Genomic DNA, 93911 nt, shown 5'->3' with positions numbered 1-93911 from the left:
TGGATAGACTTTTTGACGAGTTAGATCTTGACCTGAGTTGCGGAAAAGTTGCCCGCATTTACGAGCAGTACAGTGACTATGGGGCTATAGCTGTATGAAACTGTCCGAAGTGTTGCTCACTAAATTGTGACTAAAACCCTATGGAGCTGGCCACTCTTTGCATCAATAATTAAATATAACAGTGAGCAAACGGTATCACTTGACTTAATTATTGCTTATTTAAAATTGCCGGACCCAATCAAAGTCCGAGGCTCATTATTCAGTCACTATTTTCCTTAAAACGGCTAAGTAACTGACTCAAAGCGATCTTTGGCAATTGCAGCTTTCTTCAATGCACCTTGTTTCATGTAGTAGTGGCGGCATTTATGAAAATCTTTGCTCCTCAAACAGTCGTAGCGATTATCTCAACTTTTGTTGCCACTTCTGTTCTGGGTAATGACCAGACTATTCGGCAGGTACAAATCGGTATTGGCAATAGTGCTGTCGCAACGCAAAAATTTCCCCTGAATGAAAGCAATTTAATCCTTCAGGAACAAATTGGCTTTTTTAACGACGCCATTGCAATACAAACCATTGAAATAAATAGCACTATTACCCAGTATCAAACTGGCCAACATCAGTTCTCCAACATTTCTCAATCGATCGGCAGCGATAATGCCGGACAGAGTGTGCAGATTGGCTCTGAAAGTACCTCGTTCACCATTCAGTATGGTCAGGTTAATGGGTTTTCCCTGCATACCCAGGATGGGCAGGGCCAGATTGCAACTACGGTACAAACTTCAGGGGCCAATAACAGTGTCAATATTGACCAGTCTGATCGAGCTAATATCGCTGCAGTGACGCAAGCATTCAGTTTTTCCGGTAGCGCCTTTATTTCACAAAGCGGCGTGATCAACCGTGGGATTAGCGGGCAAAATGGCTTCAACAATGAAGCTTCAGTAACACAAGCCGGCGCATTAAACCGGTCCGAGCTAGACCAATGGGGTGACGTAAATTCAGCCTCAGCACTACAAGGCGGACTATTGAATACAGTGAACATACAACAAATTGGCCTGAAAAATGTCAATCAATCTACACAGATAGGACTGGGAAATACAATTTCACAGCGACAGCAAGGCGTAAACCAAATGGTGAACACTATCCAAATAGGTATTTTTAACAGTGCGCAAACTGATCAAATAACAACAGGCGCCTCAAGTACGATCCAGCAAATCGGCGGATTTAATACCAGCCAGATTTCCCAGTAAGAAAGGTGCTCCAACAAGGTCTGGCCGATTAAACAACGGGATTGAATTCGCTAGCCAAGTTGTAACCCAATGAAAGTCAGGGGTCCCAACAGAAGTCGTATTGAATATTATGGGGTAGAACTTTTTCCTCAGGGAATTACAACTTAGTTCCTATAGCTAACCCCCTTTTTTCCTACGAGAATAGTGGAAACGGAACACAATTTTGGACCCCTAAGCAGTATCAGGGAAGTCATAAAATGGATCAATCCAGCACACCCAATTTCCTTCCTCAGTGGTCGATGACCCTATATTGGCTCACGGCCCACTCTATTTACAGTGGTTCCTTTTCCCCAGGTTAGGTACTCCTGCTGTAAAACCCTTGGCGCAGGATGACGTGCCACCCGTTTCAGCCTCTCAGGCTGCTATTTCACCGTGTAATGTTCATTGAAGTTTGTAGTAATGGAGACATTCATGAAAACCTTGACCCCAATTGCCCTAGCACTCACCCTGGCTATTAGTGGAACCGCTTATGCCGGCGGCAACACTGCCACACAGGATCAGAGCGGTGGCCATAACCATGCAACTGTTACCCAGACGGGGCCTCTGACATGGAACAACACAGCCATGCAGTCGCAGTATGGTGACCACAACAGTGCAGATATTGTTCATGCGGCAGAACATGGTAGCTATGCCTATCAGTATCAGGAAGGTGACCATCATTCCGCAGAAACACTACAATCCGGCGGTATCGGTAATGAGGCGTTCAGCCTGCAGTCCGGAGCCCACAACGTTTCAGAGACACTCCAGTTCGGGCAGATCGGCAGCTATTCCATGCATGAGCAGTCCGGTGACAACCACTATGCCCTCACTTTCCAATTGGGAGGTATCGGCAACTCAGCTCAAATTACCCAGAGCGACAGCCACAACACCGCAACCGTCACTCAGGTTGCCAGCGTTGGTTCTGAGGCGGTAATCCGGCAGAGAGGTGAATTACAGAATGCTGATACCTTCCAGAGCGGCTTCGGTCACGATGCACGCATGCGCCAATCCGGCGAATCCAATGATGTTGATATTCGCCAGCTAGGTGGAGATCACTACGCCCGCATGCGTCAGCGCGGCCACAACCAGGAAGCGGACATTTCCCAGGCGGGATACGACCACAGCGCAAGGGCCCGCCAGAGCGGCCACCACAATGATGTCTATTTGGGACAGATCGGTTCTGGACATACGGCTATGGCCCACCAATCCGGGCACCATAACAACATCCTGGTCGGCCAGTTCGGCCTCCACGAGACGGCAACGGTGATGCAGTCCGGCCACGCCAACCAGAGCTACGTATTCCAGTAGAACTGGCGGCAATAAAAAAGGCGGCCAACTGGCCGCCTTTTTACAATCTACGATTGATTACAGGTGTTTGACTGCCTCGATTTCGTATTCAATCGCACCTGAAGGCGTATTGACCACCACGATATCTCCCACTTCCTTGCCTATCAACGCTCGGGCAATGGGTGAATTTACCGAGATTTTTTGCTTTTTTACATCGGCTTCATCGTCACCCACGATCTTGTAGGCCACTTCTGTATCATTATCCAAATGGATAATCGTTACCGTCGTGCCAAAGATAACCTTGTCACTGGGTTCAATCGACTTCACATCGATCACTTGTGCGTGGGACAGCTTGGCTTCGATATCCTGGATTCGGCCTTCAACAAAGCCCTGCTTCTCCCGCGCCGCGTGATATTCAGCATTTTCCTTCAAATCACCGTGTTCGCGCGCCTCAGCAATCGCCTGAACTACAGTAGGACGCTCGACTTTTTTCAGATTGTCCAGTTCCGAACGCAGCGCTTCCGCGCCTTCAACGGTCATTGGTACCCGGTTCAATGTGGGACCTCCATTATTGTTACTACGAAACCAGGTCCTGTGAGGTCACAAGGCCCGGTCGGAATTCACAAGTTGGTTTAGCAGTTAAGACAACTTAACCACGCCCTGGTGAAGGTCCTGCAACCGACGCACTTGCAGCGGTTGCTCCTGACGCATCGCCATCGCCATCGCCTGGGCCGCTGCCAGGGTGGTGGTGTAACACACCTGATGGTTCTCAGCGCTGCGGCGAATATCTGCAGAATCGCGAATCGCCTGGCGACCTTCGGTGGTATTGACTACCAATGCAATTTCATCGTTTTTAATCATATCAACGATATGCGGGCGGCCTTCACTCATCTTGTTGACGGTTGTAACGGGAATATCGTTCTCTTGCAAGACCTTGGCTGTGCCTCGGCTGGCAATGACCTCGAATCCCAGCTCTACCAAATCCCGCGCAACGCCGACGGCATCGGCCTTGTCGAAATCACGCACAGAGATAAACGCGCGTCCAGATTCCGGCAGGCGGTCGCCTGCGGCGACCAGGCCCTTATCGAAGGCTTCTGCAAAAGTTGCACCAACGCCCATCACTTCGCCGGTAGACTTCATCTCAGGGCCGAGAATCGGGTCTACTTTGGGGAATTTGTTGAACGGGAATACCGACTCCTTCACGGAGAAATAATCCGGTACGATTTCTTTGGTAAAACCCTGTGCTTGCAGGCTAATACCGGCCTGACAGCGCGCGGCCACTTTCGCCAGGGAAGTACCGATGCATTTGGACACAAACGGCACGGTACGGGAAGCGCGGGGGTTCACTTCGATCACGAAGATCTCACCGTCCTGGTAAGCCAGCTGGGTGTTCATCAGGCCCACCACGCCCAGCTCGCGCGCCATGGCTTTGACTTCTTCGCGCATACGATCCTGCACATCGGCCGGCAGGCTGTAGGGCGGCAGGGAACAAGCGGAGTCACCGGAGTGCACACCGCACTGTTCGATATGCTGCATGATGGCGCCGATCACAACGTCCTGGCCATCGGATACCGCATCGATATCTACCTCGATGGCAGCATTGAGGAAGTGATCCAGCAGTACCGGCGCATCGTCGGAGACCTGTACCGCTTCTTTCATGTAGGTAAACAGTTCGTCTTCTTTGTAGACGATCTCCATGGCACGACCGCCCAGTACATAGGAGGGACGCACCACCAGCGGGTAGCCCACATCTTTTGCTGCCTGGATAGCTTCGGACACAGAGCGCACGATGGCGTTTTTCGGCTGTTTGAGGCCCAGACGCATAATCATCTGCTGAAAGCGCTCGCGGTCTTCGGCGCGATCGATCTGCTCTGGCGAGGTACCGATAATGGGCACACCTTCGTTAGCCAGATGACGTGCCAGATTCAGCGGGGTCTGGCCGCCGAACTGTACGATCACGCCTTCCGGCTTCTCTTTGGCAACGATTTCCAACACGTCTTCCAGAGTGACCGGCTCGAAGTAGAGGCGATCGGAAGTATCGTAGTCGGTGGATACTGTCTCGGGGTTACAGTTGACCATGATGGTCTCATAACCGTCTTCACGCATGGCCAGGGCCGCGTGCACACAGCAGTAGTCGAACTCGATGCCCTGACCAATACGGTTGGGACCGCCACCGAGTACCATGATTTTCTTCTTGTCAGATGGCTCCGCTTCGCACTCTTCGTCGTAAGTGGAGTACATGTATGCGGTGGACGTGCTGAATTCAGCCGCGCAGGTGTCCACGCGCTTGAACGACGGGAAGATGCCCAGTTTATGGCGCAGTTCGCGGACCGTCTTCTGACTCACACCGAGCAGGTCTGCCAGGCGGCGATCGGAGAAGCCTTTGCGCTTGAGGAAACGCATGTACTCTTGCGTCAGTGCCGAAGTGGGCAGCGACTTGAGCGGTTGCTCAATTTTAATCAACTCTTCGATCTGTACCAGGAACCAGGGATCGATAGCAGACAAGTCGAACACATCATCAACGCTCATACCCATGCGGAAGGCGTCGCCCAGATACCAAATACGCTCGGCACCGGGTATGGAGAGTTCGCTGCGCAGACGGTTCTCGGCACCGTCCTTACTGGGATCAATCTTACTTTCCAAGCCGAAGCTGCCCACCTCCAGACCGCGCAGGGCCTTCTGCAGGGATTCTTGGAATGTACGGCCGATCGCCATCACTTCACCCACGGATTTCATCTGGGTGGTCAGGCGCGCATCGGCTTCACCAAATTTCTCGAAGGTGAAACGCGGAATCTTGGTGACAACGTAATCGATAGATGGCTCAAAGGACGCCGGAGTAGCGCCGCCAGTGATATCGTTCTGCAACTCGTCGAGGGTGTAACCCACTGCCAACTTGGCGGCAACCTTGGCGATCGGGAAACCCGTGGCCTTGGAGGCCAGCGCCGAGGAACGGGATACCCGCGGGTTCATCTCAATCACTACCACGCGGCCAGTTTTCGGGCAGACGCCAAACTGTACATTGGAGCCGCCGGTCTCAACGCCAATCTCGCGCAATACCGCGATCGAGGCGTTGCGCATCAGCTGGTATTCCTTATCGGTCAGCGTTTGTGCTGGAGCTACGGTGATGGAGTCGCCAGTGTGCACCCCCATCGGATCAAAATTCTCGATGGCGCATACGATGATGCAGTTGTCGTTCTTGTCGCGCACGACTTCCATCTCGTACTCTTTCCAGCCGAGCAGGGATTCGTCAATCAGCAGTTCGTTGGTGGGGGAGAGATCGAGGCCACGTTTACAAATCTCTTCAAATTCCGGCCAGTTGTAGGCCACACCGCCACCGGAGCCCCCCATGGTGAAGGACGGACGGATAATAACCGGAAAGCCAAACGCTTCCGGAACCTTCTTCGCCTCATCCATGGAGTGCACGATCTTGGCGCGTGGTGTCTCAAGGCCGATCGCCTTCATCGCCTGGTCGAACAGATTACGGTCTTCCGCTTTCTCGATGGCGTCTTTGTCCGCACCGATCAGCTCGACATTGAATTCCTTTAGGATGCCGTGCTTATCCAGGTCCAGGGCACAGTTCAGTGCCGTCTGGCCGCCCATGGTGGGCAGGATAGCGTCGGGGCGCTCCTGCTCGATAATCTTGGCGACGGTGCGCCATTCCACCGGCTCGATATAGGTGGCATCGGCCATGGCCGGATCGGTCATGATGGTGGCCGGGTTAGAGTTCACCAGGATGACCCGATAACCCTCTTCGCGCAGCGCCTTACAGGCCTGGGCACCGGAGTAGTCAAATTCGCAGGCCTGGCCGATAACGATGGGGCCGGCGCCGATAATCAGAATGCTATGGATATCTGTGCGTTTTGGCATCTTTCTTCCGTTCTACTACCGGCCCGGGCCGGCTGCGCTTAATTTCTATTCGTGTCTTGTTAAAACCGCCGCAAAAGCGGCGGTTGTTCGCCCTACCCTGGGCTGCTGCGCCCTTAGGCGCGCTCTTTCATCAAATCGATAAAGTGGTCGAACAGTGGCGCCACATCATGTGGGCCTGGGCTCGCTTCCGGGTGTCCCTGGAAACTGAAGGCCGGCTTGTCTGTCAGGCGAATGCCTTGCAGAGTGCCATCGAACAGGGACTTGTGGGTAACTTCCACATTGTCCGGCAGACTGTCCGCATCCACTTCAAAACCGTGGTTCTGTGCAGTGATCATCACCTTGGTGCTGTTCAGATCCTGCACCGGGTGGTTACCACCGTGGTGGCCAAACTTCATTTTGGCCGTCTTGCCACCCACCGCCAGGCCCAACAGCTGGTGACCCAGGCAGATGCCGTAGGTGGGAATACCAGCGTCAAGGATTTTGCGGATCGCAGCAATGGCGTATTCGCAGGGCTCGGGGTCACCGGGACCATTGGAGAGGAAAACGCCGTTGGGATTCATTGCCAGCACTTCAGACGCCGATGTCTCCGCCGGTACCACGGTGATATCACAACCGCGATCCACCAGCATACGCAGGATATTGCGCTTCACACCGAAATCGTACGCCACCACTTTGAAAGGTTGCTCCGGCGCAGTCTTGTGCCCTTCGCCCAACACCCAGGTACCCTCGCTAAAGGGATAGGCTTCTGTGGTACTGACAACTTTGGCCAGATCCATACCTTTCAGGCCGGCAAATTCCTTCGCCTTGGCCAGGGCGGCTTCGCGGTCGATATTATCGCCAGCGACGATACAGCCACTCTGTGCGCCTTTATCCCGCAGCAGGCGGGTCAGGCGACGGGTGTCGATATCGGCGATACCGACGATATTGCGTTCACGCAGGTAGTCTTCCAGAGATTGCTCACTGCGAAAGCTGCTGGCGAGCAGCGGCAAATCGCGAATCACCAAGCCGGCGGCCCAGATATCGGCGCACTCTTCGTCTTCCTGGTTAGTACCCGTGTTGCCAATATGCGGGTAAGTCAAAGTCACAATCTGACGGGCGTAAGAGGGATCGGTCAGGATCTCCTGGTAGCCGGTCATGGAGGTGTTGAACACCACCTCGCCAACAGAACTGCCATGGGCACCGATTGCGCGTCCTTCAAAGACGCTACCATCAGCGAGCACCAGCAGCGCGGGAGTTGTACTCTGCATAAAGTTGTGGGGCATGAAAGCCTCCGAGGTAGGGACAGCTTTAGTCAAATTGAACTCCAATCTTCAGAACTGCTTCCGGGCGGGGTTTGCGGGCTTCGGAGCACGCGGGCTCCTGACTGGTGCGCGCATAAAAAAGCGAGATGAAACGTCGCAGCTTCATCTCGCTTTAAAAATATTTTCACGCGTGGCTCTCACAAAGTGGCCGACGCTTGCCGTCGGCTTCCAGGGGGCTCACGCTGCGTGAATATCGTCTCGCGACACCGACCCAAATCGGGCGCAGATTCTACGCGAAATCACTTCTGGACGCTAGTGCAAAAATACGTCAGTCGACATTTACTCAATGGTCTCACTCTGGCTCTCGTCCGAGACGAAAAAGGCTACTACCCATCTTCAGTTCCGCCTTTTCCAGCATGGTCTTGTTCATACGCAAGGCCACCTCCCTGCCGCTATCGGCAAACTCTATCATGCCGCCGGTTGCAGCAAACCGCTCGGCATCACTGACCGTGAGTACCGGGAAAAACTCCAGTGCAACCAGTGCCTTGAGCAAAGTGTCCCGATCCATGGTGCCCAGCACCACAATTTGGCACTTGCGGGCCCGCAACATCTCTTTCGCATCAATTGTTTCAAGCTTCACATCGCGTCCATCAATGCGATGATTTTTAAAGCGCTTTGCCAGGGGATCACCGAGGGAATCGCCCCCCATCAGACACACTTTGAAAGGCGCATTACTGTTTTTGAACGCATTGACGGGCCACTGCAGGTGATAGGCAAAGTGGACGATGTACTCCACCATCACCTTCCGCCCCAAAGGCGTATCGGAGAGCTGTACCGCCGCTTGGACAGGCCCGCTAAGTGGCGCCGCCAACAGGGCGACAGTTAAAGAGAAAATGGGACGGAAAGAGCGGAAGTTGTATATCTTCATTGAAGCTCAAACCCTGCGGTTTATACCTCCCTATTGGAGGCTGCGGTGGGCTGATGCCTACGGCTGCCGACCACCGCCGCGGCTCTATTTACACGCCAGGGGAAAGTCCGGCCGCTCATTGAGATTAGCCCAACGCACAAGCCCCCGCCGGGGGCCTGGAACTGAAAGCGTTTAACAGTCTTGCGCGATCACCGCCGGGCGCCACTTCAGTGCTTTTTCGATCGATATAATCATGGCGCCCGCCACATCTTTGCGCGTAGCGCTCTCGATCCCCTCAAGCCCTGGCGATGAGTTCACTTCCAGCAGCAGTGGCCCCTTGCGTGATCGGATAATATCCACACCGGCCACCTTGAGCCCCAACACCTTGGCCGCCTTAATCGCCAGGCGCTTCTCCTCCGCAGTGACCTTGACGACCGAGGCCGTCCCGCCTTGATGGATATTCGCGCGAAACTCTCCCGGCGCAGCCTCCCGCTGAATCGAGGCCACCACGCGGCCATCAATAACAAACAGTCGCAGGTCCTTACCCTCTGCCTCGCGGATAAATTCCTGCACCAACAGGTTGGCTTTCAGAGATTTGAATGCATTGATTACTGACTCCCCCGCCTTGCGGGTCTCCGCCAACACCACGCCGCGCCCCTGGGTACCTTCCAGCAACTTCACCACCAGCGGCGCGCCCCCCACCATTTCAATCAGTTCATTGGTATCCACCGGAGAGTTTGCAAAACCGGAGGTAGGTATATTCAGTCCGCTTTGCTGCAACAACTGCAGAGAGAAAAGCTTGTCCCTCGACTGACTGATGGCAGCCGAACCGTTGAGGGCAAAAATATCCAGGCTTTCAAAGTGCCGCGTCAGTGCACATCCATAAAATGTCTGACTGGGGCGGATACGCGGGATCACGGCATCCAGATTGTTGAGAATACGGCCATCGCGGTAGTGCACTTCTGGCTCGTCGGGATCGAGCTTCATATAACACTGGCGGATATCGAGAAAGCTCATACGGTGTCCGCGCTCCGCACCTGCCTCCATTATGCGGCGGTTACTGTACAGATCCGGATTGGAGGCCAGCAAACCGATACGCAGGCCGGTACCGGCGATATGGTGCTCATCGCGATAGTATTCATCCAGCTGGCTCGGAGGGATTTCACCGAGGCAATACTTCTCCGAGGGATCCACCAACATCCGCCCCATCATGGCCTCTCGCCCCAACAACATGCGATAGCCCATGCTGTCTCGATTGGTCAGGGTTAACTCAATATCCCAGACGCTGCCGCCTATTGATAGACCAGTGCGGATCACCGGGCGTTTCTCGCTCTCGCCAGACGAGCTGCGCACCAGACGCTTATCCAGAAGCCTGGCCTCGCAACGCACTGAGGGGCGCCGCTGATGCTGCAAGGGATGCGCTTCAAAGCTTACCCAGGGTTCACCATCGCGCTTAAAGGTATGAATGTTATAGGCGTGCAAGCAGGAGGTCTTGGCACCCGAATCGACTCTCGCCTGAATCGCCGGGATACCGAGCGAGGGAAACCCACACCACTCTTCACTACCGACAATCAATTTCTTTTCCAATCGAAATTCCTCAAAAGGGATTACAGGATGACCGGTCGAACGAGTGCCGCCAGACTTACCAAGTTTCATCCACCAAAATGGCGAACGAATAAAAGCCATACAATATTTTCACGCCCCCCCGCAGACGCCGAACTTCATTGTTTGAACCAAAATTAGTTCAGCCCGAGCACATCACGCATATCGTAATGTCCGGGTGCACGATGACCTTCCGCGCCCCCCGATAGCCACAGCGCAGCACGTACCGCACCGCGAGCAAAGGATAGGCGACTACTGGCGCGGTGATTAATTTCAACTCGCTCACCCTCTGCCAGAAACATCACCGAGTGCTCCCCCACCACATCACCGCCGCGCACCGTAGCAAAACCGATAGTCTCCCTATCTCGCACCCCCGTCTGACCCTCGCGACCATAGACCGCCACTGTACCCAGATCGCGTCCGAGGGTGTCGGCCACCACCTCCCCCATACTTAGAGCCGTACCCGAAGGGGCGTCCACCTTGTGGCGGTGATGGGCTTCAACAATTTCGATATCCGCCTCCTCTCCCATCACCCGAGCTGCCGTTTCCAGCAACTTGAAACACAGATTTACACCGGTGGAGAAATTGCTCGCCAGACACAGCGGTATTTTTTCTGCCTGAGCCAACACGGACGCTTTATCCTCTGCATCAAATCCGGTAGTACCAATCACTATCGGGAGATTGTGGGCAGCGCAGTAGGCAGCGTTATCCACCGTCACCTGGGGCGCGGTAAAGTCGATCAGAACATCAAAGTCTGCCTTTTCCAAGCAGTCGACAATAGCCAGGCCATTGCGGCCAAGACCCGATACCTCACCAGCATCGGCCCCAACTAAACTGGAGCCCGGCCGGACGATGGCGGCGGAAATCTCAGCTTTTTCTGACAGTGCTAAAGCTTCGGCCAGTGCTCGGCCCATTCGTCCACTAAATCCAGTAACCGCAATTTTTACCGCCATCTCACCACTCCAATCCGTATCCATAGGGCTCTGGATTCTACCTCGCACCCGGTATAGCGCATAGATACCAGAGAGGCGTGTGCGCTGATTAGCGATGGACCAGGATAGCGGTCTGGCTTCCGGCAAGAGAAATATAAAGTTTTTATTTAATAACCAAGTGAATGATCACCCCAAAAGCACTAGTAATGGCCACTGCTACGCTTTACGAAGAGGGGTAAATGGAGCGCCAACATGCGACTGATGATTCTGTCCAACCACCTGCCACACTTATTGGTGGTCGTTATATCTTTGAGCTTGGCTTTTGGCAGCACACCGGCATCCGCCCAGCAACAAAGCACCAGTCCAGACTTTTGGGAGAAATATGATGATATTACTGATTGGGTGACGCTGCGTTTGCAGCTCACTCCCGGTCAGGAAAAAACCGTACTGCCTATTATGCAAAAGAGCTTTGCCAAGAAAAAAGCGGTATTGGAACGCTACGGTTTATTGAGTGGCACCAAAATCGTACTCACGCCAAAACAGCGCGGCGAAATTGGTGCTCAATTGGCAGCGATTAGCTTGCAGGCTCGCAAGGAACTCGAGGGGACTTTAAATAAAGTACAGATGCGCGAGGCGCAAAAAATTCAACAGGAATTTCTGAGTGAATTCGCCGCCAGATTGAGAGCGAGAACCACCCAAAAAAATTGACCCGAAAGCAAGGCGCTTTCAGGTCAGAGAGACATCAGCCTACAAAATCGTATTGGGGGTAATCGTTTTTGCAGGCGCTGATGCCAATTTAAAGTTTCATATCCCCAAAGAAACTTTTCACACCTTCAAACCAGCCAGTTTGACGCGGTGAGTTTTTCTTTTCGCTGATAGTATTGGCAAAGTCCTGCAGCATCTCTTTTTGTTTGCTGGACAGGTTGACCGGCGTTTCCACCACCACACGACACAACAAATCACCAGTGGCACCACCGCGCACCGGGGCAACCCCTTTGCCACGCAAGCGGAACAGTTTGCCGGTTTGGCTCTCTGCGGGGATTTTCAGTTTCACCTTCCCTTCAAGGGTGGGCACTTCCAGTTCACCACCCAGCGCCGCAGCTACAAAGCTGATTGGTACTTCACAGTAAAGGTTCTTACCATCGCGCTGAAACAGCTCGTGCTCTTTCACTACGACCTGCACATAGAGATCACCAGCGGGCCCACCATCGGGTCCTGCTTCGCCTTCACCAGAGAGACGGATGCGATCGCCAGTGTCTACACCCGGGGGTACTTTCACCGATAGGGTCTTGGTTTCCTCTACCCTACCACGACCGTGGCAACTGCCACAGGGATCGGATATCGTGGTGCCGCGACCGCGACAATTGGGACAGGTTTGCTGCACAGAGAAGAAACCCTGCTGCATACGAACTTGGCCGGCACCACCACAAGTGCCGCAAGTTTGCGGCGAGGAACCCGGCTTGGCACCGGAACCAGTGCAAGTGCCACAGGAAGCCAGGGTCGGAATTCGGATTTTGACGGTCGTACCGCGCACCGCATCTTCCAGGTCTAGCTCCAGGTCGTAGCGCAGGTCGGAACCGCGCGCAGGGCCACCGCGACGGCCGCCACCACCACTGCCGCCGAAAATATCGCCGAATACATCGCCAAAGATATCGGAGAAGCCACCAAAACCACCGGCTCCGCCACCGCCCATCTGGCCTTCCACGCCGGCGTGGCCAAATTGGTCATAGGCAGCGCGTTTCTCGGAATCCGACAAGACTTCATAGGCCTCGTTGGCTTCCTTGAATTTGTTTTCCGATTCTTTGTCATCGGGGTTGCGGTCCGGGTGAAACTTCATTGCCACCCGGCGGTAAGCTTTCTTCAGCTCTGCATCCGAAGCGCCGCGCTCGACGCCGAGGACTTCGTAATAATCGCGTTTCGACATAAAACTATGTTCTCTGGTCCGGCATCAAGAACGGCCAAACTCTCTTTCTACTTCTCAGTCCTTAACCAAACCCCGCAAATTATCCCTGCGGAGCCCTGCCAAACCGCTTAAGCGCAGCCCATATTGGCAGGTACCTGAAACAACACAGGGCGCGGGCCTTTAAAATAAGGCGCCGCGCCCTTGAAGTTTTCTGGAGGTCACTATAAAAGTGGCCGCCAGAATTGCAAGCGAACGCTTACTTACTTTCTTTTTTGTCGTCCTTTACTTCTTCAAACTCGGCGTCTACCGCATCATCACCTGCGGAAGACTGCTGCTCGCCACCCTGGGCGCCGGCATCAGCGGCACCTTCAGCACCTTCAGCACCAGCAGCCTGAGCCTGCTCGGCGTACATCTTCTGCGCGACCGGACCGGAAGCTTCGGTCAGCTTGGTGGTCGCAGCTTCCATAGCCGCCTTGTCGTTGCCTTTGACAGCTTCTTCCGCTTCGGTGACAGCCGCTTCAATTGCGGACTTTTCTTCAGCGGTGGCTTTGTCGCCAGCTTCTTCCAAGGTTTTCTTGGTTGCGGAGATCAGGCCGTCGAGGGTGTTGCGGGTTTGCACCAGCTCTTCAAACTGCTTATCTGCTTCGGCATTGGCCTCGGCATCCTGAACCATCTGATCAATTTCGTCCTCCGACAAGCCGGAAGAGGCCTGGATCACGATGGACTGCTCTTTACCCGTGGCCTTGTCTTTTGCGTGTACGTGCAGGATACCGTTGGCATCGATATCGAAAGTTACTTCGATTTGCGGCATGCCGCGCGCTGCCGGCGGGATATCGGCCAGGTCAAAACGCCCCAGGGACTTATTCTGAGCAGCCTGTTTGCGCTCACCCTGTACCACGTGAATGGTTACCGCAGTCTGGTTGTCATCCGCGGTGGAGAAAACCTGAGACTTCTTGGTGGGGATCGTGGTGTTCTTGTCGATCAGCGGAGTGGCAACGCCTCCCATGGTTTCGATACCCAGGGTCAGCGGGGTAACGTCCAGCAGCAGTACGTCTTTTACATCACCAGACAGGACCGCACCCTGGATAGCAGCGCCCACGGCAACGGCTTCGTCCGGGTTAACGTCTTTGCGCGGCTCTTTACCGAAGAATTCGGTCACTTTTTGCTGAACCATTGGCATGCGGGTTTGACCGCCGACCAGAATGACTTCATCGACACCGGAAGCGGACAGGTCGGCATCCTGCAGAGCGATTTTCAGCGGCTCCAGAGAGCGGGCTACCAAATCTTCCACCAGGCTTTCCAACTTGGCGCGAGTCAGTTTAACAACCAAGTGCTTAGGACCGGTGGCATCTGCAGTGATGTACGGCAGATTGACTTCGGTCTGCTGACTGGAGGACAGCTCGATCTTGGCTTTTTCCGCAGCTTCTTTCAGACGCTGCATGGCTAGGGGATCGCCTTTCAGATCGATGCCCTGGTCTTTCTTGAATTCTTGCGCCAAGTAGTCGATCAGGCGCAGGTCAAAGTCTTCACCGCCGAGGAAGGTGTCACCATTGGTGGACAGCACTTCGAACTGCTTCTCGCCGTCTACGTCGGCAATTTCGATGATGGAGATATCGAAGGTACCCCCCCCCAGATCGTATACCGCTACAGTGCGGTCATTGCCCTGTTTGTCCAGGCCGTAGGCCAGAGCTGCGGCAGTCGGCTCGTTAATAATACGTTTAACGTCCAGACCTGCGATGCGGCCGGCATCTTTGGTCGCCTGGCGCTGGGAGTCATTAAAGTAAGCCGGTACGGTAATTACCGCAGCGTCTACCTTCTCACCAAGGAAATCTTCCGCAGTCTTTTTCATTTTCTTCAGGACTTCGGCAGAAATCTGCGGCGGCGCTTTCTTGTCGCCCTTCACTTCTACCCAAGCGTCGCCGTTGTCAGCTCCAGCGATGGTGTAAGGCACCATCTTGATATCTTTCTGAACAACGTCATCTTTAAATTTACGGCCAATCAAACGCTTAACCGCAAACAGAGTATTTTGGGGATTGGTCACCGCCTGACGCTTGGCAGACTGGCCTACCAGAATTTCGTTGTCGTCAGTGAAGGCAACAATTGAAGGTGTAGTGCGATCGCCTTCGGCGTTCTCGATTACACGCGCTTTGTCACCATCGAGTACCGCTACACAACTGTTAGTGGTACCCAGGTCGATGCCGATAATTTTTCCCATCTGTAAAATCCTCATTTGGTGCGCGCAGCCAGCTCTGTTTGCAACGCGCGAATAATTCCTGATGTCAGCTATATTGGTGCCGGACGCTAAAATTCAAGGCCACTTTACATTTCTGCCGTTACGGCGCTTTGCTGACCACCACCATGGCCGGGCGCACCAGGCGACCGTTAAGGCGATAACCTTTTTGAAACACCTCAAGCACCGTGTTGGGCTCCACCTCCCCATTGGGCACCTGGGTCATTGCCTGGTGCAGTTCGGGATCGAAGGGCTCACCGGCGGGGTCGACCACTTCCACAGAGTTTTTCGTCAAGGTTTCAACGAAAGATTTGTGGGTCAGTTCAACGCCTTCTACCAGCGCCTTATTGGCCGCATCAGAGCTATCGGCAGACGCCAGAGCGCGCTCCAGGTTGTCCGCAACCGGCAACAAATCCTGCAACATCTTTTCCACCGCAAATTTGCGCGCGCGCTCGACATCCTGCTGGGCACGGCGGCGAGCATTCTGCTCCTCCGCCTGGGCGCGCAATGCCATATCTTTATGAGCGGCTAACTGCTCTTGTAACTTGATAATTTCATCGTGCAGGGCGTCGGCACTTTCGGCCTCCCCCTGCAAAGCTTCTTCTGCGAGCTCACGCTCTACTGAAGAGGGGTCTTCAACCTCGGCGGAAACTGCCTCATCGGTAACTGGTGCGTGCTCATCTGCCAGTGTTTCCGGCTGCACCCCTTCTCTGCTCTGATCTTCTTCGCTGCGCTCTCTGGCCACTGCTTTCTCCGTCGCGTCGACTCTGTCAGTAATATGAGTTGGGCCCGTCATGCGGGCACTGCAGGCTATATGGGGACAACACCGCACAGTTCAAGTGGTTTTTCGCGCTGGCGCACATCCTCAGAGTAATGTGGCCCCGCACCTATAGCTAACCAGAAGCGAATACTGTATAAATAACCACTAACTGGGCCCTGGAGCCCGCCGATCAGAAAGGACACAAAAGCGATTTCTATGTTGCTGCATCTGTCTATCAGCCAATTTACCTTGGTGGATCAACTGGAGTTAGAGTTCGGTCCCGGTACCAGCACCCTGACCGGCGAGACCGGCGCAGGTAAATCCATTACTCTGGATGCCCTCGGGCTCGCCCTGGGCGGTCGCGGCAGCGCCGAGCTCGTACGCGCCGGTGCCCACAGGGCGGATATTAGCGCCACTTTTGATATCACCGAGCACCCCAGCGCCGCAGCCTGGCTCGAATCCCAGGAACTCGACGCGGGGCTAGAGGTTATCCTTCGCCGCACGATTGGTACCGACGGCCGCTCACGGGCCTATATCAACGGCCAGCCGGTTACCCTGCTGCAACTGCGCGCCCTAGGCGAACAGTTGATCGATATCCACAGCCAACACGAACACCAGTCGTTGCTCAAGAAGGACACCCACCGGCGCCTGTTGGACGATTTTGCTCAAGCTCAGGAGCTGTCTGCAGAAACCCGTAGCCGCTTTAAAATCTGGCAGGATCACTACCGCCGCTATCGCAGTCAGGCTGACAGCGCAGAGGAAGCGGAGGCCCGTCGTCACCTGCTGCAATACCAGCTCAAAGAGCTGGAGCAGCTGGATTTAAGTGAGGGGGAGATCGAATCCCTGGAGAGCGAACAGCGCCAGCTGGCCAATGCCGGAGAAATTCTCAGCGGCAGCTATCAGTTAGCTGCCTTTTTATCCGGTGGCGAGGGAGATATTACCGAGCAGCTCCACCGGGCCCTGCAGCTGCTTTCGGCCATGCCTGGGCAGGCGCCCGCTCTGGCAGAAGTGGCGCAAATGCTCGACAGCGCGCGAATTCAAGTTGATGAGGCTGCCGCCACCCTATCCCGACACATCGACCGCTTCGAAATGGACCCGGAACGCCTCTCTGAGGTGGAAGACCGGCTAAGCGCCATCTACCAAGCTGCGCGCAAGCACCGTGTGCAACCGCAAGAACTGCCCGCCCTGCAGCAACAATTGCAGGCAGAGCTTGATGATATCGGCAGTGAGGATGCTCTGGAGCGCCTCGCCGCCGACTGCGAACACCTAGAACAGCAATTCCGCACCACCGCTGGCAAATTGAGCACACTGCGCGCCAAAGCGGCTCTCACTTTAGCGGAGGCGGTCAACTGTCAGCTGGCCGACCTGGCCATGCCTCACGCCCGTGTAGAACTGTCACTTCAGGCCCTTGCCGCCCCCAACAGCTGTGGCCTGGAGGAGGTGGAGATCTTGATTTCCACCAACCCCGGCCAGCCGCCACGTCCACTGGGCAAAATTGCTTCTGGCGGTGAGCTTTCCCGGGTCAGTCTCGCCATTCAGGTAGTGACCGCACAGACCTCTCGCACCCCCACTTTGGTATTCGATGAAGTGGATGTGGGTATCGGTGGCGCCACCGGTGATGTGGTCGGACGACTGCTGCGCCAACTGGGAGAGGCCCGCAACGGCCGCAGCGGCCAGGTGATCTGTGTAACCCACTTGGCTCAGGTAGCCGCACGGGCGCATCGCCAATATCTAGTGGAGAAACACAGTGATGGCGAGCGTGTATTTGTGGCCTTGCGCGAACTCACCAATGGCGAACGCCGCGAAGAAGTTGCGCGCATGCTGGGCGGTGCACCTACTGAGCAATCACTGGCACACGCCGAAGAAATGCTCACCAGGGCACCCTAGTTTTAGCCGGGCTGGCGACGCCAGCCCGGCTACCCTGCCCACTCTTAACAACAAGGAACCGTGGCACCAAAAGGTAAAAATGGCACTTTTCGGTAAGCAACGTTATCGCATAGATCAATAAATAACCGCTACACAATTCGGCGAAACAGTCGGATTAGCGGTGATATGTGCCGTTTTAGCACAAAAGGACCAGATATGACTGGGAGTGGCGGCTAAAGTCACCCTATACTTGGCGGCTTGTTTATCGATGTTGAGTAGTCCCGGTCAAGCTTATGCAGAGAACAATTTTCAACACTCCTATTGTCACTCCTGTCCTGCGCCTGCTTGCGAGGGTACTGCTAAAACTGCACGGGTGGCGTGTTAAGGCTGATCAGCAGTCTCTCAAACTCAAGCAGTACGTATTGATCGGCGCCCCCCATACCACCAACTGGGATGGCTACTACTTTATTCTGGCTGCGCTCAAACTGAAGATGACACCTCAGTGGATGGGCAAAGACAAACTGTTTACTTTTCCCCTGGGTGTTCCGATGCGTTGGTTTGGTGGCATCGCCGTAGATCGCACCAAAGCCAACAATCTGGTGGATGCTACCGCCAGACAGTTCAAGCTTCGCAAAGAGCTGGTGATCGCTATTCCTCCCGAAGGCACCCGCAGTATCACAGAGCGCTGGAAAACAGGCTTTTACCATATCGCGCGCAGCGCCAAAGTCCCGGTGGTATTGGGATTTATCGACTTTCCCAAAAAGGAAGTGGGCATTGGACCTATCGCACAATTTGGGGAAAATCTGGAGGCGGAGCTGATAAAGTTGAAAGAATTCTACGCGGACAAGATTGGCAAATTCCCGGAGCTCTATACCCCGCCCTGCCAACCGCAGCCATAGAAGAACATTGACAGACCTTGACCACTGACCTTGACCACTGACCTTGAAAGGGTGCGGTGAATACCGCACCCAAAACACTCTACTTTTCTTTTTCCGTCACATAGAGCACCAGGCTGTGTCCAGTCAGCTCGTAGCCGTGCTCATCGGCAATCTGTCTCTGCAGCTCTTCGATTTTCTCATTGTGAAACTCAATAACCTTACCGGTATCGGTACACACCATATGATCGTGATGCTCACCGCGATCGAGCTCAAACACTGAATGACCACCATCGAAGTTATGGCGTACAACCAGACCCGCGCTCTCAAACTGGGTTAACACCCTGTACACCGTGGCCAGACCAACATCCTCTCCCGCTTCCAGCAATAACTTGTAGACATCCTCAGCACTCAGATGCTGCTCACTGGTGTTTTCAAGCAATTGCAGAATTTTCACTCGCGGCAGAGTGACCTTGAGGCCAGCCTTGCGCAATTCCTGGTTTTCGTTCGACATGAATCAATATTTCCCGACAGGATTTTAAAAGTTATCCGTAGTTATCAAAGCCCGCTATTACACTCTAAAGACGAATCCGACCCTGAAGTCCCGTCTGTCAGCGAGCCGACTCTTCAGGTATTATCCCATGCCCTACGGAGTCAGAGGAACCCCGGCCTGCACAGCAAGGGCGGAACATGGAAGCAGAGGAACTTTTTTCTCCTGCTTCGGCCTAAACTGACTGCTTGAAAGAAGTCAGCGCGAGAGCTGCCGTTTGAAACCGAATAATGGAGCAATGAATGCCGCCTAGTCTGAGATTTCTCACTATCGCCTTCCTGTGCACCCTGCTGGGCGCCTGCACACTGGTCAAGTTCCCCGGCGTACACCGCATTGAAGTACAACAGGGCAATATCATTACCCAGGAGATCGTGGACCAGCTGAAGCCGGGCATGACCCGCCGTCAGGTACAGTTTGTTTTGGGCACCCCGTTACTGGAGGACACTTACAGTCCCAACCGCTGGGATTACGTCAATCGCCTCCGCGACAAGAAGGGCAATATTACCCAGAAAAGCTTCAGTGTTTACTTTGATGAAGACTCCCTGGTATCCACCAGCGGCGATTGGGTACCGGCGGATTGGCCCTAAGGGGGCGCTCCCTCGGCCCCTTTTTTCTTTTCGGCCAAACGCTTAGCCTTTTCGGCGCGCTGCTTGCGCGCCTCTTTGGGATCTGCGATCAGGGGGCGGTATACCTCAACCCGGTCACCGGGCTGGAGCACATAACTTTCTGCTGTTGCCAGCCCCTTGCTTCCCAACACTTGGCCAAAGATACCCATCTTGGCGGTATCCGGGTGCACCTCAGGGTATTCTTTAGGGATTCCGGAGCGAATCAGCGCCTCCCTTGCAGTTGTCCCTTCCACCACCAGCAAACGCATCAAGCGTTGCTCATGGGGTAACGCATATACCACTTCCACCGAGATCGTTTTCTCTTCTGTCATTCGGGCTTCCCGTAAATGTCCTCAGCGCGCTCACACATAACCGCCACCATTTGATTGGCCAGGTCGCTGAAAATTTTTCCCGCTGCTGCTGCAATCAAACGATTTTTCATCGCAAAGGAAAGGGTGAAACTCACTTTGCAAGCGTTTTCAGCCAGTGGAGTGAACTCCCACAACCCCTTAAATTGCTCGAAAGGCCCATCTACCAAAGTGAGCGTCATGCTCTGGGGACGTACCAGCTGATTGCGTGTTACAAAGCTCTGTTTGATCCCCGCGCGGGACAGATCCAGGCGCGCCTCCAACGTTGTCTCATCGCTGCGAAGAATCTCCGCCCCACGGCAACCGGGTAAAAACTGCGGATAGCTGGCCACATCATTGACCAGATCAAACATTTGTTCTGCGCTGTACATCACCAGCGCACTGCGTTCTATTTCAGTCATTCCTGCTGTCTAATCCAGTCCGCCAGGCAAAATTACCTGGGATTGCTATTGAACGGCTAATTTTGCCAGCCGACGCTACTCAAGCAAGACAATTCCTGTAACAATCGCATTTTTTACCGGTGGGCCACTTTTTTAGCCCGACCGCAGTATCAAAAAAACTACAAGCATTCATAAAAAATAATAGCGAGAGTACTTATGACCGCAGTGAGAGAGCATTTTGGGTCAAGGCTGGGGTTTATCCTGGCCGCTGCAGGTTCCGCCGTAGGCATTGGCAATCTGGTAGCATTCCCCGTGGCGGCCACCAAAAGTGGAGGTGGCGCCTTCTTACTGGTCTATGCTCTCTTCGTATTCTTTATTTGCCTGCCGGTCATGATGGCTGAACTGGCCTTGGGACGCAGCTCCGATAAAGACCCGGTCGGTGCTTATCGGACAATTTCCAAGGGCTCCAAACTGTGGAGTATTCCCGGCTGGTTCGCCCTGATCACCCCGTTTATGATCGCGGTGTTCTATTTAGTGGTTACCGTCTGGGTAATGGGCTATCTGGTGGAGACCCTGTTTGGCAATCTGGACAAACTCGCCAGCCAAGATTTCTTTATTCAATTTATTAATACACCACAGATATTTGCCTATCTAGTGGTCCTGATGCTGATTATTAATGCCATTCTCGCTATGGGTGTTAAAGATGGTATTGAGCGCGCAGCCAAAACGCTGATGCCAATGCTGTTTGTGATGCTCCTGGGGTTGGTATTTTTTGTACTGACACTAGAGAACGCAGCGCTCGGCCTTAAATACTATCTGGTACCAGACTTCAGCAAAATTGATGGCACCGTCATCAGTAAGGCCATGGCCCAAGCGTTCTTTTCCCTATCTCTGGGCATGGGCATCATGATCACCTACGGCTCCTACATGAAGAAGCGGGATTCAATTCCCGGCTCCTCCCGTGCAGTTGCAATTACCGACACTTTAGTCGCCTTTACTGCCGGCCTGCTGATACTGCCGAGCATTTTCCATTTCAATCCGCAGATCGATCCGTCTGAACTGAGCGACTCCTCCGCAGGTATGATCTTCCTGTTCCTGCCGAAAATCTTCCTCGCCCTGCAAGACAGCATCGGTTATGTTGGAGCCAGTGCGGTAGCGGGGATCTTCTTCTTTCTGGTACTGGTAGCAGCGATCACCTCTCTGGTTTCCATTATCGAAGTACCCATCGCCACCCTGCGTGACGAGCGCGGCATGGAACGCAAGAAAGCCATCTATGTCATTGCAGCCGTTCAGTTTGTGCTGGCCATCGCTTGCGCCGTATCATTCGGTATGGCCACATGGCTCACTGATTTTGTGCAGCTGGCTGGCGTCAACAAGTCGTTCTTCGATTTGATTGAGATCATCTTCTACGACACCATCCTGCCCTTAAACGGCCTGCTAGTGTGTTTGTTCGTGATCTACAAATGGAAGAAAGCCAATTTTGATAAAGAGCTGCAAGAAGGTGACAGCGACTTTGCCGGCTCGTTTTCGCAAAAATACGTTAACTTCTCCCTGGGCACTTTTATCCCATTGATATTGCTGTTGATCTTTATCAATACCGTTGCCCTGAAGTTTTTTGGATACAGTTTTATTTAGTCACTCATAGTTTTCATGGCCAAGAAAAAGAAAGCACAAACATCCAACACCATCGCCCTTAACAAGAAGGCCCGCCACGACTATTTCATTGAGGAAAAGTTTGAGGCGGGCGTAGAAATGCAGGGCTGGGAAGTCAAAAGCTGTCGGGAGGGCAAAGCCCAGCTGACCGACAGCTATGTCATTTTTAAAAACGGAGAAGCCTGGCTGCTGGGTGCGAACATCCAACCCCTGCCCAGCGCCTCCACCCACTTTGTCACCGAGCCCGACCGTACCCGGCGCCTGCTGCTCACCAAGCGCGAATTAGCCAAGCTGATTGTCGCCGTTGAGCAAAAGGGCCACACGGTGGTTGCCACCGCCATGTATTGGAAAGGGCATTTGGTGAAGTGTGAAGTCTGCCTGGCCAAGGGTAAGGCGAGCCACGACAAGCGCGAAACTGAGAGACAGCGCGACTGGAACCGCGAAAAGCAGCGCCTGATGCGCGCTACGCACAGATAGTGCACAGTGAACTATTAGAAGAATAATTACGGGATTTACCATGAGTGCACCGCGAGGACAATTCACCTCGAATATTGGCTTTTTGATGGCTGCGGCGGGTTCCGCCGTTGGTCTTGGCAATATTTGGGGCTTTCCGACCAAGGCCGCCAGCAATGGCGGCGCCGCCTTTGTAGTCGCCTATTTATTTTTAGCTTTTGCGCTCGCCTACCCAGCTCTAATGGCCGAACTCACCATCGGACGCCACGCACGGCGCAATATGGTGCAGGCCTTGCGCTCAATTTCCAACGGCCCTATCAGCCGCTTTTTCGGGGGCCTAACCGGCTTCGGCGGTATTCTGGTCGCCTCCCTGATCTTAAGCTTCTACGCCATTGTGGCCGGCTGGATGGTCGCCCACCTGGCCGAGCCTTTCGCCAGCCTGTTCGGTGCCCAGGAAGCCGCACAGTGGCTATCCAGCAACAGTGTCGACCGCAACCTGATCATGACTGCCATCTTCAGCGGCCTCACCATGCTGATCATCGCCAGCGGCGTTGAGAAGGGGATTGAGCGCTGGTCCACTCTATTGATGCCATCGCTGATTATTCTGCTGCTATTGCTTATTTGCTACGTACTCACCCAACCCGGCGCCCTCACCGGTTTGGAAGTGTACCTGATGCCCAACTTCGATCACTTCACGCCGGATCTGCTGATCTCCGCCATGGGCCAAGCCTTCTTCTCCCTGTCACTGGGTGTGGGCACCATGCTGATCTACGGCTCCTATTTGAGCCAGCAGGAGAGCCTACCGCGCCTCGGTGCCCTGGTGACCTTGATCGATGTCGGTATCGCCTTTACTGCGGGCCTACTGATCCTTCCTGCCATGTATGTGGCCCAGGAAGCCGGCACCCAGATCTTCTCAGCCGAAGGTGTCCTGATTGCCGGCCCCGACCTGATTTTGCAAGTTCTGCCTGCGCTATTCGACACCATGGGGGAAGCCGGGGTATTCGTAAGCATCGCCTTCTTCGCCCTGATGGTCATCGCCTCCCTTACGTCCTCCATCTCTATGCTGGAAGTCCCGGTGGCCTTTTCTATCGAGAACCTAAATATCCCACGGCGTATCGCCACCCCAATTGTTGGCCTGATCATCTTCGGCGTCAGCAGCGGTATCATTTTCTACTTTGACAGCCTGTTCTTACTAGCAGTGACCATCAGTACTGAATACGGACAGCCCCTGCTCGGCATTGCCCTGTGTATTTTTGCCGGCTGGATCTGGCGCCGCGACCAATTGCTGGCAGAACTGAAAAAAGGTCACGAAGATATTGAGCACACCCTGTTCTGGAAAATCTGGCCCTGGTATGTGCGTATCGTCTGCCCACTGTTGATCCTGACCGCCTTTGTCCAGTCAGTGGTGTAAGTATCTAAACATCTCCCGGCGGCATCTCCCCGCCGGGAACTCCCCTACTGCTCTCCAAATCCCGACTACTCTGGTCGCTCAACCGGTCATTACATAAAATTTATTACTAAAGTGAAATTTAAGGTATACTTAGATGACACACGAGAGTGTTTCTTATCGGGGATGACTTGGATTCGACGCCGGTGACGAAACCTTGGGTGCATGCCGTGATGGCAGCCAATCACGTAAATCCAAAGCTGTATTTTATTAGTTGCCAACGACGACAACTACGGTGCCCAACTGGCTGCGTAAGCAGCTTGTGAAGCACTAACTAAGGGTTCGCCCTTAGCAGCCTTCAGTAAGGTTCCAGTACCGCGCTGCAGACTGTCATACAGAACTGGATCGCCGCAAACCATATCCGTGGGTAAGCGGTTAAACAACTTACGGAATCGCCCTATACGTCCTGACCGCCGGGCTGTAATGGGTTAAATCAATAGACGGAGCTAAGCATGTAGAGCCTCTGGCAGAGTGCTGACGGACGCGGGTTCGACTCCCGCCATCTCCACCAAATACGAAACCCCAACTGTTATCAGTTGGGGTTTTTTATTGCCTACACCCCGCGCTACAGGCCTTATGTGGCAAGGGCTTACGGACTTCCCGCCATTTCTTACCACGGACTTTTCAAGGCAAATATTCTCTGAATCGCCGAATACTCTCTGCGCCTCTCCCCACCTCGAATAGCCAAAGTCCATGACCAGAGAACAGAGAACCCTTTAAAATCAGTAGCTTATTAGCGGACTAATCAAAAGGTTTGTTGGGTGAATTGGTTGGGCGAGCGGAAACCCTAAGAGCCGAAAATTATGAATAACCAAGCCTATGGATGCTCACAAGACTCCTAATTTACTATATAGATCGCGCTTCTTTAAAAGCTCTTTATTACTTCGCTCAACTTTCAATGCCGCCTTTAGATACCCTGAAGCCGCTGGATAGTCACGCATTTGTTCACACGCCTGAATAAGCTGATTTAGCACGTAGAACCTCATTGGTGCAGCTCGGTTTACTTCTTCAAGTAACTGTCTCGCAGCGGTATAATCCGCTTCCAGGCCCTTCAATGTCGCCTCAAGATATTTTAAGTTCAGAGAATCCTCACCAGATTTCTTTGCTAAATCAATCCACACAGCTGCAACACTTGGCTTCCTTAAAGCAAGAAATGCCTTTATTGCCAGCTGGAAAATAACCTTCGCTTGCTCGTCTAAGCTGCCTTTAATCGCTTTTTCGTTCTCACTTAACAATTTTTCAAATTCAAATAATCGATCACCACGGTATAGCGCGCCAAGCTGCTGCGCCAATGCAAGTAGGTCACCCGAGCGAACAAACTCTTCACCCGCAAGCTTTGCGGCCTTTGTATACGACTGACTCTCCATAGCTTGGAGAACACTATTCGACCAATCTTCATGTGAATGAGAGCTAGCACTTGAAATACTTGGAACTGCCTGTTGGTTTTGTACTTTACACGCCAGTTCAAAGTCTTTGATGAGTTCGTCGATTGATGAAAAACGGTTACAAGGGGCTTTCTCTAAACACCGAAGAACAACGGCTTCCATAGCGGGATGAATACTTAAGTTTATTTCGGAAGGTTTCTTAAATGGCGCATGCCTTTGAACCTGCGAGGGTGTGTCATGTGGCAATTGACCGGTCAACAGTTGATACAGCAAAACACCTAAGCTATATATATCGCCAAGCATCAACTCTCCAAGTGAGCCTCGTCGACAATCAACATTTGAGAATTCTGGCGCTGCATACAATACAGTCCCCCCGTTTTCTCGCGTACGAACATAAATCTCTTCAGGTAGTGCTGAGCTGCCAAAATCAGTCAATTTAACTAAATCCCGCTCTCCAATCAGAATATTATGAGGTTTAATGTCGCCATGTGAAATCGGTGTGGGAAGGTTTGCTAAATAACTTACGGCGCAAAGAACTTGCCTATAGATTTTAAATAATCGCTCAAATGTATTTCCAAAATTTTGTAACCGGCTATCCAGTTTTTGTGCCAAAGTTTGGCTGGGGAAATACTCCATTTCGATGTAGAACCATTCGTTGTCAATTCGCCCCATCTCGTAAAGCTGAACAACATTAGGATGAGGTTCAACTGTGAGTAACTCTTTTCCTTCGGCCAGCTCTCTATCTTCTCGAGTAATATCTTTAGGTATTTTTACCGCGACAACATGCCCATCACTTAACCTTTCAGCGCGCCATACCCAACCATGGCTACCATCCCCTAGACACTCGAGTAAGAGATATTTAGTTCCCAATCGTTTATTTGTGCCGGGTAAAAAATGCGCAGACTTAATGTTCATAATAATCTCTCACAACGCAAACGATTCAATGTTAAGCATAATTCGGAAGCACTCTTTTCAAACAGAAATTCACTAAACACTATTTTAGTTATCGATGAAGCGCTGATTCTCGCGCCTGTATTCGAAGTAAATCCACAGCGACAAATGCTTTTCAATCGTTCGGTATCTACTGCTCTAACAATGCCCTGACGCCAGGCACTCAATACCAAAATTTTTGGTGAGTGCTCCCATCGCTGGGCTGCTTCTAAAAGATTACGCAATTTTTCTTCTAGTTTTAATTGACCTTTTTCCGTTCCATCGTACCGCTCAAACTCTACAAGGCAACTTGGACGGGACTCTCCCATTACAAACCAACCAGAGTCTGAACGAATATCTGCGCCATGGCTTGAAGGTGCTGGACATTCTACGACAGCCATAAGTTCAAGTTCGTGCCCAAGGGTATTCCACACACTGCACCCCAAGCTATGCACCATCACATCTTGATCTTGCAAAAGGCCATTATGGAGAATGGGAAAATACTGTTCAGTGAATTGAATGTTAGACATTCGATCTACCAAATCAGCTTGCCAATCAGCCATCAAAACGCCCCCAAACCTTTAATACTTCTGGAGACTCACCTCCATGGATCAGCGTTTTATTGCCCACCTTCACTAACAGTGGCGCCGCAATTGAACGACCGCATACAAGCGCTTCACCCGTTGATAAGCTTGGCAACTCATCAAGATCCGCTTTACTGACCATATCAGAAGCTTTTGCGATAAAACGTTGATCATCTGGGTTTTTCAAGCGCATAGTAATCAACGTATTGCACTGAGAAGTGACATCAGCATCTAACTTAGAGGGACGTTGACTCACAATGCCAAAACCAACACCAAATTTACGCCCTTCGCCTGCGATTTTTTTGATGATACGATGACTTACAGCGTTACCGCCTGCTGGCGCAAAACTATGCCCCTCCTCATAAACCAGAAAGCAAGGACGAAGTGGATCGGTTTTGCTTGATGCCGCACGCAATATCTCGCTAGACAATAAGGCACAAACAACTTGTTTTGCGGTATCGCTTAAACCCTGTAAATCGACTACAACCAAGCGTCCTTGATTATTACTTGGTCTGCCGACCATTTTATAAATATCAGTTGGCGATTCCATTGCTGCAGAATAAAAACTTTGCGCCTCATTCAATACACGCGACAATTTCATAGAGGCAACGGCGGCGCTACGACCGTTGAGCGCTTTAGCTTCCGATTCAGATAAATCATCCCACTCTTTTAGTTCATCTAAACCATCGCCTAACAAAAAGCGCAAACGGTTAATATCTCTAGGCTCAGTTTTGTCGACAGCGCGCCAATAACGTATCGCTACGTCTAATACACGCTGCTGAGGTTCGGTAAGACCTGGCAAAATTTCAGCAACGTCATCCATTTCAAAATGATCAAATTGAAGGGCTAAAGGCTGATTCTTCGAAGCATATTTATGATTGAATGATTCATGTTGCGGAGTAAATATCTGAATTCCAGCACCTGCTTTCTGCAGGCGCTCGAATGTTGCTTTAATCTGCGGCAATGTTTCTCGATCACGCTTATCTTCAACTGAATCTAACTCCGTTGAAAACTGCAATTCACCTTTTGATAGAGCTCGTCCATACTCTCCATGTGGATCGAACACTACCACGGTACCATTATTTATCGCGACCAAACGTTCGATAATGCGGCCGACAGTATAGGACTTTCCCGAACCGGTCATGGCTAATACAGCCAAATGCTCGGTCACTAGTTTGTTAACATCAATAAAAACTGGAACCGTGTTTTCGCCCTTGTCATACCCGACCAAATTGCCTAGATGCAAACTGGTATGTTCATTAAACTCATAGAAGTCGCTTAAGAATTGAAAGTCAACAGTCTCAACGGCTGCACCGGGATTCATAGGTCTTCGTGGTATTTTTATTTGCCGGGATATAGGGTCGCGATAACCGACTAACTCGACATGAGCAAACATGTTTTCGCCAGTTACATTAGCGCCAGGCAAGAGTTCTAGCTCAGTGACACCGTCACCAAAGCCCGCGTTATATAGCATATTAGAGCGGTTAATCTTGGTCACTCGGCCTAGAACAGCCACTTCGCCTTCATCTTTGCGCTCTTGATGCATAATACGAACAAATTCTCCGCGACGAACCGAAAAGGAGTCTTGCACAACCATCGTTAGCTGGCTGGCATCTCCGGTATTTCCTACTAGTTTTCCTAATACTTTATAAGTCATATTTAAAACCCTTCTTCTAAACCTGCCAGCCAGGTAGTTTCTACTTCATTGTCTCTAAGTGCACCATGCAAACCTTTGCGATAGTACTCGGTAAACTTGGGTAATATTTCTAGCTGCTGATAACCCAATATTTGTGGTAAAGGCATTGTCTTGCTTCGGTTTTGCATATCCAACAGCATTAATCGACACGCCACATCATTTAAATGTTCAGTATCCCAATCAGGCTCATCACCCGCCAGTTGAGCCAATTTTATTTGCCCGCCTCGAGCACTTCGAAAATGGAAGCCAATCACACCAAGATCGACTTCAGAAGATGGCTCCATGCGCGATCGGTTTTCTGTCATGCGAAACCCGATTGTTCGAGAAAAATTACCTAATATTCCATTGATAAAACGTAAGTCTCCAATACCTGATAAACTTGATTCTATTTTTTCCAGTTGTTCATTTTTGGTATCGTTAAATCCATCGCTTAGTAGTAAATGTTTTCTTCCTTCAGTCGTTCGAAGATCTTGTTTAGCGATGCTCACAATCGCACTATATCGCTCGGCCAAAATACTCACCAATACAGGGCCATTTTTATTCCAGGGAAATAATTTTTCGCGATTAGCAGCCCAGAATTTTTCAATGGCACTTTTCGTTTTATCGTATTCCGCTTTATGGCGTAAATTTCTATCCAATGGCACCATATCTCTAGCCAAAAAAAGCGGTGTATCTAACAATATCAAATCACTTGTTTCGCCACTTTCAATTAGCTTTTCAACAAGTGCATAGCCTTGACGGATCTCAATCAAATCTAAACGTTTTCGCTGAGCCTCAAAATCAATATCATCCAGCTCCGATATTGAGTCCGACCCGCGTGTGCTCACCTTGTTTTCATCGATTATCAAATCGGTTCGAACGGCGGCACTGGCATAAATAAATCCGCCTAATGCTTTATCCAAGCAGGAGCGAGTGGATATTCCTGATACATTTAAATTAACTAGGCTAGGCTTATGCACCGCTTTCACTAAACCCGCGTCACGAAATAAAGGCGCTACTTGTTCAATATCACGAATTTGTTTAAGTAAACGCCCGGCACTGCCAGGAAGGCGCAATTGACTGTCAATTGCCAATGACTGGGCCAGATTAGTTGTTTTCATTGACTCTCACCTTTTAATCGTTGCTTTAAGTTAGCAGCTAATGAAGAGTTCATAATAATTGACTCTTTAACGCTTGTGCATAGGCCCAATAAGGAGATCCCTCCAAAGCCTCTTGCCCTTTTGCGCTTAAACTTTGTTTATCTAAATAACCATGCTCAAGAAGCAGCGGCCAGCGCTCTTTGGCCATTAGTTTTTGCAGATCAAACAATGCCATTTTTTTGTTTGACTCAATCACCCGTTCTAAATTGCTAGCCCCAAAACCAAAGGCGCAAACCAACAAATTAAGATCACCGGCAGACAGCTCAAATGTTGAATGCTTAGTCACAACAGGCTGTGCCACTCCTGCATGTTCAATAAACCATCTTAACCAAGACTTAACGACAGCCCCATGGTCCAACAGAGTAATAGACCATAGCGGCAAACACGTTGCGACTAACATTCCGCTATTTGTGTGCTTGCGAAAATAGCGAGTATGTAACTGACCATTTTCGAAGCTATGTTCTGGCAAGCTATCGCCATCAGTTCCAACCAATGCTAGTTCAGTTTCCGAGGCCAATAGGCTAGCCAATGAACCAACACTTCCTATGTTTTCTTGAGTGTTCGCGGTTAAGTGCCAATCTAACAACTTGTTATTAAACAGCGGCTGGTCACTATCATCACTAAAGGGCGGTAACAATAACAGTACCCTACCGGGTTGAGCGGTCCACGCTTGGACTTCCGCTTGATAGGCGCGCAGCGCAAAGTCTTCCCCCGTCATCATTAATAAACCAGCATCAGGCAGCGACTGGGCGTCAAAACCATCAGCCGACAATAAATTACACAAAAACCAGCCTTTACGATTTTGTGCTAACTTAGCCTCCACAAAAATGCTCATATCTCTATTGCTCGCTCGCAAATGTTAAGCGCATTTTCAAAATACCCTTTTTCACTAGCTGCTCCCTTGCCTCTTGTGTTATCTCTGGCTCGTTGCCCAAACTTATTGCCTTAAACACAGCTTGCCACTGGCTAAAATTCAAACCTGTTTCTGCTAAACATAACTCCGCCTGTTCTTTCCATGCTTGTAAAGATGCCTCACAACTCAACACCACATCACTTAGGCTTTCGTCGTTAAAACTATTCAGCTCTAGAGCATCTGGAACAGATCGGCCTTGCGCTTTCAACAATGGCCTCAGGCCAGGAAGCACATCATTTACCGGCTCTATTTTCGATTGTTTAAATTGGTTAATGCCTTTTTCAATGGCATTTAACATCCCACCAATGGGGTGTAATTGACTGCGAATGGGTTGCAACAACTGCTCAGGAATATCCCGCAATCCGTCAAACTTGCCTTTGCGCATCGCTTCGCGCAAAGCTGTTCGTTTGCGTTCGGCATCGTCGGCTAGGTCCTCAAAGGCATCGCCAATCATGATCAGTTTCTGTTGCTGCGTCACAACTTCAGAAACATGTTCTGGTTTTGAGTAGTCGCTAGGCATAGGATCTAATATCGCTTTTAATTGCTCAGACTGAAGTTTATAGTCGGTTAATGTTTTAAGCGTTTTTTCATATTTTTCTTTCAAGGCGCGATAGGCACTAAGAATATGCCCGCTCACCTCAGTAAACACCTGTTGACTACCATGGTCTGAATTTGGGTGATCCGGGTTGGAATATAGAGTGACGCCCACTTCACTGGCTAACAACGCAATGCGTTCATGCGCCTTATCCAATTTAAGCGAACGTAAAAAGTGCAATAAGGTTTCCGAGCTGGCTTTACCTTCTCCTTTTGCCGTGGTACTGGATTCGTCTTCACTCAATGCGCCTTCCAGAATGTGTGTTACTGTCCGTAAACTTTGACTAAAGAAAGCCTTGGGAAAGTGCTCCAAGTCACGACAATCTTGTTCTAAGTCGGTAATTAAATCTTCAGCTCTTCGGCTGATTCGCTTGCTCGCAGCTTCTACGAATTCAGCGAACAAGCATGCTTGAGTTACGCGCATGAAGAGTGATTGCGTTTTATCTTCCAGCTGCAAAGTATGCACGCTGCCTAGTGTGACTTTGGGTACATTCAATGGCCGAACGGTGTCGACGAGTTTTAACACCTCAGCGCGCTGGCGTATAAGTTCAGGTAGTTTATCCAATACGGCATCATCAATCACAGAAGGCAAGTTTTCTTCCGTGGTTTTTAAGGTATTAAAACAACGTCTTGCTTGCGTAAGATGGTCATTAGCCTCGACGGTTTCTGTGCCCTGCGAACTTGCACCAATAGGCGCAAACAACTCGCTAATTCGACCATAACCAAAAACTCTATTCAGTATCTCTACTTTGGCTTTATACGCATCAGGAGCACTACCGCTAAACCATATTTGTGCTTCATTAATCGCATTATCTAGCCGCGACCTGGGATAACTTCGCCAAGTCGCTTTCTTACCGGAGGGGTCATCCAAGGTAAGCAAATTAAGTTCACCGCACCACCACATCCAATCATCAAACACTGTTTTCGCCGTTATGCCTGTTTGGGCCACATAGCCAAAATACCAATCTTGTTTTGCCTTATCTAAAGTCCACTCATGGTCAATTGAAGGCGTGGCCATACGCGCTAAAAACAATGGCAAGTTCACTTGTGCTTGTTGTGGGTTGGCGAGTTCAGTAAATAACCCGGCATGCTCATTGGCGATAAAACCTTTTGCTAACAAATTGCCAGGCACTTGTAATTTACTGAGTAATGCAGCGAGCTCTTCTGCATTAACGTTATGTTGCTTTTGAATATCTAACAGGCCATTCAAGCTTGGTTGCTCAATGGCAAGTAATCGCCAGCCCGCTAACAGTAAATCGCGCTCGCTCGCGTTTAATTTGCCATTAATTTTTATTGGCCAGGCAATACGGCCCCGCTCATTTAAGCGGGCTCGCCACTTGTGCATCCCTTGTATTGCAAATTCGGTTAATGCGGCGAGCTTATTTTTGAATTTTGCGGTGAATGCCTCTGGCAACAGTGAAAAGCCTGTGCATTCGTTTAAGTCCAAACCGATACGCTCTAACTGATCCACCTCACTGGGGTTCACATAATGCAGTAAAATATCATCCCGCAACGTACTTTGCTCATCACTGCGGCTGTACTGTTCCATTAAATGTGCAGAGGCGGTTACGGCAAACACAGGGGTTCTGCCATTATCACCGCGATAAGTCCCCGCAAATATCTGCAACTGGTCTAATTCATCTTTGTTACTGACCCACGCAAATAGCGCCTTGCCATCGGGGTGTAACTTAAAGGCATCGAGTGTCATCAGGCCGCCGCGCTGCCCTGCGCCTTGTCCTTTGGGTTCGGTAATTATTGGCAGGGCTTGCTGTTGTTTGCCTGCTTTGTTTGGGAGGGCTGCTTGGTTGTAAGGCCAATTGTTATCCAGCAAACGCATTAACCCCGTTAGACGCGCCAATAAACGTAATTGCGGATGTTTACTACTACTGGCAATGAGTTTTGCCATGGCTGTTTCGTGGCCATCGCTATCGGCAGGGTCGCGGAAGATCATCGTATTATGTTGCGCACTGCGATAACGTAAATCCAAACGCAATAACATGGCCACGCTTGGACCAATATGGGTCGCATCGCCGTCGGGTAATTGGTGGCTATCGCCAATGAGTTTTTGCCACAAAGCATCGGCGGCAAATTCAATCGCTGGGTGGTCGTAAAGCAAACTCAGTAAGTACTTAAACTCACCTTGGGATAGCGGCAAAAGCACCACATTCGGGTCACTTTTATTGCCAGATTCTTTATCGGACTCTTTAATCGGCTCATTAATAGACTCTTTAATAGAGAAAGTCCGCAAATTATCCAACAAGGTATCCAAACTAAGTGCCTGTTCAACGGCGGGATACACCCATTCATCTTTATCTCGGCGAAACTTAGCTTGCTCCAGAGCTTGACGACAACTTAATCGATCTAAACTGAGTTTGCGATACAGCGCCACCACAGGTTCTTGATCTTCATTTTTGAGTGTTAATAACTCGGTGCTATTGGGTACCTCCGCTAAAGGTACGGGCAACTGACCATAGAGCAAGTTGCGGCAACTCGTGAGCAATGCTTGGTCGCGTGTTTGAATGCCCTCAATTGCACCGGCATCTAATACATGCTTGGCCACTCGGCCCGAACCTTCCAACACCGCTTCAAACAGCTCGCCAACATGCTCGAGCGTTTTACCCGCCTGGTCGAATTGCTCTAGAACAGCATCCACATTGGCCATTACCACGTTAAACCAACCAAAGTTAGCGCCACTCATGGCATAGGCGGCTTCGACCAAACCCGTTTGATAAGGTTGTGCAAGCTTACCTGAACTTTCTAAGCTTTTGACATAGTCCGACACGTCGGCAAAGGCGTTGTGTTCTAATTCCACCAGTTCAAAGCGCCGCGCCACCGATTGGATCTCACGTAGCTGTTGCCCTAATAACGGCGAACATAAAGCCACATAGCGTAACCACGGCAGTTTACGGCGAGGGTCTTCTTCTTTAATAGCCTTGCCGATTAAGCGAATGGCTTGACCATCTAAGCGCTTACTGCTTTCGTCTTCTAAACCAAAAGTTGCCGCCTCGGCGACGGTTTCTAGTTCGTCTAACACCACCAGTACATAGTCGATACCAAAGGTGTTTAATACGGTATAGGCCGCTTGTACCAGCTGTACGGCCAGATTTGGGTCTTCGTACAGATCTTCTTCGCTGTGGTTTTTATCCAGCTCTAATGCCTTGGCCAATTGCTGGTGATCAAAACCCATCGGGTTTAAACGTTCTAGCGCCTGCTTGGCAATTTCACTTTGAATAGAGCCATCAAACTGGCCCGTTGCTAAGGGCAGCAGCGCTTGATACAAGCCAAAAGCAAACCAGTTATCGGAATTTTGATAGTCCGACGCCACCTGCGAATAACGAATATACAGCGCTAAATATTTATCCTGTGAGGCTTCATCAAACAGTTGTTGATCGGCCAGCTCACCTTGAGCCGTGCGAACATACCAACCCTTGGAGCAGTCGTTAATTTGTGCCACCAACTCGTGACCTAAACGGGATTTACCTCGGCCCCATTCTGCCTCTACCGCGAACACATGGGCAAAGTGGTCGTCGTCATGGTCTACCGTATGCAAAAAGGTTTTAAAGCGATTAAAGAAGCGACTTTGCCCCACTAAAGGGTCACGAGGGGGATAGTCCGATACACCGGTCGCTGCCCAGCGGTGGCGGGCGCTTAGCTGGCCGATCATCTCATCGCTTAGTTCACTATTTTGTTTGCTCTTTTGCCCACTTTTTTGGCCACTCTTATTGCCAAGCATGTCAAAATCCATGAGCCGCTCCTGTATTGATTGTGTTTAATTCAGAATGTGTTTTTGTGTTTTTAGTGGCCGATGCCGCCAACAGCAACTTGGCTTCGCGCAACTGCAGGGCGCAGGTTTTTATACTGTGTTGCAGCGCTTTACTCTTGCGGCCAAATAAGGGGCTGAGCGGCAGGCTGTAACAAGCATCACTAAATGTAGGGTGGATCTGGTAATAGCCCAAACGGCCACTGCTGCCATCGCGGTATTGCCAAAGCTGTCGGTTTAACAGTTCGCCCATTAGTGGGCTCAATTGCTGGCTGAGGTCGAGAGCATCCGGTGTATAGGGATAAAAGCCCATGCCGATGTCATCAAACAATGCCAACAGCATATCTGCCAAGCTGCCAATGGCCACCTCGTCACCTTCACTGCCTTGCACCAACACTTGAATCGCATTGGGGGCGTAGGCATTTTGCCCCGCTTGGCATTCCAGTAATAAACCGCCGCGCTGTTCAGCGGCCCAGGCATCTTGGGTAAAAATCACCAAGCTCAGCAACATGGCCCATGGCTGGCGATTTAAATAATCGAATGTTGTCTCAACACTATTTCCTGTATCTACGCCTGCATGTGCGTCTGGGCTTTTGGGCAACGACTGCAGGATCAGTTGTGGGGTATTCTCACTGCACGCTTTTAATGTAGAAGGTTCTGAGGCCATTGAAGGTAAGGCGAGCAAGCGCCCAGCACACCAGTTATCACTAAATGCTTTACTGCTGCCATCGATCGTCTTAATTGGCTCGATTGAATTGAGGTTTTGCTGTTGAAGTTGCACCAGTAAAAAAGCTTCGCGCAGGATTCGAACCAAGCTAGGAATGGCGGCGTTTTCATCGAGAGAATGGCCGATAAGTTCCCGCTCTAATTCAGCGAGTGGGCTAGGGCTTGTTTTAAGGTCGTTTGCAGTTTGCAGAATGGGCGTCACCCATTGCGCCGCTTCGCCGAGTTCCGATACCAGTTTTACCAGTACATCGGTATCGCTCATGGCACCGGCTTCACGGCAACGGGCGGCCATAAGGTTTAACCAAGGGTTGCGCCATTGTTCATCGAGGGCCAATAGGGCTAATAACCATTCACCGTCGGCGGGCTTGCTCTGTTCTTGTGTGGCTGACATTAACGATGGGTTAATTAATCGGCTGCGGGCCGCGAGCAGGGTTTGGGTTAATGAAAAAGACGTTGAATTATTTTTATCTGGCTCAGCGTTTTTATTTGCCGCAGCGTTTTGTAGAGCAAGCGGCGCAGCTAAACCGGTCAGGCTTTTTTTAATCTGCTCTGCCTGCCTTTCACTAAAGCGCTTATCACTCAGTGCTACCCAGCCTTGTTTAAAAAGGGTGGAATAGGCACGCACACATTCGCGTGTATGTATAACCGATTCCACCGCTTTTAAGGCCACCTCAGTCATTAGCGGCCTCTTGTGCTTGTTCAAGCAGGCGGGTTAACTCGTCTAAATCACTAAATAAGGCTTGGCTTTGGGCCTTACTTTCAGTCTTTGTATTAGCCGCAGGATCTGCATTAAAACCCTGTGGCGTTAAGCCCGCTAAAATGGCTTGGTCCAGGCTGTTATCACCCGCTTCTAATGCTTGTTGCGCGTCGATTAATTGTGGCTCGGTGAGCTGACCTTCGATAAGGGCTTCGACAAGAAGCTTGGCCGCTGTAGTTAAATCTTTGCTATAAAAGTAAGCACTCTGTGCCTTTTGCAGCATTTCACCTAACGTTTCATATTCAGAGTGAATTGGAAGGACCACATCATAAAGATCGTATTGATCAATGCGCGGGTGAGTAGAACCACTTGCTAATGGCTTTAATTGTTTTAGCGTTATTTCGGATTTTAATGCCCCGTACAAGTACCAACTTGAAACATCTGAACTTGGCTGCACACATAACAGTTCAGTTGATCCAACGGCTCCAGAATATTTAGCAGGAATATAAGCAACCTTATTCAAATATGGCCGTAACTTAGCGACAACAGCACCTTCTGTTAGCAATCGGCTAGTGCCTTTAACATCACTATCACCTACTGTAGATACAGATAAAGCACAGCTACCAGAAGAGATTGCATCCAAACCAACATAGACGGTTTCTGCGGAATAATCCGAGGTTGTTGGACCCTGAATAGAGGCGATTGTGCGAAGTTTCTGTGCGCCCTTGGATTTCAAATAAATCCTGATGCGTAATCGTTCTTCATCAAAAGCACCGGGGTTTAGCGTGTAAGAAATATCATCAACAGGTGCTTTCGAATACTTTCTTCCTGTTCGTTTATCAATGAACGCTTCCGGGTATGCTTGAGACAGTGTTTGGGTGAATTGATTCTCCAACCCCTTCGCCCAAGCACGAAGTTCTTCGGCTTGGCGGACTTTGTCGCCGATGTATTTTTGGGCTAACTCATTTGGCTTGTATAGAGGAATGTTTTTTATATGTTCGTTTGAAAGATTTAATTGACCGGTAGACCCTGATATCCCAGCTTCTAATAACCTAGCCCCCCAGTAACTGTTCAAGAACGAACAAACATAATGGCTATCCGCTGTTTTGCATTGAACTATAAATAGATGATCATTTGTATATACATCATGTTGCCCACTATAAATTGAAGCTCGGCCAATTGTTCCAGAGCCCGAACGAGTAATTACAATATCGCCATATTTAAGTTTTTGATTATTGATTTGATCTACAGTCAACGGGTCAATAAAGTCTGTATCTTCCAGAGAAACCAACATGTCATTTGTATTCTTAGGCTTTACACAAACTAGTCCCGTATTTTCTAGATACTTGGGCGATTTGCCTTGGCGAATAGGTTTACTGCAAACGCCCTGTAGGTTAGCCCATGGCAAGGAGCGAATCTTCCTCTTAGCCTCAGTAATTTCCGGGCGATACGTTTGGGCAGTCAAGAAGTCCTGTAGATCTTGATGGGATATACGGTTTATATGAAATGTTTCACGTAAGGTATCAACAGACATCACTCACCCCGCTTATAAGCCGACACAATTTTATCTAAATCATTCGGCACGCCGGCGTTATAGTCTTCGATATTGTTTTTCACCATATAGCCCAGGGTTTCGGCCACGGCCATAAACACTTCTTTTTGCGGCTCGGGTAAAAACTGCTCGAGTTGGCTGGGGTTGGCGGCGCGTTTTTGTAGATATAAAATCGAGGTTTTCGCACCCGTACCAGAGAGTTTAAAGCAATCGCTGGGTAGAGAAATAACCGCTTTAACAATGGCTTTGCCACCGACAAATTCGCCACTTTGTTCGTCTTTTTTACCCATAATGTATTCGCGCACATAGCGGTCGCCGCTGTTACACAAAATGCCATCGGGCAAGACAATTAATAAACGGCCACCGGGTTTTAATAGCTGTAAGCAGCGGTCAATAAACAACACGGCAGGGTCGATGGTGGCACCCACTTGTTTCCAGTTGCCTTTTTTATCGGGTTTACTGCCCAAGGCTAAGCCGCTGGTGGAAGGGTATAAGTGATGGATTGGTTTTTTATCGGTGCCGCCTACTCGGCGTAAATCGGTGCGGTAGCCTGGCCACTTTGGCTCGCCGTTTTCATCCAGCTCCAGTTCGCCGGTATCTTCCCAGCGCATTTTGGTGTGGTCGTAATAGGCGTTGTAACTTTCTTTGACTTTTTCAGCAGGGCGAAAACCACCCAGCACTTGCTCCATATTGGCTTCGTAGTTTTTCTTGGACTCTTGGCCTTTTTTGTCTTTGCCAAAATTGGGTGTGCCGAAGGGCGGATTGGTGCAGATTAAGTCAAAGCTGTTGGGTTTTAGAGCCTGGGTGGTGAGCGAGTTGTCGGTATAAAAAATCTGTGCTTTAGGCGCGTTTTGTAAGGCCATATTCACCCGCGCCAGCATCACCATGCGTGGGGCGGCATCGGCACCGGTAAAGCTGGTTTCACGCAGGGTATTTTTGAGCTTGGTTTTTTGGTTTTCATCCATACCGCCTAACTGAGTATCAATAAGACCATCAATTTGGCTTAAGGCTACCGAGCCAAAGCCAAAGGAGCCACAGGTAGGGTCACAAAAGCGAAAATCACCACTGGTTAGGCGCGCCATCAGCGCATCGTCGTCACTGATATCGTGTACGGCCATTTCCAGCATGGCTTGTTTCACTGGATTGGGGGTTAGGTAAACGCCCAAGCCGCCTTTGGATTCAAAGTTGGCTCGCAGAAAAACATCAAACACCCGGCCAAGTAAATCACCAGAAACATCCCCCAGGTTGCCTTGCTCTTTAACTTTTCGGCCATCATTGCTGGTGACCGGCCCGAGGTTTTGCATGGCCTCTAGCAAGTCGATATAGTTTTTAGCCACCGATAAGCGCAAGTGGGATTCCGGCGGGAAGATGGCATTGCGTGTGCCATCATCGCTGACCACGACATAGTCTTGGTGGCTTTTAAAGGCTTCAAAGGCATCTTTTATAAGGTCAACGGCTTTATCGCCGTGTTGCTGAACATAACGATAGTCGAACACTTCACGGAAGTTTTGGGTGTTGCCATCGCGGTCTTTAAAGGTGAGGTCGGCGCTGTGATGGGCGCGGAAGCTTTCTAAAAATAAGAGTTTTGCGACTTCTTCGATAATGTCATTTTTATCGTTGACCTTGTCTTTGGTGACGCGATACACGTTTTCGTGGAAGGCATCGAAGCGCTGCATTAAACGGGTGTAAACACGCATGGACCAGCGGAAGGTTGGGTCCCGCTCTAGGCGGTCAAAATTTCGTAACTCTTCAAGCGTGGGAATATCATCAACGCCGTGAGTACCGTCCGATCCATCACTGCCAAACAAGCTTAACAATCGACTGTTCTTATCGTCTACGACGTGGGCAAAAACTGGCCACTGACCATCAAAACTATCGAGCAGCTCGTAGGCCAACAAATCGAATTTCTCGGTTTGCTGCGCGTATTCCCAATGGCCTGTTTCTAACACCACCAACATCACGGCGGGGGTATCGTTACCTTCTACTTGGCCCCACACTAATCCGGCTTTAACGAAAGATTCGACACAGGTTAATTCGACATGGTCTTTAAAATTGTCATACTGGCCGCGTAAATCTTGATACTGAGATTCAAGTAAGTTCGTTGCGGCATTTGCTTTGGTGTTTTTTTCAGTCGCTGTCTTTGCCATGGATTTCTCTTAGTGTTTAATTTTTAAAATTCTTTTCGTTTACCCAAATAAGATTTAGTCGCTTAATGTGATCAACGGGCCTTTTAATGCCAGCCGCTCATTTTGTTGCGCCAACTTCCGTAATTGTTGTTCTGTCGCAGTCACCCCTACTGGGAGTTTTTTGAGCAAAAGGGCGATAGGCAGCGGCTTACCCGCTTGAGTGAGTAACGTGACTAAATGATGAGCCAGATCAGGCGTCACGTGATAAACCGCATGGGGTTCTGCTTGTTGGTTTCTTTTCGGTAGCGATGCCAACCAAAGCGCGACTTGGGCCTTGCTCCACCCCAGTTGTTGCCAGGTGGTTTGTTCATTTTGCCAAAGGGAGTCGACGGACGTGTGCTGAGATTTCACTCGGCTAGCAATTTGATTGATTAAAACAGCATTCATCTCGCATATACCTCCCTGTGCGTTTAACTTGACCATTACAAACTACCATTAACGATCACTCGGCTTTTGTGCCTGGCTAGCGATCCATTTTTCCAATTCCGCTTGCTTAAAGCGCCAAGAGTTACCCACCTTGAATGCGGGTAATTCACCACTGGCCGCAAGTCGATAGATGGTGCGTTCGTTAACTTTAAGGTACTCGGCCACCTCTTTGATGGTCCAAATAGTGTCGCCCATTTCATTTTCTCTTCACAATTGTCGAAGAAGTACAAAGGATTCCATCGTACGCCGACTAGGATAAAAGTCAATTCTTTATCTTGAAGTTCGACAAAATCTATGAATGGGTAAAAATTGCGCTATAACGACTGGATGATTGGTAAGCCAAAGCATATATAGTTGATTCTACTTCACGCCTTGTAATCAGGCCTTTTGATTTTCGTCCGCCCGCCCACACCCATCGTTTAAGTTGCTCTGGCACCTCATCATGAGCCTGCCGATTGACCTTTCGCCGAAGAGTCGATCGCTGAAAGGCTCCTGCCCCTAAGTTAAAGGTGAAGGATACCAACGCATCAAACTGGCCATCAGTAAGAGAAACATTCACCAAACGCAAGACTGCTCGCTCTGCCGATTCGACATCTTTGCGCAGCAGGTCTTCTGCTTCTTCCGGACTAATTGTTTCAAACGTTTCATGGTTTCGAACTAAATGGCCATACCCGATCGTTGGGTGCCCAGCTGGGCATATATAGACCGTCGAGCTAAAGCCCTCGAATCGCTTAATCAGGTCTAGCCCTTCTTGAGTGATTTTTCGCATTAGAGATCCTTTTCATTGTTGATCTGCAAAGATCAGGTAAAATGATTAAAAAAATTAACTGGATAGGGATATGGCACTCAACCTGGCAAAAACTGTTCTCGACTATTTACAAAACAACCAAAACAGAAAGTTCACTGCCCGTGAGATAGCGGTTTGGGTTTACGAAACTTATCCAGAAGAATGCCAAGAGAAAAAGCTTCGGAGTGATTCACTTCAATCAGAAGACGATCTTGTTCAACAGATTGTTCGTGAAATAGCCGCACAACGACCCCGACTGCAAAACAAATATCCGCAGGTAAAAACAACTGAAGGAAGGCCTCGGAAGTATTATTTTACTGAGCAATCAGAAAGTGAAGAGGTGGATGCGGCGGAATCTCAGCCTCGAAATGATACGACCAGCCGAGAACCTAAAACTAAAGAACATGATCTCTACCCGTTATTGTCAGAATATCTATTTACTGAGTTTTCACTTTACTCGAAACGAATTGATGAAAAACGGTCTTCGAATAAGAGAGGGCCGAATGGCAATAAATGGCTTTATCCTGACGTTGTTGGCATGGAAGACTTAAGTGCAGACTGGCATCAAGAAGTTAAAGACTGTGTCGGTCAATACGCCGACAAGAGAACCAAACTTTGGTCATTTGAGGTGAAGCTGCTAATTAACCGTTCAAACATTCGAGAATGTTTCTTTCAGGCGGTTTCAAATTCTTCTTGGGCGAACTTCGGCTATCTCGTGGCTTCGGAAATTGAAGGCAGCGATACGCTAAAAGAATTACGGATGCTATTTTCTGCGCATGGAATAGGGTTAATTCAACTGGATGTTGACAACCCGACAGAAAGCCAGATTTTAGTTCCTGCAAAAGAGCGTCTTGAAATTGATTGGGATACGGCAAACCGCCTTACCGTAGAAAATAGAGACTTTATGGATTTTGTAAAACTAGTGCGTCAGTTTTACCAAACAGGTGATCCTAGAGCTACAGACTGGGACTATAAAATTGATTGACGAGGCTTAGTTTCAATCAATGGTGCCGGTAATAAGTAGATTTCTATTTTGCCCCTGAAGTTGACCCAACCAAAGCTCGCACCCTTCATGGAAGGTAAGCATAATCGAAAGCGTAAACCCAGCTAAGCTTGTTGTCTTAGTGGTGGCCAGCTTATTTAAAGGAAATTCAGCCTGACTTGCTTGTATCGACTTCACCTTTACAACTGTCCGGCAAAAAACGTCAACGAGTAAGGACAGTTCATCATCTGACAATCCTTCACTTGTAATATCTTCAACGATCACCTTGCTATATTTTACGCTCATAAATTACTCCTCTTTTTTCCTATGAACGCTTCTATTCGCATAACTATCAAGCTTTTCATGCTTATTGCCCCCTGGCTTTTGCCAAGGCACGCTGACCAAACCAAAAGCTCATCACCGCTGCAAACAATGCTTGTGTTTCTGGATCCCAGATTTGTGGCAAAGCGATGACGAAATCTAGGCCTTGATCGAAAACCAATACATATAACGCGCAGATTTTTATGGCGGTGAACAATAGGAAAAAAGCGTAAGTGATCACCGGTCGTACCGATGACCTAAGCCCATCGACCCACTTAATACCCGATGGCTGGCTGTCGTGTTTCAGCAACGCAAGGCTTTCATTGATGTCAGCATTGACGGCAATTTCTTCTAGCCGTTGGTTATGACCAAGGCGCATTTGCTCCATCTGTCGATCGAGAATCTGTAGCTCGTGTTTTCTGTCTTGTTTGTCTTGCCAGATTTTCAGCAAGTCTGGAAAGGCGCTCGAAATAAAGCCAAGCAGGCTACCTAATAGTGTCAGCATTTTATTGTCCTCCGTTTACTATTTTTAAGCGCTCAAGGCTGCTTTAATTTGATGGCTACGCCTAAAATAAGCGCGGCGAGAATGCCGGTGGTGGCGACTTTGATAACGGTTTGCCATGCGGTACGCCTTGCATCACGCCAAGCATCCAACAAGTCTCGAAGCTCTCGTATATCCCTAGCGGCATGGCCATTTTCTAAACCTAGATGTGCTAGTACACGTTCGGCGCCACGCTCTGCGGCGCTATTCAACAAGCTTTCAAATTCATCTTTCGGCACTACCACCATGCCGTTTTCTTTTTCTTTGGCTGGTGCCATTTACAATCTCCTAAAATGGTCGCTCTTTGCCATCCATGGCAACGCGACATATGACCGCCATGGATGGTGGAAATGCAGTTTTTGCAGGAGCAAAAAACTGCCTTGTCCTATACATAAAAAAAACCGCCTCATGGGCGGTTTCAACAATCAACAATATTCAATTAGTTATTGGGAACTTCAGCATCGCACCGGGTTTGCAATCCACTGGAATCTAGCTGGTGCTCAACACGATTGATGACCCATTCGCCATTTACTGGATCGCGGATACCTGAAATACGAAGCTTTCCTTCGGCTTGTAGCTCGGGCCTGCCGAGTAATGTTAGCGATAGCGTGGCTGTGCCTCTGCGCAAGCTTTGCAATTTAGCTGTAGCCGCCCTTGTCGCTTCTTGTGCATCATTGTAGGTATGGCGAATGGCAAAGACCGGCTCGCCATCACCGACTAATACACTCTGTTTTTCTGCTGTGTCATTGTCGTGCCAGTAAGCTTTTACGGATTGGTATTTACCGCGCTCAGCTTGTGTCATACGGTGCCGGGAAATTTGGTGCTTTGGTATCTCAACTAATGGCAACTGCTGCCCAGTGGCTGACTTGGCTTCACCTTTGGAAACAAATACCAGAAAGCCTGCAACGGGTTTACTTACGGCGCCATGTTGCCGAGCTAAGCGTGTCAATAAGTGCAAGTCAGATTCATTGCTTTGGTCGATGTGCTCTATGGCGATCAAAGCCAATTGCTCAGATATCTTTGCAGATAAACCATGCTCGCCAGCAATCGTTTGCACCAAAGCGCCCAGCGTAATACCATCCCAACTGCGGGTTTTAGGCGCCTTGATTGAAGCGCGCATATCCGCTGCTTTGCCGCGAACAGTGATAGTGTTTGGTGGCCCTGAATGCTCGATGTCATCAACGATGTATAAACCCATTCGGGTCAATTGGTTTTGATCGGCTCCCAAAGAAATTTCCAACTCCGCGCCATGGCTCGGCCATTGTATTTTTTCATCACGATCATCTAGTTGCAGCTCAACCGTATCCGATTGATTGCCTGCCTCGTCAGTAATGCGAAGCGATAACAGTCGATCTCGAATTGTGTCAGTGATGTCTTGCTGATCCGCCAGAATCCTAAAGATTGGTCTCATGTATTAGCTCCATAGACGAATAGTCTCTTGGCTTCGGTTTTGCTCCGATAGGTTCGGCAGCTCGATTAATAAGCCAGAGAGATAGACTGGACCCATATCAGCAAGACCGGGATTCGCAGTTAAAACAGACTCAAGATAACCATCCGCTTGGCCGTAGTACGACAAGCAAATTGCATCCAGCATATCGCCATCGCGTGTTCGATAAGTTGCCATTAGTTATCCGCCCCATAATTCACTAGCTTAAGTTGGAAGCTTTGTTTAAGCGGTTGGCCATTGCCCTGAAAAAACGACTGGCCTTCATCAATTTGGGTAATGACCCATTGCCCCCAGACAAAACCCAAGCCATCCACTAGCAATAAAGGTTGCCCCTTGCTAGCTTCTATTCTCATAGCATCCAGTTGTTTCAACCCGCCCTTAAAGTGCGGATAGATCACACCGCTAAACTCGATCGATTCTTCACCGGCGCCTAAAAATTGCATAGCCGGTCGGCGTTGTAATCGCTCTTGAGCTTGCCAACGATAGGCTTGGCTGTGTTTTAGTTCTTGATAAGCCGCACTGTCGATGGAGAATCGGTATCTGCCTAACGCCATCATGGTTTCACTCATGGCACCACCTTAACTTTCATCAATCGTTTCCGCCTTCCATGGCTCTCACGATATTCGTATGTCCTATACATCATATAGGGCACCTCGTTGTTGGCTTGCCGCTCGCGCCTCTCGTTGCTCCAGTGCTTTTTGAACTTCACCGGCAATAGCTCGCTCATCCATACCGGGTGCAGCATGAATGGTAATAGGCGCATCAATAATGACCGACTGTTGATTATGATTAGCAGCGCTGACTGCTTGAATTTGAGGTAGTGCATTGACCGTTGAATTCGGCAATGCCATTGCAGGTTGCGCCGCTAGCGATGCCCCAACGGCGGCTGTAGCAAGCTTACGTTTATTGGCTGAAGATGGCGCATCCTCAGATTCATCACCATCTAGCCAACCAGAAACAGCGTTCCAGGCAGAACCTAATAACTCGAAAGGCTTTGCTAGTAAGTTCATCTTGCCTAGCAGCCAATCCACGGCACCACTGGTAATATTTTTTACACCATCCCAAAGGCCTGAAAAGAATTCGCCGATAGGCTCCCAGTATTTAATCAGCATAAAAGCTGCACCCGCTAATGCAGCAATACCCACAACAATGAGCCCAATCGGATTGGCAGTCATGGCAACATTCAACGCCCATTGCGCTGCGGTCACCACTCCCATTCGAACAGCAGATAGCGCCGACAGGACATTCATTCGCGCCATGCCTAATTGCGCCATGGCAATACCAGCACTCAAGGTTCGGTATGCAGTCACCAGGCTAAGTACACCACCTTTTAAAAAAGTGAACGCATAAGTGCCAGCGATAGCAGTCACCTTCAGCGCAACTAAACCTACCGTTGCACCGACGATGACTTTGGTAAGCCATGGGTATTCTTGCGCAGCACCAGACACCCAGCTGGCCATACCGGCAAAAAGCTGAGCGCCTGCAGCAATGGTTGGTAGCAGTAAACTGCCAATACTGATCGCGACGCTTTCAAGTGCGCTGCCCAATCGCTTCAGGCTACCCGCTGTGGTGGCACTCATTTTTTTAGCCATAGTATCGGCGGTGCCTTTCGCTTGCTGTAGCTGCTGGATATAAGAATCCAATGCGCCGGAGCCAGCTTGCTTGAGCAACTCGGTTAAACCTGCAGAAGCTTCTGAGCCAAAGATTTGCTTAATGGCTTCTGCTCTTTCAGCAGACCCTAAGCCTTCGGTGGCTTGCGCTAACTCCTGCAATAGTTCAGGAACCGAGCGTAAGTTGCCATCCAGGTCTTTAACTTCAACACCCAAGTTGGCTAAGGCATCCGCAGCAACCTTGGGCGGTGCAGACAAACGTAAAAATGCCGCGCGTAATGCGGTACCCGCCATGCTGCCTTGAATACCGACATTACCCAACAAACCAGCCATCGCAGCGACTTGTTCGATACTCGCCCCAGCACTACTGGCCACAGGGGCTGCATACTTCAGCGTATCGCCAAGCATTTGCAGCGTGGTATTGGACGTAGTGAAGGTGGCAGAAAGCACATCACCCACACGACCCATCTCATCGGCTTTTAGAGAAAAGCCACTTAAGATATTGGATGCAATATCTGCGGTACCCGCTAAATCACTACCAGCCGCTTGGGCCAAATTAAGCATGCCCGGCGTTGCAGAAATAATCTCATTAGTTTTGAAACCGGCCATACCCAAAAAGGTCATGGCCGATGCCGCTTCGGAGGCTGAAAACTGGGTTGTCTCTCCTAATCGACGAGCCGTTTTTTCGAGCCCTAAGAGCGCATCATCACCCGAGCGGGTAATAGCACCCAACCTTGCGATAGATTGCTCAAAGTTCACCGCAATGCTCACCGGTGCTACAACCGTTGCACCTAATGCCACCGCATCAAATAACTGACCTCGCAGGTCTGCGCGCTGGGCTTTATTGGCCTCCTGAGCGCGCATGGCCTGATTCAATTTTCGATACTTTTGGCTGAGGCGTTCAACCGATGCACCTAATCGGGCGTTATCACCCATCAGGTTTCTGCTGGATACTCCCGCTTGCTGTAACTCACGTCGGCTTTGTTGCAGGCGATCTCGCTGTTTACCTAAGGCTTGGGAAAGACGCTCTGTTTTACGCTTTGCTGCTTCGAAGGATTGCGTCAGTTGCTTGCTGGGTTGATCGGTACTAGCAACCTCACGTCTAAGCCGGGATAACTCTCTACTGGCGGCTTCATAGGCAACTCGAGCCTTACCCACACTGGCTTCACCTAACTCAACCTTTTTAATCGACGCTTGCTGGTTCTTCAGTTTGTTGATGGATGAGCCCAGTTGATTAAGCTGAGACTGAGATCCTCTAACGGACGTACGAAAGCTTTGGCCAATACTTGCGCCGATTTGGAGCGCTAATTTAAATGACGAGTTAGCCAAATCAAAACCTCCAATACGAAAAAAGCGCGCATATTTCTATGCACGCTTTTCAAAACGATTTATTAAAACTCTTGTTATTCGTCGGAAAATACTTCCGTGAATTTTAATCCACTAAAACCATTTCCATGTACCGCGCAGAAGAAATTATTTATAACTTGCTCATCATTTTCTCGCCGATCAGCACAAAATGTCTCTGTATGGTTATCTTGTGGAATTTTAAAGATAGATGAGTCTGATAAAAACTCGGGTTTAAATACATAATCCTCAATGATTAATTTTATATTCCCTTGATTGATTTTATACTTTGTTTTTTCTTCATCTAATAAAGATTCACATTTTTCCATTACATTCAAGTAGTACCACAACTCGCCCTCGATATAAAAAGGCAGCATCTCACCTGCGGATTCGAGTATGTCGGTCATTTGCTCAGCCACATCCTTTTTAAATGCAAATGCAGACATACCTAGATAAGCGATATCTGGTAAGGGCTTAGAAGTATCATCATCCCAGTACGCATCAAATTGCGGAATCTTATCTACCAGCTCATGGCATTTAAACTCCCAACTTTCGGACTCATATACTTCATCCGGCGGATACATCATTCGAAAGCTAGTGTCAGGTCTAACTTTATAAATTTTCATCTTAATCTCCAAAGGTTCCGTTACGAAGTTGATCCGCAATAAGGCGCAATATCAAACGGCATTCCTGCTCTGAGTTTGATGAGCTCAGCATATTAAAAACGTTCAAATAATATTCGTGAGTGTGCAATTGTGCGTGATTCTTAGCAAGCGGTAACTCTTTGTGCGGGATATACCTTGAGTCTCGCGGTAGGAAAACGCCGTTGCCTGGATCATCAATTCGAATTTTCCAGCGAGCCAAAATGGATCTTGCCGCTTTTGCCGCAGGGTGAGTTCCACTAACAATAGCGTGCGCTGAAACATTCAAAGGCCTACGACCAGAAACGTACTTTAAGTGCCTGCCTAGTCTTGAAGGCTTATGTTTTTCACTCATCAACTCCTGGCGCGACATTCGTTGTGCACAGGAGTAATATTTCGACAATATTGCGAGCCCGTTTGTCGTTGTTTTGCACATAATTTGCGTATAAAGTCGAGATGCCAGCGCAACAATTTCAGCTTCAGTTAGGGCTTTTTTCTCTCGTTTGAGAGTCTCATCGATGACCTGATCTAGGTGCGTTTTTGCTACTTTTTTAACCTCGTAGTAACTAACATTTCTCTGAGTCTCTCGAATAACCTCTGCCAATCCCATGAGAAGCTCATGGGGTTGGATTTCAACTACCTCTCTGTGTTCCATTTGAAATGCCTCGATAGCTGTTATTTTCACCAAATTAAACTTATATATTATACTTGGTTGCCTCAAAGCGATCTACGGGGCAACTGCTCAATCCAAGCCAAAAGCTCTTCGCCATCCAGCTGGCCGAGCTCATTTAATGACCAGCCTGTATGGCTAGCCAACGTTATCACTGCCCGGCGAGCATCACGCGGGCTTAGGACAAAAAATCTTGATAGGCCTTTTGCAGCTTTGAGTAATCAGCCATGTCCAAGTCGAGCAGGTTTTCCGGTGTGAGCTCACATAGGTTGGCAAACAACTGGATCTCTTTTTCGGCATCGTTTTCAACGCTCTTTTCTACACTGAGCATGTCACGTACTTTGGGCCGACGTAGTTGCAACACACTTACTTTAGTACCGTCGATGCTGATGGGATGAGTCAGTTCAATTTTTAGTTTATCCATTACTTGGCCTCATTTTTTGCTTCAGTGCCTGCTTCAGTTTGCGCTTCGCTTTCTTGGGTACTCTTTGCTTGCAGTGTTTGGTTTTCTTTCACCAATTCGGCGATACGTTGTGCCGCTGCTTTATCGGGTGAAACAAAGCCACCATTGCGCAGTGGTCGGGCTTGAGATTCTGTTAAATCTAACTCATCACCGTAACTGACTTTTCTGCGGCTATGAGTGGTTGGCTTAATGACGTAATATTTTTCGATTTGCATACTCAACTCCTCAAATGCCTAGCGCGGAACGAACCGCAGATAACTGATCAACACCGCCAATGGTGCGAACCATATTGGGGATATCAATTTCATGAACAATGTCACCACCATGAGTTAGTTTGTAGTAACGCAGCGCTAACATGATCTTCAGGGTCGCTTTTTCTCCGGGCTTCCAATTACCAGGATCCATTTCGCGCACAATGCCCTGAAGATTTACCACCACGGCTGTTTGCGTTCCGTCATCTGAAATTACAGCACCGCGTATCGTTAACGGGGTGAGCTGTCCCGGCGCCAACCCGAACAGCTTCAATACGTTTTTATCAAAACGTGTGAGTGTGAATTCGCTCTCAAGCTTTTCCATACCCATCTCCACTTCGATGGGTGCGTCCATACCGCCGTTGCGAAACTCTTCAGTTTTTAAAGTGAGTTTGGGAAGTGTGAGTTCTTCCACGTTTCCTGCGAAGCCTCGTCCATCGACGAACAAGGCCATATTTTTCAAAATATCATCAAGCATGTTCGTCTCCTTTAAGTTGCATCTGGCAGAATTTCTACCAGATAATCATTCACTAAGTGGCTTCTGAATGTGATGTGTTCGGCGGGATAAGGTGGCGTAAAATCAAAGTCGATATACACCTTACCTTGCGCTATTTGATCGGGCGTGTTCAATTCTGGATCCGCCCAAGCGTGACCATTAATGATCGCACCCACTGTTCGTAAGTGCCGCAAATAAGCATTGACGCCTTCGAGCACATCTTCGATATAGGTTTTGGTAATGTTGCGATCCACGGCCCACATATGCGCACGAAGTAACGATTCACTGATCATGTCGGCAGTGCGTCGTACACTCAAAAAGGCCCACTTCGGATCCGCAGAACAACTGCGATTCCCCCACAGGCGAAAGCCATCCTTTTGAATAATGGTTGCCACTTCATTTTCATTGAGGAAGTTGGCGCGGGCGTTAGTATCACCCAATGCAAAATCAACACTGCGTGCAGTCCCCATCAAACCGCGAATTTCACGATTGGATGGTGACCACCAAAATCCGCGTTCTGCATCCGATTTAGCAATCAGCCCTGCAACCCGAGCACTGGCTGGACGAACCACCTCAACATTATCTTCTGTATTCCACACTCGCACCCAAGGATCAACCAGATATAAGCGAGAGCTACCGAACATTTGTCGATAGTCGATGGCCTCTTCATCGTTATAGTTAGGACCATCGGCAATCACGACAGCACGTAAACGCTCTGCGACCGATAACAACTCATTAGCAACTGCAGGGTGATGACTGAACTCAGGGGCGATCAATATACGAGGCGTAACATGCACTTCATTTTCTGCGGCTAAAAAGGCTTGAACACCCAGGTACTGGCCTGTTTCGTCATCAATGCCGCCGATGACTTGGCCAACATTCGGTATGGCTGGGCCAACTTCGACCTCACTTGACGGTTCTTCGTCGGAGTCTTCAACACGAATTACAACAATCATCGCGCCGGTTTGATCAAATATATCGTCAACCGCAGCGGGTAACGTGCCGGTACCTCCAAGACCCACTGATTCACTTCGCTTGCCAGCGATTAACACCGGATGGTTAACGGGAAACTGATTTTCATCTGCATCAGGCGCAGTGCCAATTAGTCCGATAACAGAGGATCGCACTGTACGAATAGGGCGCGGTCCCGAGTCGATTTCAACGACTTCGACACCATGTAAAAATTGTTCAGGCATAGGAATACTCCAACTTGCTTCGAAGCTGTAAAAAATTTGTTTAAATGGAATTGTTTACTACGTTAGTTTTTTAAGAATACTTTTAGATTTGTTTAGGTCGTTGGACCAATCGCGAACGTCATCAATAAATTTCCCCATGTCGGTTACTTCTTGCCAATCGTTTTTTCGCAAGATATTGAGCTGTTTCCAAATGGGGTAACGTCTTAATATTTCGCTTTGAGCAATCACACGCCTTGAATCGAGATCATCAATATTATCCGCGCGCTTGACGACTTTATTTTTAATCCATTGATCGCCCACATTGGCATCGCCTTTGTGGTCAACCCATGTATTTTTGTTATCACATTTATCAGAATGTATGCCGATAATTTCTTTACCGTTAACTTCTAACCACATGGCTATCGCCTCCAGATTGCTTGATAGTTGATATAGGAAGCCGCACCGGAACTATCGGTAGTATTTTCTGAATTCGCGCAAATGACCCTCATCTTATCGCCTTCGTTTTGCCACCTGACATAGAGCTTGTCATCCTGATTAACATCACCGCCAAAATAAACCACCGCTAAACTTGCAAAAAAACCTTGTAAATTAGCCATGGTATAACCAGCAGGCGGGAAAATATCGGCATAGTTTCGTGTGAAGTCGTTATAGCCTGCCCAATTCGATTGAGAAAATCGGTTTTGTGTTCCAACGAATCCAGAAGTGATTCGGAAATCTGCAATTTCAATGTATCGTCCGTCATGGTTGTGCGAGGACGGAGGGAATGTACTCGGCTTCCCCGTAATCGAAGACCAACTGTGGTTGTGCGAACTGGGTGTGAACGTACTTGGTTTACTTGTAATACTGAACCAACTATGGCTGTGACTACTCGCAGGAAACGTACTCGGTTTTGACGTGATTGAATTCCAACTATGAGAGTGTGAGGACGCAGGGTACGTCGCAGGTTTACCATCGATTTCGGACCAAGGGTGTCGGTGGTTGAGTCGTGAATATCGAGCATCACCATGAGCTCGACTATCCGCTGGGCTCATAACCACAGCTGAGTTTAGGCTTCCGGCAATGGCTTCTTGGCTCGTCGCTATCCGCACAAGTCCTTCTTTGGTTTGTGTCGCAGGCGCTAGGTTGACTCCGCCGGTACCATCAATCGTCACACTATCAGCCGGTAGAGCGCTGAGTAACATATCAAAGGCTAAGAGCAAATCGACATCTGCAGCTTTCCAAGCCAGCGCCTGAGTCGGATGGCTCCAAACCGCAAACAAAGTGCCATCATCCAGAATAAATCCAACCTCACGCACCCAGTATTCTTTGCTGCCATTTTCTACTGCGGTGATATGCAATTGTGTCGGCTGAATTCGTGTTCCGTCAGCCACAACAATACGGTTTTGCTCTCGTCGTAAATTTGTGGCCGAATTTGTAGGTGACCAACCAAAATCACCTAAAGCGACATGGCTGATGCGCGCTTGCACACCATCATTTGTCGCGTTTAATACTGCCTGCAAACCCACTGAGGTAATAACCGGCGCTAAAGAAACACTCATGAAAACTCCATAGTGACACGCAAATGCGCCACATTTTTAAATCTTGATGCAAAGAGAGTTGGCACCGCTATAAAGCCAATGGATAACTCAAGGTCAGAAACTATTTGTATCAATGCAGATGAGGTCGCGTGTGCTGACAACCCCAGTTCCGAACCAAACTTTGCGCCGACGCGGAAATCGTAGTGGCTCCTAACGGGTTTAACGTTATCAACTGAGCTCTGCAACGTTCGATATAAAAGAGGGCTTAGGATGACGTCTTCCTGTTCCCTATTAGTGCTGTTACTTAAATTCGCATTTGCCCATGCCGTTAACCTAAATGTATGTGGCGCTCCACCGTAATCAAACCATTCGTGAAGCTCTGCGGAAACACCCAAAACATTCATCACTCTTTCAATAGCTGAAACGGTGCCTTTGGTTTTATGAATTTGTACGCTATTAGCAATCAGTGAGCGCTTTGTGCTTTCTGGCCACTCACTATCCCAGGTATCGACAGATAACGCCCAAGCAAGCCAAGGCAGTCGTTCAACTGGGCATGCATGAGGATCCCATACCGTTGCAATATTTACTGGTAGTATGGCCGTTCGCAAAAGCGTGGATTCAAGATCACGCTCTTGTTTAGTGGCGTTGAATGGCAATAGGCTTTTCTGGTTGTTACTCATCCCGGCCACCCACTGACACCAAAATCTGATCGCACCATGCGGCCTTATCGGCAGGCACAATTAGATCAGCCAAGGGTTTTTTCAAAACCACACGCTGTACGCCTTCTTGATGTAGAGCTGCATATAGCCCTGACAAAGTAATGTCATTACCCAGCAGATGATGCTGACGAACATACTCATCGACTTTTTCGAGAGCCGTTTTTCTCACGACTTCTCCGTCGGGACCTTCATACAAAATGAGGTCAGCTTCTACCTGATAAAAAACAATGCTCGCTTTTTTAACTGCAACGTTATCGGTCAAAGGTCTAACGTCTTTTGCATTTAGACGCTCTGCGACTAGAGATATGAGCAAATCGTTCGGAACACCAACGTCCAACGTTGAAAGAATTGTCACAATTACTTCACCGGGGTCTGGACTCGCCACATCAACATCTTTCACTAATGGGCTAGCCGCCAAGGCATGAAAAATATAACTGCCGATGGGCCCTGCGGTGCTGTGCCCTTCAAGGCTAAGTTGAGTTCGCTTCCTTAGACGATCATCACTTTCATAAGAGGGTGGGATCGGTGGTACTGCATTTTCATCACCCGGATCAATGAGTTGCCGTTGTACACCAAAGTACGCTGCAAGATTATCTAAATCAGAGGTTTTGGCATAAGCCAGCATGACCGCTTTGCTGGCATCGTTAATACGGGCACGAAGAAGGACCTCTCGATAAGCGGCCACCTCCAAGACCTTAATAATGGGATCGCTTTCAAGCAGCGCACTAAACCCATCATCACGGCTTTTTAATTCAGCGACCATCTCATTAAAGACACCCTCAAAATCCAACGTTTCGATAATATCGGGGGCATTCAGTTTGGTGAGATCAATCGCACTAAATCCGCTCATAGCAATACACCTTCAAGCGATAAGCTCCTGTTTTCTGGAAGGTATAATCCTTCCAATGCAATTGAGATTTGACCTGGCTTAACAGATTCAACTTGCACACGACTTAACTGAAATCGCGGCTCCCACTTCACCAACGCTTCAGCAGTGGCTGCATAAACCTCTACGAATAACGCTCGATTTATGGGTGCATCCACCAGCTGATATAGACGAGACCCGTAATCTCGTCGCATAACACGCGAGCCAATAGGTGTTGTTAAAATATCAACAATGGATTGGCGCAAGTGATCAACACCTGAAAGTTTTCTTCCAGTGTTTCTATTCATACCTTGCATAATTTCTTACTGTGACTGATTTGGGATGGCGGTGGTTGCAGGGCCGGTGCGCACACCACTGTGGGTGTGGGCATTAAAGATATCTCTGTCAGCCTGCATGGAGCGTGTTTTATCTGTGATATCTTTTGATGCGGTGATATTGCCTGTGACGACAACATCACCCGTAATATTCACGCCACCATCTGATACTAATGTTGTGGTCGCGCCCGAAGGTAACGTGGCTGATAAGTGATGGGACTTGCGGTTATATTCAATTACTGCGCCATCTGCGTAAACTTGCTTGTGACTATCTGCGCTATTACCAATAGAAGGGAACGCCAATTGATTAATTGCGCCCAATACAACTCCTTGCGTTAACTCTCCACTCGGTGACAATACAACCACTTGCTCGCCAACCTCTAGAGGCCACCAACTTAAATCAGAACCTGCTCTTTGAGTTAGCATGGGTAGCCAAGCCGTTTTAAGATCACCCGCTTTTATTTTTAGTTTGGGAGTGGTTAATGTGTAGTCGGCTTCAACAACTTTGCCCAATACGATTAAATTGGCCAACCGACGATTCAATTCTGTAATTTCAAATTCGATCATTGGCTATACCTCTAATTCATTTCGCTCAGCATCCAGACCGGCAATAGAAATAATACTGGGAACCACAGTGCTCCCATCCCAAACGTTTTCACCCACTCGAACGGATTGAGTCCATTCGATTAACCAAATTCTGTGTCCTTGGTATTCCGGTGAAAAATGATCAGGTCCTGCTTGCTTTAATCGAGCTCGACCAATATTGGTTTCTGGCCACGAGTGATTAAACAACCACAACATGGCGGCCTGAACTAAAGCCCAAAGATCGGATTCGCTCATTTGATCGGATACTAGGATTCTTGCTTCCCAATGGCTAATTAAGGCAAGTTCATCTGTCCCAGGATCATCAGCGGGTTCTAGCTCAACCAAATCAATCAGAATTGCTGGCAGCCTAATATCATCTCGCCTTTTAGGAAAAGCGCCGCAATGTTGAATACCGACTATTTCTGATAGACCTTGCTTAATTTCTTCAAATAAAACGCTCAATACATTCATTCACGCAGCCCTCAGTAGATAGCGCAGTTCACGCTCAAAAATCACTTCAAACTGCTTCATCGCAGGACCGTTGGAAAGATCTTCCATCGCTTGCTGCATCTTACCCGTTATCACAATTTGGACTTCTTGAATGGGCAAGCGAGCCTTTCCACGGCGACGAAACACACCTTGATGCCCATTGGGCATAGTGGCTAAAAATGCACGATCAAACTGTCGACGTCCGGCACGAACCCCTGATGCATTTTGAGAAACACTACCTAACTCTTTGGCTTTAATGACGCCGGAGTTTTTTGATAAACCAACAACACTTTGAGGATTCGACTGTTTTGCTCGAACCATCACTAGACCTTCACGAACGGCGCTTACCTTAATCGAAAGCTCTTTTGCCGTTTTACTGGCCACTTGCGTTCTCGCCCAGCGTGCTGTTTTATTTAAAGCGCGCATTGCTGCGACTTGTAATTGTTTTTCATTGGAAGTTAATGCTTGCTGCCAATCGCTTAACCGTCGTGATGGCGTTATGTTTAGGATCATCATGGCAACTCCTAACTATTCAATCAGTGGCAAGCTGTCAGTTACCCAAACCAGTTGGTGTAAATCCAGACGAGGCTCAGATTCAATTCGATAGATACGACCATCGATATGAATTTCATCCCCACGACTAGGCGAACTCACTTCAGACACACGAAACTCCAATTGCGGATTTTCCGCATGTAAATGCCCGTCACCCAATTCAAAGAGTTGTTCTGGACGACGGGCAATAACGATGATGTCTTGTGGTTCAGATAACGACTTTATGTAAACAGCCGCCCGCCCAAGGTGAGTAAACTGACTGTCGATGGCTTTGGCGAATCGAGTCTTAATGTCCATCGTGAACCAGGCTCTGATAAGTCTCCCAAGCTCTGTCTCGATCGGCGGCTGTAACGCTCTGACTTATAATTTCTTCGATTGATCTGACGCTTGGTTTACCATCTTTACCGTAGGCTTCTTGGGGTAAGTCATCAATAGCATCTAAAATCGCATCGATGAGATCATTGTCTTGATCTATGACCTCATGCTTGGCGATAACGAGACCTCGCGTTATTAGTGATTGAGCTTCCGTATCCGGAAGTACAATCGTTTCACCAGGTGCTACAGCCTCAAATGAACCGGGTTTACCCGTTCTAAGGGTCGTTAATGTGGTTACTCGCATTCCAAACCTCCTATCGAACCGTCGCACAAAATGTGGCGTTAGGGCGGTAGGGCACAATCAACGGGGCCGACTGCATTAGTAACCAACGTACAGCTGGATCTTCCTCCAACCATGATTTGGTGAAGTAGCGGCTTGCCCGATAGTTGGCTTTTTCATCTTGAATCACGCCATAGCACCGGGTACCTTCCAGCAAGCCTTGGCTGGCAAGTAATACCGTATATTCCGGCAGCATATTTCTGGAAACACCATCATCATCGACGTAGGCGTCGTTATAGACCCAGAAATCAAAATCACCAACGGAGCCTACGTAACGCGCTTTGTCGTTACCTTGCCCTCGGAGGATTGGGTCGACTATTAATGTACTGGAGGTTCCACGACGGAGTTCAAGCAAGCGCTCAACTTTGGGATCAGCCTTGAAGACTCGCCATGCCAAAGGGTCCATAACAACGGTACGAGCGGCGGCACCCGATTTGATTTGTACTAAGCCCGCCCAGTCCTCAATGTCATCTAACACTTTAACGTCAGGTTCACCCCACCGAGTCGCGCCTGTCAGTGCCTGAGTCAGTGCTGGATCACGCTGAAAATCAATAATCTGTGTTGGGTAGTCTTCACCGGTTACTGTGATTTTTCCGGTTCGTAACGCTTCGGCCGCCATCACTTCTTCGCGGCGAGTCAGGTTTTCCACTTGATTCGTTAGCGCACGATTTAATGCAGCCTCTCGGCGGTCCATGGGCTTTAAATTCCCTCCAATGGTTTCGCCAATCAAACGCTTCAGTGGAGCACTAGGGTCAAAGCGACGCTTATCTTTCACGTAGGCAGGCTTAAAGCTACGTGTTTCAAATCCTTCCGCAGCAATGACCTTACCCTGGACAAGCGGTGATACAAATGGCACTAATCGCGGTTTTGATTTATCAATATCGAAGTGAATTTCTTCGCTATCTTCTGTTTGAATTGAACCGAAAAATGTATCCAGCAAAAAGGATGCTGGACGATCCAAGTGCTCGACGACTCGGTTAAGCACATGAGTTGAAAATATATCCATGAGAATATCCTATTGCTGGTTAAGCTTGATTGTTTCGTAGAAAAATAGATCGCTCTCGAAAAGCGATCGAAATAGACGCTATTGAATGACCCGGACCAAACGTAAGAGCTGCCGCATTAAATTCACCCGCTAAATACACATGGGCCTGTGTATCGCCAGCGGAGGCATCAACCGGCTCGACCAGCAAGGCATCCGGTTCTTCTGATCCATCATTTGCTCCTGCGTCACTCAATAAATAGGCTCCACTAGCTGCAACCCTGCCTAGCACAGCGCCAGCAGGTAATGAGGCACCACCAGTAATCGTGACAACTCGAGTTATTCGCGGAAATTCACCTGCAATTAGATTATCTGGCGCATAGCTCCCTTGATCGTTAAGTCCTTCTGCAATCCCAGGCATGCTCATACCGCACCCCCTTGCGAAAACTTAGCGATCCGCTTCGCCACTGCATCGGCATCATCGCCTTCCTGTTCTGGAGCATCTGGCTCAATGGCAGGGTTGCCAACTGATGCCATGACTTGTTCAAAACCTGTATTGGAAACAGGAGCCGATGCTTCGGCTTTTACCGGTGAAGCATCTAGCGTTGCCAGCGCCATATCTGCGCTCATATCCGTAGAAAATGCCAGGTGCTGAGCTAACTGTTCACGCCCCTTGGCTGCCTCAGAAGATATGATGGCGCCAATACGTTCTCGTTCTGTTATAACGCTTTGCTGGGATGCTTCATCATTCGTAGAGGCTATAGTTTCGGTTTGAATGGCTTCAACTAACTGCGGATAGTCGGCCTTTAATGATTCCAAACTAAGGACTTGCCCTTCAGAAGCCTCAGTCTTGTGGTTTTTGTCAGTCATCGTGCTGTCCTCAAGTGCTAGAAAAGAAGAACCCCGCAACTTGGCGGGGTTCTGATTGTTTGAATGTTCATTGATAATTTGTTCCAGGCTTCCGATATCATCGGCCAGTCCTGAGTTGATGGCATTCTTGCCGATAAAGACATCACCGCCACCGAAGTCTTTGATAACCGTTGGCGGGTCGACACCACGATGCTTTGCAATGGATTCAATAAATACCGTAGCTAAATCATCGATACGTGATTGCAGTCGTGATTTTCCATCCTTACTGCTTGGATCTAATCGTTTATATGGGCTTTGGGATGACACGATCTCTAAGACGCTTTCATCTTTACTTCCTCGATAAACCGCTACCACACCAATGGACCCGAGCATGGACGTTTCTGATGCAATAATTTGATCGCAAGCTGACGCAATCCAATACGCACCTGAAGCCGCATCACCTGAGGCATAGGCAATGATTGGTTTTTTGCCACGAGCTTCGAAAATCATACTGGCAAATTCAGCGCAACCATTGACTTCGCCGCCCGGTGAATCGATATCTAGAATAATGCTATGGACGTCCGGATTTTCTAAAGCACTGGTAAAGTCTTTTGCTAAAATCTCGTAACTAGATGCACCACTAATTGCAGTAAATATATTTGCGTAGCGAAACAAAGGACCCACAACAGGAATAACCGCCGCACCTTCACGAATCTCAGTTACGTAGCTATTGTCTAATTCTCTACCGAGCTTCGCAGACACCACTTCGATGCTTTCGTTTTGGCGTGATGCAATCGTTAAAATATTATTAAGTGCAGACTCGGTAATTGCCCATGGCTCACCAGCTGCATGATTCCAGAACTTCATGCAGCACCTCCATGTGCTGCACCCGGACGGGCAGCCTTCGGCTGTGCAAATTTCCTGTCCTGTAAATTTGTCATTTACTTTCCTCTGCAGTCTGGGGAGCGTATTGAGACGTTTCAGTATTCAAACCTAGCTCTCTCATTTTTGTTTGTTCTCGAGCTCTTTGTTCGAGCACTTCTTCCCAGTCTAAACCTTGGGTGGCGCATTCATCTTCAAGTGTTGAAAGGCCAATTTCTAACCGTATCTTTGAAGCCTTAGCTTCTTTTACAGGGTCAATCCAACCGCGCCCAGGACCAATCCATTTGCATCGGTACCACAGCGCCTTATTTTGATAAAAACCCGGCGCCTCAATCATGCCTTTGTTAATAGCTTCCTCTAACCAGAGCTCATAAACAGGCTTCGCCCAATAAGTAGCTAGCCAATGACGTCGGCCAATAAAATATCGCCACGCTTCCATCAATGCTGCGCGTGCTGAGGAGTAATTGGTTTTCGAAAAATCCTTCATCAATAATTCGAAAGGTAAGTTCAACCCAGTACCGATATGACGAAGAATGTTTTCTACAAAACTGCTGTAAGCAGAATTAGGCCTACTGGGGGTAAAAGGCGCGACTTTATCTCCTGGAAATATAGGAATAACGGCACCACCTTGGAGTTTTACTTGCCACTCATTTCGAGCAGCCATGTAATCCTCACCAGACCCACCAAACATTTCACTAATAGATTCACCATCTAATGGCGTTTCGATAAAAGCAGCGATCATTGCGTTGACAACGGCCGCTTGCATTTCGGAACGCTCGTAGTGATCAAGCATTTTAAATAACGGCATGATGCTACTAAATATTGGCTTGCCTCTGCTCTGTCCGGTTCGCTCTTTGTCATGGACATGAATAACACGCTGGCGACCAAAACGAGTACGAGCTGAAATGCGCTCATACTCTTGAGCATTATTGCTGACACCCAGTAGTTGATCGCCCGGATGCGTTTTGGCAATCCAGTAAGCTAATGGCGCACCATAAGAATCAACCTCGATACCAGCGCGAATATTGGCATCGCTGATTCGATCATTTGGGTTTCCTAAACGGTCGGGCTCAATAAGCTGAATGGTTGTTGCAAACGCCTGGCTTCTATTGGGAAGCCATAGTGGCAACGCAAGTGCTTCACCATTGATTAGGCCCGAGCGGAACATTTGGGTTGTTAAACCATTAAATGTCAGACTTTTAGATGCATCACATTCAGTGGTATCAGCCCAGCTACGCCAAAGAGCTTCTGTTTTCCTCGACCAGCTATCTGCCCAGTCTTTGTCTTTTCCTAGTGCCTTATAGTCAGGCAGCGCTGATAGGCGTAAGCCAGTCCCAACGACATTGTCCACCAGCGTTTGAATTGCCCCTGAGGCTACTCCATGGTTTCTCGCCAGATCTCTAGAGCGTGAAACCAGTGTAGGCAGTTCATCGAGCAAATCTGAATCTGGTGAGCCAGCCATTGGGCGCCAGCTCGACATCTCTCTCGCAGACAATGAAGCCGCCCGGTGAGCCGTATCAGATGCTAGTGGTAAGCCATCTGGGCCCAAGATCATGTGTTTGGTCATAGCGCCTCAATTAGCTTTTCTAATTAGTAATTTAAAATTTCATAAACAAAGGACCACGTCGCGGGCGCCCCTCTTTTGCTGCTATTTCCGACTTAAGCTTCGCAATGTAAGCCGTGAGTTTGTTGATATCGGCTTGTGCATAAGTGGTGGCACCATAACCGCCAACAGACACAGTCACTTCTAGTTCACCGATCATCAAGCGATGCAGTGCAGATTCAGCATCAATGAGTCGCTGCCGCAGTATTGTTAAATCATTCATAAACACCTTAGAGGTAAGGGTCATCGGCAACGACGGACGATCGTTGTCGAAACGCTTTAGTTGTTTTCTTTGTAATTGGCTGAGCGCTTTCGCTTTGAACTAGTGCTTTTTGTTTGACTTCACCCAGCGCATTTTCTAATCGCTTCCACTGCAACTCTTTAAATCGGTCAAGACCATAAATACTTGCAGCTGCTCGTGCATACACACGGCAATCCAAAACCTCATTATTTCGAGTCGGGTCTTTTTCCCATGTGGCTTTTGGGAAGCCTTTGTGTAAACGGATAATTCGTCGCTCAGCTGTGAGCTGTTTGAAGTATTCCTCTCCATACTGTGGAAAGTGGCAAGTCCCAGGTGAAAATAATTCACCCGAAGCCCGCTCCTCATCCGTCGGTCTCGGCAGTTTGAGCCAACGGTAAAGTTCAACTTTGGCAACTGGCCCACTGACATTCCAAACCCTCAACCCTCTGCGTTTACCACCGGTATCAGCTTTTGAGACATTCTGGATTAATGCTGTTTCTGTATCTCGTCCCTTTATGGCAACGACACTTCTAGGTTGTGATGCTCTTGCGCCTGCGCCACCCCAGACTGCCTGAGGATAATTGCGCACCCACCCATAAACATCCTGAGTGGCGTAACCAGAATCAACGCACATCACACGAATTGGCAGCGAGCTACCTAAAGCGTGCGGCCAATCTTTGCTAAGCACTTGATCGAGTTTTTTCCATACATCAGGTAGAGCGGTATCACCATCTAAGACTAAGTAGTCGATTGACCATGATTCTTTGCTTCTCCCCCATGCGACGATTTCACATTCCAAGCGGTCACGCTGAACATCAACACCGGCCGTTAAAAACAAACCGCCTTCAGGAACAACACCAATGATGTAAGACTCTCGTCGTTCATATAAACGCTCCCATTCTGGCGCCTCGAATTCTTCTTCATAAGATTCACCAAGAACAGTGTTGACAAAGCCTTTCATTAAATCCGGATTTTGTTGAGCACCTTCAAATATTCTGGCGGCGTCTTCCCATGAAAACCAACCGACAGGGCTATAGAGTGACGACAAGTGATAGCCTTGAGTTTGACCATCACCTTCAGCGGTTGCCTGCCAGTAACCTTGATTGAGCATCTCGGTTTTTTGATGTTCACTAATTAAATAATCGCAATCCTCACAACAATACTGGGCATTTTCAGGCTTGCCTTCTTCCCATCGTAATTGGGAAAATCGCAAAGGCTGTGAATGACCGCATGAGGGACAAGGCACATAAAAATAACGCTGATCTGAGTTTTCAAATTCTCTCTGAATACGCGATGTACTTTTGAGCGTTGGCGTACTCACGAGCAGCACCTTTCTCCTGCGTGCAAAGGTTGCACTTCGACGTTCGGCCAGCAATATCGGATCGCCTTCACCTTCAACATCGCCCGGATAACCATCCACCTCATCCATAAACAGATAACGAGCAGGCATGGATCGGAGGCCTACAGCACTGTTTGCGCCAGTCATGACCAGTACACCGCCAGGAAACTCTTTTGAGAGCACCGTATTACCTGAATCTCTGCTGCGCGCAGGCGCAACACGCGCCCTTAGCTCTGGCACATCTTCAAGTTGAGGATCGATACGCTGACGAGAATTACGCTTTGCCATTTCGACGGTTGGCGAAACTGCCATCATCGGGCCGGGAGCCATATGGATGACATATCCGATCCAGTTATTGCCAGCCTCTGTGCCGCCAACCTGCGCGCCTTTCATAAACACAACGCGCTGTACCGGCGAAGATACTGACAAACAATCCATAATTTCTTGTAGATAAGGCGTTCGTTGAGTACGCCAGCGGCCTGGCTCAGCAGCCGATTTGGGGGATAGCACACGAAACTGATCAGCCCATTCAGACACCAATAACATGGGATCTGGCTTTAAACCTTCATTCCAGGCTTTTTCGAGCTCTATTACCCCGTCGTAAAACTCAGTATCACCGTTCCTCGTCATCCCTGACGCCACGGCATTAGAACGTCCGTGTTCGTCAATCGACCTTTGGTTGGATGTCGCTAAGCTCGGATAAGTGCTGTCTGACATAAGACTCCAACATGACATGCATCTTGTGCGGGTCAACCTCCAGTTCTGCGGCCATTTGAGCAGATACTCTTGCTGGCCAACTTAGCCAAGCGTCACGCTCGGCTCTTGCAATACGAAACACATGAGCGATCGCTTTAGCACGATCCACCAGCTCATTTTTCAGTTGCTGTAATTTGATTCTATTGGTCTGGGCTTTAAGGACTTCGTTGGCTGTTCGGGCTTGCATATAAGTTGTACCACCAGCCGTATTGCCGCTTTCACTTAATGTGTCCGCCACCGCATCAAGCGCAGCTTTGGGTACTGCTTTAGTTGCACCTGGTGATTTACGCTGTTGGGCGCGATCTGTGTTTCGATCCCATTGCTTGTCGACTTTAGCTATATCGATGGTGCCATCAGTCTCAGCTTGAATACGGCCAGACTTGATCGCTTTGCGCACAGCGGTATCTGAGACCCCTCGATGTTTGGCATAAGCCCGCAGTGATACGCCCATCTTTTAACCTGTTGTTTTTATTCGAATTAATAAGCACAAATGAGTTGATAAGACCGCTGAATGAAGCGTTCATGTGCTTATCAAAACAGCACTTGGAGACAACAAAATGGCTCACAAACAAAACGCATTAGACGCTTTTTTAGCTCGAAAGTCTGAAATCGACACAGCCCTTGAGCGCTTACAAGCACTCAGCAATGACCACTTCAACGCTCACCCCGATGAAATCAACTGGGGTCACGTTGGCGACCTGGGCCACTACGCCGAACTCCTCAAACAAATCACCGACTCAGCCTTTCACGAAGGCGAACATGCCGAATAAGGAGCACAACATGACCAAACTCACCGATACCCAAATCACCATCCTTGAAGCCGCCAGCAAGCGGCTCGACAACAACATAGAGCCATTACCCAGTAACATCAACGCGGGTATTAAGCCTCGGGTTATCCAAGGTTTATTGAAGCGAGAGCTTATTACTCAATTTGAAAATGGCTACATCATCAATGCTCAAGGGTTTGATGCTATAGGCCGACCAGCGCCCACAAAAACGGAACCTAGCCAACCCGTCACTCTACGTGAGGGAACTAAGCAAGCCCGAATGATCGCGCTAATGCAGCGCCCAGAAGGCGCCAGCATCGAAGAAATTTGTACGGAGACTAGCTGGCAAAAACACACCGTTCGAGGAGTGTTTTCAAATACCCTAAAAAAACGACTGGGCCTTACTGTTACCTCATACAAAGATGACGACCAACAACGCCGATATCAAATTCAAGGAGATGCGCTATGAGCACTCGCTGCTTTATCGCCACAACAAAAGACGAGGTGACTTATCAATCCATTTATTGCCATCACGATGGATACGACACCGACAATGGCGTAGGTCCAACGCTAAGACAACATCACAACAGTGAATATCACGCCGAGAATTTGATAGCTCTTGGCGATATTTCCTTTGTGCAGGGCGAAACAGTTTGTGCTTACCACCGGGATCGCGGCGATTCCTGGGATCAAACCCAACCCAGAATCACTCGCAGCCAACCAGAATTATTTGCATTGGCAAAGGCATGCGATGCTCAATACCTCTACCTATTTAAACAGGGTGAATGGCACAGTTTTAAGCTTTAAATTACTGACGCTACCGATTGAGTTGAAATGGCAACGTCATTAAACGATATCTTGTCACTTTCACGAATTGCCTGTTCACCAGAATAGTCTTGCCAGCGCCTGACAATAACATCCACGTATTTTGGATCCAGTTCAATTAAGCGTGCAGCCCGTCCTGTTTTTTCACTGGCGATTAGGGTGCTACCAGAGCCGCCAAATATATCTAAAACAATATCTCGACTTTTACTCGAATTACGAACTGCTCGCTCAACCAACTCGACAGGTTTCATTGTCGGGTGAAGATCGTTTTTTACCGGCTTATTAAAAAACCAAACGTCACCTTGGTCTCGCGCACCACACCAAAAATGATCATTGCCTTCACGCCATCCATATAAAATAGGTTCGTATTGACGCTGATAATCTGAGCGCCCAAGCGTGAAAGTATTTTTTGCCCATACAATAAACGTCGACCATTTACCACCTGCATCACGAAATGCTTTTTGCAGCGTATCAAGCTCACTGGATGACATGGCTACATAACACGCTCCTTTGGTCACACTTAGTAGATTGGTTAATGAGTCTTTTAAAAACTGATAAAAATCATCACCCAAGTTGTCATTCATAATGCGTCGGTCTTTACCGCGCATTTTGTCTTTGGCATTGTTGCCATAGTCCACGTTATAAGGTGGGTCTGTGAACGCCATGTCGGCAAGTTCACCATTCATTAGTTTTTCTAAATCTTGCTTGCTGGTCGAGTCGCCACACAACACGCGATGATTTCCCATGACCCAAATATCACCAGGGCGACTTATCGGCTCTTCTTCCACTTCTGGAATATCGTCCTCGTCAGTTTCGCCTGCCTGATCATCGGCACCTAATAGCTCGTCCAATTCTTCATCTGAAAAACCAATCACATCGAGATCAAAACCAAGGTCGCCAAGTTCTTCTAGTTCGAGCTTTAATAGCTCATCATTCCATCCAGCATTTTCAGCAATTTTGTTATCGGCAATAACCAACGCACGACGCTGAGACTCTGTCAGGTGATGTAAAACGATGACAGGCACGCTATCTAATCCAAGTTGCTGGGCAGCCATCAATCGACCATGTCCCGCGATAATGACATTGTCATCACCCACTAAAATTGGATTAACAAATCCGAACTCAGCAATAGAACCCGCGATTTGTGATACCTGAGTATCATCATGTGTTCTCGCATTTTTGGCATAGGGGATTAAACGTTGAAGCGACCAGTGCTCCACCGTTTCAACAGCGTTAAGTTGCATTTGATTACCTTGGAAATAGCGGTGCGAACCGCGAACCTGCGAACCCGGTTTAATGGGCTGTCGCTAGCGAAATGCGGCGGCCTTGCGACCCGCATCGATTCGATGGCCAGGAAGGACCCATTTTTTTCTGGGGCCAGAAATAACTAAGCCACGGTGTGATGGCCGTGGCTTGTGTGCAGTTCACTCGTGAGATTAGCAAGTATTCTCGCCTAAAAACGGGGTTTTGTCCCACTGGGGGTTTTGGCATTACCCCTAAATAGCCGACGTAAGTATTAGCTGGTTAGAAGCTACAGTTACACACTATTATTACCTGGCTCTAAACGATGACATGTGGCCTGTAACGGATAAATTGACAGAGTGGCGCATTGGTTACGACAAATTCAAAAATCTGAAATTTACACGGCCAACAATCGGAGGGTAAGCCAGCACTGAGCATTGATGCTCGAAATTGACTTTGTTCAACCAAGGAGGTCATACCAACAAGTAAGTACGTTTTTTCTTGGGCAACTTGTTCCTTGATGCTCTGTCGCCATTCAGAAGAATCTGCAATCTCTGTATCTTGTAACAATCTGAGTTCATCAATGTCATCGTCACTTGGGTAAAAGTCAGACTGCACATTAAAATCAATAATTTCGAAATCCAGCCAATCAGATTTAAAACGTCCCAATTTTCGGTTAAAACTTCTCGCCCCTTCGCCATTTAGATTGTTTGCTTTTAATTTCCAGCCACTGAATTGAGTTTTGATATTCTGACGTACAGTTTTGTATATATCGTTAATCGATAGTACATCTATTTCGGCAGGTACATCCAAAACTGGTATTTCACGATATATTAAACCTATGGAATTCACTATAACTATGCCTTCATAGAAGCCATGTGAAAGTTTGTCATTTGCGTGATGAATTCAGAGTTGTCATTGCTTCCAGCCACAACCTTGTACCGGTATTGATCTGTTTTAGTATGCTTTGCTCCACCATCTGTCAGAGCCTCATGAAGATCTTCACCGGGAATCTTATTGTTATCATTTCGACTAAAAACATAAAAATTTATTTCCGAAGAAATACCGAGCTGTCTCGCAGCTTGGATAATAGTTTTACATATATTTGAATATAGGTCTTTATTGGCTCGAATTAACGATTGGTTAGACATATCGTTTTCTCTATCAACATTTAAGTTTTTTGCATAAATATCTGAAAGTATTACGGATGGAGATACCTTGTAATATTGGCTCGCCAATTTTACGGATGCAACAATATCCTGAGAAACTGTTCCATTGATATTAAATACCCAAACCTCTTTATCAATAACCGCAGCATCCTTTTGAATGTTCATATTTTTTAGTTTGAATGGAGAAGTACTGACACCTGGGTTTCTGGTTTTCCAAACTGACAACGAATGAATAGTTGTGCGTAATACATATTGACGGTCCTTCCGTTGTCTGCCAAAAATCAAACCCACATCTGTCTTAAAATTGTACTGACTTTCACCAAGAGACATTGCACCAAAACGATCTTGCATGAGTTTTTCCTCTCTTAAATATATTTCCCTGAGCTATTCCGCTTCGAGCTCTTTGACATTGTGATGATACAAAAACAGTTCTTGTATTTCCTCAGAGCGATACCCGCCTAGGATCACATCATCAGTATCGAGCGAGGAAGAGGCTAGTTCATGCATTGGGTATACTCCATCGGTCTGATCAACCCATTCCTCAGGAAGGAACTGCATACACATCTTCACCTCTGCGAGTTCAAAGCGATCATCTTCCAGTTTTTTTTGAACCTTTTCGAGAACACTGCTTAAAGCTTTAGCGCCACCTATCTCGCCCGGCAGCGAAACATAAGCATCAGCAAAATAAAATTCGCACCCATCAATATCAATATCACAACCCTCGAGAGGCCGGCTTTTTGTCACCACAATCCACGTTTGCTTTGTTGTCATATCAAATTCCCAATTAATCAGGACAAATATGGGCTTCAGCCCATGCGAGGTATGAGATTTTACCATATTCAGTCCCTTTTCCGCTCTAAGTGTTCGGCAATTTTTATTAACGCCCCTTGCCAATAACGCTGTGCCGACGTTCTGGGGAAACCAGTCTCACGCGAAATCACTCGCCACGGCGTTCGATAGGCACGCGACCAGATTAGGTTTCGCTCTCCATGATTGACAAACGTGATCCATGACAGCGTTTCTTCCATGCGAGTGATTTGATCTGGGGTAGGACGTAAACGAATCGGTTGAACCTCTTGTCTGCCAAGCTCTCTTTGATCGTATTTGATCTCAGGCCAATAGCTCACATAGCCAAGACTTCGCTCTCCAGGCAGTTTACGCAGCGTTGACACACACTCCTCAAACCGATGAGCGATTTGTTCTGGCGTAAACTCATTCATGATTGTTCTCCCAGCCTTTGCTCAATAGCCCAATAGACCAAAGCTAATGCATCGGCCTCGTTATCATCTGAAGGTAGGTGGCCTCGGTTCCTAGCAGCATCAATCATCATGGTTTTATTTGCATTACCTTTTCCTGTTGCGTGGCGCTTGATTGTTCCAACCGGAACACCCTCGTAAGCAATATCCTGTTGCTCGCACCAAGCAGTCAGGTGCGCCATAAAACCACCGTAAGCGTGTGCAGCATCCACACCCATGTGGCGACGAACTTCCTCAAAAAACACCATACCAATAGGCCCGGCATTTACGTTTAGCTCATCCAAGAAACGGTTGAACTTCAAAAAGCGCATGCCGCCACCTTGCCAACGATCGTTTTTAAAACTGATGGTGCCGCTGGTGATCACGCCTTGTTTGGAATGAATAGCCCATCCGGTTGTTGTGCCCAGATCCAAGCAAAGCACCACTGGCAACGTTCGATTGATGATCTCTTTCTCGCCGAGATGGAGAGCCTCCCCTTTAGGGGACTCTCCTCTCTCGTAGAGAGAGGGGGTTTGCGTGCAATCTGGATTTATCTCTACACCCCTTGAGTTATCTGGGTTTGTGTTCAGATTGCAGGGGGTATCCGCAATCTGGGCTCCGCAATCTGCAATCTGGCTGGATGCCTTGTTATTGCTGACTTTCAGTTTGCGGGTAGTTTGCAGATTGCAGCAAACTGACTCAGATTGCAGACTGCAAACAGCCGTATCTGAGGCGTTATTATGATCATGATTCATGGCTAATTTCCTCCTGGTACACCCAAACATCCGGGTTCTCGACTGGGAGCACCGCACCGGTTTGAGCACATTTATAATGGGTAGGTTTGATTGCAAAGTGAGCCTGTTTGATCTCACCTGTATCGGTATCAATGTTTTCTGAAGCGGGAACAGTCATACCTTCAACACAGAGGTAGCCGTATTTACTGCGGGTTAACACAGGCAAACTGTAGTCCTCTGGATTGCGGAAAAACTTTATGTCCCCCTTAGTGGCATGAACTGCAATGCGTTCATTGATGGTTCTATTGGCGCCCAGTCCAGCCTGGCCTTCGAACGATTCTGCAAACTGATTCGAGGTATAGACCCTACCTTGAGCTGCCTCATCAAATATCATTTGCACAATGACATCGCGTTTACGCTGACGCTCTGCATCGAGCTTGGCGCCATAGTCTTGATTGACCAGTCGATCGCTATGAGCGTCTAGCTCAATCCATTTGCCTTGGCTTTTGTCGACACATTTTGCTGGCAGACCGGGACCATTTCGCAGTTCGAAAACCAGCGTGCGATCGGTGCGCGTTTCATCTGGCCGGTACAACAGCATGCCAGTGGTGTAATAGCCACGAAGGCTGCCTGCACCTGATAACGCCAGAAAGGGATCTTCCTCAACTTGTTTCTTACTGATCTTCTTAGTGTGGTGGGCCAGAATAATACCCGCTAACGGATTGACCGCATCCCGCAGTTGTTCAACTCGCTCGCGCAGAAAGAACAACATCGCATTGTTGTCGTTCTCACTATTTCCCTCTGGACCGCCATCAAAGACATTGCGTATTGGGTCGATCACTAGAATATCGACACCACCTTGTGCAGCGGCTCGTTGCAGTGCCTCTATCACTTGCTCAACACCTTGATCATTGAGCACTAAACGAAGTTGAGGTGTTACCAGCAAGTTGTTTGCCGCACGACGACTAATACGTTCGGGTAAGCCCATAGACTGTATCCGTTCACGCAAGTAGTGATATTGAACCTCTGCCTGCAGATAAAACACGCGCAATGGTCTGGAGGGGGTCAGCTCAAGAAAAGGTTCTCCTGCTGCCATGTGTGTTAACCATGACAACAGAAAATCACTTTTACCGACCTTTGGAGCGCCACCAAATACGATCATTCCACCGGGCGTTAAAACACGCGGCGCAATCAAGTCGTCAGGCATAGGTGAGGTATCGGCCAACAACTCACCCAATGAGTGCATCGGGATTGGCGTTGCATCTTTGATAACGGTTCGTTCGGTCGTCCTTATGAAAGCCCAAGCATCCAAGCCTTCCGCAACAGCGTCATAGGCATCCCATTTATCTGGCTTTCCCTCTGGAATATGCATTACAGCAACCGACGCTGCGCCTGCATTAGCAATTGCTTCTGATGCCTTTCGCGCATATTCAAGGCCAGCCTCATCGTTGTCCGGCCACACCAAAACGTGCTTATCTTTGAGTGGACCCCAGTCCGTTTTGGCGACTGGTGCATTGGCACCGTTCATTGCTGTGCTCGCAATCATCCCTACACGAATCAACGCATCGGCCGCTTTTTCACCTTCAACCAGAACCACCTGGTTAGCCGTGAGTATCTGAGGTTGGTTATACAGCGGTCGGGGATCGGGCGCTTTCATTGACCGAGAACCGACATCCCACGGCCGAAACTCTTTACCCACTGCAGTATCATATCGATATACACAAGCTATCAGCTTTCCTTGGCTATCACGGTAATCCCACTTTCCAGTAGCTGGACCTAACTCATCAGTCGGCACCTGTTTTGGTATTGAGGTTGAGCTCACAGAATTACTTTTGGCTGCGTGAGATTTTTGTACTTGGGAATCCGAGATTCCTAACCATTGCGCAACGGACTCAACCAATTCTGGAAATCGATTCGTAGCATCAATACCCATCACGCGCGCCCAAGCATCAAAAATATCGCCACCTTCACCGCTCGCAAAATCCATCCACATGCCAGCGCGTGAGCCTTCCAGTTCAACCACTAAACTCTTACCGGGATTACCTTCAAGATCACCCACAATAAATTGTTTACCGCGTTGCTTTCCTACCGGAAACAAATACATCAATACGCTTTCAAGAGAATCCAATAGACGCTGTTTTAATTCACGCGCATCATGCTTGGATTTGAGCACAACGCCTTGGTCGGGGGCGTCATTAAAATCAAGCCACACAACTTTATCGCTACCTTTTTCCATCACGCACCTCCTTGCCAGCAGCGGTCTTGCCATGAGCAAAACTTACATTCGTAATGGGCAGGATCTTTACTGATTCTGGGTAGCAGCTCTCCTGCATCAGTTGACTGAATGACGCGCACACCTCGATCGGATGCACGCTGAGCCAGTTCACCATTAAATGGCACCCACTCGAAGTACAACTCGGCGGTATCTTTATTGATGGCAGTGAACAAGGCGGGATTGGAGGCAATGCCAGGAATCTGTTCTTCCATGTAGGCCTGATACAGTGCAATTTGTGCCGCATAAACAGGCTTGGAAAGTGTGACGCCACGTTTTACCGTATCCTTCCATGATTTTGCGTTCAGTGATTTACACTCCCAAAGCGCAGGATAACTATTACCGATTGATTCGGGTCCTCCAGCGAGCACGCCATCAACATGACCACACAAGCGGCCATCAACGGCAGCAAAGCCAAACTGACCACCTGACATTGTCTCGGTATAAAGATCAAACCCTGCTTGGCGTAACCAATTTATAGCTAAGTCTTCGAAAACATGTCCGGCTGCAAATATGCGAAGAGTGCGACCCGTAAATGTTCTGCCTTCGTCTACGGCTGTATTAGTGAATTCATATTGAAGCGCTCGATCACAAGCAACGCCTAGTCGAGAAGCGCCTAAATAATTGCGCGGCGTTTGTGCCTGGTTCTCAGTTTGCAAAGCACTGTCGATTAAAGCGGTGAGTTTTTCAGACAAGGTCGGTTGATGATTAAAGTCCAGCATCAGAAAGGCACCTCGTCTTTGTACAACTCCTGCAAAGTACAGTGATAAGATTCAAGGACCGTATCCACCAAACCAATAATTTCATCTTTGCTGTAACTGCCAAGGTCTTTTTCCATGCCTACGGCCATCACATAATCTGCAAGTGGAGCTAAAACAGACTCAGCGGCTTTTTGTTCTAAATCGGTGACGTGCCGGGACGCACTAATGTCGCGGGAGCAGGGATGCGCAGGAGAGACACTGTTCACATCCACCCCCTTGCGATGCAATTGGTAGTGAATGTCCTGACAGGTCTTGGAACAAAAGCGCTTAAAACTCGCGCGCCTATTTTCAGAAGATTGAAAACGATTTGGATCCAGCCAACAGAAACCGCGCGGCGGTTTGTGGCATATATAACATCGGTAATACACATCAAGCGGCCTCCCTTGTCGTTCCCGGCTTCCTGCCTCCCACGACACTAGAGCGTCCTTGCTCGTCGCCTTCAACTTTGTTGAAAATTCGAGATTGGATATCACGCTTATTAAACTGGAACGCCAATAGGCATGATGCTTGGTAGCGAGTTAATCCAAAGTCCTGTCGATAGGCCGGTGGTAAATATCGAAGTTGCTGAGCAGTTGCAGCCTGGTTTAACCATTTACGGGATTTGCTCGCGGCATCTTCCGTTTCATGATCATTCAACCAATCATCAGCTGCTGCCAGGCAAACAGTTCGCTCACCCATGGCCAACAAACGTGCGGGGAGCTTTTTCCCTCCGCCCATGCCAAACCAATGACCGGCTAAGAAGAACACTCCGGCCCACGCTTCAAAGCCTGTTGCCATCAATGCCGCATCATCACCGAACAAATCACACCAACGAAACGAGGAGCGTTTAAGCAGATCAATCTCAGACATCACAAAGTCAGCTAAATCGACTTTGTCATCGGTATCCGTTCGCTCCCAAACATGACCACATAAGGAGCATTCTTTTGCCGCCGCAGGCACCATCGCTCCGCAGTCGGGACACTCTTTCTGAGGTGCCTCACCATGGCCTTCATGTCCATCCAAATTTACATCTTGCTCTAACGAACCGTGAAGCATGGTGCTGGTGCCAAAGTCGAGTACCACGCAATCACTCTTCACCACACCAGGGTGCTCATTGGGATCGATGGTTCTAAGGCCACGCCCAATCATTTGTATCAGAGTTGACTTATAGGAACTTGGCCGGAGTAAAATCACACAGCTGGTCGGCGGGTAATCCCAGCCTTCAGTCAGCACAGCTACATTGACAACAACTTGAGACTCACCGGATTCGAAACGAGACAGTGCCGATTTGCGCGCCTCGCTTGATAGCTCACCATGAATAACCTCGGCATTCACACCAGAAGATGAGAAAGCCTCAGCCACATTTTTGGCGTGATGGATGGTAGAGCAAAAGACCACGGTAGAACGATCATGAGCTTTTTCTTTCCAGTGACGAATTACTGCTTCGGTGATCGGCGCTTTGTTCATAATGGCATCGACTGCCGACATATCGAAATCATCGGCGGTTCGTTTTACCTGTGAGAGTTCACTCTGAGTACCGACATCAACGACGTAAGTTCGGGGTGGAACCAAATGCCCTGATTGAATTAATTCGGCAAGCGTAATTTGGTCACTTACGTTACTAAAAACAGGACGTAATGCTTTGTTGTCACCGCGATTAGGCGTTGCCGTTACGCCAAAAATAGCCACATCAGGATTACTATCTCGAACGCTATCAATAATGCGTCGGTAAGTGGGTGCGGCTGCATGATGTGCTTCGTCGATGACTAACAAATCTAACTTTGGCATAAGCTTCAAGTTTGATTCACGTCCTAATGTTTGCACCATGGCAAAGGTTGCTTGCCCCGCCCATGACTTTTCTTGGGCATCGTAAATCGACGTCGAAATAGCCGGATTGACACGACTGAACTTGGCTGCATTTTGTGAGGTGAGTTCATCTCGATGAGCTAGCACACAGGCTTTTGCATCTCCGTTTTCCAGCCATTGACCGGTAACACCGGATAACATAATGGTTTTACCGGCGCCCGTAGGCGCCACCCCCAATGTATTCTGGTGCTTATTAAGCGCAGCGAGGCTGCGCTCAACAAACAGTTTTTGACGAGGTCGTAATAACATAATTCGACCTCCTTATTGCGCCCAACTGGGACGACCAGTTGGAGCAGTTGAGGTAGATTGGGCCGGAGAAGATTGCTGTACCGAAGCTGATGCTTGTGTCGGTTCACCCGCGATGCCTGCATAAGCTTTATTGTCTGGTGTGATTGCGGTTTTAACGACATTTTTATCATCACCATTTTGGTCCTTATCCATCTCAACTTTGGCAACAAATTCAATACCATCAAGATCGGCAAAACCTTGAATGCGACGTGCTTGTTGTGCCTGAGGTGAGTTGTCCTGAGGATGCAATCCACGCGATGAGTTCAAGATCCCTTTTACAAACGCTCTTCCCATATTTGCCCACTCGGGACCTTTAGGGCTATGCAGACCAATGAGGCTCCACATTTTCCGTTTGGCGTATGGACCATCGAGCACGACAAACTCGCAGTTCAAGTAAACAGAGCCAGTGGTCATGCTTTGGGTTGCATAACCACCAGTCCAACCTTGCGAAGCATCGTCATAACCGCCGGGACGAATCGTCATGCGCACTTTTACCAGCGTGCCTTTTGGGATTACGTCAAAATTGTTTTGGTCTTCAGCCGAGTTAAAATCATTCCAAGTCGTCATTATTGGACTCCTTTATGTTCAGGATGAGCGGTATCTCGTGAGTGCATGGATGCACTGGAGCGAGCTTCAGTATTGGTTTGGGTTTCGATAGGTGCTGGGCGAGCAAAGGTCAGGCGATCTGACGGAGGTGTTACTGGCCCATGAATTTTTTCCATAAGTCGACCTAGGTGTGGCTCCTCGATTACATCAAGTCGCCCACTGCGATCTTTAGCTGGATAGCCATAGGGATTTAGGGTGTGGTTAATAAAGGCACGATATTTCTGGCCATCATCACTTTGAATTTCCGCAAGTGTGATGACCTGATCAACGATGCCTGGCAGCTCTAGAGCCGTTTTTGAACCATCAATCTGTGGTGAATAAACCTTACGATTGAAGTCATCGACTTTTTCGTCGAGGATGCCAACAAACCAGATATTCTTATTGCGGGTGTGCTGTAGATGAGTCAGCCAAGCAATCATCTCTTGCCCATGAAGACCATAAGCACCACGCGTATCAGGTTTACCACTTCGTTCGCTGAACGCCTGAGGTTGCCCCTTGCACCATTGCAAGCAAAGGCGACCTGCAACAGTTATTGAATCGATAAACACAGTGTCGTATTTATCAATGCTACTAACGTCACCGAATTTGGCGCAGACTGCTTCATAGTGCGCTTGACTGTATGGCTGTTCATCCCGTAGCGCAGGATTTGGGCCGCCAATAAACACCGCAAAGTCACGGCATTCCTGCCATGTGCGCGGTCGAATCGCATCTCCAGTCCACCCCTCAACAGCTAGGTCTCCCGCTTCTAAATCGAAGAACAAGGTTTTGTCTGCATAGACCGTCCACAACAAACTGGTTTTTCCGATGCCTGATGGACCAAGAATGCAGCCTTTGATCCCGCGCTTTTCTGCCAATCTCTGATCGGCCGTAATGATTGGAAAGGCCATTACTTCACCTCCCCATGTTCACGCAGAAACTCAAGCGCATAGTCGGCACCTTTGGCGCCATAGCCTCGGGCCATGTCATGCACTCGGCGTAGTGATTCCATTTCCTGAACAATGCGACTGAGCTCTTTATTCAGACCCTGTTGCGCAAAGGCTAAATCATCAACGGTCGCTAGAAGCAACGCCTTAGATTCAGGTTCTCCTTCGTCAGATACATCTGGAATGGAAATAGCATCTGGCAGGCTTTCCAATGAAAAACTGCTCTTGCGCAGAGCCTCTAAAAAATTGGTTTCTTTGGTAAAAATCGTCATGATTATTGCTCCTTTGCAAGGCTGAGACGGAAGGTGGGTTTGCCGGTTTTTAATGTCCGAGCGGGTTCAAAAACGGTTCGAAGGTTTTCAGGCCAAGCGGTGTATTTGCGCTCAGCCACCTTGTAAGTGATGTCCAAGAATTCAGCTGGGTTGTCGCCGCTGGCAGAAATTCGCTGTGCGATTTCAGATAATTGCGATTGGTCCCAGACAGGCTTTTTCGGAAGGTCAGATGACACTCGCACACCCTCGTCATCAAAGTTGACAGTTCCGGTGTCTTTGCCGAGTTGAGCTCTTAACTCACTAACTTTGGGTTCGTATTTCATGGCAATTGCGCCATCGACCCAGTCTTTAAGTTCTTTGGCATTGCGAAGGTAGTTGGCCGCTTCAGCCTGAACACGCATCAATTCAGCAGCAGTCATACCTGCCAACTCACCGATGCTCATAGCTTGGGCTTGTTCTAGGGAAAGACTCATGCGTCACCTCCTGCTACGCGCTCAGAGGTACTCTTGCGAAGACAGTCTTGTTCATAAGCCTCGACGTCTTCGAGGCGGTACATAACGCGACCTTGTAGTTTGAGAAAGACAGGGCCGATGCCTTCAGAGCGCCAGCGCTCCAATGTGGCTTCGCTGACACCCCAGCGGTTGGCTAATTGCCGTTGGTTCATATGATTTACACTCACGTTGCACTCCTAATGGTTATTGCGGAAACGTGAGGTAATGATGTGCTTCGGTGGGTTAGGAGCCGTTTAGGTGCAAATTAGGAGATAGGTTAGGGATACTTATTTCCAATATTTTCTTCAAAAGAGCGCTGCAGTTAATTCTGTCTTTGGATGAATTCAAGATAACCTGGTAAATTCAACGTAACGATTTTTTGAGCGAGATTTTGATGACAACAGGAAAGGCAAAGGAAAGAATTCTTGAAAGGGTTTTGAACTCAGATCACGAAGTTTTCCTGCGCTCAGATTTTTCAGATATTGCCAATTATCAACAAGCCGGTAGAGCACTCAATAGCCTCATGAGTGAGGGGCGCTTAATCAGAATTAGTAAAGGCGTTTATGCAAAGGCGAGAAAGAATAGAATCACAGGGAAGCCAATGCTGTCTGCAGCGGGTGGTTTTATAGCAGTTGCTGAAGAAGCACTGGACCGTTTAGGGATTAAGTGGTCACACACAAAAGCAATGGCAACTTATAAAGACGGCTCTTCGCAAGTGCCCGTTAATTTTGAGGTAGTAATAGAAGGCAAATTTCAACGAACCATTTCTGCAGGCAACTGTAGGTTACGAGTTTCTTCCAACACAAATTCAAACTTTAGGTAACTAACCAGCAGTTACCTTTTTCGTATCCGACAACGTTTTTCCAATTCACCTTACAACCACTAAAAGCCTGAGATAGCGCGCTTGCTTTAGATTCTGCATTTTCCAGTACCGCCGCTGTTCGCAATTTTTCTTGGCCAGACTCCCAGGCTTCAAATAGCTGACGAATAATTCGTTTATGCGTTAGGCCTGTGAATATATATTGCTCGCCATTTACGACCAGCTCCCCTCCATCTTCAGAGCACCATGTTGGGGGACGCTTAGATTGGTGAGAACGACCATATCCCAGTAGCTCCATCAGCAGGTCTTTATCGATAGCTGAAACACATTGCTGGTCAGGCAGCAGCAGATCATGGATTGTTATGCATAATGGCTCACCCGGTATTGGCGGCCCATTTTGAGATATGGCGCTATCAGTCAATATCACAGCTGAGCGACGACGTGCAAATGAGCTGAATGCCAGATTCACTGCAGAGATGGTTTGAGCTATGCCGGCCCTTCTGCAAAACAATACCGCAACACGACTTTTGCCGAGCCAGACATCCCCAAGATCCCATAGAATTCCACTAGCCAATTCTGTTACAGATTGGTGAGACGATATTTCGAGCCAATGCTGAACACACCGTAAAAAATGGTTATTACTAACTTGGTACTTACCAATTGAGGTTGTAGCCACATTCACCCAACCAGCACCCGGAGAGAAATAACGATACCCGGAGCCACTTCGGCAGGGCAACAATTCACAGTCCTGATCATCAATATTGATAGATGTCGCAGAGTTTTGCAGCGGGTGAATCATCCTCGTATTTAACAGTTCTTTAAAATCTGTGGTAATTGATAAGCCTTCAGCGTCCACTTGTTGTTTTGGCGTACTAATAATCTTAAGCAGAAGCGCAAGCGCGCCTCTGCTCAACGTGACTGCGGCGCTCATTCTTGAACCTCTTCGAGTAAACCCCAACGCTTGAGGTACTTCTCTCCAATTAACCGTTCTTTATCAGTTCGGCTCCTTAAATCACAACCGTTTGGCATCGAGATTTTTACAGGCAGAACCTTACCTCGACCATGCCCGTTTTCAGGGTGAAAGCGGATATTGATCTTGGCCTGTACCGGCGCAAACCCGCCTGATGACAAGGGGTTTTGTTCGCCAAAATGTTCTCGTGCGTATGCATGCAAAGCCATATTGCTTTTAGCAGGTACCTCAATTTGCACCCGACCTTCTCCTGCTAAGTCTTTGACCTTCATCAAAACCAATTGGACAGATTCAATGCCATCTTCAAGGTCCCAATCTAATGGCTTATTTTCCATAAGAGGCATCAAATCAAATCGGCGCAATGGAACCTTGTCTGCTGTCACCAACTGCTTAAGCAGATCCTCAGTAAATGCTTTTGCGATGGTATCGCGACGCTCTTGCTTAGAAGCGACCACCTCAATAGTGCCGGTATCGGATGAGTAAGTAATGGCGTGCTCAGAAACTGGGCGACGAATGCGAGAAACGATATCTTCGTCACCTTTAAACTCAAGGTAAGAGTCAGGCAACCCCTCCTGATAGATCATGACCTGCACAACGTTGATGTCGTTACCCTCCTCATCAGGTTGAACACGGTCAAACAGTTCAATCTTCACCTTCTCGCCTAGGCCAAACAACTCCTTAACCTTGTCCTTGAAGATATCAATCGAAACTTGATCACTATGCAGCGGTAGTGATATTTCTACTTGATAACCCGACCATTTCTGGCCATGCCGATATTGATCGGCATAGCGGATATCTTCTGCCTGTCTGAACTTATCGCGATGAGCCTGAAACACCCACAAGCTCCTCTCTGCAGCAGTTTCATGCTTGAGGAGCTCAGAGGAATCAGCAAATGTGCTTAACAGCGCTGCTTGACCCACCTCGTCAGTCATATGCTTGATTCTTTCCAGATCAAGCGTGATTTGAATTTGCACATCGGCAGATTGATGGTCATACAGCTCAATAACCTTGCTGGCCACCTCAGGCTGCTCTTTTGACCAGTCCACCAGATCAAAACCTTCATTGGCAGAAAAGTATGACTTCAATCCCTGAGATGAAGCATGGTTAACGAAGTTACGAACGATGGGCATAGGCACAATTCCTCATATAAGTGATAAACGGCAAACTCCCGGTAGTCAACTACAGAAAGTTCAAGATAGCGATACTTATATAATATGGGTGCTTATATTTCTTTTCAAGTAAAAAAAGTAAGTCTATAATGAACTTTTAGCATCATTCACGAGGAGGCACTGCCGTGGCCAATGTATTAGGGGCCAAGATTAAAGGGCTCCGCAAAGAAAAAGCCCTTACGTTAGAACAACTTGCGGAGAAAATAGGTTCAGGGAAAAGCTATATCTGGGAGATTGAAAATAAAGGTGTAAAACGCCCATCTGCCGAAAAATTAGCCGCTATAGCTAAAGCACTGGATGTTACAACTGACTATCTGATTGACGACACACAAACAGAAGTCTCTGACGATCTAGAGAAAGAAGTGTTTTACCGGAAACTGGGGCAACTAGACAAAGGGGACCAAGATCGAATAATGGATATGATAGACGCATGGAGCAAGAAGTAGTGCCAGAGAAGAAATTCCCCCACAAGGAAGCCAACCGAATTACAAAGTTTTTGGACCTTGGTTTCAATGGCAGCGACCGTTTTCCAGTCGATGTAAAGAAAGTCGCTCTGGAACTAACACCAGAGTTTAATAAAGACCCAATCACTGCCGTTGATGGTAATAGTATCGGTAAGTCTGTAGATGGGATGCTGGTAAAGCATCCCACAAAAGAAGAATGGGCCATATTTTACAATACTGACGTAGTTCATCCAGGAAGAACCAACTTCACCATGGCTCATGAACTGGGTCACTACATGGTTCACCGGCAAGCATTGAACAAAACCAAGTTCGAATGTGGCGAAGAAGACATGCTAGACGAAAACCAACAAGGTATTGATATCGAAGCAGAAGCTAATGCCTTCGCCGCCAACTTACTGATGCCTAACCACGACTTCCGCGCACAAGCCGACGGTCAAAAATTTAGTATCGACCTAATACAGCACTGTGCTAATCGCTACGGCGTATCGTTAACTGCGGCAGTGCTAAAGTGGCTCGATTTCACAAAGAAACGCGCCATCGGCCTACTGTCTGAAGAAGGCTTTATGCATTGGTCAAAATCGAGCAACAGCGCTTTTCGTTCAGGCCGTTACTTCGCCACAAAGAAAAACTGTGTTGAAATCCCAGAATTATCGTTAGCGGCGGAAGAGCAGTATTCAGCAGAAGCTAGAAATGGCGTCAGGCATGGGCCAGATATTTGGTTTCCCGGCGAAGAAGTTGTCGAACATAGCATTTACTCTGAGGAGTACCGTAAGACCCTAACCATCCTTGTTCTAGATGATGCAGGCGGATACAGCGACCCAGGTGATTGCAGTGAAGATGATGAGCTGCTTACTGATTCGTACACTAACTTTATTAACAATGGACAGAATCCCTACTAACAATTATGCGAGACTCCTACGAACGCTTTTTCTCACAAGGCTATATTTCGAAAGACCAGTTTTTCGAATTCGGCCTAAGTGAAACCATTTACGCCCCTTTGGATAAAGCCGAAGTGGCTTGGCAAGAGTTGAAGCATAGAATTCAAAACAACCAGCAAGTATTTATTCGCGGCTTTGGACGAAATTCAAACGGCACACATTTATTTCAAGCATTCTATGCTGATGTCGTTTCGAATAACCAAGTTACCGTTGATCCAACCAATAATGCTCAACCAACAAAATTGATCCGGGACTTAACGGGATACTCAAAGACAAAAAGCAGTAAACATGAGCCAATCCAGAACTATCAAATCTCGCATATTTTTGGCAGAACCAAAAACGTATTCGCCTTTACCGCCCCTTGGAATATCGTATACATGCCTAAAATGCTGGATCCTTTTACCGGTCATGAAGCAAAAGGACCAATGATTGATGAATATAAAGATCGCTTTCAAAGGCAGAGTTTCAATCATTTTGAATCGCTTATAACCGATTACAATGAGTTGATTACATCACCTAAGCTGGTTGATGCAATTCATGTATACCTCGACAAAATTGAACAGGATAAAACCCTCAACTATAAAGATGTCATCAAGTTAAGGTCTTCCGTTCTGGAAGAATTAACACCCATTATTCTTTGAGCCTTTAGTAACACCCCAATCACTTACGCATAAGCCCTCAAATACCTGATGGCCATTTCGCCACTCTAAACACAGAATGTTCAACAGTATTTTGAACATTAAGAGTGGTAAGCAAATGCAACAAACAAACCCATTATCTCCGCACAGAATGACCCCCGAGCAACGCGTTCATGAGGTCGCTAACATCATCGCTCAAGGCATAATCAGGCTTAGAGCCCCCCATTCAAATAAGGCACAATTATTGGACTCAGATAGCAATGTTTCACTTGCTATGTCTGCCTACCGAAGCGTTCATGGTGAAACTGAGAACGCCAACACTTCGGAGGAAAAATGAGCTCAAACATCATATTCGAACCATCAACGTCAGCAGTTGCGCAAATAGCCCAACTATCAGATATGACCATGGACGAAATTAAATCATTGTGGCGACAACTTTACCGCAAAGAACCACCAACCCATATTCGATCCTTCCTAGAGAAGCGCTTGGCTTTTCGATTGCAAGAAGTCGAATTTAGGCGCGCACATCAAAACTTTGCCGACAAAAACGACCGGCGTATTAATGCCATCGTAAATACAGGCAAAAAGCCTCTGCGAGATCGATACCCAAAACCTATACCTGGAACTGTTCTAAGCCGCATCTACCAAGAAAAGGAACACAAGGTTACTGTCACCCACGACGAACAGTTTGAATTTGAAGGCCGGATTTATAAAAGTCTTTCGGTTGTCGCCAGAGAAATTACTGGCACCCGCTGGTCTGGACCATTGTTCTTTGGCTTGAGAAAAGAAAACCATGAGAAGAAGACAAAGCGGGGTAAAAAATAATGTCAGAACAAATCAAAAAAAGACTTCGCTGTGCTGTCTATACACGAAAGTCCACCGAAGAGGGACTCGATCAAGATTACAACTCAATCGATGCACAACGCGATGCTGGCCATGCTTACATAGCCAGTCAACGAGCTGAGGGTTGGATTCCCGTTGAGGATGATTATGACGATCCTGCATTTTCAGGCGGCAACATGGATCGACCTGCGATGAAGCGATTACTTAAAGATATTCAGGATGACAAAGTCGATGTCGTGGTGGTTTACAAAATTGATCGATTGACGCGAAGCCTGACTGACTTCTCCAAAATGATTGAAGTGTTCGAACAACATAACACTTCGTTTGTGTCCGTCACTCAGCAATTTAATACCACTAACTCAATGGGTCGGCTGATGTTAAACATTCTCCTCTCATTCGCACAATTTGAAAGAGAGGTAACGGGTGAACGTATTCGAGACAAGATTACCGCCAGCAAGAAAAAAGGCATGTGGATGGGCGGCATCCCACCGCTGGGGTATGACGTAAAAGATCGACATCTGGTCATTAATCCAAAAGAATCGAAATTAATTCAACAGGTGTTTAAACGGTTTACAGAGATCGGCTCAACAACACTATTGTACAAAGAGCTAAGACTAGAAGGCGCAACCAGCAAATCATGGACAACTCAAGACGGGCGCTTCCGTCCTGGCAAACCAATTGACAGAGGTCTTATCTATAAACTACTGCACAATCGCACTTACCTCGGTGAACTCAGGCACAAAGACCAATGGTACCAAGGCAAGCACGACGCCATAATTGATCAAAAACTTTGGGACGATGTTCACTCCATACTCGCAGTGAATGGCCATAAGCGCGGCAATTATACTCGCGCTAAAATACCATTCCTTCTGAAAGGCATGGTATTCGCCGAAGATGGCCGAGCGCTGACAACTTGGAGTTCAACTAAGAAAAAGAGTGGCCGACGTTATCGCTACTACATTAGCACTCGCGATACTAAGGAATATTCAGGCGCATCAGGTTTACCTAGAATCCCTGCAGCCGAGCTAGAATCAGCTGTAGTTGAACAAATAAGAGGTATTCTCAAAGCACCGCCCGTTACTCAAAAGGTTGCATCTATCGTACAGGAGAAAAACTACGATATTGATGAAGCCCAAGTTACCGTTGCGCTTAACAAGATCGATAACGTTTGGGAGCAATTATTCCCTGATGAGCAATCTCGCATCATTAAGTTGATGGTCGAAAAAATCATCGTCAAGCCAGACAACATTGATATTCGCCTTTGGGAAAATGGTATAGAACGACTTGCCTTAGAAATTACTGACTCAGCCAAACAGGAGGTCGCATGAGTAAAGGTAGCGGCTTTAAAATTGAAATGAGTCAGTCAGGTGACTCAAGCGTTGTTGAAGCCAGTAATGGCCAACTCAGTATTTCGGTGCCTATCAACTTAAAGCGCCGAAGCGGCCGACAACTTATCACTCTACCTGATGGTTCCCCCCATGAGTCCAGGCCATGGGATACTGATCCAACACCACTGCAGCTAGCCCTGGCACGCGGCCATTGCTGGCTCGCTATGCTAGAAACCGGCCAAGCTAAATCCCTAAGGGAAATTGCAGAGAAAGAAGGAGTCGACAACAGCTACGTCAGCCGAATGGTTAACCTAACTACACTGGCGCCAGATATCGTCGAGGCCATTCTTGACGACCAATTGCCACCGACCGTGACCTTGTTTGATCTTGCGGTAGATCCGCCTAGATTGTGGAGCCAGCAAAGGCAAAAACTGCCAGTTTAGCTGAAATCATCCAAAAACGGTCGACCTGGTTTAAAATACTAAGCATAGTTAAACCAAGGGTTTAACTATTGCATATTTATCAAACTGGTTTAATATGTATATTAAAGTTAAACCTTAGGTGTAACTATGTCATCAAAATTAAACTGGCTGATACAACATACTGCTCCTGGCAATGTGATAGTGCAATCATGGCTCACTAAGCATGAAGTAAGCCCGCAGTTAGCACAAAAGTACGTCAAAAACGGCTGGCTCACTAAATTGAGTTCGGGCGTTTATGTTCGACCGGGAAAATCTCCTTCATGGCATAACGCACTCGACTGCTTGGAAAAGCAGCTTAATGTTCCTGTTCATATAGCTGGACTTACGAGCTTAACGTACCAGGGAAAGTCTCATTATCTTCAACTGCATGAAAAAAACATATGGCTCGAAGCTCCCCCCAAAACGCCGCTTCCTCGATGGTTTAAAGCATTTCCTGAAAACTCATTTCATAAATCAATAGAGTCTCAAGAAAGTGCTCCCAATTGGCTCTTTGTAACAAGCAACAAGCTTCTTCAGGACGATCCTTCAGATCTAATAGAGATCAAGATAAACGACACTCTGCTTAAAGCAAGTCGAGCAGAACTTGCGGCCTTTGAGCTCCTGAATTCTGTGCCTTTAAAAATATCATTTGAGCACGCGGCTGAAGTTTTCCAAGGACTAACTACTTTAAGCCCTAGAAAAGTGCAGTCGATACTCAACCGAAGTAAGGCGATAAAAACAAATAGGCTTTTTCTTTTTCTTGCAAACTATTATGAACACCCTTGGATATCTCGTATCGACGAAACACAAATAAAATTAGGGGCTGGGAAACGACAAGTTGTCGCTGGGGGCACCTTAGATCACAGATACCAAATAACTGTTCCTGATTCATTTTTAACGAAGCTTAAACATTAAAGAGGCCACAACATGGACAAAAACTCACCCTACTATAAACAGGTGGCGCTCCTCATAAACTGCTTACCCTATGTCGCCAAAGAAAACTGCTTTGCATTAAAAGGCGGAACAGCAATAAATCTTTTTGTTAATAACTTCCCTCGGTTGTCAGTAGACATTGACTTAGCATACTTGCCTTTAGAGCCAAGAGAGGAAGCGCTGAAAAATGTCAGAGCATCACTGGCCAATATAAGAGACAACTTAAATCAAACCAAAAATTTCAACGCGACCTTACAAGATAATAAGCCTGATGAAATGCGAATTATTGTTGAGTCTGCAGGCATGACAAAAGATTCTGCGCAAATAAAAATTGAAGTTTCACCTGTTGCAAGGGGCACTTTACATGATGCAACGCCCTGCGATGTGGTTGAGTCAGTAGAGGATGAGTTTGGATTTGTAACTATCAATACTGTTTCAATTCCTGACCTGTATGGTGGGAAACTTTGTGCAGCAATGGATCGTCAACATCCAAGAGACTTATTTGATGTAAAAGAATTGCTCGAAACCAGAGGTATCGACCGAAGCATATTCATCGGATTCTTGGGGTATCTGTTATCGCATAACCGACCAATTTCTGAGGTAATGAACCCCAGGTGGAAAGACATTAGTGATGTATATAAGAAAGAGTTCGATGGCATGACGTTCAAGCCAATATCGCTAGAAGAACTTCAAACAGTCCCAAGCCTAATGCTTCAATCACTAAAGGCTCAGTTTACTCAGTCAGATTTTGACTTTTTATACTCTTTTAAGTCGGGAGAGCCTGACTGGGCCCTGTCGCCTCATAGCCAAATACAAAACTTACCGGCAGTTCAATGGAAACTGCTAAACATAAAAAAAATGCCAAAAGACAAACACAGATCAGCATTAGAAACCCTGAGTAACACAATGCTTGGCTGGCTTGAGCATTAGGTATGAATAATAAAGGCATTAACCATCATGTATAAACAACACGGACAGTTTCATTTCTCCCCCTCAGACCTGACCCGGTACATGGAGAGCCCATTTGCCTCATGGATGGACAGGTTTTCCATTGAGCATCCTGATCAGGCGCCAGAAAAAGACCCAGCCGATGCTTTGATGAGTTCCCTCGCGCAAAAGGGCTATGAGCATGAAGATGCGTTGGAGGCTGCCTTTATTGAGCAAGGCCTCAAAGTAGTTAAAATCGAAGGTGAATCGTCAGATGAAAAGCGCGCCAATACACTTGCAGCGATGCGCCAAGGTGTTGATGTCATCGTACAAGCTCGATTAGAGCTACCGCCTTTTGGTGGCTATGCAGACTTTCTTGTTAAGGTAACGCATGAAGCAGAGTCTAGCTCTCCTTGTAAAAATAAGAGCAGTCTCGGTGATTGGCATTACGAAGTATGGGACACCAAACTCGCCAACAAGTTAAAACCGACCTTTGTCATCCAGCTGTGTTGTTATGCACAAATGCTCGAAGCCATACAGGGGTGCCTGCCAGAGTTTATAACGGTAGCTTTGGGCAACGGCGAAAATGAGCGGCTTAAAACGCGTGACTACTTTTATTATTACCAAACGCTGAAATCATCATTCTTAAACGATCACAGTAACTACTCGCCAGACAATCGACCAGACCCTGCCGATTCTAAAAATTGGGCCGATTGGAGCAATTACGCTGAATCTCTAATGGTTGGAAAAGACCACTTATTTCAGGTGGCGACTATCACCAAAGGCCAAATCAAAAAGTTGAATCAAGCTGGCATCAACACGATGCAAGATCTAGCGGCGACCGACATCGAATATGTGCCAGGCCTAAACACAATAGTTCTTGAGAAACTGAAAGCTCAGGCAAAAATCCAAAAGCAAAGTGCAGGCAATGCCATTCCGCGATTCGAAATCATTACGCCTGCGCCCAATGAAAAATCAGGTTTAGCATTACTCCCGCCGCACTCACCGCTTGATGTGTTCTTCGATATAGAAGGCTATCCACTTGATGAAGGCGGCTTGGAGTACCTTTGGGGCAACACGTATTTTGATGAAGAAGGAAATCGACAATTTAAAGACTTCTGGGCTCACAATCCGGAACAGGAAAAACAGTGCTTCCAAGATTTTATTCAATGGGTATACCAGCGTTGGCAGCAAGACCCAAAGATGCATATATACCATTACGCCAATTATGAAATCGCAGCCTGCCGAAAATTGATGGGCCGTTATGGCGTGTGCGAATACGAAGTAGACCAGTTGCTTCGCAATGAGGTTTTCGTCGACCTCTACAAAATCGTTAAAGGCGGCGTCTTTCTGGGAGAGCCTCGGTATTCAATCAAGAATGTAGAACACCTTTATCGCGGAAAGCGTGAGACTGAAGTTGGCAATGGCGGTGACTCGGTTGTGGTCTATGAGCAATGGCGAGAACTACACTCACGAGGTGAACAAGGCGACACCTGGGAAACCTCAAAGATCCTCAACGATATTAGGGATTACAACATTGATGATTGTGACTCAACCCAGGAACTGGTCGATTGGTTGCGACAACAGCAAGCCGAGCATGGCATCGTTTATTTAGGTAAAACCGAAGTCACCGAACCCGATGTCAAAGAGGAAGTAACAGAACGAACGCAGCTGCGTGATCGTCTGCTTGAGCGAGTCTTATCAGAGCTTGAGTCGGACCCAAGAAAAGCGGCATTAACTGAAAACCTTGCATGGGTGCTCGAGTTTCATCGACGAGAAGCAAAACCCATATTCTGGCGTTTATTCGAAAGACTTGGCTTAAGTCACATTGAATTGATGGACGACCTAGATTGTTTGGCATGCTGTGAAAGAACAGAGCGTGAACCATTTAAGCCTACGCCACGAGCGCGTAATCTGGCTTATGAATATCGATTTGATCCCACACAGGAATTTAAAGGCGCGCAAAAACAATTCTATTTATTGGGTGTCGAAACGGATGACGGAAATACCGCAAAAGTTACCTTTGTTAGAGAGGAAAGCGATCTTGAAAATGGTCTGGTAGTCCTGCAATCGAAAGAAGAACCACCAGCGGTCGTATCGTTAGTGCCAGACGAATACGTCAATCCAAATCCAATTCCACAGGCCATCGACCAGAGCGTTAGCGAATATGAAAGTGGTCACCTAAGTTCAGGCCAATCTGCCATCATTGACTTTCTAACGCGCTCAAAACCCCGCATAAAGGGTCACGCCGAAGGGCCTATCGCACCCAGTCACGATCCGGGTGAACGACTCCAGCAAATCATTCATGCGATCAGCAACCTAGATTGCAGTTACCTAACGATCCAAGGGCCTCCTGGTGCTGGTAAGTCCTATACCGGTAAGCATGTTATCGCGGAGCTTATGAAGTCCGGTGCAAAAGTGGGAATTGCCAGTAATAGCCACAAGGCGATAAACAACCTGTTATTGAGTACTGCAAAATACTGCAAAGAAGAAGGTATCTCAGCAACCTTCGGCTGTACAAAAGACAATGAGCCTGAGCTTGCAGACTATGACGTTGCCATCCTAAAGAACAACGAGCTGGTTAATCATATCCAACCGGCTTGCGTGGTGGGTACAACAGCGTGGGGATTCGCTCGAGAAGATTTGGCGAACGAACTCGACTACCTGTTTGTCGATGAAGCAGGTCAGGTTGCCGTTGCAAACCTGATCGCCATGAGCCGCAGCGCAACCAACCTTATCTTGATGGGTGACCAAATGCAGTTAGGTCAGCCCTCACAAGGCACACACCCGGCCGACAGCGGCCTTTCTGTGCTGGACTACCTTTTACACGAAACACCGACCATTCCAGACGACATGGGCGTATTTTTGGGTACAACTTATCGAATGCACTCTAAGGTCAACCAGTTCATCAGTGAGCATATTTACGAAGGAAAACTGGAATCACACCCATCCAATGATGATCGAATAATCGAAGTGCCTGCAGACTATGAAGGACCGCTTAACATAGAAGCCGGAGTTTTATTCGTTCCGGTGGAGCATGAAGGCAATACACAAGCCTCTGATGAGGAAGTAGCTGTCATCCGGGAACTGGCCAATAGCTTGATTGGAAGGACGTTTTTCACAGGTAAAGAGCATACTGGAAAGTCATCCCCGGACGCCGCTCCTGCGGATCCATCCGCTCGCGGCATTAGTGCATCCATGCACGTCACTAGACCCATCGACTGGAACGACATCTTATTTGTCGCCCCGTACAACCATCAAGTCAGTAAACTTCGCGCTGCGCTAGGCGAGCAAGCCAAAGTGGGCAGTGTCGACAAGTTCCAAGGCCAAGAGGCCCCAATTGTGTTCTTGAGTATGTGTGCCAGCGACGCCAGTGAATCACCCCGAGGACTGGACTTCCTCTTCGATAAGCACCGCATTAACGTAGCTATATCGAGAGCACAATCACTGGCAGTAGTCGTAGGCAATCCCAATATCGGCAAAACACCGGTGAGCCGGGTTGACCAGCTCAAGCTGGTAAACCTGTTTAATGCAGTCACGAAGAGCTAATGCTTTCTTTGACAGTCTCAGAAGTCGACTGCCTCAAGCAGTTGGCTTCATAGGCCTCAATATCTTTCTCCCGATACATAACTCGCCCCTGTAGTTTCAAATACCTCGGGCCAATCCCTTCGGAACGCCACCGCTCTAAAGTCGCTTCACTCACGCCCCAGCGATTCGCCAGCTGCCTCTGATTCATGTGTATTACCGTCATAAAAACTCCTGTGTTGGACTATTTGGTAACCACCATGAACGCTCAAAACTACGGATCAAATCAAGCTAATTAGGGCTGGTTAGGGGCATAAATATCGATAGCTAATCGCAGGTATTTAATGGACTTGTTCGGTTGCGAGTTAGGGAACTGAACCCGCGTCCCGTCCCACCACCAAATCGCTGTCTCAGACAGCCCACAAAAGCCCCGCAAACCTAGAGTTTCCGGGGTTTTTGCTTATCTGGACCATCCCAGTTAATCTAAGCTAACCCGTCCAAATCTAGCCTCAAGTGGACGGGTTATTGGACGGGTTGATAGTAGTGCCACCGTCCAACCCGTCCAAATTCCATGGAAGGTGAGCTATGCCGCTGTCTGACACCAAGGTCCGCGCCCTCAAGCCCCGCGAGAAGAAGTACATTGAGTCCGATGAGAAAGGGCTGGCAATCGAAGTGACCCCGACCGGGGCCAAGCGTTGGGTATTCCGTTTCCGCCTGCATGGCAAACGCCCAGAAATGGCAATTGGGCTCTACCCCGATGTAAGCCTAAAGCGAGCCCGCGAACTCCGTGATGAAGCCCGTCAGCTTGTTGCCGAAGGTGTCGACCCCCGCGATATAAAACGCGCCCGCAAAGAGTCCGCCCTGGAAGCCAATCACAACAGCTTCGCCGCCGTTAGTGATGAGTGGTTCACCGCCAAGATGGCGCATCTATCCAGCTCATCAAAGGACCGCGCCACCCTCGCTTTAGAGCGTGACCTAAAACCCTATCTGGGTAAGCGCCCTATTTCCGAGATAAGTCCGCCGGAAGTGCTGCGGTGCCTGCGCCGTATTGAGAGCCGGGGAACCCTGGAAACTGCCCACCGGGTAAAGCGAGTAGCTAGCCAAGTTTTCCGCTTTGCCGTGGCCACCGGAAGGGCTGACCGCGACCCCACCACAGACCTGAGCGGCGCACTCACCCCCACCAAGAAGAAACATCTGGCAGCTATTACTGACCCCACTGAAGTTGGGCGCCTGCTAACCGCCATGGAGGAATACCAAGGCACCCCAGTAGTGAGAGCGGCCCTCAAGCTATCCCCTCTCCTATTCTGCCGCCCTGGAGAACTGCGCAAACTGGAGTGGGCCGAAATTAACTGGGAGGCTAGGCGAATAGAGCTGCCTAGCGAAAAAATGAAAATGGGCCAGCCGCACATTATCCCTCTTGCAGAACAGCCGCTGGCACTACTGCGGGAGCTGGAGCCCCTCACCGGCCGTGGCAAATATGTTTTCCCCTCAGCCCGAGGCCAGAGCCGCCCGCTGTCTGATAACGGCGTGAGAACTGCGCTCAGGTCGCTTGGCTATGACAATGAAACCATGACCGCCCACGGCTTCCGTGCCATGGCCCGGACCTTATTGGATGAGGTTCTAGGTTTTCGTGTGGATTACATAGAACACCAGCTAGCCCATGAAGTGAAAGACACACTGGGACGCGCTTACAACCGTACAAAACACCTAGAGCAGCGAGCTGCAATGATGCAGAAGTGGGCAGATTACCTCGACAGCCTCAAGGTTAGCGAAAAAGTAGGGAATGTCATCGCAGCGAACTTCAACAATCGATAACGGACAATCGAATTTCAGCGCCTAGGGTAGCTCCCGAAAAGCCGCAACCCTTAGCGGCCTGGCGCTGAATCTAATCAGGGGTTTCTCTTTAAAGGGAGAGAGAAAGTGACACTAGAGAAGTTAACTCAAGCTAATAACCCGGAATTCCTATGGACGGGGTTAGAACAGTATTTAAAAACATCTTTCTGGCATAAAAGCCAAGTTCCGTTCCTATTAGTAGGGTTATGCCCAAAATACAGTGATATGAATTACATTTTTCTACCTGGTCGTACGGCCGTATTCCCAAGTGGCCGAAGGTACTCACCAGAAGAGTTAGACCCCGATAGATGGAGCTTTGAAACTGAACCAGACCCAGAATATAAAGAAGTTGAGGATGCCTTTGAGCGAGCCAATAGCCTATGGAAGAGCCAAGAATTGCCTCTAAATATGGGCGGAGATTATTACCTAATCCAAGATTGTCTCAAGTGGGCAAAGACGCATGACTTCGATGTCCCTTGGCTTAACTGGGCAATAGCTAGTAAGCATTTATCAGAAGATTTATCCCCTACTCCTCCGAGCTGTGACCATCCAGCAAAAGACCCCTCCCATCCAGATTATGCGCCGGAACTACATGCAGCATTAGAAGTGTGGGAGTCACTATATCTTAGAGGGGAGAAACCGGAACACCTTGAGCACAGCCCATCTTCTGGGTACTGGCTTAATAAAAATAGGCAAGAAATGGGAGCATCGCAGAAAACACGTATTACCCGTGTATCCAACCCCGGAAAAAACAAAAACTCTGGTAAGTAAACCGCCGGTTTTATGGGGTGACACCATGGGGGTGACACCCCAGTTTTAGGTGGCACCTCTGGACTGACACCCACCCCTCCTACATATCTTACGTATCAGCCTCAACAAACCCACAGGAGAGCTGATACGTGCAGACCAACCTATCCAACCAACAATCAATAAATCCTTCCGCCATGTACAGGGCTCGAGATTGCGCCCGGTTTTATTCCATTGGTTTATCCACCTGGTGGAATTGGACTAAAACAGGCAAAGCCAAGCGAGGGACAAAGTTAGGACCAAAGACCACAGTATGGGAAGGGACCTACCTGCTTGAGCTTAAGCAAAAGCTAATCACTGAAGCCGAAAGCTGCTAAAGGGGGATGACTATGGAAATAATCAAAACCGCCCCGGCACAGAGCGGTCCCGATACACAAGATAAGCCAAGCAATATTAACAACAACACCCAAGCCGCAAAACACTCAACCAGAAAGATTAGGCGCGCCCTATCACCCCGCCAGGCGAGAGCGCTGGAAACTTTGCTGGCTGGTCCATGCAGCCGGGAAAAGCTCGACAGAGTGACAGGGGCCAGCAACGGCCCTAACGTAATCATGCAGCTCAGAAAGCGGGGAATAAGCATTCAATGCCGGATGGAGGGGCATATAGACCGCGATGGCATTGCAGGGCAGCACGGCGTTTACTGGCTGCCTGATAGCGAGCGTCAGCGTATTGGCTCCCTTAAGCTGCTGGGGGGCTAATGGCTGAATCTGCTAGAGAGCTTTTGCAACGGCTTCTAGCGCGTGGTGATGGTATAGCGGTCGATGGTGGCCGCCTTACCCTAACCCCTGCCAGTGGCCACCCTGTGCCTGCTGAGTGGCTTTCCGAGCATGAGTGGCCCCTTATCACCGAAGCAGCCCGTTTAGCTGGTGTGGAGCCCCTGGAGTATATTGGCCATTCAGTGGGAAATTACGGCCCCCGCAAAAATGGG

General features: G+C 48.5%; 99 protein-coding genes, 1 other RNA gene and 1 pseudogene. 28 read left to right on the top strand and 73 right to left on the bottom strand.

From position 1 onward, the window contains the following. Positions 1–365: 365 nt before the first annotated feature. Together MO867_RS02405 and MO867_RS02400 are read left to right on the top strand one after the other, a co-directional pair. Complete coding sequence (locus MO867_RS02405) at positions 366–1247, top strand: hypothetical protein (RefSeq protein WP_252464350.1); 882 nt, start codon at positions 366–368, stop codon at positions 1245–1247. Between the two features lie 450 nt (positions 1248–1697). Continuing rightward, positions 1698–2573 (top strand): hypothetical protein, encoded by an 876-nt coding sequence (locus tag MO867_RS02400; RefSeq protein WP_252464349.1) that lies wholly within the window; start codon positions 1698–1700, stop codon positions 2571–2573. A 57-nt stretch (positions 2574–2630) separates the two neighbouring features. Here the strand turns inward: MO867_RS02400 and greA are convergent, their stop codons facing one another. From greA to dapB, 7 genes and pseudogenes are all read right to left on the bottom strand, one after another. After that, positions 2631–3107 carry a transcription elongation factor GreA gene (gene greA, locus MO867_RS02395; protein ID WP_252464348.1) on the bottom strand — a complete coding sequence of 159 codons (477 nt, stop codon included), beginning with the start codon at positions 3105–3107 and terminating at the stop codon, positions 2631–2633. 84 nt (positions 3108–3191) lie between these two features. Then, positions 3192–6419, bottom strand: a complete 3228-nt coding sequence (gene carB, locus MO867_RS02390) for a carbamoyl-phosphate synthase large subunit (protein ID WP_252464347.1) — start codon at positions 6417–6419, stop codon at positions 3192–3194. Between the two features lie 113 nt (positions 6420–6532). After that, positions 6533–7681 carry a glutamine-hydrolyzing carbamoyl-phosphate synthase small subunit gene (gene carA / locus MO867_RS02385; protein ID WP_252464346.1) on the bottom strand — a complete coding sequence of 383 codons (1149 nt, stop codon included), beginning with the start codon at positions 7679–7681 and terminating at the stop codon, positions 6533–6535. Positions 7682–8012: 331 nt separating this feature from the next. After that, entirely contained in the window at positions 8013–8588 is a 576-nt protein-coding gene (locus MO867_RS02380) for a YfiR family protein (protein ID WP_252464345.1), read from the bottom strand. Between the two features lie 171 nt (positions 8589–8759). Next, positions 8760–9668: a 30S ribosomal protein S6--L-glutamate ligase gene (gene rimK / locus MO867_RS02375; RefSeq protein WP_252464351.1), complete on the bottom strand. Its 909-nt coding sequence runs from the start codon at positions 9666–9668 to the stop codon at positions 8760–8762. A gap of 81 nt (positions 9669–9749) precedes the next feature. Further along, positions 9750–10223, bottom strand: a pseudogene (locus MO867_RS02370) (ATP-dependent zinc protease family protein); the annotation flags it as partial. Between the two features lie 83 nt (positions 10224–10306). After that, positions 10307–11122 carry a 4-hydroxy-tetrahydrodipicolinate reductase gene (gene dapB, locus MO867_RS02365; protein ID WP_252464344.1) on the bottom strand — a complete coding sequence of 272 codons (816 nt, stop codon included), beginning with the start codon at positions 11120–11122 and terminating at the stop codon, positions 10307–10309. A 231-nt stretch (positions 11123–11353) separates the two neighbouring features. Here dapB and MO867_RS02360 point away from each other — a divergent pair, with 231 nt between their 5' ends. Beyond that, positions 11354–11809: a hypothetical protein gene (locus MO867_RS02360; protein ID WP_252464343.1), complete on the top strand. Its 456-nt coding sequence runs from the start codon at positions 11354–11356 to the stop codon at positions 11807–11809. Positions 11810–11897: 88 nt separating this feature from the next. Here MO867_RS02360 and dnaJ read toward each other — a convergent pair whose 3' ends face one another. The 3 genes from dnaJ to grpE all read right to left on the bottom strand — a co-directional run bounded on the left by dnaJ (position 11898) and on the right by grpE (position 16030). Continuing rightward, complete coding sequence (dnaJ, locus tag MO867_RS02355) at positions 11898–13025, bottom strand: molecular chaperone DnaJ (protein WP_252464342.1); 1128 nt, start codon at positions 13023–13025, stop codon at positions 11898–11900. Positions 13026–13260: 235 nt separating this feature from the next. After that, entirely contained in the window at positions 13261–15219 is a 1959-nt protein-coding gene (dnaK, locus tag MO867_RS02350; protein ID WP_252464341.1) for a molecular chaperone DnaK, read from the bottom strand. A 118-nt stretch (positions 15220–15337) separates the two neighbouring features. Then, positions 15338–16030, bottom strand: coding sequence for a nucleotide exchange factor GrpE (gene grpE, locus MO867_RS02345; protein ID WP_252464340.1), 693 nt, complete (start codon positions 16028–16030; stop codon positions 15338–15340). A 180-nt stretch (positions 16031–16210) separates the two neighbouring features. Here grpE and recN point away from each other — a divergent pair, with 180 nt between their 5' ends. Together recN and MO867_RS02335 are read left to right on the top strand one after the other, a co-directional pair. Next, a complete protein-coding gene (gene recN / locus MO867_RS02340; RefSeq protein WP_252464339.1) occupies positions 16211–17881 on the top strand; it encodes a DNA repair protein RecN in 1671 nt (556 codons plus the stop codon). A gap of 272 nt (positions 17882–18153) precedes the next feature. Continuing rightward, positions 18154–18759, top strand: a complete 606-nt coding sequence (locus MO867_RS02335) for a 1-acyl-sn-glycerol-3-phosphate acyltransferase (protein ID WP_252464338.1) — start codon at positions 18154–18156, stop codon at positions 18757–18759. A gap of 79 nt (positions 18760–18838) precedes the next feature. Here the strand turns inward: MO867_RS02335 and fur are convergent, their stop codons facing one another. Continuing rightward, positions 18839–19249, bottom strand: a complete 411-nt coding sequence (gene fur, locus MO867_RS02330) for a ferric iron uptake transcriptional regulator (RefSeq protein ID WP_252464337.1) — start codon at positions 19247–19249, stop codon at positions 18839–18841. A gap of 278 nt (positions 19250–19527) precedes the next feature. Between fur and MO867_RS02325 the strand changes: the two genes are divergently transcribed. Then, complete coding sequence (locus MO867_RS02325) at positions 19528–19872, top strand: outer membrane protein assembly factor BamE (RefSeq protein WP_252464336.1); 345 nt, start codon at positions 19528–19530, stop codon at positions 19870–19872. On the opposite strand, the gene MO867_RS02320 is transcribed toward MO867_RS02325, so the two are convergent. Together MO867_RS02320 and MO867_RS02315 are read right to left on the bottom strand one after the other, a co-directional pair. Next, positions 19869–20222, bottom strand: a complete 354-nt coding sequence (locus MO867_RS02320; protein WP_252464335.1) for an RnfH family protein — start codon at positions 20220–20222, stop codon at positions 19869–19871. The genes MO867_RS02325 and MO867_RS02320 overlap by 4 nt on opposite strands. After that, a complete protein-coding gene (locus MO867_RS02315; RefSeq protein ID WP_252464334.1) occupies positions 20219–20659 on the bottom strand; it encodes a type II toxin-antitoxin system RatA family toxin in 441 nt (146 codons plus the stop codon). The genes MO867_RS02320 and MO867_RS02315 overlap by 4 nt, the downstream gene beginning before the upstream one ends. 195 nt (positions 20660–20854) lie before the next feature. Here MO867_RS02315 and MO867_RS02310 point away from each other — a divergent pair, with 195 nt between their 5' ends. The 4 genes from MO867_RS02310 (at position 20855) to ssrA (ending at position 24702) form a co-directional block, all read left to right on the top strand. After that, positions 20855–22273 carry a sodium-dependent transporter gene (locus MO867_RS02310; protein ID WP_252464333.1) on the top strand — a complete coding sequence of 473 codons (1419 nt, stop codon included), beginning with the start codon at positions 20855–20857 and terminating at the stop codon, positions 22271–22273. Between the two features lie 15 nt (positions 22274–22288). Next, positions 22289–22768, top strand: a complete 480-nt coding sequence (gene smpB / locus MO867_RS02305; RefSeq protein ID WP_252464332.1) for an SsrA-binding protein SmpB — start codon at positions 22289–22291, stop codon at positions 22766–22768. A 40-nt stretch (positions 22769–22808) separates the two neighbouring features. Next, on the top strand, positions 22809–24155 hold the full coding sequence (locus MO867_RS02300) for a sodium-dependent transporter (RefSeq protein ID WP_252464331.1): 1347 nt from the start codon (positions 22809–22811) through the stop codon (positions 24153–24155). A 158-nt stretch (positions 24156–24313) separates the two neighbouring features. Continuing rightward, positions 24314–24702, top strand: a transfer-messenger RNA (tmRNA) gene (gene ssrA, locus MO867_RS02295). Positions 24703–25018: 316 nt separating this feature from the next. Here ssrA and MO867_RS02290 read toward each other — a convergent pair. From MO867_RS02290 to MO867_RS02235, 12 genes are all read right to left on the bottom strand, one after another. Beyond that, positions 25019–26491, bottom strand: a complete 1473-nt coding sequence (locus tag MO867_RS02290; RefSeq protein WP_252464330.1) for a serine/threonine-protein kinase — start codon at positions 26489–26491, stop codon at positions 25019–25021. Then, on the bottom strand, positions 26488–27069 hold the full coding sequence (locus tag MO867_RS02285) for a hypothetical protein (RefSeq protein WP_252464329.1): 582 nt from the start codon (positions 27067–27069) through the stop codon (positions 26488–26490). The genes MO867_RS02290 and MO867_RS02285 overlap by 4 nt, the downstream gene beginning before the upstream one ends. After that, positions 27062–28747, bottom strand: a complete 1686-nt coding sequence (locus MO867_RS02280) for a helicase HerA domain-containing protein (protein WP_252464328.1) — start codon at positions 28745–28747, stop codon at positions 27062–27064. Before MO867_RS02280 ends, MO867_RS02285 begins: the two co-directional genes overlap by 8 nt. Positions 28748–28749: 2 nt before the next feature. After that, a complete protein-coding gene (locus MO867_RS02275) occupies positions 28750–29886 on the bottom strand; it encodes a hypothetical protein (RefSeq protein ID WP_252464327.1) in 1137 nt (378 codons plus the stop codon). A 49-nt stretch (positions 29887–29935) separates the two neighbouring features. Next, a complete protein-coding gene (locus MO867_RS02270) occupies positions 29936–30760 on the bottom strand; it encodes a hypothetical protein (RefSeq protein ID WP_252464326.1) in 825 nt (274 codons plus the stop codon). Positions 30761–30764: 4 nt separating this feature from the next. Then, a complete protein-coding gene (locus MO867_RS02265) occupies positions 30765–35177 on the bottom strand; it encodes a hypothetical protein (RefSeq protein ID WP_252464325.1) in 4413 nt (1470 codons plus the stop codon). After that, positions 35167–36597, bottom strand: a complete 1431-nt coding sequence (locus MO867_RS02260) for a hypothetical protein (RefSeq protein WP_252464324.1) — start codon at positions 36595–36597, stop codon at positions 35167–35169. The genes MO867_RS02265 and MO867_RS02260 overlap by 11 nt, the downstream gene beginning before the upstream one ends. Next, positions 36590–38149, bottom strand: a complete 1560-nt coding sequence (locus MO867_RS02255) for a restriction endonuclease subunit S (RefSeq protein ID WP_252464323.1) — start codon at positions 38147–38149, stop codon at positions 36590–36592. The genes MO867_RS02260 and MO867_RS02255 overlap by 8 nt, the downstream gene beginning before the upstream one ends. After that, positions 38149–40314, bottom strand: a complete 2166-nt coding sequence (locus MO867_RS02250) for an HsdM family class I SAM-dependent methyltransferase (protein WP_252464322.1) — start codon at positions 40312–40314, stop codon at positions 38149–38151. The genes MO867_RS02255 and MO867_RS02250 overlap by 1 nt, the downstream gene beginning before the upstream one ends. 54 nt (positions 40315–40368) lie before the next feature. Further along, a complete protein-coding gene (locus MO867_RS02245; RefSeq protein ID WP_252464321.1) occupies positions 40369–40740 on the bottom strand; it encodes a hypothetical protein in 372 nt (123 codons plus the stop codon). A gap of 48 nt (positions 40741–40788) precedes the next feature. Beyond that, positions 40789–40974 carry a helix-turn-helix domain-containing protein gene (locus MO867_RS02240; protein WP_252464320.1) on the bottom strand — a complete coding sequence of 62 codons (186 nt, stop codon included), beginning with the start codon at positions 40972–40974 and terminating at the stop codon, positions 40789–40791. Positions 40975–41071: 97 nt separating this feature from the next. Continuing rightward, positions 41072–41548 carry a lysozyme gene (locus MO867_RS02235; protein ID WP_252464319.1) on the bottom strand — a complete coding sequence of 159 codons (477 nt, stop codon included), beginning with the start codon at positions 41546–41548 and terminating at the stop codon, positions 41072–41074. 70 nt (positions 41549–41618) lie between these two features. Between MO867_RS02235 and MO867_RS02230 the strand changes: the two genes are divergently transcribed. Further along, positions 41619–42551, top strand: a complete 933-nt coding sequence (locus tag MO867_RS02230; protein WP_252464318.1) for a COG2958 family protein — start codon at positions 41619–41621, stop codon at positions 42549–42551. A 12-nt stretch (positions 42552–42563) separates the two neighbouring features. Here the strand turns inward: MO867_RS02230 and MO867_RS02225 are convergent, their stop codons facing one another. From MO867_RS02225 to MO867_RS02080, 30 genes are all read right to left on the bottom strand, one after another. Next, a complete protein-coding gene (locus MO867_RS02225; protein WP_252464317.1) occupies positions 42564–42854 on the bottom strand; it encodes a hypothetical protein in 291 nt (96 codons plus the stop codon). 61 nt (positions 42855–42915) lie between these two features. Continuing rightward, entirely contained in the window at positions 42916–43374 is a 459-nt protein-coding gene (locus MO867_RS02220; protein WP_252464316.1) for a holin family protein, read from the bottom strand. A gap of 32 nt (positions 43375–43406) precedes the next feature. Beyond that, the gene (locus tag MO867_RS02215; protein ID WP_252464315.1) at positions 43407–43688 is read right to left on the bottom strand and encodes a DUF6127 family protein; all 282 of its coding nucleotides are present in this window, start codon (positions 43686–43688) and stop codon (positions 43407–43409) included. 161 nt (positions 43689–43849) lie between these two features. Beyond that, positions 43850–44821, bottom strand: a complete 972-nt coding sequence (locus MO867_RS02210) for a phage late control D family protein (protein ID WP_252464314.1) — start codon at positions 44819–44821, stop codon at positions 43850–43852. Positions 44822–44824: 3 nt separating this feature from the next. After that, positions 44825–45034 carry a tail protein X gene (locus tag MO867_RS02205; protein ID WP_252464313.1) on the bottom strand — a complete coding sequence of 70 codons (210 nt, stop codon included), beginning with the start codon at positions 45032–45034 and terminating at the stop codon, positions 44825–44827. Then, positions 45034–45426: a phage tail protein gene (locus tag MO867_RS02200; RefSeq protein ID WP_252464312.1), complete on the bottom strand. Its 393-nt coding sequence runs from the start codon at positions 45424–45426 to the stop codon at positions 45034–45036. The genes MO867_RS02205 and MO867_RS02200 overlap by 1 nt, the downstream gene beginning before the upstream one ends. A gap of 63 nt (positions 45427–45489) precedes the next feature. Beyond that, entirely contained in the window at positions 45490–47796 is a 2307-nt protein-coding gene (locus MO867_RS02195; protein ID WP_252464311.1) for a phage tail tape measure protein, read from the bottom strand. 74 nt (positions 47797–47870) lie between these two features. Next, positions 47871–48437 carry a hypothetical protein gene (locus tag MO867_RS02190; protein ID WP_252464310.1) on the bottom strand — a complete coding sequence of 189 codons (567 nt, stop codon included), beginning with the start codon at positions 48435–48437 and terminating at the stop codon, positions 47871–47873. 1 nt (position 48438) lies between these two features. Beyond that, the gene (locus tag MO867_RS02185; protein ID WP_252464309.1) at positions 48439–49107 is read right to left on the bottom strand and encodes an AHH domain-containing protein; all 669 of its coding nucleotides are present in this window, start codon (positions 49105–49107) and stop codon (positions 48439–48441) included. A 193-nt stretch (positions 49108–49300) separates the two neighbouring features. After that, complete coding sequence (locus MO867_RS02180) at positions 49301–49546, bottom strand: phage tail assembly protein (protein WP_252464308.1); 246 nt, start codon at positions 49544–49546, stop codon at positions 49301–49303. Further along, positions 49546–49800: a hypothetical protein gene (locus tag MO867_RS02175; RefSeq protein ID WP_252464307.1), complete on the bottom strand. Its 255-nt coding sequence runs from the start codon at positions 49798–49800 to the stop codon at positions 49546–49548. The genes MO867_RS02180 and MO867_RS02175 overlap by 1 nt, the downstream gene beginning before the upstream one ends. Before the next feature lie 10 nt (positions 49801–49810). Beyond that, positions 49811–50314 carry a phage major tail tube protein gene (locus tag MO867_RS02170; protein ID WP_252464306.1) on the bottom strand — a complete coding sequence of 168 codons (504 nt, stop codon included), beginning with the start codon at positions 50312–50314 and terminating at the stop codon, positions 49811–49813. 11 nt (positions 50315–50325) lie between these two features. Further along, entirely contained in the window at positions 50326–51528 is a 1203-nt protein-coding gene (locus MO867_RS02165; protein WP_252464305.1) for a phage tail sheath subtilisin-like domain-containing protein, read from the bottom strand. Positions 51529–51585: 57 nt separating this feature from the next. Continuing rightward, entirely contained in the window at positions 51586–51924 is a 339-nt protein-coding gene (locus tag MO867_RS02160; protein WP_252464304.1) for a hypothetical protein, read from the bottom strand. 2 nt (positions 51925–51926) lie between these two features. Next, the gene (locus tag MO867_RS02155) at positions 51927–53066 is read right to left on the bottom strand and encodes a phage tail-collar fiber domain-containing protein (protein WP_252464303.1); all 1140 of its coding nucleotides are present in this window, start codon (positions 53064–53066) and stop codon (positions 51927–51929) included. Next, positions 53063–53725, bottom strand: coding sequence for a phage tail protein I (locus MO867_RS02150; RefSeq protein WP_252464302.1), 663 nt, complete (start codon positions 53723–53725; stop codon positions 53063–53065). Before MO867_RS02150 ends, MO867_RS02155 begins: the two co-directional genes overlap by 4 nt. Then, positions 53718–54614, bottom strand: coding sequence for a baseplate assembly protein (locus MO867_RS02145; RefSeq protein WP_252464301.1), 897 nt, complete (start codon positions 54612–54614; stop codon positions 53718–53720). Before MO867_RS02145 ends, MO867_RS02150 begins: the two co-directional genes overlap by 8 nt. Beyond that, on the bottom strand, positions 54611–54937 hold the full coding sequence (locus MO867_RS02140; protein WP_252464300.1) for a GPW/gp25 family protein: 327 nt from the start codon (positions 54935–54937) through the stop codon (positions 54611–54613). The genes MO867_RS02145 and MO867_RS02140 overlap by 4 nt, the downstream gene beginning before the upstream one ends. A gap of 15 nt (positions 54938–54952) precedes the next feature. Beyond that, the gene (locus MO867_RS02135) at positions 54953–55531 is read right to left on the bottom strand and encodes a phage baseplate assembly protein V (RefSeq protein ID WP_252464299.1); all 579 of its coding nucleotides are present in this window, start codon (positions 55529–55531) and stop codon (positions 54953–54955) included. 3 nt (positions 55532–55534) lie between these two features. After that, a complete protein-coding gene (locus MO867_RS02130; protein WP_252464298.1) occupies positions 55535–56020 on the bottom strand; it encodes a hypothetical protein in 486 nt (161 codons plus the stop codon). Continuing rightward, positions 56021–56554, bottom strand: coding sequence for a phage tail protein (locus tag MO867_RS02125; RefSeq protein WP_252464297.1), 534 nt, complete (start codon positions 56552–56554; stop codon positions 56021–56023). It lies immediately after the preceding gene. Positions 56555–56566: 12 nt separating this feature from the next. Then, on the bottom strand, positions 56567–56887 hold the full coding sequence (locus tag MO867_RS02120) for a head-tail joining protein (protein ID WP_252464296.1): 321 nt from the start codon (positions 56885–56887) through the stop codon (positions 56567–56569). Next, positions 56877–57209: a hypothetical protein gene (locus MO867_RS02115; RefSeq protein ID WP_252464295.1), complete on the bottom strand. Its 333-nt coding sequence runs from the start codon at positions 57207–57209 to the stop codon at positions 56877–56879. Before MO867_RS02115 ends, MO867_RS02120 begins: the two co-directional genes overlap by 11 nt. A gap of 10 nt (positions 57210–57219) precedes the next feature. Then, positions 57220–58251, bottom strand: a complete 1032-nt coding sequence (locus MO867_RS02110; protein WP_252464294.1) for a major capsid protein — start codon at positions 58249–58251, stop codon at positions 57220–57222. 19 nt (positions 58252–58270) lie between these two features. After that, positions 58271–58654 carry a head decoration protein gene (locus tag MO867_RS02105; protein WP_252464293.1) on the bottom strand — a complete coding sequence of 128 codons (384 nt, stop codon included), beginning with the start codon at positions 58652–58654 and terminating at the stop codon, positions 58271–58273. Continuing rightward, positions 58651–59943: a S49 family peptidase gene (locus MO867_RS02100; protein ID WP_252464292.1), complete on the bottom strand. Its 1293-nt coding sequence runs from the start codon at positions 59941–59943 to the stop codon at positions 58651–58653. The genes MO867_RS02105 and MO867_RS02100 overlap by 4 nt, the downstream gene beginning before the upstream one ends. A gap of 70 nt (positions 59944–60013) precedes the next feature. Then, on the bottom strand, positions 60014–61438 hold the full coding sequence (locus MO867_RS02095) for a phage portal protein (protein ID WP_256473704.1): 1425 nt from the start codon (positions 61436–61438) through the stop codon (positions 60014–60016). Between the two features lie 118 nt (positions 61439–61556). Next, positions 61557–61784: a gpW family head-tail joining protein gene (gene gpW, locus MO867_RS02090; protein WP_252464290.1), complete on the bottom strand. Its 228-nt coding sequence runs from the start codon at positions 61782–61784 to the stop codon at positions 61557–61559. A 7-nt stretch (positions 61785–61791) separates the two neighbouring features. Next, a complete protein-coding gene (locus tag MO867_RS02085; protein WP_252464289.1) occupies positions 61792–63858 on the bottom strand; it encodes a phage terminase large subunit family protein in 2067 nt (688 codons plus the stop codon). Further along, the gene (locus MO867_RS02080; RefSeq protein ID WP_252464288.1) at positions 63806–64348 is read right to left on the bottom strand and encodes an elements of external origin; all 543 of its coding nucleotides are present in this window, start codon (positions 64346–64348) and stop codon (positions 63806–63808) included. The genes MO867_RS02085 and MO867_RS02080 overlap by 53 nt, the downstream gene beginning before the upstream one ends. A 106-nt stretch (positions 64349–64454) precedes the next feature. Here MO867_RS02080 and MO867_RS02075 point away from each other — a divergent pair, with 106 nt between their 5' ends. Genes MO867_RS02075 through MO867_RS02065 form a run of 3 tightly spaced genes read left to right on the top strand, consistent with a single transcriptional unit; the run spans position 64455 to position 65471 of the window. Further along, positions 64455–64667, top strand: a complete 213-nt coding sequence (locus tag MO867_RS02075) for a hypothetical protein (protein WP_252464287.1) — start codon at positions 64455–64457, stop codon at positions 64665–64667. 10 nt (positions 64668–64677) lie between these two features. Then, positions 64678–65133, top strand: a complete 456-nt coding sequence (locus MO867_RS02070) for a DUF3489 domain-containing protein (protein WP_252464286.1) — start codon at positions 64678–64680, stop codon at positions 65131–65133. Beyond that, positions 65130–65471, top strand: coding sequence for a hypothetical protein (locus tag MO867_RS02065; RefSeq protein ID WP_252464285.1), 342 nt, complete (start codon positions 65130–65132; stop codon positions 65469–65471). Before MO867_RS02070 ends, MO867_RS02065 begins: the two co-directional genes overlap by 4 nt. On the opposite strand, the gene MO867_RS02060 is transcribed toward MO867_RS02065, so the two are convergent. The 15 genes from MO867_RS02060 to MO867_RS01990 form a co-directional block, all read right to left on the bottom strand. After that, positions 65468–66733, bottom strand: coding sequence for a site-specific DNA-methyltransferase (locus tag MO867_RS02060; protein WP_252464284.1), 1266 nt, complete (start codon positions 66731–66733; stop codon positions 65468–65470). The two genes, MO867_RS02065 and MO867_RS02060, sit on opposite strands and share 4 nt — an antisense overlap. 316 nt (positions 66734–67049) lie before the next feature. Next, positions 67050–67583, bottom strand: coding sequence for a hypothetical protein (locus MO867_RS02055; protein ID WP_252464283.1), 534 nt, complete (start codon positions 67581–67583; stop codon positions 67050–67052). A gap of 5 nt (positions 67584–67588) precedes the next feature. Further along, the gene (locus MO867_RS02050) at positions 67589–68251 is read right to left on the bottom strand and encodes a hypothetical protein (RefSeq protein WP_252464282.1); all 663 of its coding nucleotides are present in this window, start codon (positions 68249–68251) and stop codon (positions 67589–67591) included. Positions 68252–68284: 33 nt separating this feature from the next. After that, positions 68285–68671, bottom strand: coding sequence for a hypothetical protein (locus tag MO867_RS02045; RefSeq protein WP_252464281.1), 387 nt, complete (start codon positions 68669–68671; stop codon positions 68285–68287). A gap of 68 nt (positions 68672–68739) precedes the next feature. Next, on the bottom strand, positions 68740–69120 hold the full coding sequence (locus MO867_RS02040; protein ID WP_252464280.1) for a DUF6362 family protein: 381 nt from the start codon (positions 69118–69120) through the stop codon (positions 68740–68742). Continuing rightward, positions 69117–69890 (bottom strand): crossover junction endodeoxyribonuclease RuvC, encoded by a 774-nt coding sequence (locus MO867_RS02035; RefSeq protein ID WP_252464279.1) that lies wholly within the window; start codon positions 69888–69890, stop codon positions 69117–69119. The genes MO867_RS02040 and MO867_RS02035 overlap by 4 nt, the downstream gene beginning before the upstream one ends. Next, positions 69880–72105, bottom strand: coding sequence for an AAA family ATPase (locus tag MO867_RS02030; protein WP_252464278.1), 2226 nt, complete (start codon positions 72103–72105; stop codon positions 69880–69882). Before MO867_RS02030 ends, MO867_RS02035 begins: the two co-directional genes overlap by 11 nt. Next, on the bottom strand, positions 72105–72863 hold the full coding sequence (locus MO867_RS02025; RefSeq protein WP_252464277.1) for a hypothetical protein: 759 nt from the start codon (positions 72861–72863) through the stop codon (positions 72105–72107). Before MO867_RS02025 ends, MO867_RS02030 begins: the two co-directional genes overlap by 1 nt. Next, entirely contained in the window at positions 72863–73108 is a 246-nt protein-coding gene (locus MO867_RS02020) for a DUF6511 domain-containing protein (protein ID WP_252464276.1), read from the bottom strand. The genes MO867_RS02025 and MO867_RS02020 overlap by 1 nt, the downstream gene beginning before the upstream one ends. Before the next feature lie 163 nt (positions 73109–73271). Next, positions 73272–74996: a DEAD/DEAH box helicase gene (locus MO867_RS02015; RefSeq protein ID WP_252464275.1), complete on the bottom strand. Its 1725-nt coding sequence runs from the start codon at positions 74994–74996 to the stop codon at positions 73272–73274. 12 nt (positions 74997–75008) lie between these two features. Beyond that, entirely contained in the window at positions 75009–75602 is a 594-nt protein-coding gene (locus MO867_RS02010; RefSeq protein ID WP_252464274.1) for a hypothetical protein, read from the bottom strand. Next, positions 75602–76528 carry an ATP-binding protein gene (locus tag MO867_RS02005; protein ID WP_252464273.1) on the bottom strand — a complete coding sequence of 309 codons (927 nt, stop codon included), beginning with the start codon at positions 76526–76528 and terminating at the stop codon, positions 75602–75604. The genes MO867_RS02010 and MO867_RS02005 overlap by 1 nt, the downstream gene beginning before the upstream one ends. Beyond that, positions 76528–76836, bottom strand: a complete 309-nt coding sequence (locus MO867_RS02000; protein WP_249692628.1) for a hypothetical protein — start codon at positions 76834–76836, stop codon at positions 76528–76530. The genes MO867_RS02005 and MO867_RS02000 overlap by 1 nt, the downstream gene beginning before the upstream one ends. A gap of 2 nt (positions 76837–76838) precedes the next feature. Next, on the bottom strand, positions 76839–77309 hold the full coding sequence (locus tag MO867_RS01995) for a hypothetical protein (protein ID WP_252464272.1): 471 nt from the start codon (positions 77307–77309) through the stop codon (positions 76839–76841). After that, positions 77306–77515 carry a helix-turn-helix transcriptional regulator gene (locus MO867_RS01990; protein WP_252464271.1) on the bottom strand — a complete coding sequence of 70 codons (210 nt, stop codon included), beginning with the start codon at positions 77513–77515 and terminating at the stop codon, positions 77306–77308. Before MO867_RS01990 ends, MO867_RS01995 begins: the two co-directional genes overlap by 4 nt. A 206-nt stretch (positions 77516–77721) precedes the next feature. On the opposite strand from MO867_RS01990, the gene MO867_RS01985 reads away from it, so the two are divergent. Beyond that, a complete protein-coding gene (locus tag MO867_RS01985) occupies positions 77722–78150 on the top strand; it encodes a DUF6088 family protein (RefSeq protein ID WP_252464270.1) in 429 nt (142 codons plus the stop codon). Here the strand turns inward: MO867_RS01985 and MO867_RS01980 are convergent. Continuing rightward, positions 78143–79078: a hypothetical protein gene (locus tag MO867_RS01980; protein WP_252464269.1), complete on the bottom strand. Its 936-nt coding sequence runs from the start codon at positions 79076–79078 to the stop codon at positions 78143–78145. The genes MO867_RS01985 and MO867_RS01980 overlap by 8 nt on opposite strands. Further along, positions 79075–80247: a hypothetical protein gene (locus MO867_RS01975; RefSeq protein ID WP_252464268.1), complete on the bottom strand. Its 1173-nt coding sequence runs from the start codon at positions 80245–80247 to the stop codon at positions 79075–79077. The genes MO867_RS01980 and MO867_RS01975 overlap by 4 nt, the downstream gene beginning before the upstream one ends. Before the next feature lie 164 nt (positions 80248–80411). On the opposite strand from MO867_RS01975, the gene MO867_RS01970 reads away from it, so the two are divergent. The 9 genes from MO867_RS01970 (at position 80412) to MO867_RS01930 (ending at position 90367) form a co-directional block, all read left to right on the top strand. Beyond that, complete coding sequence (locus MO867_RS01970; protein ID WP_252464267.1) at positions 80412–80732, top strand: helix-turn-helix domain-containing protein; 321 nt, start codon at positions 80412–80414, stop codon at positions 80730–80732. After that, on the top strand, positions 80717–81649 hold the full coding sequence (locus MO867_RS01965; protein WP_252464266.1) for an ImmA/IrrE family metallo-endopeptidase: 933 nt from the start codon (positions 80717–80719) through the stop codon (positions 81647–81649). Before MO867_RS01970 ends, MO867_RS01965 begins: the two co-directional genes overlap by 16 nt. Positions 81650–81654: 5 nt before the next feature. Continuing rightward, positions 81655–82329: a PM1201 family protein gene (locus tag MO867_RS01960; RefSeq protein ID WP_252464265.1), complete on the top strand. Its 675-nt coding sequence runs from the start codon at positions 81655–81657 to the stop codon at positions 82327–82329. Between the two features lie 330 nt (positions 82330–82659). Then, positions 82660–83151, top strand: a complete 492-nt coding sequence (locus MO867_RS01955) for a DUF2924 domain-containing protein (protein WP_252464264.1) — start codon at positions 82660–82662, stop codon at positions 83149–83151. Continuing rightward, positions 83151–84497, top strand: coding sequence for a recombinase family protein (locus MO867_RS01950; RefSeq protein WP_252464263.1), 1347 nt, complete (start codon positions 83151–83153; stop codon positions 84495–84497). The genes MO867_RS01955 and MO867_RS01950 overlap by 1 nt, the downstream gene beginning before the upstream one ends. Continuing rightward, positions 84494–84940 carry a ParB/RepB/Spo0J family partition protein gene (locus tag MO867_RS01945; RefSeq protein WP_252464262.1) on the top strand — a complete coding sequence of 149 codons (447 nt, stop codon included), beginning with the start codon at positions 84494–84496 and terminating at the stop codon, positions 84938–84940. Before MO867_RS01950 ends, MO867_RS01945 begins: the two co-directional genes overlap by 4 nt. Before the next feature lie 126 nt (positions 84941–85066). Beyond that, positions 85067–85873, top strand: coding sequence for a type IV toxin-antitoxin system AbiEi family antitoxin (locus MO867_RS01940; protein WP_252464261.1), 807 nt, complete (start codon positions 85067–85069; stop codon positions 85871–85873). Positions 85874–85885: 12 nt separating this feature from the next. Then, the gene (locus MO867_RS01935; protein WP_252464260.1) at positions 85886–86821 is read left to right on the top strand and encodes a nucleotidyl transferase AbiEii/AbiGii toxin family protein; all 936 of its coding nucleotides are present in this window, start codon (positions 85886–85888) and stop codon (positions 86819–86821) included. Positions 86822–86848: 27 nt separating this feature from the next. Further along, entirely contained in the window at positions 86849–90367 is a 3519-nt protein-coding gene (locus tag MO867_RS01930) for a TM0106 family RecB-like putative nuclease (protein ID WP_252464259.1), read from the top strand. Here the strand turns inward: MO867_RS01930 and MO867_RS01925 are convergent. Beyond that, on the bottom strand, positions 90354–90569 hold the full coding sequence (locus MO867_RS01925) for a helix-turn-helix transcriptional regulator (protein ID WP_252464258.1): 216 nt from the start codon (positions 90567–90569) through the stop codon (positions 90354–90356). The two genes, MO867_RS01930 and MO867_RS01925, sit on opposite strands and share 14 nt — an antisense overlap. Positions 90570–90928: 359 nt before the next feature. On the opposite strand from MO867_RS01925, the gene MO867_RS01920 reads away from it, so the two are divergent. From MO867_RS01920 to MO867_RS01905, 4 genes are all read left to right on the top strand, one after another. Further along, a complete protein-coding gene (locus tag MO867_RS01920) occupies positions 90929–92158 on the top strand; it encodes a tyrosine-type recombinase/integrase (RefSeq protein ID WP_252464257.1) in 1230 nt (409 codons plus the stop codon). A 105-nt stretch (positions 92159–92263) separates the two neighbouring features. Further along, positions 92264–92947: a hypothetical protein gene (locus MO867_RS01915; RefSeq protein WP_252464256.1), complete on the top strand. Its 684-nt coding sequence runs from the start codon at positions 92264–92266 to the stop codon at positions 92945–92947. Positions 92948–93312: 365 nt separating this feature from the next. Then, complete coding sequence (locus MO867_RS01910) at positions 93313–93681, top strand: hypothetical protein (protein WP_252464255.1); 369 nt, start codon at positions 93313–93315, stop codon at positions 93679–93681. Beyond that, on the top strand, positions 93681–93911 hold a 231-nt coding region (locus MO867_RS01905; protein ID WP_252464254.1), incomplete at its 3' end, for a hypothetical protein. The genes MO867_RS01910 and MO867_RS01905, both read left to right, overlap by 1 nt.

Source organism: Microbulbifer okhotskensis (assembly GCF_023895975.1).
Classification (GTDB): Bacteria; Pseudomonadota; Gammaproteobacteria; order Pseudomonadales; family Cellvibrionaceae; genus Microbulbifer; species Microbulbifer okhotskensis.
This window is presented reverse-complemented; position numbering and strand designations above follow the sequence as displayed.

Excerpts from the sequence above, each read along its gene's own strand:
- MO867_RS02220 (WP_252464316.1), bottom strand. The coding sequence starts at position 43,374 with ATGCTGACACTATTAGGTAGCCTGCTTGGCTTTATTTCGAGCGCCTTT.
- MO867_RS01925 (WP_252464258.1), bottom strand. The coding sequence starts at position 90,569 with ATGACGGTAATACACATGAATCAGAGGCAGCTGGCGAATCGCTGGGGC.
- gpW (WP_252464290.1), bottom strand. The coding sequence starts at position 61,784 with ATGAATGATTTAACAATACTGCGGCAGCGACTCATTGATGCTGAATCT.
- MO867_RS02165 (WP_252464305.1), bottom strand. The coding sequence starts at position 51,528 with ATGCCTGAACAATTTTTACATGGTGTCGAAGTCGTTGAAATCGACTCG.
- carA (WP_252464346.1), bottom strand. The coding sequence starts at position 7,681 with ATGCCCCACAACTTTATGCAGAGTACAACTCCCGCGCTGCTGGTGCTC.
- MO867_RS02380 (WP_252464345.1), bottom strand. The coding sequence starts at position 8,588 with ATGAAGATATACAACTTCCGCTCTTTCCGTCCCATTTTCTCTTTAACT.
- MO867_RS01945 (WP_252464262.1), top strand. The coding sequence starts at position 84,494 with ATGAGTAAAGGTAGCGGCTTTAAAATTGAAATGAGTCAGTCAGGTGAC.
- MO867_RS02075 (WP_252464287.1), top strand. The coding sequence starts at position 64,455 with ATGGCTCACAAACAAAACGCATTAGACGCTTTTTTAGCTCGAAAGTCT.
- MO867_RS02210 (WP_252464314.1), bottom strand. The coding sequence starts at position 44,821 with ATGAGACCAATCTTTAGGATTCTGGCGGATCAGCAAGACATCACTGAC.
- MO867_RS02255 (WP_252464323.1), bottom strand. The coding sequence starts at position 38,149 with ATGTCTGTTGATACCTTACGTGAAACATTTCATATAAACCGTATATCC.
- MO867_RS02310 (WP_252464333.1), top strand. The coding sequence starts at position 20,855 with ATGACCGCAGTGAGAGAGCATTTTGGGTCAAGGCTGGGGTTTATCCTG.
- MO867_RS02275 (WP_252464327.1), bottom strand. The coding sequence starts at position 29,886 with ATGAAAACAACTAATCTGGCCCAGTCATTGGCAATTGACAGTCAATTG.
- grpE (WP_252464340.1), bottom strand. The coding sequence starts at position 16,030 with ATGACGGGCCCAACTCATATTACTGACAGAGTCGACGCGACGGAGAAA.
- MO867_RS01910 (WP_252464255.1), top strand. The coding sequence starts at position 93,313 with ATGGAAATAATCAAAACCGCCCCGGCACAGAGCGGTCCCGATACACAA.
- MO867_RS02115 (WP_252464295.1), bottom strand. The coding sequence starts at position 57,209 with ATGCGAGTAACCACATTAACGACCCTTAGAACGGGTAAACCCGGTTCA.
- MO867_RS02120 (WP_252464296.1), bottom strand. The coding sequence starts at position 56,887 with ATGGACATTAAGACTCGATTCGCCAAAGCCATCGACAGTCAGTTTACT.
- dnaK (WP_252464341.1), bottom strand. The coding sequence starts at position 15,219 with ATGGGAAAAATTATCGGCATCGACCTGGGTACCACTAACAGTTGTGTA.
- MO867_RS02170 (WP_252464306.1), bottom strand. The coding sequence starts at position 50,314 with ATGCTTGATGATATTTTGAAAAATATGGCCTTGTTCGTCGATGGACGA.
- MO867_RS02230 (WP_252464318.1), top strand. The coding sequence starts at position 41,619 with ATGGCACTCAACCTGGCAAAAACTGTTCTCGACTATTTACAAAACAAC.
- MO867_RS02270 (WP_252464326.1), bottom strand. The coding sequence starts at position 30,760 with ATGAGCATTTTTGTGGAGGCTAAGTTAGCACAAAATCGTAAAGGCTGG.
- MO867_RS02185 (WP_252464309.1), bottom strand. The coding sequence starts at position 49,107 with ATGGAACACAGAGAGGTAGTTGAAATCCAACCCCATGAGCTTCTCATG.
- MO867_RS02200 (WP_252464312.1), bottom strand. The coding sequence starts at position 45,426 with ATGAGTGAAACCATGATGGCGTTAGGCAGATACCGATTCTCCATCGAC.
- MO867_RS02360 (WP_252464343.1), top strand. The coding sequence starts at position 11,354 with ATGCGACTGATGATTCTGTCCAACCACCTGCCACACTTATTGGTGGTC.
- MO867_RS01995 (WP_252464272.1), bottom strand. The coding sequence starts at position 77,309 with ATGAGTCTTTCCCTAGAACAAGCCCAAGCTATGAGCATCGGTGAGTTG.
- MO867_RS02155 (WP_252464303.1), bottom strand. The coding sequence starts at position 53,066 with ATGAGTGTTTCTTTAGCGCCGGTTATTACCTCAGTGGGTTTGCAGGCA.
- MO867_RS02100 (WP_252464292.1), bottom strand. The coding sequence starts at position 59,943 with ATGAAGTTCTGGAATCATGCAGCTGGTGAGCCATGGGCAATTACCGAG.
- MO867_RS02325 (WP_252464336.1), top strand. The coding sequence starts at position 19,528 with ATGCCGCCTAGTCTGAGATTTCTCACTATCGCCTTCCTGTGCACCCTG.
- dnaJ (WP_252464342.1), bottom strand. The coding sequence starts at position 13,025 with ATGTCGAAACGCGATTATTACGAAGTCCTCGGCGTCGAGCGCGGCGCT.
- MO867_RS02110 (WP_252464294.1), bottom strand. The coding sequence starts at position 58,251 with ATGGATATATTTTCAACTCATGTGCTTAACCGAGTCGTCGAGCACTTG.
- MO867_RS02180 (WP_252464308.1), bottom strand. The coding sequence starts at position 49,546 with ATGGATAAACTAAAAATTGAACTGACTCATCCCATCAGCATCGACGGT.
- MO867_RS01960 (WP_252464265.1), top strand. The coding sequence starts at position 81,655 with ATGCGAGACTCCTACGAACGCTTTTTCTCACAAGGCTATATTTCGAAA.
- MO867_RS02150 (WP_252464302.1), bottom strand. The coding sequence starts at position 53,725 with ATGAGTAACAACCAGAAAAGCCTATTGCCATTCAACGCCACTAAACAA.
- MO867_RS02315 (WP_252464334.1), bottom strand. The coding sequence starts at position 20,659 with ATGACTGAAATAGAACGCAGTGCGCTGGTGATGTACAGCGCAGAACAA.
- MO867_RS01985 (WP_252464270.1), top strand. The coding sequence starts at position 77,722 with ATGACAACAGGAAAGGCAAAGGAAAGAATTCTTGAAAGGGTTTTGAAC.
- MO867_RS02000 (WP_249692628.1), bottom strand. The coding sequence starts at position 76,836 with ATGACGATTTTTACCAAAGAAACCAATTTTTTAGAGGCTCTGCGCAAG.
- MO867_RS02095 (WP_256473704.1), bottom strand. The coding sequence starts at position 61,438 with ATGTCGAGCTGGCGCCCAATGGCTGGCTCACCAGATTCAGATTTGCTC.
- MO867_RS02045 (WP_252464281.1), bottom strand. The coding sequence starts at position 68,671 with ATGACAACAAAGCAAACGTGGATTGTGGTGACAAAAAGCCGGCCTCTC.
- MO867_RS02235 (WP_252464319.1), bottom strand. The coding sequence starts at position 41,548 with ATGCGAAAAATCACTCAAGAAGGGCTAGACCTGATTAAGCGATTCGAG.
- MO867_RS02400 (WP_252464349.1), top strand. The coding sequence starts at position 1,698 with ATGAAAACCTTGACCCCAATTGCCCTAGCACTCACCCTGGCTATTAGT.
- MO867_RS02405 (WP_252464350.1), top strand. The coding sequence starts at position 366 with ATGAAAATCTTTGCTCCTCAAACAGTCGTAGCGATTATCTCAACTTTT.
- MO867_RS02035 (WP_252464279.1), bottom strand. The coding sequence starts at position 69,890 with ATGAATCATGATCATAATAACGCCTCAGATACGGCTGTTTGCAGTCTG.
- MO867_RS02285 (WP_252464329.1), bottom strand. The coding sequence starts at position 27,069 with ATGGCTGATTGGCAAGCTGATTTGGTAGATCGAATGTCTAACATTCAA.
- MO867_RS01950 (WP_252464263.1), top strand. The coding sequence starts at position 83,151 with ATGTCAGAACAAATCAAAAAAAGACTTCGCTGTGCTGTCTATACACGA.
- MO867_RS02265 (WP_252464325.1), bottom strand. The coding sequence starts at position 35,177 with ATGGATTTTGACATGCTTGGCAATAAGAGTGGCCAAAAAAGTGGGCAA.
- recN (WP_252464339.1), top strand. The coding sequence starts at position 16,211 with ATGTTGCTGCATCTGTCTATCAGCCAATTTACCTTGGTGGATCAACTG.
- MO867_RS02145 (WP_252464301.1), bottom strand. The coding sequence starts at position 54,614 with ATGAGCGGATTTAGTGCGATTGATCTCACCAAACTGAATGCCCCCGAT.
- MO867_RS02190 (WP_252464310.1), bottom strand. The coding sequence starts at position 48,437 with ATGAAAATTTATAAAGTTAGACCTGACACTAGCTTTCGAATGATGTAT.
- MO867_RS02050 (WP_252464282.1), bottom strand. The coding sequence starts at position 68,251 with ATGCAAGATCGTTTTGGTGCAATGTCTCTTGGTGAAAGTCAGTACAAT.
- MO867_RS02260 (WP_252464324.1), bottom strand. The coding sequence starts at position 36,597 with ATGACTGAGGTGGCCTTAAAAGCGGTGGAATCGGTTATACATACACGC.
- smpB (WP_252464332.1), top strand. The coding sequence starts at position 22,289 with ATGGCCAAGAAAAAGAAAGCACAAACATCCAACACCATCGCCCTTAAC.
- MO867_RS02025 (WP_252464277.1), bottom strand. The coding sequence starts at position 72,863 with ATGCTGGACTTTAATCATCAACCGACCTTGTCTGAAAAACTCACCGCT.
- fur (WP_252464337.1), bottom strand. The coding sequence starts at position 19,249 with ATGTCGAACGAAAACCAGGAATTGCGCAAGGCTGGCCTCAAGGTCACT.
- MO867_RS01930 (WP_252464259.1), top strand. The coding sequence starts at position 86,849 with ATGTATAAACAACACGGACAGTTTCATTTCTCCCCCTCAGACCTGACC.
- MO867_RS02245 (WP_252464321.1), bottom strand. The coding sequence starts at position 40,740 with ATGAATGCTGTTTTAATCAATCAAATTGCTAGCCGAGTGAAATCTCAG.
- MO867_RS02010 (WP_252464274.1), bottom strand. The coding sequence starts at position 75,602 with ATGACGACTTGGAATGATTTTAACTCGGCTGAAGACCAAAACAATTTT.
- MO867_RS02205 (WP_252464313.1), bottom strand. The coding sequence starts at position 45,034 with ATGGCAACTTATCGAACACGCGATGGCGATATGCTGGATGCAATTTGC.
- MO867_RS01980 (WP_252464269.1), bottom strand. The coding sequence starts at position 79,078 with ATGAGCGCCGCAGTCACGTTGAGCAGAGGCGCGCTTGCGCTTCTGCTT.
- MO867_RS02240 (WP_252464320.1), bottom strand. The coding sequence starts at position 40,974 with ATGGGCGACACTATTTGGACCATCAAAGAGGTGGCCGAGTACCTTAAA.
- MO867_RS02080 (WP_252464288.1), bottom strand. The coding sequence starts at position 64,348 with ATGGGCGTATCACTGCGGGCTTATGCCAAACATCGAGGGGTCTCAGAT.
- MO867_RS01955 (WP_252464264.1), top strand. The coding sequence starts at position 82,660 with ATGAGCTCAAACATCATATTCGAACCATCAACGTCAGCAGTTGCGCAA.
- MO867_RS02280 (WP_252464328.1), bottom strand. The coding sequence starts at position 28,747 with ATGACTTATAAAGTATTAGGAAAACTAGTAGGAAATACCGGAGATGCC.
- MO867_RS02105 (WP_252464293.1), bottom strand. The coding sequence starts at position 58,654 with ATGAGCATGCCTGGGATTGCAGAAGGACTTAACGATCAAGGGAGCTAT.
- MO867_RS02015 (WP_252464275.1), bottom strand. The coding sequence starts at position 74,996 with ATGTTATTACGACCTCGTCAAAAACTGTTTGTTGAGCGCAGCCTCGCT.
- MO867_RS02135 (WP_252464299.1), bottom strand. The coding sequence starts at position 55,531 with ATGATCGAATTTGAAATTACAGAATTGAATCGTCGGTTGGCCAATTTA.
- MO867_RS02125 (WP_252464297.1), bottom strand. The coding sequence starts at position 56,554 with ATGATGATCCTAAACATAACGCCATCACGACGGTTAAGCGATTGGCAG.
- MO867_RS02060 (WP_252464284.1), bottom strand. The coding sequence starts at position 66,733 with ATGCAACTTAACGCTGTTGAAACGGTGGAGCACTGGTCGCTTCAACGT.
- MO867_RS02175 (WP_252464307.1), bottom strand. The coding sequence starts at position 49,800 with ATGCAAATCGAAAAATATTACGTCATTAAGCCAACCACTCATAGCCGC.
- MO867_RS01975 (WP_252464268.1), bottom strand. The coding sequence starts at position 80,247 with ATGCCCATCGTTCGTAACTTCGTTAACCATGCTTCATCTCAGGGATTG.
- MO867_RS02335 (WP_252464338.1), top strand. The coding sequence starts at position 18,154 with ATGCAGAGAACAATTTTCAACACTCCTATTGTCACTCCTGTCCTGCGC.
- MO867_RS02140 (WP_252464300.1), bottom strand. The coding sequence starts at position 54,937 with ATGAATAGAAACACTGGAAGAAAACTTTCAGGTGTTGATCACTTGCGC.
- MO867_RS02290 (WP_252464330.1), bottom strand. The coding sequence starts at position 26,491 with ATGAACATTAAGTCTGCGCATTTTTTACCCGGCACAAATAAACGATTG.
- MO867_RS02300 (WP_252464331.1), top strand. The coding sequence starts at position 22,809 with ATGAGTGCACCGCGAGGACAATTCACCTCGAATATTGGCTTTTTGATG.
- MO867_RS02065 (WP_252464285.1), top strand. The coding sequence starts at position 65,130 with ATGAGCACTCGCTGCTTTATCGCCACAACAAAAGACGAGGTGACTTAT.
- MO867_RS02320 (WP_252464335.1), bottom strand. The coding sequence starts at position 20,222 with ATGACAGAAGAGAAAACGATCTCGGTGGAAGTGGTATATGCGTTACCC.
- MO867_RS02085 (WP_252464289.1), bottom strand. The coding sequence starts at position 63,858 with ATGTCAGACAGCACTTATCCGAGCTTAGCGACATCCAACCAAAGGTCG.
- MO867_RS02160 (WP_252464304.1), bottom strand. The coding sequence starts at position 51,924 with ATGTGGTTAGAAGTTAACGGTAAAGAAATTATCGGCATACATTCTGAT.
- carB (WP_252464347.1), bottom strand. The coding sequence starts at position 6,419 with ATGCCAAAACGCACAGATATCCATAGCATTCTGATTATCGGCGCCGGC.
- MO867_RS02040 (WP_252464280.1), bottom strand. The coding sequence starts at position 69,120 with ATGAATGAGTTTACGCCAGAACAAATCGCTCATCGGTTTGAGGAGTGT.
- MO867_RS02030 (WP_252464278.1), bottom strand. The coding sequence starts at position 72,105 with ATGGAAAAAGGTAGCGATAAAGTTGTGTGGCTTGATTTTAATGACGCC.
- MO867_RS02070 (WP_252464286.1), top strand. The coding sequence starts at position 64,678 with ATGACCAAACTCACCGATACCCAAATCACCATCCTTGAAGCCGCCAGC.
- MO867_RS02005 (WP_252464273.1), bottom strand. The coding sequence starts at position 76,528 with ATGGCCTTTCCAATCATTACGGCCGATCAGAGATTGGCAGAAAAGCGC.
- MO867_RS01965 (WP_252464266.1), top strand. The coding sequence starts at position 80,717 with ATGGAGCAAGAAGTAGTGCCAGAGAAGAAATTCCCCCACAAGGAAGCC.
- MO867_RS02130 (WP_252464298.1), bottom strand. The coding sequence starts at position 56,020 with ATGAATGTATTGAGCGTTTTATTTGAAGAAATTAAGCAAGGTCTATCA.
- MO867_RS02215 (WP_252464315.1), bottom strand. The coding sequence starts at position 43,688 with ATGGCACCAGCCAAAGAAAAAGAAAACGGCATGGTGGTAGTGCCGAAA.
- MO867_RS01940 (WP_252464261.1), top strand. The coding sequence starts at position 85,067 with ATGTCATCAAAATTAAACTGGCTGATACAACATACTGCTCCTGGCAAT.
- dapB (WP_252464344.1), bottom strand. The coding sequence starts at position 11,122 with ATGGCGGTAAAAATTGCGGTTACTGGATTTAGTGGACGAATGGGCCGA.
- MO867_RS01920 (WP_252464257.1), top strand. The coding sequence starts at position 90,929 with ATGCCGCTGTCTGACACCAAGGTCCGCGCCCTCAAGCCCCGCGAGAAG.
- MO867_RS02250 (WP_252464322.1), bottom strand. The coding sequence starts at position 40,314 with ATGGCAAAGACAGCGACTGAAAAAAACACCAAAGCAAATGCCGCAACG.
- MO867_RS01935 (WP_252464260.1), top strand. The coding sequence starts at position 85,886 with ATGGACAAAAACTCACCCTACTATAAACAGGTGGCGCTCCTCATAAAC.
- MO867_RS02225 (WP_252464317.1), bottom strand. The coding sequence starts at position 42,854 with ATGAGCGTAAAATATAGCAAGGTGATCGTTGAAGATATTACAAGTGAA.